The organism is Alteromonas sp. CI.11.F.A3 (assembly GCF_032925565.1).
Lineage (GTDB): Bacteria > Pseudomonadota > Gammaproteobacteria > Enterobacterales > Alteromonadaceae > Alteromonas.
The window spans coordinates 57,672-173,014 of sequence record NZ_CP136708.1; the positions used below are offsets into that span (position 1 = coordinate 57,672).

Here is a 115,343-nt window from a genome sequence, read left to right on the forward strand (position 1 = left end):
AACGTAGCAGCTTGAAGTCCAATAATAATGGGCACGTCGTACTTACCAAATAAAATGGCGGTAGATTTAACCCCTATTTCCAGGTCGTCGTCTCTGTCTACCATGGCATACATGGTGTCGTAGGCTACCGTCCATAATAGATTTGCCACAAACAACCACCAGCCATAAGCAGGCACAGTTTCAGACACCGCCATAAACGCCATCGGAATTGCCCACCCAAAAGCAGCGCCTAATACCACTTGTGGCAAGTGGGTATAGCGTTTCATAAAGGGGTAACTGGCTGCTAGTAACAGCGCGATTACCGACAAAGCAACGGTTTGCCAATTCAGCATTAGCACTAACAAGAAGGCCAGTATAATTAGCCCTCCAAACAGGTTTAACGCTTGTTTTGGTGTTACCTCTCCTGTGGCCAATGGCCGCGTGGCGGTGCGCTTTACGCTGCCATCTACTTTTCTATCGGCGTAGTCGTTAATGACGCAGCCCGCTGAGCGCATCACTACCACGCCTGCGGTAAAAATAAGCGCGATGCCTAAACTGGGTAAGCCTTCTGATGCCATAAGCAATGCCCAAAAGGTAGGCCAAAGCAGCAAGTAAATACCCACGGGTTTGTCTAAACGCATCAGGCGAATATACGCAGATGGATGCTGTTTTATATGGTTGAGGTTCTGGGCTAAATTAAGATTCAGTGCCATTGTCGTACCTTGAATAATAAACGGGTGCGTCGGGTAGAAAAACTTCGGCCACTATCATGCTGTCTTCACCCAATGTAAATAATGAACGTCGGCCCCATAATTGCTGATTGCGCTCAAAGCCTAGTGCAGTGGCAGGCAATTGGCACAATTCAAACTCAGAGCGTATAAACCTGGCATCGTTAAACAGTCGCTTACCTAAGGGTTCACTACCTAAATTTGCTAGCTCTGCTTCTACCAAACGCTGGGGAATAACGGAACGGGCAAAAACCCATGGCAGGGTGTTACCACATAACAGTACTTCTCGTACCTGAAATGCCTGCGAAGGCTGATGTGATTGCTGGTGCGACAGCAGGCTTTGCTCATTAGCATGAAGTGCGGTTTCAGCCTGCCCTAGCACGTTTAACGTAAATTGATGGCAAAGCGACTGCACGCGCTCGGTTAAGGAGCCTGTGTCTAGCAACCAATTTTTTAAATACGGATTGTTACGGGGCGCACTGTCGGCTTGCATCCACTCTACATTTAAGCCAACGGGAAAGCTGCTAGGAAAACTCACTACCAAATCTCTGTCATAATTTTACACGATAAAAAAAGTATCATATCACTTGTTGGTGGCATGGTGGTTTATCTGATTGCTAATAGCTAGCATATTGATTTTACGTGTACCTTAGTACTTTTGCAGTAGTGTCATTAACCTATGATTTGCTACACTACAGCCTGTCATCTAAATTAATTGGTATTTTTGGCTCAAATCATGACAAAGTCACTTGCTTCACGTTTTATAGCTACCGCTTTATTAGTTAGTAGTGCTTTCACGCCTGCATTTGCGCAAGATAAGGCAAATTTTGCTTATCTTGGGTTAGAGCCAGACATCGTTACCAATTACATTGGCGAGTCTTCAAGAAAGCTTGGTTATGTACGCGTTACCGTTGAATTAATGATTTATGACGTAGATCAGCTGGAAATTGCAGAACACCATATGCCGCTATTACGTGCAACGGCCATCGATATCTTCGGCAGACAGCCTGAAGAAAAAGTAAAATCGCTAACGGGCAGAGAAGATATTCGCCGCGCCATTCTAAAAGCGCTTCAAGATCATATGAAAAAAGAAACCGGTGGCGAGGTTATCAAAAACGTTATCTTCACCAAGTATTTATATCAGGGCTAGGCGCTACTACAGCAGCACCTAGTCAAGAACGAAAGCTTGCACTATTACCCTTGCTTTCGTTTATCGGCACCAAGGCTTAGTAGCCCTGCTAACAAACAGCCGGTAATTAACCCTGCCGTGTGCGCTGCATTGGCCATATTCACCCAAAGCACATCGGCAAAGCCTAATACTAGCCACACCAACATAAACCCTATTACCGATTTAGGCAGCGACAAGCCCCACTGTGGTTTCAGCCAACCTAACCACCACACAAAGCCCATTACGGCGTATACCACACCTGAAAGCCCACCGAATAACATTAAGTTACCCTGAACTGGCGTGGTAAACATGGCTTGAGCCACGTTCGATATAATGGCCGATAGCGCAAACACCACAAACAACATGCTTTTACCAAAGGTACTTTCTATTTTGGCGCCTAACATACACCACCAAAGTAGATTGAAGATAATATGCAGTGCGCTGAAGTGAATAAACGCGGGCCCTAATAACCTCCACCACTCATGGTTTTCAGCCAGTACACTAAGCGGCTGCATGAGTAAATGTTGCGCGATGGGGCTGAACAAGCCTAGCAAAGACAAACCATACACCAGCACACAAAGTACAAACACAATACTGGTTAAAGGTACCGACAATGCATTGTTGATAAACCCTTTCATATCGAATTGGCGCGAAGGCACTAAATCAACGTTCTCACCATGCTGCCAAGCAGCTTGTTGGTATTTTGGATTGTTAGGTTGCTGAATAAACTCTTCAGTGATAGCGCGGGCTTTAAGTGCGTCGTTATCGTCTAACAACAATACAACAAACTCATCACCCGCTTCAGTTGGCTTTACCGTGGCGGTGATATTCTGGCTACCTAGGTAGTTAGCCAGTAAATGCGCCACGCCTTGCTGGCGAAAAGCAATTAAAGGATGGCTCACGAATTTTCAGACACCACAGACTGGCCTAAGCGCCATGCTTCGAAACCACCGTCCATACTATAAACGGTGTTAAAACCTTGCTCAGCTATAACTTGCGCGGCTTGCTGACTGCTTACGCCGTGATAGCACACCACGACTACAGGGGTTTCTTTTGGCGTTTGTTCTACAAAGGCCGCGAAGTTATCGTTATTCAACGGCTTCGCTTCTGGCATGTGACCATTAGCAAAAGATTGCGGGTCACGAATATCTACGATGGCTACATCGCCATTGAAGTTTGCTACGTCTTGTACACTAATGTGTGAAAATGCTGTCATTATTGCCAGTCCAGTATAACTTTGCCTGATTGTCCTGAACCCATGGTATCAAAACCTTTCTGAAAGTCATCAACCGAAAAGGTATGTGTGATGATTGGCGACAAATCTAAGCCACTTTGCAGCAAACTTGCCATTTTGTACCAGGTTTCGAACATTTCACGACCGTAGATACCTTTGATCACCAACCCTTTAAAAATAACTTGGTTCCAATCAACCGATACATCTTGTGGTGGAATACCTAGCATTGCCACCTTTCCGCCGTGATTCATTTTCTTTAGCATGTCGCGAAAGGCGACCGGTACGCCCGACATTTCAAGGCCAACATCAAAGCCTTCACTCATACCAAGCTCGTTCATCACGTCTTGCAAGTCTTCTTTGCTAACATCAACAGCGCGAGTTGCGCCCATCTTTCTAGCAAGCTCTAGACGATACGGGTTAATGTCGGTGATAACCACATGACGTGCTCCAACGTGACGCGCCACTGCGGCTGCCATAATACCAATGGGGCCTGCTCCGGTAATCAGTACATCTTCACCCACTAAGTCGAAGCTAAGGGCGGTGTGCACAGCATTTCCAAATGGGTCGAAAATAGACGCCAGTTCATCACTAATGTTGTCAGGTATTTTAAATGCGTTAAACGCCGGAATAACCAAATACTCGGCAAATGCGCCTGGGCGATTTACACCTACACCTTCGGTATTACGACATAAATGGCGACGGCCTGCACGGCAGTTTCTACAGTGTCCACACGTAATATGGCCTTCACCAGACACCCTATCGCCTATAGCAAAGCCGCGTACTTCTTGGCCCATGCCAACCACTTCACCTACGTACTCGTGACCTACTACCATAGGTACAGGTATGGTTTGCTGCGACCATTCATCCCAGTTGTAAATGTGCATGTCGGTGCCGCAAATGGCGGTTTTACGAATTTTGATTAATAAATCGTTATGGCCAACTTCAGGCTCTTGAGTATCTTGAAGCCAAATGCCTTTCTCGGCTTTTGCTTTAACTAGCGACTTCATGCAATAACTCCCATTTCACGGCCTACTTCAATAAACGCATCAATGGCTTTGTCTACGTGTTCAATAGAATGCCCAGCTGACATTTGGGTGCGTATTCTAGCTTGCCCTTTAGGTACTACAGGGTATGAGAAACCAATCACGTAAATACCTTTTTCAAGTAGCTTGTCTGCCATATCGCTAGCTACACGTGCATCGCCAAGCATCACAGGAATGATGGCGTGATCTTTACCTGCAAGGGTAAAGCCAGCATCTTCCATACGAGAACGGAAGTGGGCTGAATTGCGCCATAGCTGTTCACGCAATGCTGCGCCATCTTTCATCATCTCGAATACTTTAAGTGAAGCCGATACGATAGGTGGCGCAACAGAGTTTGAGAATAAGTACGGGCGAGAGCGTTGACGTAACCACTCAACCACTTCTTTTTTGCCTGATGTATAACCGCCTGATGCGCCGCCCATCGCTTTGCCCAAAGTACCAGTGAGAATATCCACTCGGCCCATTACGTCGCAGTATTCATGACTGCCTTTGCCGTTTTCGCCTAAAAACCCAGTCGCGTGGCAATCATCTACCATGACCAAGGCATCGTACTTTTCAGCGAGGTCACAAATGCCTGCAAGATTAGCAATAACACCGTCCATCGAGAACACGCCATCGGTAGCAATTACTTTAAATCGTGCGCCGTCGGCAACGGCTTGCTTAAGTTGATCTTCCAGTGAGTCCATGTCGTTATTGGCATAACGGTAGCGCTTAGCTTTACACAAACGCACGCCGTCAATAATGCTGGCATGGTTTAGTGCATCAGAAATAATGGCGTCTTCTGGGCCTAGCAAGGTTTCAAATAACCCGCCGTTGGCGTCAAAACAAGATGGGTACAAAATAGTATCTTCTGTACCAAGAAATGCGCTAATTTCAGTTTCTAGTTGCTTATGAATATCTTGGGTACCACAAATGAAGCGCACAGACGCCATACCAAACCCGTGGGTTTCAAGGCCATTTTTGGCTGCTGCGATAAGGTCTGGGTGGTTAGCCAAACCTAAATAGTTGTTCGCACAGAAGTTGATGACATGCTCGCCGTTGGCCACGTCTATATCTGCTTGTTGCTGTGAAGTAATAACGCGCTCTTTTTTATACAGACCATCTTCTTTAGTGGCCTCAATTTGCGCTTGCAGGTGAGAGATAAATGCCGCTGACATGTCAGACTCCGAAATTAATAAAAAATGTATTTTAAAGAAAGCGATATAAAGGTTACACAAGGAAGGGGGCGTTTTAACAGTATTAAAACTTGTAGCTGTAAACTTTTTAGCACACTTGTTAGCTGTGGCTAAAGATCTAGCTGGCTAGGCTGCCCTATTCGTTAGACCGCGTACTGTCCCATATGCCCATGTGTACGTTTTTACTTAGGGTGGTCCAAATATCTGGCTCTGGAATAGGTCGACTAATTAAGTACCCCTGCCCCATCTGACAATCAAAGTGACATAGCATTTCAAACTGCTCTGCTGTTTCAATGCCTTCAGCTACCACAATTAACCCCATTTTTCGCACCATGGCAATGGTTGAATGCACGATGTTTCTATCGTCGGCATTCTCAATGATATTGGCAACAAACGAACGGTCGATTTTTATGAAGTCGGCAGGCAGTGATTTCAAGTAACTAAGAGACGAGTAGCCCGTTCCAAAATCATCAATGGCCAATGTACACCCCATATCTCTAATAGTACGCATAATAGAGGTTGCTCGTTCAATATCGGTGACCAATACTGTTTCTGTTAATTCCAAACATACTTGGGATGGCGAAATATCATTGCGAATGATTTGCTGCTGCAAAAAATCAGGAAGACTGGGGTCAAGAAACTGCCCAGCAGACAGGTTAATCGCTAACTTCACATTAGGATAACCATTCGCGTTCAGTTCTCTAATAAGGTAAGTGGCCTTGGCTATTACCCAATAATCTAGCTCTAGCATGAAAGAGGTATTTTCAAGCGGAGGGATAAACTCTGCCGGTGATATGGCCCCCTTAACAGGGTGATACCAGCGAAGCAGTGCTTCGAAGCCTATTAATTCATTGGTTCGTAAGTCGATTTGAGGCTGCAAGGCTAAACTGAACTGACTTTCTCTTAGTGCTACCCGCGCTTCGGCTTCTAGCTCAACCTTTTTCATTACCTTCAAGTTCATGGTGGCATCGTAAACTCTAAAGCCCGCCCCTTTTTTCGATTTTGCTTCGTACATAGCAATATCGGCATGCCGCAACAATTCCACTGGCGTAGCTCTGGCATGGCGGCTCACGGCCACACCTATACTAATAGAGACATAGAACTGCATGCCATCCACTTCAATGGGCTGCTCAAACTCTTCAATGATTTTCTTCGCGACGTGTTCCACTTGCTCTTTGTTTTCAATGCTCGATAACAATACAACGAACTCATCACCACCAAATCGTGAAGCAATATCAGTTTCTCTAATAGGCCGCGAGATCCGCATAGCCGCGGCTTTTAAAAGCTTATCTCCCACGTCATGACCATAGCTGTCATTTACTTTTTTAAAGTCATCTAAGTCCATGAACATCAGTGCGACTAATCTATCATCTCGCGCAGAATGGGCGAGCTGGTTTTCAATTTGAAAGGTCAGCATATTTCGATTGGGCAAGCCTGTGAGCACATCGAACATAGCCATTTTTTCAAGCTTGGCAGTATTTACGGCCATTTGGCCATCGAAGTCTTCTAGCTGTTTTGCCAGCGCATTCGCGGCTTCTTCTACTACATCAAGCTCGTCATTTAATTGCCAAAGTGATGAATGATGCTTTTTTTCGACTTGCTTGCGGTATTCGACAAACTTGTGGTCGGCCAGCATAGGCAAGCGTTCACTTATGCCTAATAGCCTAATGCGGTACTGATTGAGAAAGAGTCTTAGAAGCAATGAAAACAAAATAAGCAGTATAATTGCACTCGCTATGACCAGTAATTCGTATTGCTCTTTTTGATTTACCAACGCAGAAATATCTTGCACAACCATGAGGTAAGGTTGCTCTGACATACTGTGGGCAAAGGGTAATAAGCTGACCGACAACTCTTTTTCCTGAAATGATATTCGAAGCCCTTTAACCACCAGCTTTTCAATACTCCAATCTTTTGGAAAAGCAGCAATAAGCTCGGTTAAATAGTCTTGATTAGATTGTGAAAGCTGGCTGGACAGCGTTAGCATAGGTTTGTTGTCATCATCTTGCTTGTGCTGAACCATCACGACCTTATGGGCATCAGTAGATCGATTAAACAACGACAAAAGTTCACGCATTGAAGCAGAAAGTATAACGACAGGTACTACCTCGTCATCAGTCATGATAGGCACAGATAAATAATGAGTGCACACACTCTCGCAGCGAATTAACGCTCTGCTGCTAAGAGACTGCTGGGTGCTGCGCACTAATTTTAGAACAAAATCACTAATGGGGGTGGATTGCTCTCCCACTACGCCGTTTCGGTCAAACAGATAAAGCTGTTCCACATGAAAGTTCAGCATCAGGTATTCCTGATTTCGCTGAAGATTTTCATAAAAGTACTCTAAATCTTGATGCTCCGACATTTCTATGTGGCTAAACATGTCTACCCACAACACCATACGGTTATGCAGAATATCTTCGAAAAGCTGTAGTCGACGTTGGTTTTTTAGTTGCTCTTCTTGCTGCTGAAAAACCAAGCTTGAATCAGACTCACGAATGAGCACCATAGAGATAACCACAGTGACGGTAAGCACCATCGCCATCAGCATAATGATGGTTTTAGTGGTAAACGACATCTCCACTTTCATGATTGAGCCTAGAACCAATACATAAGTTGTACAGACCACATACGCCAGTGCTCCTGTGAATGATCCCGTATGCTAGGGTCAAGCAAGCTTACCACTCTTGCGGCTCCATCAACCCAGTGATGCTCTGCCTGTAAACGCCACCCTGGCGAGATATCCCATCTTGCCCCAACGGTAACTGTATCCATATAACCAAAATAAGAAGGAACAAGGCCACCAGTACTTATTTCAAGGTCTTCGCCATTTGGATCGTTGCTGTTATTCACATAGGTGTCGTAACCAATAAGGCCGCTAAAGCGGTTGTTAAATAAGTATCTAAATTGAACAAACCCGCCTTCTCCAGTGATCCTATCCACATAACCAGGGGCGAAGAGACCATTATATTCTTGTAATTCTCTAACTAGCTCGCTGCTAAACTGCCATTTTTCACTAAAGTATTGCATGGAGAACATGAACCTACGGATGCTCGCATCACCGTCTAATCGATTATCTACCTGAGCTGCAGTGTATCCAAAATCGGACTCAAGCCAACTTACACCTACTCTCCACGCCATCGTAGAAGGTTGCCAAAAAGCGCTAGCTTGATGCACAAAGTCTTGTTCTATTTTCCCCTGAGCATCATCACCTAGGAAGAAGTCTCTTTGCGCGTCATTTAAAGGAGAACGCCCGTAACTCCAGTTTATTTCCCAAATGTTATCTGTTGAGTACTTCTTAAATTTTGCCTGTAGCCCATCACTTCCCAACGCAATATCGCGAAAACCATCGAAGTAAACTGATTGAGGAAGCATCGTGGTATCTCTAGTTTGAGGTACATCGCGAGTGACTGAATATAACCAGTGCGTATTTTTAAAGCGGCCAATGTGCACTTGCGCTTGCCACCCAGCCACATCTGGGATAGTCCAATCGACAAACAGATAATCTAACCTTGTACCCTTTTCAAACCTATTTCCTGCATCAAGATAAACCACCTGCCCCGCTACTGATAAATTGCTATTCAAACGATAATGGCCGTTAATACCGACTTCAGACAACTCACCAGTAATGTTGTTATCTTCAGTAATAAAACTGCTATCAATCGACTGCGTTAGCCCTTGTGCTATGTACCCATGCCATGAAAACTTGGGCTCTTCTTGTGCCATGACCATTGAACTAGGAGCTGTAAGTAAAACAGCGCGTAAAAACCATACGAACACTTGCTTATTCATTGTTCACGCACCTCGATAACTTGTACATCTTTTACTTTGCTGATATCAGCATATCCAATAGCACCAACCGTATTCTCAACCATGTTGAGAAGGGCTTCTTGCGATGACACCCGTGTAGGTGTAACTCCTTGACCAGAATAAGTAAGTTGATCCCAAAGCCGAGAGAGTTGATAGGGAAACATTTGTATATTTTCACGACAAAAGGTTTTATGCAGAATGTGAACATCCTCAAGAACAACAACATGGATTTTTTCTCCGTTGCTCCAGTATTGTTTGTGGCCTGTAAATATTTGGCGTAATTCTGATTGAGTAAGGGATGTGTTATCCACCGACTCATTTGCGACAACAACGGCCTGTTGTGCAAGAGCAACGGGACTACAAGCTAAAAATAGCATGCTGAGCATCAGTGCTGAGTACTCTGAATTGCTAGTTAAAGCTCGTATTCGTTTAATCAATGCGAGCATAATCACCAAAGGGCGCTCTCCATGTCTTAGAAAAATTGGCGCGTATACGCTAAGTGTAGATAACGGTTAGAAGAAATTCCCAGAAATAGTGTTTATTCGTTAAAGCAGTGCATTAATTTTTGAAAATACCGCATCTGTGGTAACACCTTCCATCAAGTTATCGCCCTTTGCGCGAATTCCCCAAGGTAATTGTTCCCACTTTTTTCCTTTTTGCTTTTCAATACACTCATCGTAAACGGAAACCGTGTTATCTATATTGTTATACGGCCCAGTGCGGATAGGGTTTGAATGAGCATACAATCCAATAACGGGCGTGCCTACTGTGGTGGCCATGTGAGCAGGCCCAGTGTCAGGTGCAATCACTACACTCGCGTGCTTTAACAATACCAGTAATTGGTGAAGACTGGTTTTGCCAGTAAAATCGGCTTTAATTGTGGGCTTACACGCTAAAATAGCATTGGCAGTGGTTTTATCGAGCTCTCCTGGGCCACCCACCAATATGACAGATTTACCTTGTTGCGATAAATAATCAGCGGTTTCAGCATACCTTTCGGGAAGCCAGTTACGTTCAGCTTTGCTGGCGGCAGGCGCAATAACCGCATAGTCACCTAAAGTTTCGGCTTGGTTTTTACCCCAATGCTCATCTTCTTCGCTAACAGGGATATTCCACGATGGGGTATCGACTTTTGGCACGCCTAGCGCGTCGGCAAAATCCATAAAACCGTCGAGCACATGAGCATGTTGGCGAGGCGCTACGCGCTCGTTCGCGAATAACCAATGCAGTTCTTTGCTTCTGGCCCAGTCGAAACCAATTCTGCGCTTCGCCTTTATCACTCTAGAGGCCATGTTTGCGCGCAAGGCAACTTGCATCATTAGCAATGCATCGAAGGTTTCACCTTTCACTGCATTTTTTAAGTTCTCAACCGCAGCCTTACCTTGTTTTTTATCAAAAATGATAAAACGCACATTCGGCATTAACTTAACCAATTGATACTCTATCTTGCCGATGACCCAAGTTAGCTCAGCGTCCGGCCAATGAGTTTGAATACGTGTTACCATAGCCGCTGCATGGCACACATCACCAATCGCGGATAGACGCATTAAGCAAATCTTTTTTCCCACAAATGCTCTCTCGTTGCTGAAGTGCCGAAATAATTCATTAGAATGGTAAATTTTACCATAAGTAACAGGCGTCATGGCGATAATACGACGAGACTTAGGTGCAGGGCATCACTTCTTATACAACGACGAGTTAATGACTGAACCTAGCGTAGACATGTTCAGCCATGAATTTTGGCTATTTCAAAATAAAATTACCGGTGAGGCCAAAGGCCGTGGTACCACTATTTTTATTGAGCATGATACGCAGCATTGGGTACTTCGTCATTTTAGACGGGGCGGCCTAGTAGGAAAATGCTTAAGCGATCAGTACTTTTTTCTAGGCGTTGAGCGTTCCCGTCCGTTTGAAGAATATCGCTTGCTTGCTAAGATGCGAGAGCATGGCTTACGCGTGCCAGTTCCTGTTGGTGCCCATATACACCGCAGAGGCTTTATTTACCGCGGGAATCTTATTACTCAGAATATTCCAGAAAGCCAAGACTTACATCATGTACTCACCCGCGAGCCGTTAACCAAAGTTGATTGGTATGCGGTGGGCGAAGCATTAGCCAAAATGCACGCTTGCCAAATTTATCACCACGATGCCAACATCAGAAACATTATGATGGACAATGAGCGTAATATTTGGTTGATAGATTTCGATCGTTGCCATCAACGTCGGGGCCATCACTGGAAGAAAGATAACCTTTCCCGTTTGTTGCGCTCGTTGAAGAAAGAAAAAGGCTTGAATACCCAGTTTTACTGGACGCCTGATGATTGGCAGTATTGTTTAGAGGGCTATAGAAGCAACTGAATTGCAATTGCATCTACCCATATTTATCGATACTGTTGCCTTACAACTATAAAGATTAGATTAACATGCATACACGAGCACTTTATCCAGGCACTTTTGATCCCATTACTAATGGGCACGCAGACCTGATAGAAAGGGCATCACAGCTTTTCTCTCATGTAATAGTTGGTATAGCCGCTAACCCCAACAAGCAACCATTGTTCACCCTTGATGAGAGAGTGGAAATGATTCGCAAGGTTACTGCCGATTTACCTAACGTAGAAGTGATGGGTTTCACGGGCTTACTTGCAGATTTTGCCGATGAGCAAAAAGCTACCATCCTTATACGCGGATTACGTGCGGTATCTGATTTCGAATACGAATTTCAGCTAGCGAATATGAATCGCCGTCTGAATCCAAAATTAGAAAGTGTGTTTTTAACGCCTGCCGAAGAGAACTCTTTTATATCATCTACGTTAGTAAAAGAAGTTGCGCTTCATCGGGGTAAGGTAGGTGGTTTTTGCCATCCGGTGGTCGACCAAGCATTGCAAGATAGACTGCGCAGAGAAGACTAAAACGCCTTAATAAAAAAATGTTAAACACACTACGCTCAACATGCCTATTGAGCGCAGTGTGTTTTATCTAACGTGTTCTATCTCGTGTGTATTTAAACTAGCGCTGGCACTGTTTACAAAAGAACGTATTTCGCTGGCCAATGACCTTGCTTTGTATTTCCGTTCCGCAAATTTCACACGGCTCTCCTTTTCTTCCATACACATTCAAATGTTGTGCAAAGTAGCCAGGGTTCCCATCGGTTTGTGCAAAATCTTTTAGTGTAGTGCCGCCTTGCTCTATCGCCTTTGCTAATACTTGCTTAATGATTTGGGTAAGGTTTTTATAGCGAGCGCTACTGACTTTCCCAGCCTCTCTTCTTGGGTCGATACCCGCTAAAAACAAAGCTTCGTTAGCATAAATATTCCCTACGCCCACCACAACAGCATTGTCCATAATGAAGTTTTTGACCGTGCTTTTTTTACCTCTAGAAAGCGTGAACAAACGCGCATCATCAAAGTCATCGGTTAACGGCTCAGGCCCTAGGTTAGCAAGTAATTTCAAGGCTTCCCCCGGGGGTTGCCATAAGAAGGCCCCAAAACGTCTAGGATCGTTAAACCGTAGGCATTTCCCTGTCGCCATCACAATATCAACATGATCATGTTTCGCAACCGGTGTAGACGCATCAATAACCCGCAATTTACCCGACATACCTAAATGCAAAATAAGCGTACCCGCTTCGGTTTCGATCATAAGGTATTTTGCTCTTCGCTTAACGGCTGTCACTTTCTGACCGGTAGCTAACGACACCTCTTCGGGAATAGGCCAACGCATTCTACGCTCGCGTACAATAATATTTTCAATTGTTTCGTTTAGCAGATAAGGGGATACGCCTAAACGGCTTACTTCAACTTCGGGTAACTCAGGCATTTTCCCCTCCAGCTTTGGGTGGTCTAGTTCGGTGCAATGAAGATTAGTTAAGCGTCATCGGTTACTGACAGTCGTGACTAGGCTAATACGCTTAATTAATTAGCGGGTTCACTAAGCCAAGGAAGAAGCGCGTTCAGTTCAATATTTTCAAGGGTGTACCAAGCACCGTTGTACTTTACGGTAACCGGCTGCGTATTGTTATAGAACGCAAAGACATGGCCATTCGTTTGCCCTGCTATCCAGATAACCACCACTATGGGCTCAATTGACTGAAATGCGTTGTCTACCAAAGACGCAGTTTTAAGCTGAGCGGCTTGCCACGCTGCAATTTGCTCCTGTGCTGATACAGGCAAGGCCCCTTTAGAGGACACTTGACGCCACTGTTGCCCATTTCTCTCTAACTTGTTACTGGCATGCTCTATTTTAAGTACATAGGCGTCAGGTGGCAGTAGCGGCCTTAATTCGGGAACGGCACGTTTAGGCAGGAAGCTGTCTAAATTGAAAAGCGCAATCATGACCAACATAGCCACAATAACCACATTGTTCATCGCGCGTTGTGAGAGTCTTGCCACCAGCAATCCTATTTAACGAATATAGCTTATATGGTAATGCCTGAGACAGTCATATTCCAGCAGCAATATTTTCATATTCCTAAAAGCAAAAAACCCAGCAAAGGCTGGGTTTTCGTGGAGACAAAAGCAAGTTTATTACTTGATTTTGGCCTCTTTGAACATAACGTGCTTACGTACAACAGGATCAAATTTTTTGATCTCCATTTTACCAGGCATGTTACGTTTGTTCTTATCAGTGGTGTAGAAGAAACCTGTACCTGCTGAAGAAACTAATTTAATTTTATCACGCATTGTAGGCTTCCTTAGATTTTCTCACCACGGGCACGGATGTCAGTTAGTACTGAATCGATACCATTTTTATCGATGATACGCATACCTTTAGCAGATAAACGTAGCTTAACGAAACGGTTTTCGCTCTCAACCCAAAAACGGTGAGAGTGAAGGTTTGGTAAAAAACGACGACGAGTCGCGTTTCTTGCGTGCGAACGGTTATTACCAACCGTAGGGCGCTTACCTGTTACTTGACATACTCTTGACATTGATTTGTCTCCAGAACAACGATAACTGTCGCGTCAATCGATTCCACCTATCAAAAGGTCACTGGATCAAATGACGTATTACTATAAATTAGAGGGCGCATTTTATACAGCAAACAGATCCCAATTTCAATAAGAAAAGGAAAAAAGCTCAATTTTTGTCACATTTTTAGTCAAAAATGACGATTATCTGTAAAAAGAGCTAAAAAATTACACTTAAGTGTAAAGTCATCGCGCTTTAAACTCTGTTACTGTTTTACGAACGCGCGCTATACTGCGTTAAACGCAGATTATACGCAATAAAAATAATAATAATTGACGGCGCGTCTCCTTAAGTAACTTTGCCGCCACAACTTCGGATCATTTTAAATGCTAGGTAAAGTCCTTTTTGATGTGCAACATCTGTACTACCTGCCGCAATATATTCCTGTCGCACGCATGCTATTAAAAGCGGGGGTTTTATGCGAGTTCGTCCTACACCGAGAACTCGGTTTAGATACTCTGAAACAAGAAGTCATAGAGAAAGAAGGTTTTCAATTTCAATTTATTTCAAATAAAGCTGAAACGCTTTCCCTTTATAGCAAAAGTAACGCTGACTGGATTGTATTTGGAAATCGACCTTATTTTAATGCCGAACAAAAAAAGCAGGTTAGCGCCCGCGCTGCACTTATGTTGCACGGCATCGGCCCTAAAGCCTGTTACTACGATGTATCTGAATTTCCTTTTGATGTCAGGTTTGTTGAAGGAGAAAGCCGCCTTGCACGCTTACAAAAAATGTATCCAGATAGACATTTTATAAACTCAGGCTACGCAAAACTCGACCCAATATTTAATGAAACTGAACAACGCATCGATTTGTCAGCATTGGGGTTGGATCCGAATAAACCTACCGTGCTGTATGCACCCACTTTTTTTCCATCAAGTATCGAGTGCTTTCCCCCACATTGGCCTGAAACGCTAAACAACGTAAATATTATTGTTAAGCCTCATTTCTTTAGCCTGACAAAACCTAAATACAAATCTCAAAAACAAAGGGTTGAAGCATGGGGCCATTATGAAAATGTGTACTTAGCCAATGCAAAAGACTTTGATCTACTTCCTTTCATGCAAATCGCCGATATTATGCTTTCTGATGCATCATCCGCTATTTTTGAGTTTGCTTCGATAGATCGTCCAATCGTATGGTGCGACTTTTTTCATACACGCTGGAATTACTCAGGGCTCTTCAATTTCAGATTAAAAAAACGACTCGATCCTGATATCGCCCTGTTTAACCAGATATCCCATCGAGCTAGCAATGCTTTTCAAGCGAATATGTTAATAGTAGAGTGCTTAAAACAGCCGATGGAATTAAGCGTAAATCGCCAAAAAATCACGCAAGAAATGGTAGGCATTACCGATGGTCAATGCAGTAAACGTATTGCTGAATATCTTACAACACAATAATCAGGTGGCATTTTGAGACGCGTTATAACCTTCGGTACCTTCGATGTACTGCACATTGGTCACATAAGAATACTTAAGCGTGCACGCGCAGAAGGCGACTCACTTATAGTGGGTCTTTCTTCAGATGAACTTAATTTGAGTAAAAAAGGGCGAACGCCTATTTACCCCTATCTCAGCAGAGAGGAATTGCTTGCGTCTTTGCGCTTTGTCGACAAAATATTTACCGAAGAATCTTTAGAAAAGAAACGTGACTATATTATTCAACATAAAGCCGACGTGCTGGTTATGGGTGATGACTGGTACGGAAAATTTGATGAATTAAAAGATATATGCGACGTGGTTTATCTGCCTAGAACGCCTTCAATTTCAACCACTGAAATTATTGAAATAATAAAGGATAGCAGCGAGTAACCCGTTATTAATGTTATCAAAAGCTTGTGGAAAAAAGCTTAATTTACGATGAAAATAAGCACGGAATAACCGCTATTCCGTGCTTACCTAACTAGCTAGTCGTAAAACGGTGAACGTACTGCCGTGGAGTCGATAAGACTTACTGGCCGCCCTAACATTTGTCCGCCATCTCGAGAAATAGGCACCCAAGGAAATGTTCCTCGCCCTTTCGAAGGTTGCAGTAAGAACAAGTCTGAAGGGATTGAGATATAGAAACCTTTGGTAAAACTACCTTCCCCATATTCTTCAGATGAGACATCGGTGAAAGCCGCATACGCACCTACAACAATTCCACTGTCGAAACGTTTTGCAAAATCGATATTAACACCTTTGTCTTTTGCTAAAAATTGCCCAACACTGACGGTTAATTGCGTACCTTTAAGCATTTCAGGCTGCCAATAAACGCGAGCATGCCCAGTGATAGCATCATAATCTAAAGTTGAAAATTGATTGTAAGGATCACGCTGTTTTACATAGTTAATGTCTATTCCATATGCCAGCCTGCTATCGACAGGACGATATAAAATCTCACCACCGACACCAGCAAACATAGTTTCTAAATAACCTGCGTACACCTGCCCAAATACGTTCTCACTAATATTGTCTTTATAGTGAATGAAGGCGGTATCCAACCCTACGTTATTCTCAGAAACATACTCTCGTACTCGCGTTCTCACTCGTGGTAACGCAGTTTCTTCGTTATCAACCAAAAAGTTAAATTTATCAAAGTTGTCTAATAAGGTAACCCGAGCACTACCCATAACAGATAGCTTATTATTGAACGCATAACCTGCATTCAAAATTAAACCTGTTTGATACAAATAAAAATCTTCAGGGTTACCGAATGATTGCGTCCAGAAGAAGTTGGCACCATAAAACAGCCCGTGGGTATTCGTAGGCTCGTATGCATCCATCACCTCTTTAGAGGGTGTGCTTCTTGCATAAGACTTAGTGATGTCAGCATCTATCGACTCATAGCGCGCAGCCGCAATAAACTGTTCAGCATCTATTGTGGTATCAACCATTGGCTGTCCACCGCTATTTTCAACGATGTGATAGTCCGTCACTGAATCAGGAAGTTCTGATGCAATAATGCGTCCTACCCGTTCAATTGCTTCATCCTGATTACGGTAAACAAACTGTGTTCCATAAAATACAGCTTTGTCTTCATCAATATTAACGTCGGACAATGCAAAGCCACCAGACTGCACAAGCGTATTATACAACCGTGATTTATCAACTTTATTGATAATGTCAGGTACTTGTCTAGCCATCAATGTTTTAGGTGGTTTATCGTACTTAACTTGGCTTATGGTATTCATGTTGAAGCGATATGTTACGCCAAAACCGAACGTGTTTCCGCGCTGATAATTCATACTGAAATCAAATTCTTTCCAGCGATATACCGCGCCCACATTCCAACGAGAATCTTGCTTCAACTCGCCAGCCCTATCTACAGAGTAATCGTTACCTTCAAATTCAAGCTTAAGCGTTAATGGCTTCCAAGGAGTTTGATATTCGATACCACCAAAAAAGGCCGTTGTCCCTTTGAAGAACTGGTCATAATCAACCTTTCCGCCGCGCCCAGAAAACCCTGCGGGTCGTTCACAGTAACTGTCTCTAAACTCACAAAGCGGGTTAGTGATATCGTCTGCCGTACCTAAGTAGCCCCACCCTAAACCTAAGTGAACATCAAAGGGACCAAAGGATTTACTGGCGTTAATATATTCACTTTCAAAAAAACCTGTACCGCCAAAGTCGCGAAAACCAACCGAAATATCTGGTGTATAGTAGCCTTCTTTCCACAACCTAAATTTTACGTCTAAGCCTTTATCTTTAAGAGTTTGGTCACCACTGAACGATTCAACATCACTATAAAATTGTGTACGCACGTCAGTATAGCGAGCCGTCGCTTCCATCCAATCGAATAATTGTAGATTTACTGACCAAAAGCGATATTCACCGTTATCGGTATAATTTATGGCTAATCCCCCTTCTTCACGCATACGCGCTGTAGGGGTTTGAATAAGCCCGTTACCACCTTGCACCATTTGCGAAGGAGTAACACTAAACTCGGTGTCGACGGTATCTGTATCAGCCAAAGCGGGACAGGCTGATGCACTAATGATGAGTGCTAAAGATGTTTTCTTATAAGGAAAAGCGCTCATTGAGGAAGGATCCTATGTACTGCTAAGTTTGCGATGCGGGTATTGAGTGCATCCAACGTTGAACTGAATATCTGCCCTGTAATGGGAACATAAACTTGGCTTCCCGGCATTAATTGTGAGTAATCAATATTCCAATAAGCAATACCACGCTTCTCTACCTTGCCCATTGGGGTAATCAAGTACACATGGCTTTTATCAGCATCTGTAGCTTTAGAGACTGACGTTGCGGTAGAAAAAATAGAAAGGTCATCACCGTGCCTATACGCGCCAGGCTTAATAACTAGCCCTGAAAAGTGTACAACTGACGGACGAGGACTAATGCGAAGCAAATAACGTCCAGGTTGGAACATAGGGTTTTCTTCGGCAATTAAACGTGCACGGTTATAGGATATTGGCGTGATAACACGAGTAGATACTGTCCAAGAAGATACCTGCTGATACAGGCTCTCTAGCGCGCGATAGGTATCGCTGTTCGTATTGTAGCCTTTCATAACCATTCGAATTTCTGATAAAACAGCGTCTTTCTCTCGTTCAGCATAAGCGTCATTTAAGTTGTAAATACCTGAAGTTGGCCAATACCAATCACCAGATTCAGCTACAATTGACAATACACTATTAAGTCTAATGGGCTGGGCAAACTCGTAAGATTGCTTATTAATTATGATAGTCACTTGCGCAGATGCAGACGCTGTAAATAGCAAAAGCCAAAAACTCATTAGTAAGGTAATAAAAAATCTCATTTTATTTATTGCTCCTTACTTTTCATTAAACGTACGACTCGACTTAAATACACCATGTCGTATACATCACCTTGCGGACTTAACTTTTGCGTAGAGGCTAAGAGTTGTTTTGATTTGGCTTCAAGGTAATAGGTATTTTTCCATTCCAAATTGGTGTCGATAAAAGGCGTGGTTTCTGGAAAAGTAACCGTTTCCGTTATTTTGGTGACCGTGAAAGTAGTACCTAAATAAGTCTGACTTTCCTCACCATGCACTCGCCAGGTAGAACTAACCGGTAGCCCATAACCTACGTTTTCTAAATCGAGCTTTCTTTGCCACGAGTAGGCTAATATGTCGTTACTGGCTAAGGGGTTATGCTTTAAATTGCCCGTATAATACAGTTCATTATCTAACCCTTCAGTACGAACAATCACACCATGATGCATGGTAAAGATAACCTTATCGCCTGATACCCAACGGTATTTATCACCATCAATATAGGCAAGCGCAAGTGAAGCTGCATCACGCCCACCCGCTTTAATTTGTAGTAAGTCTGCTTTACTTGCCGCTATTTCATCTACGGTGTAGGAAACGGTGCGATCCTCAAGGGCAAGACTAATAGTTTTAATATAGGCATTAACGGTGGAGGAGCACCCTGAAACAAGAAGAGATAGCAGACTGATAGCAATCAGTAATAGGGATGTTTTCATTGAGAATTTCGACAACTATTATTTAGTAATAAGAACACTTTCTTGGCATAAATAAAAAAGCCGCTAATGAAAGCGGCTTTTTCGAAACTATTTATTATTACTGTACGGTCGGAGCGTAAGTAAATGTCACTGGAACAGTGATAGTTGTAGTAGCCGTTGCTGTACCTGTAACAGTTACTGTTTCAGTAGTACCAACACAAACGCCATCTACTAATGGATCATTACCTTCACACGATGTAACTGTTTCAACTGGAGCAGTTGATGAATTGTTGGAAGCAACACCAGCAACAACACCAGCTACAACAGCAGCAGTTGCTACAACTGGAGCAGTAACAGCACCAAGTCCTGTAGATCCAGCTCCGCCTTCAGAGTCTTGAGCGCTAACACCAGCAGACATAGCTGCCGCTGCAAACAATGCAATAATTGACTTTTTCATATTAGTCCTTTCAGAAAATTTACCCATTAGAGTCATATGCTAAATCATTTTCAACGATTTGACTAGATTATATTCGATGAATGACTAACAAAATCTATGTTAACAGGCCTCGCTGGGCAAATGAAACCGTTTCCGTGTCTCCAACCACAAAATGATCGAGAACAGAAACATCGATCATTGCCATCGCACTCTGGATCTCCCCGGTCAGCCTAATATCTGCCTGACTCGGTTCAGCCACGCCTGAGGGATGATTATGGACTAAGATCACGGCCGCTGCATTATCTTTCATCACCTGCTTTAAAAGCTCTCGGGGATATACCGCCGCACTGTTAATTGTGCCTGTAAACATAGTTCTACATGCAATAAGCTGATGCTGACTATCTAACATTAAGAGTAGGAACTTTTCATGCTGGCAGTCCCGTAGTTTTGCTTGTAAATAACGCTTTGTATCATCCACATTATTGAATACGTCTTGTCTCGCAAGTGGGATTTCTAAATTACGCCTAAATACTTCAAAAGCGGCTTGAAATTGTGCAAATTTACAGGCGCCGAGACCATTCACATCGGTAAACTCTGATTCGTTTGCCGCAACCACGCCTCGCAGCGATCCCACTTTCTCTAACAGATCTCTGGCCAAACCTAATGCGGTCTTCCCTGCCACTCCAGCGCCTAACATTACGGCAATTAACTCAGCGTCACTTAGGTATTCTGCACCATAATAAAGTAGCTTTTCCCTCGGCCGCTCTTTAATAGGCCACACTTTTATCGACATTATTAATTTCTCACACACTAAATGAATATAGGGTTATAACGCAGTAGTCTATTTATAATCGACTGATCATTGGGCGAGTTCTTATTGAAATGCCTTACTCATAGGTGCGTTTAAAATAGTGCGTGTACTTTTGTTCAGCTACCGCAAAAATAGCCACCATGATAGTCTTAGGTTATGTAAAAAATGATGTTTCAAATATGTCTTTAGCAAATAAAAATGTTCTGCTTGGTATTAGTGGTGGGATTGCCGCTTATAAAACCCCAGATTTAGTGCGTAAGCTTACCGCGTTAGGCGCTAATGTACGCGTAGTACTAACAAGCTCTGCGGCTGAATTTGTAAGCCCTCTTTCATTACAAGCGGTTTCAGGTAACCCGGTGCACCAACATTTGCTAGACCCAGCTGCAGAAGCGGCGATGGGTCACATTGAATTGGCTAAGTGGGCAGATGTTTTGCTTATCGCCCCCGCTACAGCCAATATTATGGCTAAGCTGGCGCACGGATTGGCTGACGACTTGCTCACCACTTTATACTTGGCCACAGAGGCGAAAATATTTATTGCTCCTGCAATGAATCAGCAAATGTGGAAGGCGACAGCAACGCAAGTAAACTTAGGCATATTGACGCAGCATGGCGCATTATTTATTGGCCCAGCTGATGGAGAGCAGGCTTGTGGTGATGTAGGCTCAGGCCGCATGGTAGAGCCAGTAGAAATTGCTTCAACCATCAACAGAAGCTTAAGTGCACCAAATGATAAGATTTTATCAGGTAAGCACATCCTTATTACAGCAGGGCCAACTCGAGAACCACTGGATCCCGTCCGCTATATTTCCAATCATAGTTCGGGAAAAATGGGTTTCGCTATTGCTGATATGGCCATTAAAGCAGGCGCCGAGGTTACCCTTATCGCTGGGCCAGTAAGCTTGCCGACCCCTGATGGGTGTAAGCGTATTGATGTGTCTACCGCCGATGAAATGTTAGTGGCATGTGAGCAAGCGGTTTCTCAATCCGATATTTTTATCGCTACCGCTGCGGTAGCAGATTATAAAGCGGTGCAGGTTGCCGAAAATAAAATTAAGAAAATCGGTGATGAGTTAACACTTACTTTTGTTAAAAACCCTGATATTCTAGCAACGATTGCAATGCGAACTGACAAACCTTTCTGTGTTGGTTTTGCTGCAGAAAGCCAAGATGTGGAATTGTACGCCCGTGGAAAGCTGAAAAACAAAAAGCTTGATATGATTGCGGCGAATGACATAACTGCAGACGGACTTGGTTTTAATAGCGACCATAATGCGTTACATGTGATTTGGGACGATGGCGATAAACACTTACCTGCCACCACAAAACCTAAGTTAGCTGAAGCATTGTTACTACTTATTGCGAATCGATTTAACAGTAAAACTATTGTTCAATAGCCAAGCTTAGAACATCACTCAAAAATAAAAATAACGATATACGCTAATACAAGTATTCTGCGTGTCGATAATAACAAGAACTCATAATAACGATTTGGCCTGAGCCAACTTAACATGGAACGGACCTCTTAAGTCCGGTTGCGGAGGAATTACTCTCATCATGCCTGCTGTCAAAAAAACAAATCGCAGAGCCCAAATTCTGCAAGCCCTAGCGGGAATGTTGGAAACAAACCCTGGTCAACGTATCACTACAGCAAAATTAGCTGAAAAAGTGGGCGTTTCAGAAGCGGCGCTATATCGCCATTTCCCAAGTAAAGCCAGAATGTTCGAAGGACTCATCGAGTTCATCGAAGAAACCTTGTTTACCCGCATTAATAAAATAGTTAACGAAGAAAAAGATTCGCTTACTCGATGTCAGCTGATTCTTCACCTCATTTTAGGCTTTGCCGAGAAGAACCCAGGTATTACTCGTATATTAAACGGTGATGCTTTGATGGGTGAGCAAGACAGATTGCGTGCGCGTATTGCAAAACTCTTTGAACGCCTTGAGACTCAGCTTAAGCAGGTACTACGTGAGCGCAAGTTGCGTGAAGGAAAAACCCTAGCAGCCGATGAGGCGATAATTGCTAACATGCTTATTTGTTACACCGATGGCCGCATTAACTTGTTTATTCGAAGTGGTTTCACCCGTAAACCAACTGAACAGTTCAATGAACAGTGGGCTGCTTTTAAGCAGATGTTTATTTAAGGAAAATCACGGATTAAAAAAGGCGCTTTATTACAGCGCCTTTTTAGTTTGTGGAAGGTTAAATAATTTCCGTAGATTAGATTTTCTTTATTTTCATCTATAATAATTAACTAAGAAAATAACCTTCTCTCTAATAGCTTGAAGTTAACTTTCCAATTTGTTTTTAGCTTATGCTTAAAATCGCCCGCTCTGTTTAACTGAAGATCTTCTGCATTAGATTTAAAATTTTCTAATGCTTGTGGGTGCAGATTAAATGAATCAATAGCGCTCTTTGCTACGTTACCATAGCCTTTATATTCATTTGCTTTGTTTTCAATGTGTATAACTGACATCCACAACCTTTTACCACGAATAGGACTCACTGCTTTTACGCTACTCCAATAACCGTGTCGTTCTTGAGTCCATATTGTTTTAAAGTTTTCACTTTTTTCAATCAAACTCATAAATGGGTTGTGAACATGTGAGTGTTGACCAAACCTTACCCGCGGTGCAACTTGCAGTGTATAACCGTCAACAAAATCTATAACCCTAAATTCTTGCTCAGCGAATTGACTGTGTACTTCTTTTACAAAATCTTGATGAAGGCTATCGTCGTTATCTAATCTAGTTGTAATTAAATAAGGCTCTGTAAGGCGACTTTTTATTTCTCTGGTAATAGACGGTAAAAAATCATCCATTCCATCTGCATAAATAGGTATAAATTGGGGAAAGAGTAAAGAGAGCTCGCTAATTTTTTCACGAAAAATTTGTGGTGTAGTTTTATCGAAAAACACAAACCATTCAAAATCCTTTTTAGTTTGGCCTTTTATCGAAGAATAACAATACTGTTCAAACAGTTTTAATCTATTTTCCATCCAGCTGTGAGTTAAAACTTTAGATTGAGATTTTGTCTCATCCCAACCTTTTTTCCTAAGATTGAAGCGAGTTAATATAAAGTGCTGAAACATAATGCTGCCAGTAAAAATTTAGAAGATACTTTTTTACTAATTGATAACTCAAACGTAAAAATTCCATGTAATACTTAATTGAGAGTAGTAAAAAGCTTACTAGTTCTGTGTTAGTAAAAAAAGTAGGTTTAAAAATCCTCTAGCATCAATTTCCAAGTGCAATATCGATACGGGCTATGCTTAACCTCAAAGGGCTTTCAAATCGCGTAACGTGATCAAAATTCACCTACAAAAAAAGCAGCATATATATGCTGCTTTTCTATTTAGAATAAAGATACGTTACTTACTAAACGTATTACCGAAGAAGTCACCTTCATTCCATTTCGGCTTGTCTTCTTGATTAGCTAGGGTCCAACCAATTTGTGCATTTACTTTGGTAAAGGCTTCAGCAGCATTCCAATTAAACGGCTGGTTAATATCATCGCTAGGTTTGTGGTAATTCGTTGATAGGAAGTGACCAAACACTTTACTACCATCTACCTCTGGATCTTTTGATGTTAAACCAGGCACTAAAAATACTGCTGGTACGCCTTGTTTAACAAATGCGTAGTGATCTGAGCGAGTAAATAGCGCTTGGTCTGGCCAAGGATCTGGGCTTAATGAAATATCAGCATTACTTGCAGCGGTTTCAACCGACGCTTTTAAGTCACTGTGGTTTGCACCAAACGCAATGACGTCGGCAAACTCATAAGTTAAAATGGGCATATCAAGGTTAACGTTTGCCACCATTGACGTCACCGGCACGGTAGGATTGCGAGCAAAGTAATCTGCCCCTAATAATCCTTTTTCCTCACCTGTTACCGATACAAACAATATCGAACGCTTAGGTTTTACGTCCATTTCGCTGAATAAGCGTGCAGTTTCTAGCATTACCGATGTGCCAGAGGCATTATCCATAGCGCCGTTGTTGATATTGTCTTTCTTAACTGTTTTCGCGAAACCAATGTGGTCAGAGTGCGCGGAAAAGACGACATATTCATCTTTAAGCGCGGGATCTGAACCTTCAAGCACGCCAACAACATTCGGGCTAGTCACTACTTCGTGAGTGCTCTTTTTACTTAAGCTTACTGTGCCAGGTAATGCAAAGCCTGTTGGTACTTTATCTGCTTCAAGGTCAGCATAAATATCGTCAAGTTCCCGCTCAGCCCCTTCAAATAAGGTTTTTGCTGCAGCTTCACTTAAATAAGCACCGCCTTTAATTTGAGGGAAGGTATTAGCAGGTTGGCCTTCGTCGTTAAGCCAAGCCATACGCGGTGTATGAATATAGCTCAAGCGACTTTGATAAGGCCGTACTTTTTCGTTTTTAGGCGTGGTGATGGTAATCATACCAATTGCGCCATGCTCAGCGGCGTATTTTTGCTTCTGATACCCTGAGGCAAAATGAGCACCTTCTTCCGAAGGAAAGTCACTGGGTTTACCGGCTAGCGAAACCACAATTTTGCCCTCCACATCGATATTTTCATAATCGTTGTGAGACAACTCGTCAGCCACTATGCCGTAGCCAACAAACACAAGTTCGCCTGAAACATTAGCATCAACGCTAAGTAAACTTGGGCCGGCTAAATATTCTTTTGGGTAAGCAAAAGCAATTTTTTCGCCATTACGAGTAAGCGTAAATTCTGGCGACTCTTGCAATAGGTTTGCTTTACGGAAGCTCACCTGTTGCATGTAGCCTTCTGTACCCGCTGGCTTTAAACCATATTTTGCAAATTCTGTCGCAATATACAGCGCGGCAATTTCATGCCCTCGAGACCCCGTATCACGGCCTTCAAGTAAGTCATCGGCTAAGAAAAATAAGTGTGACTTTATACGCTGAGTATCAGGGTTAAAGCTATTTTCTGTCGTTTCATGGTTATGCGCAGTGGCAGCAAACGCCATCGCCGTCATCGCACTTCCAAGTAATAGTTTTTTTATCATTGTATTTCCACTATTTTTGAGGTCTTTACATATTACCTTACCCAAGCGATTCCGTAACGTTTAAGCCCAACGATTTTCGATCATTGCCCGTATTCATAGTCCATTGTAATATTCACGCTCTTTCAACCATCATTGAACTAACGACACCTTTATGACAAAAACCGACCCTTTGTATCGCGTGCAGTTCGTCAGTAATGGCGAGAGCTACGATGTGTACGTCAAATCACTTTCTCAAAGTGGCTTATTTGGATTCGTGGAAATTGGAGAATTTGTGTGGGATACCCATACTGGCATAGTAGTAGATCCCAGCCATGAAAAACTCAAATCAGAGTTCGCAGACGTCACCAGCACTTATATTCCTATGCATAACATCCTTCGAATTGATGCGGTCAGTAAAAAAGGCACAGCCAAAATTACTAAATTAGATAATAAGTCTGATAAAGTGATGCCTTTCCCTAGCCCAATTTATACACCTAACAAAGAGTAACCCACCGTGGATAATCCGGTCTAAGGTTACCGGAGGCTTCCATGTACCGTTATTTGTTGATTTTTATACTCGCATTTACTAGCTTTACGTCGTTGGCCAGCACCAATGAGGATAAGTCGTTTTATGCGTTGTTAGATGAAATTTGGAAATACGAACTAAGTGTTTCCCCGCTTCTAGCCTCGAGACAAGGTGACAGTTCGCAAAATAACAAGTTACCAGATATTTCACCACAAGGCTTAGCCACTCAAGATCAACAATGGCGAGCGTACCGTAATGCATTGAAAGCGTATTCTAAGGAAAACCTATCTGACGACGCTTTTATCTCGTTGCTTATGCAGCAGTATCGGCTAGAGAATTATATTAGCCAATATCACTTTCGCGCTTATCTTGTCCCCATTAACTCCGAATACGGTTTTCATGGTGCCATGGCATCCTTGCCAAATTTATCTGTATTTAAAACGGTGGAGGATTATCATGCCTACCTGTCTCGTTTGGATGCACTTAAACCCTACTTTGAACAACAAATCACCTATATGCGCCAAGGACTAAAAGAGGGTTACACCCAACCTAAAGTGGTTCTTGAAGGCTTCGAAGATGCGGTAGCCGCTTATATTATGGACGATCCAAAGAAAAGTGGGTTCTACAGTCCATTTACTCGATTTCCAAAACATATTGATGCTTCACAACAAGCTGCGTTAGCCCAACTAGGCCAACAAGCCATTACCACCAGCGTTTTCCCTGCTTACCAAGCATTTTATGACTTCATGGTTGATGAATATATTCCCGGCGCCCGAGCCGCCATTGCTGCTAACGAGTGGCCTGATGGCAAAGCTTATTACGCTAACCGCGCCAAGCACTACACCACTACAGATATGAGCCCCGAAGACATTCATTCTCTTGGCTTAAAAGAAGTGAATCGAATTCGAACTGAAATGCAAAGCGTGGTAGATAGCCTTGAATTCGATGGCAGTATTAATGAATTCATTACCTTTTTACGTGAAGATTCGCAATTTTATGCCACCAGCGCAGAAGATCTACTTAAAGAGGCCTCATTTATTGCGAAAAAGATGGACGCAAAATTACCATCTCTCTTTGAATATTTACCTCGCACACCCTATGGCGTTGCCCCTGTACCCGATAGTATTGCCCCGAAGTACACCACGGGTCGTTATATTCACCCTAGTCGAGACGATCAACCTGGTTACTACTGGGTAAATACTTATGCGTTGGACAAGCGTCCGCTTTATGCCCTTCCAGCTCTTACCTTGCACGAGGCGGTTCCTGGGCATCATTTGCAAATATCTTTAGCTGCGGAATTAGAAAATTTACCCATGGTTCGACGTAACACTTATATTTCAGCTTTTGGTGAAGGTTGGGGTTTGTATTCTGAATTTTTAGGAATTGAAGCAGGAATGTATGAAGACCCTTATGATAATTTTGGCCGCTTAAGCTATGAAATGTGGCGTGCGTGTCGTCTTGTCGTAGATACCGGCATGCACACCATGGGATGGAGCCGAGATGAAGCGGTTGATTTTATGATGTCCAATACGGCTTTGTCAGAGCATAATGTAAATACCGAGATTGACCGATATATATCATGGCCAGCTCAAGCCCTATCTTATAAGATTGGTGAAATAAAAATAAAGTCGTTGCGTGAGAAGGCTGAAACTGCGCTAGGGCAGCATTTCGACGTACGTAAATTTCACCGAGCAGTATTAGAAAATGGCTCTGTGCCATTATTCATTTTAGAGCAAAAAATCATCCAATTCATAGAAGAACAAAAGGCGGCAAGATAATGATATTTGCATTTGGGATCATAGGGCTGCTTGTCCTGTTTTTGATTTATTTAGCGCTTCGTGTGCAAACGCTACAACGAGAGCTTACGCTTACGCGCTCATCTGCAAAACAAAATGGTAATAAAGTTAATCATGCTTATAAGAATTTAGTGCTCGTCACTGATGCATTAGAAAAGACATATGCAGCGCGCATCGAAAGTGCCTACAAAAGCCGCCTGATAAGTCAGCAACAACATACTGCTCTTATGCCGCTTATGCTTAATTTCTCTAGTATCGTAATGGCGTGTTGTGAAAAAGGCGCTACGTTAGAAGAAGCGTTGGATTCAGCATTAAGCAGCACCGATGTATCACAAAGCGATGTGCGAGACGTGATTAAAGAAATGCCCGGCCCCATTCGTATGGCTTGGTCTAAAAACAGCGCTGATGGCTTTATTGCGGCCTGCCAGTTAATTACCAGCTCGGTGGGCGGTAACACTAAAAAAAGCCCTGCTAGCAGCGATGCCAGTACGGCGTAATTATTTGAGTAATTATTTAAGCATTTTTTTCAAATAGTTAGATGCCCTCACAGCCTTAACTATTTAACCCATCTTGAAAAGACAAACCTCTACACTATAATACTGTACATACATACAGCATTATAGTGTTATGAATATTCCTATTTCACCCATTAATGAAGCTCGTTCAAAGGCAGCGCTTTTTGATAAGCACCCTCATATATGGCGAGCTCGAGAGAAGCCTGTAAGCGAAAACAAGTTTTTGCTGGGTAATCATGTATTGGATGAAGCCCTGCACGGTGGTATCGCCACATCAGGCGTCGTAAGAGTTGCGTCGTTAACGGGTATTGGAGAAATCACGCTTTTTAAACATATTTTGACTGCGCATCGCACTCATAAACTGCGTGTATTTATAAAGCCACCTGCCCAGCTCCAAGCGCCCTGGCTAAGCAGCTTAGGCGTAGACTTAGAACAAGTCATCGTTGTGCTTCCAAAAACAGATCAAGAAGCCTTGTGGGCAGCAGAGCAATGCTTAAAAAGTGCAGCTTGTCATTGTGTATTGCTTTGGAATAACACCATGGATGCAAAAGCAGCGCGGCGTTTGCAAGTGGCGGCATCGCATAACGATACACTATGCTTACTGTTTACTTCCCCTAATCAACAAAGTGCTTCTTTTCCAATTACCCTAGATTTAAGTCTGCATATTCGCGATGCGCAATTGGTTGTTAATATTATTAAACAGCGTCATGGATGGCCCGTAACCGATATTGTGATCCCCCATTCATGGACCCCTAACAACCGCGCCATTCAATCGGCCATGCAAAATAATAAGAACACCGAGCCAGCATTACACTCGGTGATTTAATGATGCTATGGGCTTACTTTTACTGCTATCAGTTAACTCTTGACTCCCATAAAAAAGATGGCGGATTCACAGAAGATGAAATACCCACTGTGGTTTATCACGAGCAGGGCAACCAAGTAGTGCAAGCTAATTCTCAGGCTATAAACGAAGGTGTTGAATGTGGTCAAGGCCTTGCACAGGCCGCAGCGCTCTGTCCTCACGTGCACATTTTAGCGTTTAATCGTGATACCGAAAAAGAGACCCTTCTATTTCTTGCACATCGGTTATACCCACTCGCATCAGATATTGTGATTGATGCTCACAACGCCATTGCTATTCGACTAGACAATTTACTGCAGTATTACGGTGGTATTGATGCTTTATGGCATGTACTTACAAACGAACTACATTCTGCTGGTATTCACTTTTACTTCGCCACTGCATGGGGGGTGGATGCAGCACGCCTTCTCGCTAAAAATAAAACCAATCGCTATACCGATAATAAAGAAGACATAACTCTGCTATTGTCCCAGTGTAAGCTAGAACAAACCTCGCTAGATTCGAAAACCATTGATACCCTTGCTAAAGTCGGTGTTAGGCAGATAGGCCAACTACTTAAACTCCCCGTCCATGAACTTGGGCAACGATTTTCAAACGATACTATTCGCTATTTAACCGCACTGCGGGGGGAAACCTTTCCAAAATACGTTTTATTCAGGCCATCGATAAGCTTCAAGCAGTTAAAAAATTTATCGTATGAAGTGGAAAATACGCAACACTTATTGCCAAGCATTAAAGCGCTACTCATTACGTTAGAACACTACTTACGCGCACGCAATTTACTCACGCCATCTATTCTTTTTCAGGTGCATTTCAGAGAAGCAGAGCCCTTATCTATAGCGGTAAATGGTGCTATGCCTTTTGCCACGCAGAAAGACTGGTTAGCGCTGGTTGAGCTTAAAGTTGAAACCCTCTTGCTGCCCGAGCCCGCTATCGCTATATCCCTAACCTGCCAGCAATTCGAGCCCATTGAAAACGATGGAAATGATTTTTTTTCCCATCGATTTACTTCAGTGGCACAAAAACAACTTATTGGAAGGTTAAAAGCAAAATTAGGTGATGACAGCACCCTTCATCCTAAAGCGGGTAACAGCCATACCTTTGAAGGTATGACAATTAATCAGGTGGAGGAAATTACGCCCGCCTATGCAGCCGATATAACTCCGGCGTTTTTGTTTAAGCGTCCCATGCCCCTTAACCAAGCGACACGTATTTGCTTTGGACCTATACGACTTCAAACGCAGTGGTGGAGTAGCGCGGCTAGCCAGAAAGATTATTTTATCGCCGAAACCAATCATGGTGTACGCTTGCTCGTCTTTAAAGACGTAAATGCCTGTTGGTGGACACAAGGCGTATACAGCTAATGTATAGCGAACTTTTCTGTCAGAGCCACTATAGCTTTTTAACAGGGGCGTCTTCGCCTGCACAGCTAGTGACTACCGCCTCTTTTCTTGGATACGAAGCGTTAGCTATTACCGATGAATGTTCTGTGGCGGGCGTAGTGCGAGCTTATGCTGAAATCACACAGCAAAAACTCCCTATTAAGCTCATTGTCGGCAGCTATTTTCGCTTCGATGATACCTTGTCTTTTATATTACTGTGCCCTAATAAAGTGGCATATACCGAGCTTTGTCGCATAATTACAAATGCCAGAAGGCGCAGCCAAAAGGGTGAGTATCAACTTGCAGAGTGGGATTTACGAACCATTCGTCACTGCATTTTTATATGGCTTCCCAATACTCAGGAAGAAAAAAATAATTACTGGGCGACTTGGCTAATCAGCCAACCCAATATAACAACGTACATAGGCGCACAACGTTTACTTGATGGCTATGATCATCATCGATTTGCGACTTACACACAACTACAGGAAAAATTTGAGTTTCCTATTATTGCTTGTACTGGTGTGCTTATGCACCATGTAGATAGCCTACCACTTCAACATGTTCTTCATGCCACCCAAGCACATACTCAAGTAGACAAATTGGGGCGAGCAGCTCTAAGTAATGCTGAGCGTAGCCTGCGTACGGTTTCAAAATTAAAAAAGCTATTCCCTGAAAAGTGGATTTCCAATGCCATTGATGTCGCGAGAGGCTGCCTGTTTTCGTTAGCAGAACTACGCTATCAATACCCTTCTGAAATTATCCCCCAAGGTACATCGCCTACTACCTATTTAAGAGAGCGTGTAGAAGCAGGCATAAAAGTGCGTTTTCCAGAAGGTCTGACGGATGCTCTTAGAGCTCTTATTGAAAAAGAACTCTCACTAATCCGTGAACAAGAGTATGAGTACTTTTTTCTTACCATTTATGACATTGTTCAATTCGCCAAAGCCCGCAAAATCCTCTATCAAGGTAGAGGTTCAGCGGCTAACTCTATCGTGTGTTATTGCTTAGAAATTACCGCCGTTGATCCACGGCAAATTAATGTGTTATTCGAACGCTTTATTTCTAAGGAACGAAACGAACCACCTGACATTGACGTAGATTTTGAACATCAACGCCGAGAAGAAATTATTCAATACATCTATGAAAAGTATGGCAGAGAAAGAACGGCTATTGCTTCTACTGTCATATGCTATCGCTTTAAATCGGCGTTTAAAGATGTGGGCAAAGCTTTGGGCTTCAGCGAGTCGCAATTAAGCTTTGTGATGAAGCAAATTAATCGCCGAGACAATGTCATTCCTTGGCAGTCTCAGCTTTCAAATTTAGGGTTCGATCCAGCAAATGAAAGGGTCAAACTTCTCATTAGTATTACAGAGCAACTTCTCGGTACCCCTCGACATCTTTCTCAGCACGTTGGTGGCTTTGTCATTAGTTCAGGACCATTGTATGAGTTAGTCCCTGTTGAAAACGCAGCAATGCCAGAGCGTACTATTATACAGTGGGATAAGGATGATATTGAGACGCTAGGATTATTGAAAGTTGATGTGTTGGCTTTAGGCATGTTAAGCGCCATTCGCCGTACCTTTGACTTACTCAACAAGCAATTCCCTGTCGATATAGATATTCCTTTCATTACCAAGTTAGGCGATGACAAACAGGTTTACGATATGATTTGTCAGGCTGACACCGTGGGCGTATTTCAAATTGAATCTCGCGCACAAATGTCGATGCTGCCTCGTTTAAAACCTCGATGTTATTACGACTTAGTGGTGCAAATAGCTATAGTAAGACCAGGTCCTATTCAGGGTGATATGGTGCACCCTTATCTACTACGACGGCACGGAAAGGAAGCGATAACCTATCCTTCTGAAGAAGTGAAAGAAGTGCTGTCGCGCACTATGGGCGTTCCAATTTTTCAAGAACAAGTCATAAAACTGGCCATGGTAGCGGCTGGCTTTAGTGGCGGTGAAGCAGATCAACTACGACGCGCAATGGCGAGCTGGAAAAAAGACGGCCGCATTTTTGAGTTTAAAGAAAAGCTGATAAAAGGCATGGTATCACGAGGGTACGATACCGCTTTTTCAAATAATCTTTTCGAACAAATCAAAGGCTTTGCTGGCTATGGTTTTCCAGAATCTCACTCAGCATCCTTCGCCGTATTAGCTTATGTGTCTTGCTGGTTAAAGCATTATTTCCCTGTAGAGTTTTATGTTGCCTTGTTAAACAGTTGGCCAATGGGTTTTTATTCGCCTTCACAACTGGTACTAGATGCTAAGCGTCATCATATTACCGTACATGCGCCTTGTGTGAATGCATCAAATTACGAACATTTGATTGTTGAATGCAAAGGCGAGAAGCAAATTCAGCTTGGCCTAAGGCTTATTAAAGGTCTAAGTGAAAAAAGTGCTCAGCTTGTTGTGAGCCTCAGGCCGCCTACCGGGTTTGATAATATAGAGGCAGTACGTAAACTCGACATTCGTTCTGATGAGCTGGAGTCGCTTGCTAGCGCAGATGCATTTAGGAGCATTGCGGGCAATCGCTACCAAACACGTTGGCGACTAATGGACAAACAAACCAATTTACCGCTGTTTGAAAATACCCTTAATACGGATAGTTTTAGCACTGCCCCCAGCGTGGCTGAAAACTTGATTGAAGATTATGCATCTATCGGACTTTGTGTAAATGATCACCCTGTTGCACTTTTACACGAAGAACGAGATTTATGTTTTATTACTTCAGCGAAAGCACTACTTTTAAAACCTCACAAATCTGTTGTAAAAATACTTGGGTGTGTGACTGGGCGACAAGCGCCTGGTAGTGCTGCTGGGGTCACTTTTCTAACATTGGAAGACCATACAGGTAATATAAATGTCGTTATATGGCAGTCGACTGCACGTGCACAACATAAAACCTTTTTAAAAGCTAAACTTATGCAGGTTAATGGTATTATTGAACGCTCTAAGGAAGGAGTGATTCATATTATTGCGGGAAAGTTAATTGACCGAACACCATGGCTTGAAAATATCACTATGCCATCCAGAGACTTTCATTAAGTCCAATTGCGTATATACACCTTTAACAGTGTTCGGTATTTTAGTATCAAAATAAGTAGGAGTATGGCATGAAACAGGGGTTGTTTTGCCTTTTACTGATATGGATTAGTACGACGGCCACCGCTGATAAATTTATTGTGGGCTCACAAAACATAGAATATTACCCTCACTATAATTTTGCTTCTCCTATCGATAAGGGAGTAGGCTGGGCAATACTGGAAGCATTTTCAGAATCATCCGGCCACGAATTTTCTTATCTATCGATGCCTGTTCGACGTCTTCAAATGGAAATGCTTAAAGGGCATGTGGATTTTGTCTATCCCGATAATCCCGGTTGGTATAACGAAGTCACTAATAGTAAAGAAAAGTATTTCTCAATTGCGCTCACCCGAGCGGTTACAGGTACATTTGTAAAACCCAAGAATGTTAGTAAAGGTATTAACTCTATTAAGAGAATTGCTATGCCTCTTGGCTTTACACCGGTAAATTGGCAAACGCGATTAGATCAAAACCTTATTAAAATAGTTTCCATCTCGGATACTTTTGCAGGTTTATCTTTACTCCAGCTAGAGCGTGTAGACGCCATAGATTTCGAATACCATGTGGGTAATTACTATTCCAACCAGTCCCCTCAAATTGGTCCTTTCATATTAGATATTACTCTCCCTCACAATGAGATCCCTTTTATGCTTTCTTCTCTAAGACACCAAGACGTCGTTGAGGAGCTAAATGCTTTTATAAATAACAACCCAGAAATTATTGATTCAATTAGATTGCGCTATGGCATTACTTCGTTAGAAGCACTGACACAACAAATACAAACTGAATTTAGTATTGAAGATAAAGACATTTGGCAGCCTCAATAAGCGTTTATGCGCTACTATTAATCTCTGTGTTCAATAATAGTATTCATTAATAAGGTAACATCAGTGGGCTACATAAAACGGACTTTCTACTGCCTTCTCTTTATCTTCTGCGGCAATTTAGCGCAAGCAGAACAGTATATTATTGGCGCTCAAAATATTGAGTACTTTCCCCACTATGACTTTACTTCGAATGTTGATAAGGGTGTTGGCTGGGCAATTTTAGAAGCATTCTCTGAAGCATCAGGCCATGAATTCGTATATTTAGACATGCCCGTTCGAAGGTTACAAATTGAATTAAATAAGGGGAATGTAGACTTTGTCTATCCTGATAACCCTCGTTGGAATAGCGAAGATACAGCCCTAGGTGAAAAAACTTATTCTAAACCTGTTGCTCATACCTTATCTGGAACACTCATTAGATCGGAAGATATTGGAAAAGGGCTAAACTTCATTAAGAAATTAGCGATTCCACAAGGGTTTACGCCGGTTAAATGGCAAAAGAGAATTGATAATAACCTTGTATCTTTAGTTTCCATTGAAGAAACTTATAATGCACTTTCACTACTTCAACATAAAGAAGTGGATGCTGTAGATGTTGAATATCATGTTGGAAAGTATTTTACGCAGAGTTACCCTCAACTAGGTCCTTTTTCCGTTGATGTTACACTTCCTTTTATTGATGTCCCTTTTCTACTATCTACTTTACGTCACCCTGAAATAATAAAAGAGCTAAACCTATTTTTAGCGAATAACCCAAGGTTGATATCTACCATTTACGAAAAATACGGTATAAGTCTACCTGAAGACCTTATAGAAAGGTTTCGAACAGAGCAAAATGTTGAGAAAGACGATGTGTGGAAACCCCTGTAATAATTACTTATTTCAAGAAAATTACTAAATTACTAAAAATACATAAGCTTTCCAAATAACGTTAAAACATTGAAAATAGTAGATTTTCATTTCTGGTCATGATTTTGCTTCTCTCCTTGCATATTAAGGAGACAACATGTTCAAACATACATTCAGACTTACTGTCCTAGCTTTGCTTTTAGTACCAAGCTTAGCGCAAGCCAAACAAACCGTCAGCATTGATTACATGAATGGCTTTGACGATATCGACGGTATTCGATTTGCCTATCGCCCCTTAGAACATAACTTAAGCACTGGATGGTTTGGTGATATCAAACTTTACTGGGAGCTAAGCGCATATCATTGGGAATACGGTGAAGACAATAACCATAGCACAAGCTACGCGCTATCAATCACGCCAATTTTTATGAAACAAATTAGCACTGTGTATGACTACCCTTTGTATGTTGAAGCAGGTATAGGAGCAAGTTTCATTAATGATGAGAAAGTAGCAGGTAAGGATATAGGGTCTAATTACCAATTTGAAGATAGGCTCGGCTTAGTGGTTGAGCTTGATGAAAGCCAACACGTCGCTTTGCGTTACATGCATTTCTCTAATGGTGGATTTAATAGTGACAACCCTGGGTTGGATTTCATGAACTTGTCGTACGCATACAGCTTCTAACAGTCATTACTTCTAGCGTAGTGGGCTGCATGACCATAACTACTTTTATGTCTATTCTACTTGGAGAGTCTAATGAGAATATCTAAATTTGTTAAATTGAAAACTTATTTTCTAAAACAGTCAGATAAGCTATGGCGTGAAATCTGTAGCTTAGCCTACTAGATATACGTAATTTTATACTAAGTGATTTACTATGAAGCATGTGAGGGCGTTTGTTTTACCTTGATGTCATCAACAGCAGATCATCTTGGTTCAGATCTTCATATCACCCTACTTCATACGGGAAAGTCAAATTAGGCTTTTACTGGTTCTAATTAGACTTAATGACAGATTTTGGCAACTGACTTATAGAAAAGCGCTTATAGATGAACGCTCATTGACTAGCAATTATAGATAGGTGCTACTTGACGAGCATAATGCCGATCATCACTTTTCTATCAGGCATAAAAAAAGGGCTATCCGTTAGGATAGCCCTTCTTTCGAATGGGACCTGGCAGTGTGCTACTCTCACATGGGGAAACCCCACACTACCATCGCCGCTAATACGTTTCACTTCTGAGTTCGGAATGGGATCAGGTGGTACCGTATCGCTATGGCTGCCAGGAAAAACTTTAGTGCAGAATCATCATGCTCTTTATCATGACTTCTGCGCAAGGAGGACCGACATTACTCTTTGGTGTCTGTCTAATCATCGTTGCTTAAAACTTAACAATTTAGGAATTCTGATATTCACGTAATCAATCTTTGAGCACTGAGTACTACTACTCTGCTTACTATTAGCTTTGTCTTACAACACTCAAGATTATAAAGCCTCTTGGGCGTTGTATGGTTAAGCCTCTCGGGCAATTAGTACAGGTTAGCTTAACGCCTTACAACGCTTCCACATCCTGCCTATCAACGTCATCGTCTATAACAACCCTTCCGGACTTTAAAAGTCAGGGATGACTCATCTTTGGGCCGGCTTCCCGCTTAGATGCTTTCAGCGGTTATCCGTTCCGAACGTAGCTACCGGGCAATGCCATTGGCATGACAACCCGAACACCAGCGGTTCGTCCACTCCGGTCCTCTCGTACTAGGAGCAGCTCCCATCAATCATCCAACGCCCACACCAGATAGGGACCGAACTGTCTCACGACGTTCTAAACCCAGCTCGCGTACCACTTTAAATGGCGAACAGCCATACCCTTGGGACCGACTTCAGCCCCAGGATGTGATGAGCCGACATCGAGGTGCCAAACACCGCCGTCGATATGAACTCTTGGGCGGTATCAGCCTGTTATCCCCGGAGTACCTTTTATCCGTTGAGCGATGGCCCTTCCATACAGAACCACCGGATCACTATGACCTACTTTCGTACCTGCTCGACGTGTCTGTCTCGCAGTTAAGCTAGCTTATGCCATTGCACTAACCTCACGATGTCCGACCGTGATTAGCTAACCTTCGTGCTCCTCCGTTACTATTTGGGAGGAGACCGCCCCAGTCAAACTACCCACCAGACACTGTCCATAATCCCGATAAGGGACCAATGTTAGAACATCAAACATACAAGGGTGGTATTTCAAGGACGGCTCCACACAATCTAGCGACTGTGCTTCGAAGCCTCCCACCTATCCTACACATGTAGGTTCAATGTTCAGTGCCAAGCTGTAGTAAAGGTTCACGGGGTCTTTCCGTCTAGGTGCGGGTACACAGCATCTTCACTGCGATTTCAATTTCACTGAGTCTCGGGTGGAGACAGCGTGGCCATGGTTACACCATTCGTGCAGGTCGGAACTTACCCGACAAGGAATTTCGCTACCTTAGGACCGTTATAGTTACGGCCGCCGTTTACCGGGGCTTCGATCAAGAGCTTCTCCGAAGATAACCCCATCAATTAACCTTCCGGCACCGGGCAGGTGTCACACCCTATACGTCCTCTTGCGAGTTAGCAGAGTGCTGTGTTTTTAATAAACAGTCCCAGCCACCTGGTCACTGCGGCCCTCATCTGCTCAAGGAGCAAGTCCTATCACAAACAAGGGCGTACCTTCTCCCGAAGTTACGGTACAATTTTGCCGAGTTCCTTCACCCGAGTTCTCTCAAGCGCCTTAGTATTCTCTACCTGACCACCTGTGTCGGTTTGGGGTACGGTTCATATAATCATAAGTTTAGAAGCTTTTCCTGGAAGCAGGGCATCAACAACTTCACTACCGTAGTAGCTCGTCTCGCATCTCAGCTTTAAGCGTCCGGATTTACCTAAACGCTCGGCCTACTTGCTTTCACTTGGACAACCAACGCCAAGCTTGCTTAGCCTTCTCCGTCCCTCCATCACTGATTATATAAGTACGGAAATATTAATCCGTTTCCCATCGACTACGCATTTCTGCCTCGCCTTAGGGGCCGACTTACCCTGCCCTGATTAGCATGGGACAGGAAACCTTGGTCTTCCGGCGTGGGAGTTTTTCACTCCCATTATCGTTACTCATGTCAGCATTCGCACTTGTGATATGTCCAGCAAACCTCTCGATTCACCTTCATCCACTTACACAACGCTCCCCTACCATACGTGTAAACACGTATCCGCAGCTTCGGTATATTGCTTAGCCCCGTTACATCTTCCGCGCAGGCCGACTCGACTAGTGAGCTATTACGCTTTCTTTAAAGGGTGGCTGCTTCTAAGCCAACCTCCTAGCTGTCTATGCCTTCCCACATCGTTTCCCACTTAGCAATATTTTGGGACCTTAGCTGGCGGTCTGGGTTGTTTCCCTCTTCACGACGGACGTTAGCACCCGCCGTGTGTCTCCCGGATAGTTCTCATTGGTATTCGGAGTTTGCAAAGGGTTGGTAAGTCGGGATGACCCCCTAGCCTTAACAGTGCTCTACCCCCAATGGAATTCGTCCGAGGCTCTACCTAAATAGATTTCGGGGAGAACCAGCTATCTCCCGGTTTGATTGGCCTTTCACCCCCAGCCACAAGTCATCCCCTAACTTTTCAACGTTAGTGGGTTCGGTCCTCCAGTTGATGTTACTCAACCTTCAACCTGCCCATGGCTAGATCACCGGGTTTCGGGTCTATACCTAGCAACTAAACGCGCAGTTAACACTCGCTTTCGCTACGGCTCCGCTATTTGCTTAACCTTGCTACTAAATATAAGTCGCTGACCCATTATACAAAAGGTACGCAGTCACAGAACAAGTCTGCTCCCACTGCTTGTACGTATACGGTTTCAGGTTCTATTTCACTCCCCTCACAGGGGTTCTTTTCGCCTTTCCCTCACGGTACTGGTTCACTATCGGTCAGTTAGGAGTATTTAGCCTTGGAGGATGGTCCCCCCATATTCAGTCAAGATAACACGTGTCCCGACCTACTCGATTTCACAAAAACAAACACTTCGTGTACAGGGCTATCACCTTGTATCGCGCCACTTCCCAGAGGCTTCCACTACGTTCATAATTGCTTAAGGGCTAATCCCCGTTCGCTCGCCGCTACTAGGGGAATCTCGGTTGATTTCTTTTCCTAAGGGTACTTAGATGTTTCAGTTCCCCTCGTTCGCCTCGTTGTACTATATATTCATACAACGATACCTATAAATAGGTGGGTTTCCCCATTCGGACATCTGTGGCTCAAATGCATTTTGTCGGCTCACCACAGCTTTTCGCAGACTTACACGTCCTTCATCGCCTCTAACTGCCAAGGCATCCACCGTATACGCTTAGTCACTTAACCATACAACCCCAAAAGACCTTGCGGTCATACTCGCCTTTTGAATCCGAGTATGGGTAATGTTGTATGCATGACAAGCTAATCGTGAAATTGCCTTGCTATCAAATAAAGATTGATAACAAGCAATTCAAGTCAAGTAGAGTAGTAAGTACGTCTTTCGACTTCTCAATTACTCAAATTTTGATTGATTTACTAATTAAATATCAGCTTTCCAAATTGTTAAAGAACATAATGCTTTCAAAGAAAGCACTTAAGTTTGATTTTGCAATCAAATTTAAGCGCTCTAGGGCACTTCTTTAAACTATTAAACAAGACAATTTGTGTAGGCACTACACTAACAATGTCACCATCGACATTTTGGTAAGGAGGTGATCCAACCCCAGGTTCCCCTAGGGTTACCTTGTTACGACTTCACCCCAGTCATGAAACACAAAGTGGTAATCGTTCTCCCGAAGGTTAAACTAACTACTTCTTTTGCATCCCACTCCCATGGTGTGACGGGCGGTGTGTACAAGGCCCGGGAACGTATTCACCGCAGTATTCTGACCTGCGATTACTAGCGATTCCGACTTCATGGAGTCGAGTTGCAGACTCCAATCCGGACTACGACATACTTTAAGGGGTCCGCTCCACATCACTGTCTCGCATCCCTCTGTATATGCCATTGTAGCACGTGTGTAGCCCTACACGTAAGGGCCATGATGACTTGACGTCGTCCCCACCTTCCTCCGGTTTGTCACCGGCAGTCTCCTTAGAGTGCCCAACTAAATGCTGGCAACTAAGGACAAGGGTTGCGCTCGTTGCGGGACTTAACCCAACATCTCACGACACGAGCTGACGACAGCCATGCAGCACCTGTGTTTGAGTTCCCGAAGGCACGAAACTATCTCTAGTAACTTCTCAACATGTCAAGTGTAGGTAAGGTTCTTCGCGTTGCATCGAATTAAACCACATGCTCCACCGCTTGTGCGGGCCCCCGTCAATTCATTTGAGTTTTAACCTTGCGGCCGTACTCCCCAGGCGGTCTACTTATCGCGTTAGCTTCGCTACTCACGGCTTAAAGCCACAAACAGCTAGTAGACAGCGTTTACGGTGTGGACTACCAGGGTATCTAATCCTGTTCGCTACCCACACTTTCGCACATGAGCGTCAGTCTTTGGCCAGGGAGTCGCCTTCGCCACTGATGTTCCTCCAGATATCTACGCATTTCACCGCTACACCTGGAATTCCACTCCCCTCTCCAAGACTCTAGTCTGCCAGTTCTAAATGACCGTCCCAGGTTGAGCCCGGGGCTTTCACATCTAGCTTAACAAACCGCCTGCGTGCGCTTTACGCCCAGTAATTCCGATTAACGCTCGCACCCTCCGTATTACCGCGGCTGCTGGCACGGAGTTAGCCGGTGCTTCTTCTGTTGTTAACGTCACGGCTAGCAGGTATTAACTACTAACTTTTCCTCACAACTGAAAGTGCTTTACAACCCGAAGGCCTTCTTCACACACGCGGCATGGCTGCATCAGGGTTTCCCCCATTGTGCAATATTCCCCACTGCTGCCTCCCGTAGGAGTCTGGGCCGTGTCTCAGTCCCAGTGTGGCTGATCTTCCTCTCAGAACAGCTAGAGATCGTTGCCTTGGTGAGCCTTTACCTCACCAACTAGCTAATCTCACTTGGGCCTCTCTTTGCGCCGGAGCCTAAGCCCCGTTTGGTCCGAAGACATTATGCGGTATTAGCAGTCGTTTCCAACTGTTATCCCCCTCGCAAAGGCAAGTTCCCAAGCATTACTCACCCGTCCGCCACTCGACATCATCTAGCAAGCTAGACATGTTTCCGTTCGACTTGCATGTGTTAGGCCTGCCGCCAGCGTTCAATCTGAGCCATGATCAAACTCTTCAATTAAATATATCGAATATGAATCGTCGTTGTGTGACACTCTTAATGAGTGCCCACACAGATTGTCTTGTCTAAATTGTTAAAGAACATAGTGCAGAATCATGACGCTTTTTGTCGTGACTTCTGCGCAAGGAGGACGGTGGCTACATATAGTTGCTAGCGTCTTTCTTGCTTCGCTTCTCTCGAAGCGGGAGGCGTATAATACGCTTCTTGTTTTCAGTGTCAACGTTTTTCGTAAATTTCTTTTCGAACCGTTGTTAACTCCGAAGAGTCAATGAAAACTGCTTCTCGATGTTGTTGCCAACTCCTTGAAGCGAGGCGCGCATTCTACGCGAATCAGCTTTTGGATCAACACTTTTTTTAAATTAATTTTATAAAGTTTTCAAAACCAGCTATACGCCTTCTTCTACGCTGGTTTAAAGACGATTAAACTCGCTCACTTCATTATTAACTATTCGTATATCATTAGTCGCGTATTACTCACTTTTGTATGTCGGTATAAACATTCATAGCTCTTCATTAATTATATAGACTCGGCTCACCCTATGTACTGCGCTATGTATGTCATTACCCTTACAAGTAATCGCTTAGACAACCCTATTATACTTATGTGATTATGTTTAACCTCATTAGGCTTTGCTATCTTATTGGCCGCTTGTAGCTGTGTTATTGAATTGGTGCGATCTGAAAGTTAGGGCTATTAGCTAGGTGTAATTTTTCTATCATCTTACCTATAAGTTAACCTACTTTATTTACTAGCTTTGCAATATGTCGCCAGCACACTGTTAATGACGTTAACGGAGATGGTGGGTTTGATAGGTGATATAGGCTTCTGTCTCCAAGCTACACTCTCGAGCTAAACTCTTGAGATAAACTATAGTGCGTTAAGTTACTTGTTCTATATCTATCGGTATTGTCTTGAAATGGTTCCAAGGAATGACTTACTGCTATTTAATCACTGAAGGTCTACTCACTGTTGTTCGATTTACTTATGTTGTCCAATACACCTTAATACTGAATAAGCATTTCCTTTAGATATTAACATTCGTATACAGTTAGCTTATTACGCTAGGTGCGAACAAAGGGTGTTTAATTAAGATGGTATTAGTACACCAGACCCGTTACTACCTTCAACTCACACTACATTAACTCTTACTTAGAATTAACTAGCTTCTCTAATAGTGCTTCTATTCGATGAGTGCTTTGCAATAGTAAGGCGAAGTCATCACTGGTATTTGACTCGTCCTCTGCTGAAAATCTATTTCCCTCAGCGGCCTTATCTTTTTGGCTTAGAATAGTTTCTCTAAAATTAATAGCATCTTCAATTCCGATAAGTGAAACGAGTGCGCCCTGAGCTGATTGTCCCGCGGTTTCAAAAGACAATCTGTATAAATCAAATACGCGCATAAGCGGACCTTGTGTCATCGCTACATCTGTTATCTTCTCAAGCGGAATTGTTTTTTCTTCTTTATTGAAAATCCCTCTTTTTACTACAAGTTTGCGTTCAGTGATTATTGCAGACATCGCTGCAATCATTTTACTGCTGACTAAATAAAATAGAGGGATGGATATTACAAGTAATGGAATACCGATTACTATAAGGGTTGAGAATAGCAACAGGCTCACTAACCAATAGGTTTTGACTGACGGATTGAAGGTTGCTTCTAATACAATGTTCTCAGGCATATATTACTCTCTTGATATTGAAATCATTCCCCTATAGCTTCTGAGTATTACAATAACGCTATTGTTAGATTTTGTCTGTGATGAAATGAAACATAATGTTCTCGGTTTCAAGTGTAACCCTGTGGTCGCCTACCCATTCAACACGCCACGTTAGTCATTAATGCAGGTCATTAACATTCAACAAGATGTCTAACAGTCAGTACTTTAATGCTCACAACCTAATATGTGCTAAAAACGAACGAGGGACTTCAACGCCGGTAATTCAAATTCGCGCTATGTTTGTGACGCCCATATTCATTTTATAAATTAGTTTGCTACCTTTGGTGTTCGTTGCTTTTTACTGATACTGATAGATGCGCAAAGACTAGGTAAATGCTCTTCTGTCATTCCTGGCTGCATGAAAGAACTCGATGAGCTGAGTTTTGACCGCTCTACTTTATTCGCGTTCATCACCTCATCTATCCAATCTTGATGAGTGGATACTCTGGTATAGAGTTCTTTTACTCCATATTCACCCACGTCTTTAAACCATGAGTCGACACGAGAGCTAACGCCAAGTAGATAATACTCGTCATTTTTTTGAATAAAGGCAGGTCCGCCGCTATCACCATTGCCAGATACGCCCTCAAGCTCGAGTCCTTTTGTGTCTTTTTCAAAGATAAACCTTAGATCCGACGCAGTCACTGATACAACTTTGTTTTGTGCTTTTCGTAAGACACCATTATTTTCGGCATAGCCAACGATTTCGCCAGTAAGGCCTGTACCTGTCCCGCCACTGCCTATAAACCAAATCTCTTGGTGCAGTTCATCTTCCTGTCGATACAGTTTTGCTGGCTGCACGCTTGTGACTGGTGTTCTAAGTTTAATAAGTGCAATATCGTTTTGTTCACCCAACTTATAAGATGGAAAACTATATCTAGCTTCTATTTCAACTATTTCATCACCCGCTAGAATTTTCTGTCCTTTATCAAGACAAAAAACCGTATGCGCCGCAGTTAATATCCATTCAGGTTCAATCAATGTGCCATGTACACCGATGGAATAAAAGGTCGCCAGTGCAGGAAAATCAAGTTTGGATGCTAGGTACCGATCTGCCGAAATATCGTGTCGAATTACAATGGCAGAGGTGTTTTGTACTAACGCAGAGAGTAAAATCACTACAGCAGTTAACGGTTTTAACAATGGAAGTTTTGTCACGGTTTATTCTGTAGCTTATTGAGAATAAACCAGAGAATGTCAGAAAAATGCTTGTTTGTATTATATTGAATGTAAAGATGTGTTTCTGATGGTTTCCTTGATGCAATTTCTATTCGTTATTATGTGTGAAAAGCAAGTATGAAGAAATGTTGTGCAAAAGATTTCAAATAAAGCATCCATCACATTTAATTAAGGAGCACATTGCTTGAGCTGCGAAGCTTCCCCCTTAGTCGAAACTTTTACTGTGCCCTTATAGCTGTCATCCAAATTGAATTTAGTCCACATTATCAAAACTGAAAAGTAAGTTATGAACTTCTGTAGTTTATGTATTTAATAATTAGGCGCCATTATCTTGCTATGAACGATAACAACTTCAAGCGTATTTCCACCATCTTATGATTTAAGCTTTTTTTACTTTTAAGATTCCACTCGCTACGTATTTAAACAAGTTTTGATGTATCGCGGAGAGTAGCCACTGCAATAGTCTATGAGCACAGTATTATAGTGATATGAATCAGTATAGGACTGCAAATTTTTGATTTAAGAAAAAATGATTCAGGCTGGCGAGTTTTAATTGTCTTTGTTATGCGCGTCTTGTGATACCCAATGGCTTGATCAGCCGGTATTTTGTTTGCACTTGTTCCATGATTTAAGCTTAAACGTATGCCTCAGCCTCTTTCACAACGGCCTATTACGCTGTCAATTAAATGGCTTAACACGGTATCAAACTTTCTATCACGCATAAAAAAAGGGCTATCCGTTAGGATAGCCCTTCTTTCGAATGGGACCTGGCAGTGTGCTACTCTCACATGGGGAAACCCCACACTACCATCGCCGCTAATACGTTTCACTTCTGAGTTCGGAATGGGATCAGGTGGTACCGTATCGCTATGGCTGCCAGGAAAAACTTTAGTGCAGAATCATGATGCTCTTTATCATGACTTCTGCGCAAGGAGGACCAACAATACTCTTTGGAGTCTGTTTAATCATCGTTGCTTAAAACTTAACAATTTAGGAATTCTGATATTCACGTAATCAATCTTTGAGCACTGAGTACTACTACTCTGCTTACTATTAGCTTTGTCTTACAACACTCAAGATATAAAGCCTCTTGGGCGTTGTATGGTTAAGCCTCTCGGGCAATTAGTACAGGTTAGCTTAACGCCTTACAACGCTTCCACATCCTGCCTATCAACGTCATCGTCTATAACAACCCTTCCGGACTTTAAAAGTCAGGGATGACTCATCTTTGGGCCGGCTTCCCGCTTAGATGCTTTCAGCGGTTATCCGTTCCGAACGTAGCTACCGGGCAATGCCATTGGCATGACAACCCGAACACCAGCGGTTCGTCCACTCCGGTCCTCTCGTACTAGGAGCAGCTCCCATCAATCATCCAACGCCCACACCAGATAGGGACCGAACTGTCTCACGACGTTCTAAACCCAGCTCGCGTACCACTTTAAATGGCGAACAGCCATACCCTTGGGACCGACTTCAGCCCCAGGATGTGATGAGCCGACATCGAGGTGCCAAACACCGCCGTCGATATGAACTCTTGGGCGGTATCAGCCTGTTATCCCCGGAGTACCTTTTATCCGTTGAGCGATGGCCCTTCCATACAGAACCACCGGATCACTATGACCTACTTTCGTACCTGCTCGACGTGTCTGTCTCGCAGTTAAGCTAGCTTATGCCATTGCACTAACCTCACGATGTCCGACCGTGATTAGCTAACCTTCGTGCTCCTCCGTTACTATTTGGGAGGAGACCGCCCCAGTCAAACTACCCACCAGACACTGTCCATAATCCCGATAAGGGACCAATGTTAGAACATCAAACATACAAGGGTGGTATTTCAAGGACGGCTCCACACAATCTAGCGACTGTGCTTCGAAGCCTCCCACCTATCCTACACATGTAGGTTCAATGTTCAGTGCCAAGCTGTAGTAAAGGTTCACGGGGTCTTTCCGTCTAGGTGCGGGTACACAGCATCTTCACTGCGATTTCAATTTCACTGAGTCTCGGGTGGAGACAGCGTGGCCATGGTTACACCATTCGTGCAGGTCGGAACTTACCCGACAAGGAATTTCGCTACCTTAGGACCGTTATAGTTACGGCCGCCGTTTACCGGGGCTTCGATCAAGAGCTTCTCCGAAGATAACCCCATCAATTAACCTTCCGGCACCGGGCAGGTGTCACACCCTATACGTCCTCTTGCGAGTTAGCAGAGTGCTGTGTTTTTAATAAACAGTCCCAGCCACCTGGTCACTGCGGCCCTCATCTGCTCAAGGAGCAAGTCCTATCACAAACAAGGGCGTACCTTCTCCCGAAGTTACGGTACAATTTTGCCGAGTTCCTTCACCCGAGTTCTCTCAAGCGCCTTAGTATTCTCTACCTGACCACCTGTGTCGGTTTGGGGTACGGTTCATATAATCATAAGTTTAGAAGCTTTTCCTGGAAGCAGGGCATCAACAACTTCACTACCGTAGTAGCTCGTCTCGCATCTCAGCTTTAAGTGTCCGGATTTACCTAAACACTCGGCCTACTTGCTTTCACTTGGACAACCAACGCCAAGCTTGCTTAGCCTTCTCCGTCCCTCCATCACTGATTATATAAGTACGGAAATATTAATCCGTTTCCCATCGACTACGCATTTCTGCCTCGCCTTAGGGGCCGACTTACCCTGCCCTGATTAGCATGGGACAGGAAACCTTGGTCTTCCGGCGTGGGAGTTTTTCACTCCCATTATCGTTACTCATGTCAGCATTCGCACTTGTGATATGTCCAGCAAACCTCTCGATTCACCTTCATCCACTTACACAACGCTCCCCTACCATACGTGTAAACACGTATCCGCAGCTTCGGTATATTGCTTAGCCCCGTTACATCTTCCGCGCAGGCCGACTCGACTAGTGAGCTATTACGCTTTCTTTAAAGGGTGGCTGCTTCTAAGCCAACCTCCTAGCTGTCTATGCCTTCCCACATCGTTTCCCACTTAGCAATATTTTGGGACCTTAGCTGGCGGTCTGGGTTGTTTCCCTCTTCACGACGGACGTTAGCACCCGCCGTGTGTCTCCCGGATAGTTCTCATTGGTATTCGGAGTTTGCAAAGGGTTGGTAAGTCGGGATGACCCCCTAGCCTTAACAGTGCTCTACCCCCAATGGAATTCGTCCGAGGCTCTACCTAAATAGATTTCGGGGAGAACCAGCTATCTCCCGGTTTGATTGGCCTTTCACCCCCAGCCACAAGTCATCCCCTAACTTTTCAACGTTAGTGGGTTCGGTCCTCCAGTTGATGTTACTCAACCTTCAACCTGCCCATGGCTAGATCACCGGGTTTCGGGTCTATACCTAGCAACTAAACGCGCAGTTAACACTCGCTTTCGCTACGGCTCCGCTATTCGCTTAACCTTGCTACTAAATATAAGTCGCTGACCCATTATACAAAAGGTACGCAGTCACAGAACAAGTCTGCTCCCACTGCTTGTACGTATACGGTTTCAGGTTCTATTTCACTCCCCTCACAGGGGTTCTTTTCGCCTTTCCCTCACGGTACTGGTTCACTATCGGTCAGTTAGGAGTATTTAGCCTTGGAGGATGGTCCCCCCATATTCAGTCAAGATAACACGTGTCCCGACCTACTCGATTTCACAAAAACAAACACTTCGTGTACAGGGCTATCACCTTGTATCGCGCCACTTCCCAGAGGCTTCCACTACGTTCATAATTGCTTAAGGGCTAATCCCCGTTCGCTCGCCGCTACTAGGGGAATCTCGGTTGATTTCTTTTCCTAAGGGTACTTAGATGTTTCAGTTCCCCTCGTTCGCCTCGTTACACTATATATTCATGTAACGATACCTATAAATAGGTGGGTTTCCCCATTCGGACATCTGTGGCTCAAATGCATTTTGTCGGCTCACCACAGCTTTTCGCAGACTTACACGTCCTTCATCGCCTCTAACTGCCAAGGCATCCACCGTATACACTTAGTCACTTAACCATACAACCCCAAATGGCCTTCGTTAACACTTCCTATTCTTCCTAAATTTTCCTCGTTCGCTCAGTTACATACTAAAAGTATGTGCCTTCGCTTACTCGTCGATTTAGTCGACTAGAAACTGTTACCTCGCCCATTGCACTAATAACCTTATAAATAAGAATATTAAAACAATGATTGAGCGAAGAACTCTCCCGCCTTTTGAAATCAGGACTGGATGAGATCTAACTCAGTTGTATGCATGACAAGCTAATCGTGAAATTGCCTTGCTATCAAATAAAGATTGATAACAAGCAATTCAAGTCAAGTAGAGTAGTAAGTACGTCTTTCGACTTCTCAATTACTCAAATTTTGATTGATTTACTAATTAAATATCAGCTTTCCAAATTGTTAAAGAACATAATGCTTTCAAAGAAAGCACTTAAGTTTGATCTTGCAATCAAACTTAAGCGCTCTAGGGCATTTCTTTAAACTTTTAAACAAGACAATTTGTGTAGGCACTACACTAACAATGTCACCATCGACATTTTGGTAAGGAGGTGATCCAACCCCAGGTTCCCCTAGGGTTACCTTGTTACGACTTCACCCCAGTCATGAAACACAAAGTGGTAATCGTTCTCCCGAAGGTTAAACTAACTACTTCTTTTGCATCCCACTCCCATGGTGTGACGGGCGGTGTGTACAAGGCCCGGGAACGTATTCACCGCAGTATTCTGACCTGCGATTACTAGCGATTCCGACTTCATGGAGTCGAGTTGCAGACTCCAATCCGGACTACGACATACTTTAAGGGGTCCGCTCCACATCACTGTCTCGCATCCCTCTGTATATGCCATTGTAGCACGTGTGTAGCCCTACACGTAAGGGCCATGATGACTTGACGTCGTCCCCACCTTCCTCCGGTTTGTCACCGGCAGTCTCCTTAGAGTGCCCAACTGAATGCTGGCAACTAAGGACAAGGGTTGCGCTCGTTGCGGGACTTAACCCAACATCTCACGACACGAGCTGACGACAGCCATGCAGCACCTGTGTTTGAGTTCCCGAAGGCACGAAACCATCTCTGGTAACTTCTCAACATGTCAAGTGTAGGTAAGGTTCTTCGCGTTGCATCGAATTAAACCACATGCTCCACCGCTTGTGCGGGCCCCCGTCAATTCATTTGAGTTTTAACCTTGCGGCCGTACTCCCCAGGCGGTCTACTTATCGCGTTAGCTTCGCTACTCACGGCTTAAAGCCACAAACAGCTAGTAGACAGCGTTTACGGTGTGGACTACCAGGGTATCTAATCCTGTTCGCTACCCACACTTTCGCACATGAGCGTCAGTCTTTGGCCAGGGAGTCGCCTTCGCCACTGATGTTCCTCCAGATATCTACGCATTTCACCGCTACACCTGGAATTCCACTCCCCTCTCCAAGACTCTAGTCTGCCAGTTCTAAATGACCGTCCCAGGTTGAGCCCGGGGCTTTCACATCTAGCTTAACAAACCGCCTGCGTGCGCTTTACGCCCAGTAATTCCGATTAACGCTCGCACCCTCCGTATTACCGCGGCTGCTGGCACGGAGTTAGCCGGTGCTTCTTCTGTTGTTAACGTCACGGCTAGCAGGTATTAACTACTAACTTTTCCTCACAACTGAAAGTGCTTTACAACCCGAAGGCCTTCTTCACACACGCGGCATGGCTGCATCAGGGTTTCCCCCATTGTGCAATATTCCCCACTGCTGCCTCCCGTAGGAGTCTGGGCCGTGTCTCAGTCCCAGTGTGGCTGATCTTCCTCTCAGAACAGCTAGAGATCGTTGCCTTGGTGAGCCTTTACCTCACCAACTAGCTAATCTCACTTGGGCCTCTCTTTGCGCCGGAGCCTAAGCCCCGTTTGGTCCGAAGACATTATGCGGTATTAGCAGTCGTTTCCAACTGTTATCCCCCTCGCAAAGGCAAGTTCCCAAGCATTACTCACCCGTCCGCCACTCGACATCATCTAGCAAGCTAGACATGTTTCCGTTCGACTTGCATGTGTTAGGCCTGCCGCCAGCGTTCAATCTGAGCCATGATCAAACTCTTCAATTAAATATATCGAATATGAATCGTCGTTGTGTGACACTCTTAATGAGTGCCCACACAGATTGTCTTGTCTAAATTGTTAAAGAACATAGTGCAGAATCTCGACGCTTTTTGTCGTGACTTCTGCGCAAGGAGGACCAACATTACTCTCAGTTGATTCATCTTCTCTTGCTAGCGGACAACCTTGGTTGTCGCAATTCACTAGAAGCCGTTGCTTCTTCGTGACTCACTCTGCTTGAGCGAGGTGCGTATTATACGCTTGAAGTTTTCAGTGTCAACACTTTTTGAAATTTTATTTTCTGGAGCGTTTTCTTTAAAACCCCGTCACACTTGACCTTTAAGGTAAGTAGTGACTTGCTTTGTCAGTGTAAGTTATTTCACTTTCCTGTCGAAGCGGATGCGCATTCTAGAGATTTCTGAGCCTGCGTCAACCTCTGTTTTAAAAAAAGTGTCACATTTCGTTTAACTGCTTAAAATACCAACCGCACAGCCTATAAATCGCACATAATTTCGGTTTTTTACTGATAACCGCTTTCTCACCTTGCCACCTTTTACTGAAATAATGGTGGAATAAGGTTGGTTCTTTCCCCCTGTTCTCTGTTTTAATGCAATCACTATTGATGAATTTATGTATAAAGGTGCAATTTTGACAATTAGAACCTATCAATCAACGTCTCCCACACTCGGTGATCGCTGTTATATAGATGAGTCTGCCGTTATCGTTGGCGACGTTACCCTAGGCGACGATGCCAGTATCTGGCCATTAGTTGCTGCTCGTGGAGATGTTAATCATATTTCGATTGGTGCACGCAGCAATATTCAAGATGGCAGTGTGTTACATGTATCTCGTAAATCTGTGTCCAACCCAGACGGTTTTCCACTTGTTATTGGTGACGATGTTACTGTGGGCCATAAATGTATGCTTCATGGCTGTGTGCTTGGAAATCGTATTTTGGTAGGGATGGGCGCTATTGTTATGGACGGCGTTATTGTTGAGGACGATGTCTTTATTGGAGCCGGTGCATTAATACCACCGAATAAGCGACTTGAAAGTGGTTACTTATATGTAGGGAACCCTGCCGTTAAGAAACGCCCATTAAAAGAAAGCGAGACAGCCTTTCTTAAACAATCAGCATTGAACTACGTAAAACTAAAAGATGAATATAGAGAAGAGCAGGCTTAACAGCCTGCTTATTTATATGAGTCTCGATTACTTTGCCTTTAACTGACTACGTAATACATCAATTACCGCACTGGTCTGTGGTTTGTAACCTGTCCATATCGTAAATGATGCAGCAGCCTGTTCCACCAGCATACCCAAACCATCAAGTACCCGTGAAGCACCTAATGATAATGCTTGCTGCATAAAGTAAGTAGGCTCTGCACGATAAACCATGTCATACGCTGTTTCACATTCTGCAAATAGCGTAGCGTTCATATCAAAAGGCAGTGTTTCACTTAAACTCGCTGCGGTTGAATTGATAATAATATGTGGGGCTACTGTATCGCAGTCTTCTATACCAACAACCTTAACCTTTCCTCCGCCCGTTTCACTTGCCACTATTTCTGCTTTAGCCTTTGTCCTGTTAGTAAGATGTAACGACGCTATGCCTGAAGCAATAAGTGGCGCTATCACGCCTCTTGCTGCTCCACCGGCACCTATTAATAGCACACGTTTATTTTTTAGCTGTACGCCGTGGTTAAGTAAATCATTCACCAGCCCCACCCCGTCGGTATTAAAACCTGCAACAGTGCCATCGCTGCGCTTCATTAAGGTGTTAACTGCTTTTGCGTCTAACGCAGCCTGGTCGTCTACGTTGGCAAGGGCAAAGGCATCTTGTTTAAACGGCATAGTAACGTTACAACCTATAGCGTCTGGTTGCGCTAGGAATGCCTTCGCTTCAGGCGTAAAACCATCTTCTGGCGCAAGGATTTTTTCGTAACTAATTTGCTCGCCACATTGCTTAGCGAACATTTCATGAATAGTTGGTGATAGACTCTGAACTATAGGGTTACCGAAAACGGCAAACTTTTTCATTGGATTATTAATAAGGCTGTCTGTCATGGGAATGTCTAACTTCTTTAAATCGATACGAAAGGAAAAACCTGCTGTGTCAGAGACTACACCATATTACCGTATAGGTGGAGAAGATCAGGTACGCCTTTTGGCAAACCGCTTTTATGACAATATGCGTGATGATCCTATTGCGAAGGAGCTTTACGCCATTCATCCTCAGCCAACAGATAGAATTAGAGAAGTGTTTTTTCTTTATTTAAGTTTGTGGTTAGGCGGACCTGACACCTATCAGCAACAATATGGCCACCCACGATTACGCTCACGGCATCTTTCTTTTAGTGTTACACCAGAATTAAAAGACCAGTGGATGTATTGTATGCGCAAAGCCATGCACGAGACTGTTGATGACCTCCCCCTCGCACAGCAACTTCTTAATGCACTCGATCAACTTGCCGAACATATGATTAATAGTAAATAAAAAAGCGCTCCGTTAAATTACGGAACGCTTCAGATTACGATATAAGGTTTTACGCCTTGCTAAGCTGCTTGTTTAAGGCAACTTACCTTATTAAACGAACCTTAGAATGTGTAACCTACTGACAAGGTATAAACCCAAGGGTCGATATCAATATCGTTTACGCTACCTTCTGCACCAACTACGGTAAATGACGCCTCGGTATTAATATCGATGTAACGTACTGACGCATTTACATGCCACTCTTTATCTATTTGATAGTCCATCCCTACTTGTGCAGAAATGCCTACAGAGTTATCTAAAGATAAATCATCAAGCCCCGCTTCCTTATTTGCAGCAGTAAATGATTCATCAAAGATAAAGGTATAGTTTAAACCCGCCCCAACATATGGCTGAAACGCTGAGTTTGCGTCGTTGAAGTAGTAGTTAACGGTAATAGTAGGGGGTAAGTGCGTGACCTCTCCCAATGTGTTACCTGTACCTAGTGGATCGCTTACCGAAAAATTCACGTCGTGAGTAAACGGTGTTGCGGCCAATAATTCAACATTGATATTGTCGGTAATGAAATAGGCAACGTTTAATCCCAACTGGGTATCATTATCGATAGTCAGTGCTACACCTAAATCGCTACCACCTGCAATGATGTTTGAGGTTGACTCGTCGGGCGCTACTGTTGTTAATCCGCCACGAACTAACCAGTCACCCTTTTCATGAGCTGAAGCAAAAGGGGCGGCAAGCGCTAAAGAAATACATATGGCTGAAAGTGTGTGTGTACGCATTGTGTGTCTCTCATGTGTTTAATGATAATGACGACACTGTAAACGTTTAAAAAGAAAATCCTTTGATCCAGCGCAAGGTGGAATCTAGCTATATACCTTGGCAATGAGGGAATTTGATGTGGATCAAGAGATTGGCACCACAGGGAGAAACCATGGTGCAAGATATTACCAGTTTGTAGGCTGAAGCCAGTCGGTTAGTTTTGCTTCCGCACTACCCGGCGCTGGCGTATAGCAATACTCCCATCGGGCAAGTGGTGGCATAGACATCAAGATTGATTCGGTTCTGCCTCCCGTTTGAAGTCCAAACAAGGTGCCTCTATCGAATACCAAGTTAAATTCTACGTAGCGACCGCGGCGATATAGCTGAAAGTCACGCTCTCTTTCGCCGTACGACGTACTCTTGCGCTTTTCTACAATAGGAACATAAGCATCAACGAAACCATTTCCTACCGCTTGCATAAAGTCGAATGACGTTTCAAAACCCCAATCGTTTAAATCGTCAAAGAACAAACCACCTACACCGCGGGTTTCATTTCGATGCTTTAAGAAGAAATAGTCATCGCACCATTTCTTATATTTCCCATACACGTCTTCACCAAAGGGAGCGCATAACTTCTTAGCGGTATTGTGCCAATGCACTACGTCGTCTTTAAAGGGGTAAAACGGGGTTAAATCGAACCCACCACCAAACCACCAAATAGGTGCTTCACCATCTTTTTCGGCGATAAAAAAGCGCACGTTCGCATGAGATGTTGGAATATAAGGGTTATGTGGGTGAATAACCAACGAGACACCCATGGCTTGAAAGTTTCTACCGGCCAGTTCAGGGCGGTTAGCCGTGGCTGACGCAGGCATCTGGCTACCAAACACGTGAGAAAAGTTCACTCCACCCTGCTCTATCACAGCACCGTTTTTGATAACACGAGAACGACCACCACCGCCTTCTTCGCGAACCCACGAATCTTCTTTGAACAGCCCTTTACCATCGGCGAGCTCAAGGGTTTGGCAAATGTTATCCTGTAATGACAGTAAATACGCTTTAACTTGTTCTATCACTTCAGCGGCGTCTTTACCGTCTAACTGTTGATTTATGTGTTGGGGGTCAATCATGATCTTATTATCTCTCCGGTATCGCCGTCACGGATGGTACTGGGTTTAGCGTGGCCACCTACTTCCCCATCAATATAGAAAACACTATCACCAAATATACCGGTTGCTTCTTGCTGGGTAATTGCGGGTTGTTGGCCAGTTAGGTTGGCACTCGTAGATACCAGCGGCTTTCCTAGCTTTTCACATAATGCTCTAACCACTGGGTGGTTACTTACTCGAACCGCTATTTTCTCATGCTTGCCGGTTAACCATAGTGGTGCCGACGCAGACTTAGGTAGCAGCCAAGTATTTGGCCCAGGCCAACTGGACACAATTTCAGTACGTTTGTGCTGAAGTATGGCTTCATCATTGATATAGGGTAATAGCTGAGAATAGTTAGCAGCTATTAAGATTACCCCTTTTTCTATAGGGCGCTGCTTCAACGCTAAAAGGGACATTACAGCCGCTTCATTATCTGGGTCGCACCCTATGCCCATAACCGCTTCGGTAGGGTAAACCAATAAGTCACCATTTTTAAACGCGGTAACAATTGGATCGTTAGTGTCTATTTGCCCCTTGGTCGGGATACTCATTAATGCTTTTCTCTGTAGGTGTTATTTATCGTCTTTTTTGAAGCCACACCCTGGCTGAGGGCAACAAATTTGGCCTTTCTTTTTTATCAGAACGGCCCAGTCACAATCGGGGCATGCTTCATTTACTGGCGTGAAATTTAGCACATAACGACAATGGGGATAATGATCACATGCAAAAAACTGCTTACCGTATTTATTAGTACGTGATGTAAGTTGCCCTTTTTTACACTTAGGGCAAGTAACGTGGGTGTCTTCTTGCTGTTTAATTGGTGAGATATAGTGGCATTCAGGAAAATTGGTACAGCCTATAAACATACCAAAGCGGCCTTTTTTGATAGCCAATGTAGAATCACATTCTGGACAGCTAACGCCATCAAGTACTTTTAATAAGGTGGTTTGTTTATCGTGTAATGGCTTGCTGAAATGACAGTCTGGGTAACCTGTGCAGCCAATAAAAGGGCCTGATTTGCTGTTTTTTATATGCAGTAGTTTACCGCAATCGGGGCAATCACCGAAAGCGTCTTCTAAGGCATGTTCGTGCGCAGAGAAAAGTGAATGATCAATTTTTGACATAAACTAGCACGACATGATGCACATTAGTGCAACACGCCGTCAGGTTCATCAAATAATAAATCTTCCATTTGTGCATAGGCTTTTTCTTTACCTGGTACATTAAACAGTACCATGAGCACTACCCACTTTAGGTCTTCTAAACAAAATTCAGAAGAGTCTATTTCCATTACTCTGTCTATTACCATTTCTCGCGTTGACGCATCTACCACGCCCACCTGCTCTAAAAATAGCAAGAAGCCACGGCACTCTACGTCTAATCGCATTTGCTCTTCATGAGTATAAATGCGACTGAGGCTGGTACTAATCCCTTTACAAAAATAAGGCTTAATATCTGTTTCTTGCAAAGCCGCTAGCTTTTCAAGCCACGCTAATGCTTTGTAGATTTCATCATGATGGAAACCCGCGCGTACCAACTCCTCGGTAAGCTCGTCTTGATCGACTCGAATTTCAGTTTCACTGTGAATGAAGTTTTCAAACAGGTACATGAGGATATCGAACATATTATTTTCCCCTCAATTTAATGTAGCCACCAGGGACAGCGGCTACTAAACCACGCAACTCATATTCTAATAATGATGCCATAACCTCATTAACAGGAGAGGTACAGCGCTGCGCTATAACATCAATAGCGGTGATGTCGTAATCCACACTATCTAATAATTTATCGGTTGCCAAGTTATTCACTTCACTTTTTTTACTTAACGCTTCGCTCTGGCATTCTCTCTCACCAGCAGACACTACAATTTCATCGAAAATGTCATCAACACAGGTAACCAACTTAGCGCCTTGCTGAATTAACCAATGACAACCTTCGGAGTAAGCATGGAAGATACTTCCTGGAACTGCAAATACTTCACGCCCCATATCTGCGGCCAAATTCGCAGTTATCAAGGTGCCACTCTTTATTTTTGCCTCTATTACTAAGGTTCCAAGTGACATAGCCGCAATTATTCGGTTTCTTCTGGGAAAATGCCAAGGCTTGGCAGATATCCCAGGAAAGAACTCGGTAATACAGGCGCCACCAGCGTTTACTATGTCGCGGTGTAGCGATACGTTTTTAGGTGGATAGACTATATCAGGCCCCGTACCCATTACCGCTATAGTGCCACCCTCGCACGCCAACCCACCTGTATGGGCAGCTGAATCTATTCCTGCAGCCAGCCCACTGGTTACGGCTACCCCATTAGTTGCTAGTGCTTCAGCAAATTCAGTAGCAATTTGCTTACCTTGATGGCTAGCTCGCCTACTCCCTACTATCGCTATTTGGGGCATTACCAAGGTATCAATATTACCTATAACGAATAGCACCAGTGGTGGGTTTGGCAGGGTTTTTAATAGTTCAGGGTAATGAGCACACCCTAGGGTAACGATATGATGTTTTGCATGTGAAGCGTGCCAGTGTTTCGCTTTTTCAAGTAAGTTGAGAGATATTGATTGTGTAAGGGTATGAAGAACACCCGAGGTTAAAACAGTTTTGTGAAAAGCATCTAGCAATGCTACTTCGCTAAGAGAGTGTGCTTCCAGCGCCTTGAGCCACTTCCCTGCTGCGATATTTATTGCTGACGCCATTGTCAGCCACGCCATCTGTTCTTTGCTTAAGGTTTTATCCAATACTTGAACAGCATCACTACTTGCTTCATGTGGTTGGGAAGTTGTCATTGCCGCTCCTAAATAATAAGCGGCAATAACGTATTAGGGTTTTGCCACAATGAAGCCGCGTCTTACGCCTTCTTTTGCTCGAGTTATAATGCCGTAGCTCGCTGAATCAAAAGTTTTGAACACAATGACTTCACCAATTTTAAGTGCAGGTTGCTGTACTTTATCGGTAAAAAGCCCGTTTCCTTTTATGACATCACGGTTGCTTGCGTATTGAGGTTCTTCGCCATCTATGATGTCAGGCCCACCAGCGTAGATGCCCATTACGGTACCCGCTGTCAGCTCACGCGCGCCTAAATCTAATACCACAACATCGTAACGGCCGAGTAAGTCGTGATCGTGTAAATCGCCAATTACAAACCCTCGTTGTGATGTTGCTTCTTGCAGAACTAAATCATCGTCTAACGTAAAGTTACCCGTAAGTAACTTATCTCCACGTTTTGCTTCCTGATTTGAATCTGAAAGCTTCACCATTCTAGCGTTTGGCAATGACACGTCATTCTCTAAGCTAGCTTTCGCTACATGGGTAAGTTGCACACCAAGCACCTTACCCTGCATATTGCGTATAATAGATTGCTTTCTTACCACCTGATACTGATCCTCAGTGCGGTTTTCTTTTTGGCTTACCACTAGGTCGTTAGACACAAAACTCACATTACCATCGTGATTCCCTAATAAATGAGGGAGTAATTCATACTCTTCCTCAGAAACCAGCGTGTGTTGTTTTATATAAGGGGCTAATACCGACCATGATAGGGTTTCTATAGGTGCACTCTTAACTCTTCGGGTAGAACCAGGCGAAAGCACTAAGGTTGGCTTATCTCGATTTATCGAAAATACGGGTTCACCATTGATATAAGACACCGAGATAACATCACCGGGGTAAATTAAATGCGGGTTATCTATTTGGGTGTTGTGACGCCAGAGTTCAGGCCACAGCCATGGCTGATTTAAAAAAAGATTAGCGATGCCCCATAAGGTATCACCTTGTTGAACTGTGTAAGTATCGGGTGCAGATTCTTTAAGCGTTTTGGCCATTGCTGAAAATGCGGCAAAACACGCCACTACTATTACCATTGCACGTGTTACATTCTTCAATCGATTTTTCAAATTAACCTTCCGCAATTTTTCCACTGCCATTTACTGTTGAAATTTCAGACAATACTACTATATCGATATTGTGCCTCAATACTGTGGCGCGGCAGCAAAAAACTGCACGATATAACTCGATATACGTTAGAATAGTAACTCAAAAGGCACTGTAAAGGGTGCGAGCGACTAGATCGTATATGAATTTATACAGCGAAAAGGTTAAATAAGCGACACATGGCAATTTTAGACGTATTAAGTTTTCCCGATGAGCGACTTCGTACCGTAGCAAAACCGGTAGAAGAAGTGAATGACGACATTAAACAATTGGTTTCAGATATGTTTGAAACCATGAAAGACGAGAATGGAATTGGGTTGGCTGCTACTCAAGTCGACAGACATGTTCAAGTTGTTGTAATGAACGTAGCGGAAGATCAAGACGAGCCTCGTGTTTTTATCAACCCGGAAATCACCAAAAAAGACGGCAGCACTATTAGTGAAGAAGGTTGTCTTTCGGTTCCAGGCAACTACGCAAAAGTTGAGCGCGCAGAAGAAATTACGGTAAAAGCACTGAATGAAAATGGTGAAGCATTTGAGTTGGAAGCAGACGGTCTATTGGCTATTTGTATTCAGCATGAATTGGATCATCTAAAAGGCAAACTGTTTATTGATTACTTGTCTCCGCTTAAACGCCAGCGAATTCGTAAAAAGCTTGAAAAAGAAGCACGTTTAGCTGCACGCGACTGAGGTTAGTTTTGATAAAACCATTACGCATCATTTTTGCCGGCACACCGGATTTTGCTGCTCAGCATCTGAGTGCTTTATTATCTAGCACTCATGACGTTGTTGCGGTGTACACCCAACCAGACCGTCCTGCTGGACGAGGCAAAAAACTTACACCAAGCCCCGTAAAAGTGCTTGCTCAAGAACATGATATTCCTGTGTATCAGCCAGCCAGCTTAAAAAATGACGAAGCGCAGCAAATATTGGCAGACATTAATGCCGATTTAATGATTGTGGTTGCCTATGGGTTAATTTTACCTAAGTCCGTACTTGAAGCCCCCCAATTAGGTTGCCTTAATGTGCATGGCTCAATTTTGCCTAAGTGGCGTGGTGCTGCACCTATCCAACGGTCGATATGGGCCGGTGATAGCGAGACTGGCGTTACTATCATGCAGATGGATGAAGGACTAGATACCGGCGACATGTTGCATATAGCAACCTTGCCTATTAGCGAAAGCGATACCAGTGCGTCGCTTTACGAGAAGCTTGCAGAACTTGGCCCTACTGCATTATTAGATGTAGTAAACAATATCGACACCCTATCACCTGTGAAGCAAGATGATAGCGAAGCCACTTACGCCAAAAAACTTTCCAAAGAAGAAGCTTTTATTAATTGGCACGATAGCGCAGCGCAAATTGCACGAAACGTGCGCGCCTTTAATCCATGGCCTGTAGCTTGGACTAAAATTGAGTCGCAAAATATTAAAATTTGGTCGGTGGATGTGGTTGATGGCCTACCGACTTCACATGCCCCAGGTACTATCATTCAAGCTGACAAGCACGGCATTGTGGTAGCTACGGGCTCAAGTGCCCTACGAATCAACACCCTGCAAATACCTGGGAAAAAAGCATTGCCCGCTGCAGATGTCGTTAATGCTCGCAAAGACTGGTTCGCACCAGGAAACTGCATCGCCAGTACGGAAGAATAGTGAAACCCACTCCATTACCGAAACAAAAAAACCTTCGTGCCGATTGTGCATGGGTGATATATCAAATTCTAGAACAAGGTAAATCGTCAAGAGACTGCCTAGAGCGAGTTCAACGTCGCCATCACCCTAGAGACAATGCGTGGATCCAAGAAATGTCTTTGGGCGTCATGCGTAAACTTCCCATATTGCAGCATTGGTTACGAGAGTTACTCGACCGCCCTCTAAAAGGGAATAAAAAAGTAATAGAGCACCTTATTTTGTTGGGGTTATACCAGTTAGCGTTTTCTCGTGTAAGCCAACATGCTGCAGTGGGCGAAACCGTTAATGCCTCGCCTTACTTAGGTGGCACAGCATTAAAAGGCTTAGTGAACGCTGTACTGCGCAACTTCATGCGACAAGAACTGGTTAACAAGCCTATCGATAATCCCATTATTGCCAGTGGGTTACCCAAGTGGTTATTTAAGGCGCTAGAAGATGCCTATGGTCAAGATGCTGATGCCGTGCGAGAAGCTACCAATGCCATGGCGCCAATTTGGCTAAGGGTTAATACCAAACAAATATCTATTAGCGATTACACTGACGCATTGGATGCTGCTGAGGTTAGCTATTCACTAAGTGCTGCACACCCAGATGCCATCAGACTTGAAGGCCGTGAAGATATAACCGGGCTTCCAGGGTTTGAAAAAGGCCACTTTGCTGTACAAGATGGTGCAGCTCAGCTTGCAGCCCATTATTTGGATGCGCAACCACATGAGCGCGTATTAGATTGTTGCGCCGCACCGGGTGGTAAAACAGGTCATATTATTGAGCGTACTCCCGACTTAGCCTATTGCCTTGCCCTTGATGCTGACGAGAATCGCTTAAAGCGTGTTGAAGAAAACATGACTCGCCTGCAGCATACGCAAACCAATCTGCCGGTTATAAAGCAAGGCGATGCGGCCAAACCCGACACATGGTGGGATGGACAATACTTCGACCGAATTTTGCTTGATGCACCCTGCTCTGCCACAGGTGTTATTCGACGCCACCCTGATATTCGCTGGCTAAGAAAGTCGAGTGATATTGATGCACTTGCAGCACTACAAGCTGAAATACTGACTAGCTTATGGCAAACACTCAAGCCCGGTGGCACATTGCTTTACGCCACCTGCTCTATTCTGCCACAAGAAAATAGCCAACAGATTAGCGCATTTTTAGAGCGCAATGCAGATGCCACATTAGTACCTGTTATAAAAACGGAAACTCCGAGTAACCCTGGTAGACAAATCCTTCCTGGTGAGCAACAAATGGATGGTTTCTACTATGCGAGACTGGTAAAGTCGTTGAGCAAATAAAAGCAATAGGGCACATAAACACCGATGAAAATCATCATTTTAGGCGCAGGTCAGGTTGGCGGAACACTTGCTGAAAACCTTGTAGGCGAGAAGAACGATATTACGGTTATCGATTCCGATCCTAATACCCTACGTGCGCTTCAAGACCGATTAGATTTACAAGTGGTGAATGGGGTGGGTTCTCACCCTGATGTGTTACGTAAAGCCGGAGCAGAAGACGCCGACATGCTTATCGCTGTAACGAACAGCGATGAAAGCAATATGCTTGCGTGCCAAGTTGCCTTTAGTTTATTTAAAACCCCAACCAAGATTGCTCGCGTTCGCTCAGAACAATATATTATTTACCAAGAACAACTCTATAAGCAGCAGGACATTCCTGTAGACCATATCATTGCCCCTGAACAACTAGTGACTAAAGCCATTAAACGGCTTATAGACTACCCTGGCGCCTTGCAGGTTGTTGAATTTGCTGACGGTAAAGCCAGCTTAGTGGCGGTAAAAGCTTATTATGGTGGTTTATTGGTAGGTCATGCGTTATCCGCGCTTAAAGACCACATGCCTAATGTGGAAACGCGGGTGGCAGCAATATATCGCCGTGGTCGCCCTATTCGACCGCTGGGTACTACGGTTATAGAAGCCGATGATGAAGTATTCTTTATTGCTGCAACAAAGCATATTCGTGCGGTAATGAGTGAACTCCAAAAATTAGAGTCTAGCTATAAACGCATTATGATAGCCGGTGGCGGCTTAATTGGTGCCGGGCTAGCGAAAAAGCTTGAACACAAACATAACGTAAAGCTGATTGAGTTTAGTCACGAAAGAGCAAAGTACCTTTCTGCCCACTTAGACAAAACTATTGTCTTTAGCGGTGATGCATCGGATCCAGAGTTACTCAGTGAAGAAAATGTCGAGCAAGTCGATGCATTCATTGCGGTGACTAATGATGATGAAGCTAACATTATGTCTGCCATGTTGGCCAAGCGCATGGGCGCACAAAAAGCCATGGTACTGATTCAACGTAGTGCTTATGTAGACTTAGTACAAGGCGGTGAAATAGACATTGCTTTCTCGCCACAGCAAGCGACTATTTCGGCCCTACTTACCCATGTTAGACGCGGAGATATTGTAAACGTATATTCTTTACGTCGTGGTGCAGCAGAGGCAATAGAAGCGATTGCCCATGGCGATGAAAATACCTCTAAAGTTGTGGGTAAAGAAATCGGTAAAATTAAACTGCCTCCTGGTACTACCATAGGCGCGGTAGTAAGAGACGACCAGGTAATCATTGCCCATAGTGATACGCTTATTGAAGCAAATGACCACGTTATTCTGTTCTTAGTAGACAAAAAATATATAGGCGATGTAGAAAAACTGTTCCAACCCAGCGCATTCTTCTTTGGATAACAAACACATACGCCAAGCCGTAAAGGTAGTGAAATAGCTACTAGAAATAATCCTAAATAATCCGTTGCGGATTGTACAAAAAATGATCAATAATTACCCTCTCAGGTCGTTATAGGATTAACGGAAATGTACAAAAACGGATTTACCTCACTCCCCATACCCACACTTGCTTTGTTAATTTCTAGTTTATTACTTTCTTTTTCCGCAGTTAGCCAATCAGATGAAGACGATGAACTTGCACGTATGCAAGCTCTATTAAATGCTGAAGTTATGTCTAAACCGTTTTTAGCCGAGAAGCCTGAGGAAGTAGACGCCTATATTAAAAGCATGCTGGATAAAGGGGTTAAGCCGAAAGAATATCAAGGTACGAATTGGCGTCCGGGTTATACCTGCCGAGACTTACTACGATATAACTGGCGAGAGTATCGCAATTGTCGCTACTACCACCGTTATTACGGTCGCTACTACTAACAAATCACTAACGATAATTTACAGTTCAATTTTTTAATAAGGAATTACCATGACGTTACGGAATCAGCATGTCAGGATTGTTGTACTTGCATTTGTAGTTATTCTTTTTAGCGGCTGTGCTGCCGTTCATACCTCCATAGCTAAAAAAGATTTAGATGTGCAGACCAAACTGAGCACCTCAATTTTCGTTGAGCCTGTGCCGCCTGAAAAACGAAAAATCTATTTAGAAGTTCGCTCAGCGGTGATGGAATTTGATCGCAATGCATTTAGAGACGCACTAAACTCTCAAATATCGAGCAGTGGAAACGGCTATTCGTTTGTAGATAGTCCTGCTGGAGCCCAATATACGATGAGTGTGTTCGTGCGCAATCTAGAAAAGGCGTCTCCTTCCGCGGCAGAAAATTATCTGTCATCAGGATTCCAGGGCGTCGCGTTAGGCTCAGCAGCAGCTTATGCGGGTGGTGGAAATTATAAGCAAGCTGCTGCGGGTGGCATTATCGGTGGATTGGTTTCTACTGCGGCCAACGCGATGGTTAAAGATGTAACCTACCTTCTCGTGGCTGATATTCAAATTAAAGAACGTGCCGCTAAGGGCGTGATAGTAAGGAAAGATTCTAAGGTGAATACGAAAATTTCAGATGACGGCGCATCAACTCAGACTGTATCTGAAGTTTCAAACCAAAAAGAATACCGCACTCGCGTTGTGACGACAGCTAACAAAGCCAACCTAGCGTTAGAAGAAGCACAACCACTCATGTTTGATAAAACGGCTTATGCAATGGCTTCGTTCTTTTAAACCTGCCTTACGGTATACAGCAATGACTGACTGAGCAGTCGTTGCTGTATTAACTCCGCCAGAACGTAGGTGAAAATAGTACTAATAACGAAAAGACTTCCAGTCGCCCAAACACCATTCCCACAACTAAAATCCACTTTCCAGCATCGGTCACACCCGCATAGTTAGATGCAACACTGCCCAATCCAGGTCCAAGGTTATTTAACATGGCGGCAGTGGCGGTAAACGCGCTTAAGTTATCTAGCCCTGTGGCGATTAGGCCTATCATTAGTATCACAAACACCACTGCGTATGCAGAGAAAAAGCCCCATACCGCCTCGACGACTTTATCTGGCATTGCTCGCTCACCTAACTTAACGGAATACACCGCCTTAGGATGAATAAGCCTGTCTACTTCACGCTTTCCTTGAAGGAACAATAAACAGACACGAACCACTTTTAACCCGCCCCCTGTTGAACTCGCGCAGCCTCCAATGAAACTTGAGAAGATGAGTAGTATGGGCAAAAACGTAGGCCAAATTGAGAAGTCTGTGGTGGCAAACCCCGCAGTAGTGCTGATTGATACGGCTTGAATCATAGCTTGGTCGAGCGCGGTTTCCGCTGAGTCGTAAAACCCAGATAGGGTGAGTACTAAGAAGCACAGCATGATAAGCGTGGCTTGAATAAAGAAAAAGGCTTTAAATTCTGGGTCGTTAAAATAGCCTTTTACCGAACGCGTACTCACTGCTGCGTAATGGAGTGAAAAGTTAAGTGCAGCAATTAATAGAAAGACCGTACAAACCACATTCACCATTGGGCTGTTAAAGTAACCAAGGCTTGCATCGTGGGTTGAGAAGCCCCCAATGGCAACCGTTGAAAATGCATGGCAAATGGCATCAAACATATCCATACCGGCCAACCAATAGGCGGCAGCGCATGCAATAGTGATAGAAAGATAAATGTACCAAAGGTGTTTAGCGGTATCTGCAATACGGGGGGTCATTTTATTATCTTTAACCGGCCCTGGGGTTTCTGCACGGTATAGCTGCATGCCCCCAACCCCTAAAATAGGCAGTATTGCTACGGCGAGTACAATGATACCCATACCGCCTAGCCATTGTAGCTGTTGTCGATAGAACTGCACCGAATGAGGTAGGAAATCAATACCTTCTATTACCGTTGCACCGGTTGTAGTTAGCCCTGAGAATGATTCGAAGAAAGCATCAGTTACGGTCATGCTAGGCTGTTCTAGTAACATAAGTGGAATGGCACCTACACTTGCTAGTACCGACCAGAACAGGGCAACAATTAAAAAGCCTTCTCGCGCTCGCAAATCATTTTTTTGCTGTCGGTTTGGGTACCAAAGCACCATACCGCCACCTACGCAAATAAAGAACGCAAGGGTAAAGGGCAAACCACTACCATCTTGATAAATCAGAGATACCACAGCAGGTGGGATCATGGTTACGCTAAATAGCGCAATAAGGAGCCCTAAAATTCGTACAATGGCACGGTAGTGCATGCTTCTTTATGCCTTTCGTTATTAGTAAACTCGCGATTAACAGTGTTCGCGGTTTTTAGAGGATACAAGGTTTCTACTACATTGACGCGATTATAGGGCTATAAGCAAATTATTTCATCGCTAGTACCGTTTCTACCATTTTATTAATACTAGCATGGGCTTGTAAGATATTTTGTGCCGACATATAAGCTGGCGTAGTAACCAGTTTATTTTCCACGTCTACCACCACTTCATCTACTTCACAGTTTACGTGGCATGCTCCTAACGCGTTCAAGGCATTGGCGGTATCTTCATCGCTACCAATGGTTAGTTTAACATCGTTGCCGTATACGCTGGCTGCAATAGCAGGTGCAATGCATGCATAGGCCACAGGTTTCTTTGCTTTCGCAAAGTCGCTGCATACCGCAAGCACGTCCTTATCTACCGTGCTTTTTTCACCATCAACTGCAAATGAACACAAATTCTTAGCAGCCCCAAAACCGCCAGGTACAATAAGATAATCGAAGTCTGATACCTCACATTCTGTAATAGGCTTTACATTGCCTCGGGCAATTCGTGCAGACTCAACCAATACGTTACGCGTTTCATCCTCTGAAACTTCTCCCGTTAAATGATTCACTACGTGCATTTGAGCCTTATCTGGCGCAAAACATTGGTAACCTACCCCGGCTTGTTCAATAGCTAAAAGCGTTAATACTGACTCATGAATTTCAGCGCCATCAAATACACCACAACCACTTAAAATCACTGCAACTTGTTTCATAATGTCCTCCTAGACCTTGCCAAACCGACTTATTCTATTTTTGGCTATAAAATCACCAACTGTTCAAAAAAAAGTCTTAATAACCAGTATTGGATTGTTAATTTGTTATGCTACATTATCTGACCAATTTGGTTAAACGAAAAAAATAAGTTCACCAAGTTATCCACATAAAAAGGAATGATGAGTTGCAGGTACGCAGTCCACACTCTTATTTTTCATTCCCTTATTTTTATTGCTTTACAGGACGATCTTTCTATTAACAAAGATCGTTCATTTTGTTGTGCTTATTTTATTAGATCACAATCTTATCCACAGATGATCCCTTTATTTATGTTGTTATGCTCTATGGCGATCCACTAGCGCCTATGGCATGCTTGCGCCTTATTCTAAGCTTGGTTAATGCATAGCTATGACAGATTCGAAAAAGCCCCCTTTTATTCTAGTAGATGGATCATCTTATCTATTTAGAGCATTTCACGGATTACCGCCTCTGACGAACTCAAAAGGTCAGGATACCGGTGCGATCTATGGTGTTGTCAACATGCTGAAAAGCTTGATTAGACAGTACAACCCTACTCACATGGCTGTCATCTTTGATGCCAAAGGTAAAACGTTTCGCGACGATATTTATGAAGAATATAAAGCGAATCGCCCACCTATGCCGGAAGAGTTACGTAGTCAAATAGAACCATTACATACCATCATCAAAGCGATGGGGTTACCTGTAATCGTTGAGTCTGGCGTTGAAGCCGATGATGTTATTGGTACCCTAGCCTGTCGTGCAACAGAACATGGTATCGATACTTTGATCAGTACTGGCGATAAAGACATGGCGCAACTAGTCAACGACAATGTCACTTTGATCAATACCATGACGAATCAGATTATGGATATTGAAGGGGTAAACACGAAATTTGGTATTCCACCGGAACTGGTTATCGACTTCTTAGCCCTTAAGGGTGATAAAGTAGATAACATTCCTGGCGTACCCGGTGTGGGTGATAAAAGCGCCCAAGCGCTATTAAACGGTATTGGTGGCATCAGTGCTATCTATGACAATCTTGATAAAATTGCCGATCTCTCATTTAGAGGGAGCAAAACGATGGCAACTAAAATGCAAGAGTATGAAGAACAAGCACGCTTGTCATACACCCTTGCCACGATTGCCATTGATTTAGATCTAGAATACAAAATAGATGAGCTTCGCCCTACTGCTCCGGATAACCAAACCTTACAGTCGATGTTTGCAGAGTATGAATTTAAGCGCTGGCATACCGAAATTAGCGCATTGATCGCAGGTGATGGTAGTGAGTCCTCAAAGCCAACAAGTGTTCAGAGCGAAACAGATTCAAGCGATACAGATGAAGTATTACCAGAAAGTAATATCGATAAATCTGGTTATGACGTGGTGTTAGATGAAGCTACGTTTGAGGCTTGGATTGAAAAACTAAAAGCAGCGCCGCTTATTGCTGTTGATACTGAAACGACCAGTGTTAACTACATGGAAGCTGAACTTGTTGGTGTCTCTTTTTGTATTGAACCTGGTGCTGCGGCTTACGTGCCAGTTGCTCATGATTATCCTGATGCACCCACGCAGTTATCAAGAGAGTACGTGCTAGCAGCATTGAAGCCTATTTTAGAGTCTGAAACCATCATCAAAGTGGGTCAGCACATTAAATATGACAAGAATGTACTCGCGCATTACGACATCACCCTAAATGGTATCGGCTTTGACACTATGCTGGAAAGCTATGTGTTAAACAGCACCGCGCAGCGCCATGACATGGACTCGCTAGCCCTTGCCTATTTAGGCCATAAAACGATTCACTTTGAAGAAATTGCCGGCAAAGGTGCTAAACAGCTTACTTTTAACCAAATTGGGTTAGAAGAAGCTGGTCCTTATGCTGCCGAAGATGCAGATATTACTATGCGCCTTCATCAAGCAATATGGGCAAAGCTAGAGAACGAACCCAAACTTAAAACGTTGTTGGTTGATGTTGAAGTGCCGGTTGCTTGCGTTTTATCTCGTATGGAACAGCAAGGTGTATTAATTGAAAGCCAACGGTTACGCCAGCAGAGCCAAGATTTAGCTACGCGTATTGCTGAGCTAGAAAAAGAAGTGCATGAAGAAGCAGGTGAAGTGTTTAATTTAGGCTCGCCAAAACAGCTTCAACACATTTTGTTTGAAAAAATGTCGTTACCGGTTATCAAGAAAACCCCCAAGGGTGCCCCTTCTACTTCTGAAGAAGTATTACAAGAACTTGCCCTTGAATTCCCGTTACCTAAAAAGTTAATGGAGTATAGAGGGTTAACCAAGCTTAAAAATACGTATACCGACAAACTCCCTAAAATGATTAATCATCGCACGGGTCGTGTTCATACTTCTTACCATCAAGCTATTACGGCAACGGGCCGGTTGTCGTCAACGGATCCTAACCTTCAAAACATTCCTATTCGAAATGAAGAAGGTCGTAAGGTAAGACAAGCATTTGTTCCACGTGAAGGCTATAAGATTGTAGCTGCCGATTATTCTCAAATTGAACTTAGAATAATGGCCCATTTGTCGGGCGATGAAGGTCTTCTTGATGCATTTGCTCACGGCAGAGACATTCACAAAGCTACCGCTGCAGAAGTGTTTGGGGTTACGCTTGACGAAGTGACGACGGAACAACGTCGCAGCGCTAAGGCCATAAACTTTGGTTTGATCTATGGAATGAGTGCCTTTGGCCTTGCCAAACAACTTAATATTCCACGTCATGAAGCACAAAAATACATGGACCTATATTTTGAACGCTACCCTGGTGTACTCGAGTACATGGACAGCACCAGAGAAGGCGCTAAAGAAAAAGGTTACGTTGAAACTGTGTTTGGTCGCCGCTTATACCTACCCGATATTAAAGCCAGTAATGGCGCACGTCGTAAAGGCGCAGAGCGCGCGGCTATCAATGCGCCAATGCAAGGCACAGCTGCCGACATCATTAAAATGGCCATGATAAAGGTTGATGATTGGATCACTTCCCTTGAAAGTGATGATGTTCTCATGATGATGCAGGTACACGATGAATTGGTATTTGAGATTAAAGAAGAACATCTAGAGGAACAGGTTAAAAATATCGTCAGCTTGATGGAGCAAGCTGCGGTGTTAAATGTTCCGCTGGTGGTTGAAGCAGGCGTGGGCGATAACTGGGATGAAGCTCACTAAAAAGTAATTAGATTACAGAAAATAGTGAGCAATAGCTCAAAAATGGGCAAGTTTGGTAATTTTATTACACTCTTACTTGCCTTTTTTCACCATTATTGTACCCTAATGCGTGTAGGGTACAGAGGTGAGAAATCTGTTTTCAAACCTTTGCTTTAACCCCGACAGATTTGTCGGGGTTTTTTTATGTCTGGAATAAAGTTTCCAAAAATCCAGAAAGAAAAAAGCCTTAAAAATCTTAAGCTTAAATTAAAGAAAAGATATTTTTATATTTTAAAGTGAACTAACCGAAATTTGCACACTCTATATATTCGGTTTTTATGTGTTTTCTCTCAGTATTTTGGCCCTGCTTTTTAGCGGGGCTTTCTTTTATCTAGCCTTTTATTTCTATTCTTCGTCAGCCGTTTTTTCGTCAAGTGCCAACCATTTATTCAACACTTTCTCGAGTTCAGGTAATCCCTGACGATTTAACGATGAAAAGGTATTTACCGTCACATCACCCATAAACGCCAGTGCAGCTTCCTGCGCCATAAGTAGCTGAGCCTTTCGCTTCCCTGATTTAAGCTTATCTGACTTAGTCAGTAAGGCTAATACTGGGATATTGGAATCTACTGCCCAATGAATCAAATCTTGATCAAGATCTTTAAATGGGTGACGAATATCCATAAGCACCACTAAACCTTTAAGCGATTTACGCTTTTGAAGGTATTCACCTAATGCTTGTTGCCATTTATTTTTCATCGCAAGCGGTACTTGGGCAAACCCATAACCAGGTAAATCGACTAAACGACGGTCTTCTTCAAGATTAAAAACATTGATGAGCTGTGTACGCCCTGGTGTTTTACTGGTTCTTGCCAGGTTCTTTTGACGAGTGAGTGTATTCAACGCGCTCGACTTGCCCGCGTTAGAACGGCCAGCAAACGCTACCTCAATACCGCTATCATCTTTTAAATGGCGAATATCAGGTGCACTGGTAAAGAACTTTGCTTTGGTGTAATACGACATCTAGACTTACCTCAAATGCGTCATAACTCTAGAATTAAACTCTATTAATGATCTAAACCTGCTAAAAACCATAGTTTTATCATGGAATAGGTTTTTCTGACGCGTTAAATGTGTAAAATACGCATGATATCACGTATGTTACGCGAGCCGTTGGATCCATTTAAGAGATTTATTATGAAAAAACTGTGTTTGTTATTGTGTGTGTCTTTAGGTATTTCAGTTTCTGCGATGGCAGAAGGTGATGCTGAAGCCGGTAAAGCAAAATCTGCAGTATGTGCAGCATGTCATGGACCTGATGGTAACAGCATGATAGACATGAATCCCAAAATAGCAGGACAACATGAAAAGTACCTCGTTAAGCAATTAATGGAGTTCAAGCTTGCGTCACAGACAGGTGGCGAAGAAGGCCGTAACAATGCCGTAATGAACGGTATGGCAGCCCCTCTTTCAGAACAAGACATGAAAGACCTAGCCGCTTACTTCTCAAGCCAAACACCTAAAGAAGGTGAAACGCCAGAGCAATATATTGAAGCTGGTCGCGCTTTATACCAAGGCGGCGATGAATCTCGTGGTGTTACTGCATGTATCGCATGTCACGGTCCTAAAGGTAACGGTATGGGCTTAGCGGGTTTCCCTGATATCAGTGGGCAGCATGTAACCTATACTGCAGCACAATTGAAATCTTTCCGTGCAGGCGAGCGCCATAACGATATGAATGGCATGATGCGTGATATTGCGATGAAATTAACCGATGAAGATATCGAAATTTTATCTAACTATATCGCGGGCTTACACTAAGACTCTTAAATTATATGCGCATTTGTTAATTAATTGTTGCGTATAAAGTTGTATTTCAAAAATATTCGTGTAGTCTATCGCAATAGTTTGTAGGTTTGTCTGAAACTCTACAGGCTAAATAACAAGAATAATAATAAAAATACAACACGGAAGATTGGATAAAGCGCCAAGAAGGCCAAGAACAAAATGAGCTCTGCTAAAACCAATAAAAAGGGGAGCCAAGCTGGGAAGCACAACTACACATAGAAGTGTAAATAACGGGAGAGGTGTCATCTGACACTCAAACAATGTAAGGTGATGGTGAAAGCCATCGCCTTTTTTCTTGCCTAAATTTACGTATTAGCCAGCCTTTATACTACGCATTATTCGGCAAACACCTACTTTTTCGTAGACCCTCAAGTTATATTATCGCGAGCACATTAAACAGTATATTCACTTTCCGATGAATCATGCTGTATTGATGAAGAAGCTTTGAGCAATTCGCGCTATAATATGCCCTTTCAATCACTAAAAATTTGATACCTTTTATATATGGCAAGATCAAAAAAGTCTCGTAAAGTTGGACTCATTGGCGTCAGGAAAGATCCTGATCGTAAACCTGGGCAAAAACGTCTGGAAAGTACTCCTCGTCCAAAGAAGCATAAAGGCAAACCAGCGGGTAGCCGTCACAACGTTGAGCAAGGTGAGAACGGTGCTTCTAAACGTCGTGAAAACCAAGATCCACGTTTAGGCAGTAAGAAACCTATTCCTTTAGTCGTTAAGAAAACGACAATTACCACGCCGAAAGAAAAGCAGAAATTCGCCACACCTAGCGAAGAGCTAGCGGCACTTGAAGCAGATCAGCGTTTAGCGTCATTGTTAGATAAGCTTGATGACGACAAGCAACTTACTAAAGAGCAACAATCTTACGTTGATGAAAAAATGGCACGCCACCGCATTCTTTGTGATTTGCTTGGCATCGTAGAAGACGATGATGAGGATGACGACGAGATGGATCCATTAGACGATTTAGACGCTATAGATATTAACGACTTTAAGAAATAGTAAGGCGGGCTCTGTTTTATGCTGTGGACAGTGTTAGTTATTGTGGCGCTACTAGTTATCGTCACACTTGGTTTTTATGCCGGTCGGTTGTTGTTCCAGCTAAAGCAACAAAACCAACGCCAGCAGAAGGTCAGAGACGAGCGCGTAAAAACGATTAGCGAAAGTATTTACACTATCGCTAAGGCTATGGAGCAACAACAGTGCGACTTATCTGAAGGGGTTATTCGGATAGTCAACTTATTGGGTGCATTACCTATTTTGTCTCCGCCAGATCATAAAGCCTCCTACCCTCATACTTATGCGTTATTCGTAGAAGTGAGCGGCTTCGCCGTACTAGAAGATAGGCAGAAACTGACTAAACAAGAAAGGCGTAAGCAAGACTTGGCTAGAGAGCAAATTGAGTCAGATTATGAATCTAAAGTGTTAAGTGAAATGCCAGCAATCAAGGCTTATTGCCAGTCTATTAGTTAAATACTTATCGTTGTTGGTATGTGTATGTTTTTTAAAAGCGCTTATTATGAAGCGCTTTTTTATTGGGGTTTTGTTGGGATTTTATTGAAGGTTAGCGTCTTGCTAAACTTCGGGTTTCCTCGTAGCAGTGGCAGCCTGTAACGTGGTCGTTCACTATGCCTACCGCTTGCATGAATGCATAACAAATGGTCTCACCTACAAATGAAAAACCCTCTTTTTTTAGCGCCTTCGACATAGCTTTAGATTCAGCGGTAAAGGTAGGCGCTTCTTTAAAGTCTTCCCATTCATTGATGATGGTTTTACCGTCGGTAAACTGCCAAATAAAGTCAGAAAAACGTTGGCGCTTTTCGATATTTAAATAGCCATGGGCATTTTTAATAATGGACGCCACTTTCAGCTTGTTGCGCACAATACCAGGGTTTTGCAAACATGCCGCTATTTCTTGCTCATCCATTTGAATTATTTTTGTAGGCTCAAAGTCATGGAAAGCGGCTTCGTAATTTGCTTGTTTTTTTAAAATGGTGATCCACGACAATCCAGCTTGCTGACCATCTAAACAAAGTTTAGCGAACAACTCTTTGCTATCTGTAACGGGCCGTCCCCACTGTTCATCATGATATTTTTGGTATAGAGGGTCATCGCTCACCCATCCACAACGATTCAATCCAGTTGACGTCATAATCTTAAATAGCCTCTTCAATCGACCTTTTAGTTATCTTTTAGCGGGTTTCATGGCGCTTTTTAACGCTTTACACCTACATACTATGCGTTACAAATTGTATACTATCCCACCTTTGAAGATACAGATAACCAATAAGCAGCGGATGTATGCAGAAATACGATATTAATACCTTTCAAGGTTTGATCCTTGCGCTTCAAGATTATTGGGCGCGTCAAGGGTGCGTTATAATTCAGCCCCTTGATATGGAAGTAGGTGCGGGTACCTTTCACCCAATGACATTTCTTCGTTCATTAGGCCCTGAGCCTATGAGCAGTGCCTATGTACAAACTTGCCGTCGCCCTACTGATGGTCGTTACGGTGAAAACCCAAATCGCTTACAACATTATTACCAGTTCCAGGTTATGTTGAAGCCTTCTCCTGACAATATTCAGGAATTGTATTTGGGTTCTTTGAAAGAATTAGGTTTCGATCCACTGGTGCATGACATTCGCTTCGTTGAAGACAACTGGGAGTCACCTACCCTTGGCGCTTGGGGCCTTGGTTGGGAAGTATGGCTTAATGGTATGGAAGTGACTCAGTTCACTTACTTCCAACAAGTTGGCGGTATTGAATGTAAGCCAGTTACCGGCGAAATTACTTATGGCCTAGAACGTTTAGCCATGTATGTACAAGGCGTAGATAGCATTTACGACTTAGTATGGGCAGATGGCCCTATGGGTAAAGTCACCTATGGCGATGTATTCCATCAAAATGAAGTAGAGCAATCTACCTATAACTTTGAATATGCCAACGTTGATGCCCTATTCCGTACATTCGATGAATGCGAAGCAGCTAGCCAGCTACTTATCGAGAAGAATTTACCACTACCTGCCTACGAGCAAGTAATGAAGGCATCTCACGCATTTAATATGCTAGATGCTCGCCATGCTATTTCAGTGACAGAACGTCAACGTTACATTTTACGTGTGCGTACTCTTGCAAAAGCATGTGCTGAAAGTTATTTCCAGAAGCGTGAAGCGCTTGGTTTCCCACTTTGTAATAAGGAGTCTTAAGGGTGCGAACAGAGAATTGTTTGATAGAGCTTGGAACAGAAGAGCTTCCACCTAAAGCGCTTAAGTCTCTTGGCGAAGCCTTTGCACAGCAATTTGAGGCAGCACTTAGCGCTGCTGAGCTTAGTTTTACCAGCGTCAGTTGGTTTGCTGCACCACGTCGCTTAGCTGTTTATGTTTCTGCGTTGGCTGAAAGCCAAGCTGATAAAACGGTAGAAAAACGCGGCCCTGCTGTAAGCGCCGCTTTTGATGCAGATGGCAACCCTACTAAGGCCGCTCAAGGTTGGGCCCGTGGTAATGGTATTAGTGTAGAAGATGCTGAACGCCTTGTTACCGACAAAGGTGAATGGCTGTTGCACAAAGCGCACGTGCCAGGCAAACAGATTGGCGAGTTACTAGAGTCTTTACTTAACCAGGCTATTGCTAAGCTTCCTATCCCTAAAGCGATGCGTTGGGGTAATTACACTACGCAATTTATTCGCCCAGTTCATACCCTTACTGCGCTGTATGGCAGTGAAGTAGTGAACTTAACCGCGTTAGGCTTAGCAAGTGGAAGGACTATTCAAGGCCATCGTTTCCATGGTGAAGCGCGCTTTGAGCTAGACCATGCCGACAACTATGCAAGTGCCTTGGAAGCCCATTACGTGGTAGCTGATTTCACTGCGCGTAAAGACAAGGTACGTCAGCAACTACAAACTGCTGCTGATACGCTTTCGCTTACACCCGATTTTAATGAAGAGCTGCTTGAAGAAATTGCTTCATTGGTTGAATGGCCGGTTGTGATGCAAGCAAGCTTTGAAGAAGGCTTCTTAGCGGTGCCTAAAGAAGCGCTTATTTACACCATGAAAGACGATCAGAAATATGTGCCATTGCTTGATAGCGAAGGTCAGCTTTCTAACACGTTCTTATTTGTAAGTAATATTGAAAGCCAAGATCCTATTCAGGTAATAAGCGGAAATGAAAAAGTTATTCGCCCTCGCCTAGCTGATGCTGAGTTCTTCTTTAACAGTGATAAAAAGACATCACTTGAAAGCAGACTTGCCAGCCTTGAGAGCGTGCTTTTCCAAAAGCAATTAGGAACACTTAAAGAAAAATCTGAACGTATTTCTGCGCTATCTGGTTTTATTGCGTCTCAAATCGACGCGAATGAAGCCCTTGCGGCTCGTGCAGGTTTACTTGCTAAAACTGACTTAATGACCAACATGGTAATGGAATTCCCAGACGTACAAGGCGTTATGGGGAAATACTATGCGTTAAATGATGGTGAAGATACTGCGGTTGCTGAAGCCCTGTACGAACAGTATATGCCTAGGTTTGCCGGTGACGCTTTGCCTTCTCCAGGCGTTAGTGCTGCAGTAGCGCTTGCTGACAAGCTAGATACGCTGGTTGGAATTTTTGGTATCGGTCAACTACCGAAAGGTGACAAAGACCCGTTCGCGTTACGCCGTGCCGCTATTGGTGTGCTACGTATTATCACCGAGCTTTCACTGCCTCTAGACCTTGAAGTGCTTGTTGCTAAAGCGGGTGAAGTGTACGGAGATAAGCTTTCTAACCAAGACTTCAAAGCACAGGTTGTCGACTTTGTACTAGCAAGGTTTGTCGCGGTGTTACAAGACCAAGGTATCGCTATTGATGTTATTCAAGCGGTTTCAGCAAGACGCCCTACTCAACCAAGCGATTATGTGGCCCGTGTAAACGCCGTAGCCGAGTTTAAACAACTTGAAGAAGCCCAAGCATTGGCAGCAGCTAATAAGCGTGTTGCGAACATTCTGGCGAAGCAAGGTGTCGATAGCAGTATTAATGTTTCTATAAATGAATCATTGTTAAGTGAAGATGCTGAAAAAGCACTTTACAGCGCGCTTGTTTCTGCAGAGTCTGTGGTAACCACAGCGGTTGCTACTCAAGATTACACTAAGATACTTTCTACTATGGCTACACTACGTAGTGCCATTGATAGTTTCTTCGATGACGTAATGGTAATGGCAGAAGATGACGCGGTTAAACAAAACAGACTTGCGTTGTTATCGCTTTTAAGGCAACTTTTCCTAACTACCGCAGATGTTTCCTTGTTAGCGAAGTCTTAAGTTAGTTTGGTAAGTAAGTTATAGACTAAAAACGCTCAACATCTGTTGGGCGTTTTTTTATTGGAGTTAGTGTGAATAAAACCCTGTTAGTCATTATTTTTTCGCTTTTTGTTTCTGCCTGTTCAAGCAGAAGTGGTTTTTCTATTCCAGAAGTAGCCCAGCCATCACCAAAAATTCAGTTTGAGAACTTGTTTCTTCGAGGCGTATTTAATTGGTGGGAAGCCACATCGGCCTATCAGTTTAAAAAAGATAGTAACGGTTGGTACGTCAATGTAGAGCTTATCGCTGATGGACAACCTTATGACTTTCGTTTGTCTGATGCTATTTGGACACCGAGTCAAAGTTGTGGAGGTAATTACAAGGGTCAGTCTGTTATGGTAAGCACTAAGATATTTTTAGTCTGTAAACAAGGCTCTGAGAACCTACAATTTACACCCTCTAATACCGGTATTTATCGTTTTCAGGTTGCTCCTGCAGACGACAATGAAGTGAGTTTGGTGATAACTAGAATGCCGTAAGGCTTTAGTTTCTGAACGCCTAAATCACTGGTTCATAGCGCTATAATAAAGAAAAAGAGTAGGCATTAAGCCTACTCTTTTATTAACCCGGTTTTTGGTATGCGCGTATTGTTATCTCAATCACCTACACCTAACCCCTACCTACCTATCCACCTATCCCTAATTATTACTGATTACCACTGATTAGCGCTCGACTAAAATCGTCACTACGTTGTCATATTGTCGTTGCTCAAACTCACCTGTCACCACACCAGTATCATCCATTAATGGAAAGACATAGCGCGGCGTCATTATGACTTCATAATCATCAGTACCCGATGGAATATCTTCTACCTCTAAAAAGCCATAATGTTTACCACTCGATACTAGCTTTGCTCCTTCCCATACTTCAGGCGCGTCTCCATGGGCGCTCCAATGGGTTTCTTGCGCTTCAAGTGGTAGCAAGTCAAACTGCACATAATCTGTTGTAGGCGGATACCTTGGGCTGAAATATATGTATTGAGGCTACGATTATAAGCGTGCTTTATAAACAAAAAAGCCCGGATTCTTTTTGTTAAAGAAGCCAGGCTTTTTTATCAATTCACACTAAGGTGTGTGGGTCATTGACCTCTTTACACGTCTAAGTTTTCTACTCTTAACGCGTTAGCTTCAATGAAGTTTCGTCTTGGCTCTACTTGGTCGCCCATTAGCGTAGTAAACAATTGATCACACGCTATGGCATCTTCAATTTTCACTTGAAGCATTCTACGACCTTCAGGGTCCATGGTGGTTTCCCAAAGCTGGCTTGGGTTCATCTCACCTAGTCCTTTATAACGCTGGATGTACTGACCGCGTTTAGCTTCACTCATTAACCAATCTAGTGCTTCTTTAAATGACTCTACAGGCATCTTACGATCACCACGTTGTATAAACGCATTAGAGCTCATCATGTCGTTAATCGCCAAGTTAAGCTCTTTAAGACGCTGATATTCAGTAGACTCAATAAAGTCGTGACCAATTACGTATTCGTAATCGATACCATGCATACGCATAATAATGGTGATATAGAACTCGCTAAGTTCGATGTCTCTGCGAATTTCATAACGGTATGTTGCGCCATCATTTTCACGTTCAGTAAGCTGTGCTACAAAGTGCTCAGCCACGTTTGCTAGCGTGCTTTCGTCTTTTAAATCTTCTAGATTCAATGTAGGCGTATAAATCATTCTATAAAGAATAGAGGAAGGCATTAGACGCTTCATGCGCGTAATCATCTTCTCTGCAGATTGGTATAAAGTTACCAATTGCTCTAACGCGACACCGCTGATACCTGGATCATCATCACTAGTATGCAAAGATGCGCCATCAATAGCGATAGAGGTTAGGTATGACGTTAACGCATCATCATCTTTTAGATACTGTTCTTGCTTACCTTTTTTCACTTTATAAAGCGGCGGCTGTGCAATATAGATATAACCACGTTCAATGATTTCTGGCATTTGACGGTAGAAAAATGTCAGTAGCAATGTACGAATGTGCGAGCCATCCACATCAGCATCGGTCATGATAATGATGCTGTGATAACGTAGTTTTTCTGGGTTATATTCGTCGCGTCCAATACCACAACCTAGTGCAGTGATCAGCGTGGCCACTTCTTGTGAAGAAAGCATTTTGTCAAAACGTGCTTTCTCAACGTTCAGTATTTTACCTTTAAGCGGAAGAATAGCTTGGTTCTTACGGTTTCGTCCCTGCTTGGCTGAACCGCCAGCAGAGTCCCCTTCCACTATATATAGTTCGCTTAGTGCAGGATCTTTTTCCTGACAATCAGCAAGCTTACCAGGCAAGCCAGCTAGGTCTAATGCACCTTTACGGCGAGTCATTTCACGTGCTTTACGTGCGGCGTCTCGAGCACGTGCCGCATCAATAATTTTGCCAGCAATAATTCTACTTTCGGCAGGGTTCTCAAGTAAGAACTCAGCAAGTTTTTCGTTCATTGCTGATTCAACCGCGGATTTCACCTCTGAAGAAACCAGTTTATCCTTAGTTTGTGAAGAGAATTTAGGATCAGGTACTTTCACTGATACAACAGCCGTTAAACCTTCACGCGCATCATCACCGCTCGTGTTAGTTTTCGCCTTTTTGTTCATACCCTCTTTTTCCATGTAGTTATTAAGCGTTCTTGTTAACGCACCACGGAAACCGGCTAAGTGGGTACCACCATCTCGTTGAGGAATGTTGTTGGTGAAGCAGTATATATTCTCTTGGAAACCATCATTCCACTGCATAGATACTTCTACTGAAATACCATCTTCTTGCTCATGTGTGAAATGAAATACTTTCTGGTGTACAGGTGTTTTCTTTTGATTCAAATATTCAACGAAGGCTTTAATACCACCTTCGTACATGAAATGATCTTCTTTACCATCTCGCTCGTCTTTCAAGCGAATCGAAATACCAGAGTTAAGAAACGATAACTCTCTTAAACGTTTAGCTAGGATATCGTAGTGGAACAAAGTGTTCGTAAAAGTGTCTGAGCTCGGCCAGAAACGTACACTTGTACCTGTTTTATCAGTTTCACCTATAACGGCTAATGGCTGTTGAGGCACACCATGCTGGTATTCTTGCTCGTGAGTTTTACCTTCACGACGAATACGCAGCTTTAATTTGCTTGAAAGAGCGTTTACTACAGATACACCTACACCGTGAAGTCCGCCTGATACTTTATAAGAGTTATCATCGAACTTACCGCCGGCATGCAGAACCGTCATAATAACTTCTGCTGCAGATACACCTTCTTCTTCATGCACCGCAGTTGGAATTCCGCGACCATCATCGTAAACAGAAACAGAACCATCTGTGTGTATTTGCACAACGATTTCTGAACAGTGTCCAGCCAATGCTTCATCTATCGAGTTATCAACAACCTCGAAAACCATGTGGTGAAGTCCTGTACCATCGTCCGTGTCACCGATATACATACCAGGACGCTTTCGTACGGCGTCTAATCCTTTAAGTACCTTGATACTGGACGAGTCGTAATTATTCTGTTCTGACATACTAGGTTTTACTCCTCTTTCACGCTTCCATGTTCCACGTGAAACATTTTCTTTTCGTTATATTTTTGTATGAATTCAAGCTGCGAAGATTCAATTGCAGTAACGAAAACCTGCGTATCCATATCCAACAGCCCGTCTATAAATAACTCACGTTTATCGGCGTCAAGTTCTGCGCCTACATCATCTAACAAGAAGATACTCTTTCTGTTAGTTAACGTATTAAATAGTTCTGTTTGCGCCATTTGAAGCGCCGCAACAGCCATTCTAAGCTGCCCGCGAGACAATAACTCTTGGGCATTAACCCCATTTACTTTTAGCTTAATATCAGCCTTGTGGGGGCCAGAAGTTGTATGACCTATTTTACCATCATACTCACGTTTTTTAACTAAGCTTTCTGCTAAAGACGCATCTTTTTCCCATCCTTTATAATAATTAAGGGAAACTTCGTACTCAGCTAGAAATGTTGTAGCGTATTTTTCAAAAATAGGCGCCAATTTTGAAATATATTCTTCGCGTTTCGTAGATAGCGCTTCCGCCCGCTCGAGAAAACACTGTTCCCAGTACTGATTTTGAGGTGCCGACAAATCGGACTGTTGTTTCAACAAGGCATTACGATGCTTAAGAAATTTAGAAAATTGCACCGACAGCATTTGGAAGTCATGTTCCACGTGAAACAATCCCCAGTCACAAAAACGTCTACGTTCAGAAGGAGACCCTAAAATAAGATCAGTACTTTGGGGGGTAAATAATTGAACGGGTACTAAACTAACTAAATCAGAAAGCTTATTTGAATGCTCACCGTTAATGCTGCAGGTAAAGGTATCGTTACGTCGACGCTGAAAACCTACATTCAGTTTCTCGCTGTCCTCATTCCGGCAACTAGCAAAAACACTGAATTCCTCTTCCCCCGTTTTAATAACAGAAGTATGTTTACTGGTACGAAACGATCTTCCAAAACCTAAATAGAAAATAGATTCAACAAGTGAGGATTTTCCACTGCCATTTACACCGCGAATAATCGTTAATGCAGGCGAAGGTGAAAGAGTTGCAGAAGAAATGTTACGGAAGTTCGTAAGCTGGACTTTGTCCAGTTTCATAAGAAAACTCGGTAAAAAGCACGATAATAATTAAAGATAAACGGCGATGGAATGAATCTAGAAATCCTAGAATTTAGATACAAACGCACCGCCGATAAATAATGAAGTGTATTAATAACTACAGACGCATTGGCATAATGACATAAAGTGCAGCATCATCGGCAGCATCTTCAATCAGGGCACTTGCGTTAGAATCAGACAAACTGATTTTCACATCGTCAGAACCTAGCGAGTTCAATACGTCGATTAGATAAGCTACATTGAAACCAATTTCTAAGTCGTCGCCTTGGTAATTTACATCTACGATTTCTTCGGCTTCTTCTTGCTCTGGGTTATTCGCTGTAATTTTCAGTTCACCAGATGAAAGATTTAATCGAACACCGCGGAATTTTTCGTTGGATAAAATAGCTGCACGAGAAAACGCATCTTTTAATACCGCTTTGCTGGCAATAATTTCTTTATCACCATCTTGAGGCAGTACCCGACGATAATCAGGGAATCGGCCATCTACCAATTTAGAGGTAAAGATGAAGTCGTTTGAAAAAATACGTAAATGGTTTGCACCTATTTGTACTTTTAATGATTTATCGTCTTCTGTAATTAAACGCGATATTTCAAGTACACCCTTGCGTGGGATGATAACTTGTCGGGCAGGAAGTGTTGTTTCGTAGCTTAAACGACAAAGTGCAAGACGATGACCGTCAGTTGCCACGGTACGAATAATGTTTTCTTCCGTTTCTAACGACATGCCGTTCAAGTAATAACGAACATCCTGCTGCGCCATTGAAAAGCTTGTTGAATCAATTAAGCGTTTCATATCGCTACAGGTGATTTCAAACTCTACTTCGCCTTCCCAATCTTCTAGATTTGGATAGTCGTTAGCTGATAACGTAGATAGGGTGTAACGACCACGCCCTGCTTTTATAAGCGCTTTGTTACCATCTAAAGAGAAATGAATATCGGTGCCTTCAGAAATACCTCGAATAATATCGAAGAGTTTCTTGGCAGGAACGGTGATTTCGCCTTCGGTGAACTCCCCTTCTAACTTAACGCTAGAAATGAGCTCAACCTCTAAATCTGTACCTGTTAACCATAGTGCGTCTTCACTAACTTTAATGAGCACGTTAGAGAGAATAGGTAATGTGTGTCTACGCTCTACAGCCCCCGATACCAGCTGAAGGGGTTGTAAAAATTGTTCGCGGCTTATACTAAATTTCATTGCTGTGCTATCTCGCCTCTAAAGGTCATTTTTTAGGAAGACAAAGTCCGAATGAGGTTCTTATAGTCTTCTTTTATATCATGACTTTCTTCTCTAAGCTGCGTTATTTTTCTGCAAGCATGAAGTACCGTTGTATGGTCTCGTCCACCAAAGGCATTTCCTAACTCAGGCAAACTGTGATTGGTTAGCTCTTTCGCTAAAGCCATCGCCACTTGTCTGGGCCTTGCAACACTTCGACTTCTTCGCTTAGATAAAATGTCAGCAACTTTAATCTTATAATAATCTGCCACAGTTTTCTGAATATTATCAACCGTAACTAATTTTTCTTGAAGGGCTAATAAATCACGCAAGGCTTCACGAACAAAATCGATGGTTATCGGACGACCTGTGAAATTAGCGTTGGCAATCACTCGGTTCAATGCCCCTTCTAACTCACGAACATTCGAACGTAAACGCTTAGCAATAAAGAAGGCAACTTCATTAGGTAAGTGAATACGGTTCTCGGCAGCTTTACGCATTAAGATGGCAACACGAGTTTCTAATTCAGGAGGCTCAATAGCAATAGTTAAGCCCCAGCCGAAACGAGACTTAAGGCGGTCCTCTACCCCATCAATTTCTTTAGGATATCTATCAGACGTGAGTATGATTTGCTGATTACCTTCCAGTAACGCATTAAAGGTATGAAAGAATTCTTCTTGAGAACGTTCTTTATTAGCAAAGAATTGAATGTCATCAATTAATAACGCATCTACTGAACGGTAGAAGCGTTTAAAGTCTTCTATCGCATTATTTTGTAGTGCCTTAACCATATCTTGCACAAAGCGCTCAGAGTGCATGTAAACGATTTTGGCATTTTCATTGTTTGCCACAATGCCATTACCTACAGCATGCAATAAGTGCGTTTTACCTAAACCCGTTCCGCCATAAATAAATAAGGGGTTATAAGAACTACCCGGGTTATTTGCCACTTGAGTAGCCGCAGCACGGGCTAATTGGTTTGATTTACCTTCAACGAAGTTATCAAATTGGTAAGTCGGGTTGATATTACTTTTATGCTTAGCCGCTTCTGGGATCGGGATCACTTTAGGCTGCTGAGACGCAGATCGCATTGTGTTAGATCCAGCACTTCGTTGATCAAACTGTCTATTGTCATGATTAGACGTAGAGTGGCTTTGCTGACTGTACCCCGTTTGAGGCATGGCAGAGCGCGCACTCGCTTGTACAGGTGATGACGCAGTACTATTGTTATTATCAATAGATTGTTGATCGTTGCCCGATTGACCGGCCATATTTCCTGATGATCGCCCTGAATATTGATTAGACGATTGACCAGAACCTTGGCTAAATGACTGACTAGGTGCTTGGTTATACGATTGATCAGGTGCTTCGTTTTTATCTTGGCTAAAGCTCTGATCTTGACTGAAGCTCTGATTGTGGCTTTGATTTTGGTTTTGAGGTTGCTGGGGCGCAGGTGAAGCAGCGGCTCTACTGCGGCTTAAGCTTTCCCTACTCATAACATCTAAGCGTAACTGAGGTGCGTTCGGACCTGCAAATTCCCGCAATAACCCAGTAATGTTATCGAGATACTTATCTCTAACCCAATCAAGAATAAAACGGTTAGGGGCAAACAAGGCCACAACACCTTCTTCCTCTTGAGGAACCAAAGGTCTGATCCACATACTAAATTGTTGCGTGGGTAATTCTTGACGCAAACGCTCAAGACATTGATTCCATAAAGACATGTAAGTTACTTAGCTCCGGTAACTCGCAAATAACAACCAATACAAAGAAACAGGCACCGAAATGCGCGCCAAGAAGAAGAATCAGGCGGATGTATATTGTTGGGTAGCAGCGAGAATTTGTTTTATCGTTTTAATAGCTGTGGATTATCTTACTTTATCAACAAAAAGTAAATGACGATCTTTGGGGATCATCAGGATCAAACTTGTAACCTATTGATAATTAAACAAAGAGTTCTTATTCGAAAATGTACTTAATTTAGCTGAATTAAGAATTAAAATCGTAATAATTGTATGAGATCACCGCCTAAATGCTATACATAGCGGCATGAAAATTAAAAATCTGTGGATAAAATGATGATTATAACCAGCTTATTCACAGTTAAAATTATACCTACTGCTTAGCATTTAAGCCTTTTCAGTAAACTTTGTTCACATTTTCTACCAAAATAGTGGATTATTGATTGACAGCAGCCCCCGAGATCTCTAGAATTCAGCGTCCTTTTTCGATGGGCTTTTCTGGTGATAAGCACAACTTACTCTGGCAACAGAATAAAGTGTTTACCAAAAACGCCTATGTTTAATTAAATATAAGTGAGACTTTGGTCATGAAAAGAACATTTCAACCGAGCAATTTGAAGCGTAAGCGTTCTCACGGTTTTCGTGCTCGTATGGCGACTAAAAATGGTCGTAAAATACTAGCAGCTCGCCGTGCAAAAGGCCGCGCTCGTCTTTCTGCTTAAGCTTAAGTAGAAAGCACCTAAAGTGGGCGAAAATCATTTTTCACGGGAGTTACGTCTGTTAACTCCCACCCACTTTACCTATGTGTTTGATAATGCAATTCCAGCTGTATCTCCCTCGTTTACCATCCTAGCAAGAACCAATACTCTACCATCCCCACGTTTAGGCATTACCCTTGCCAAAAAGCGCATTCGTAAAGCTCACGACCGAAATCGTTTAAAACGCTTAATTCGTGAAAGTTTTCGCCATAAGCAACATGATCTCCCAAATGTGGATATTATCGTAATTGGTAAATCTGGTGCTGATAAACTTAGCAATCAAGAGATTTTCGCAACGATGGATAAGCTATGGAAAAAATTAGCCAAACGTTGCAACGCGTCTTAATCGCGATACCACTGGTACTCATAAAACTGTATCAATGGTTTATATCTCCTATTTTAGGACAACGCTGTCGTTTTCATCCATCATGTTCTTGGTATGCTATTGAAGCACTAAAAACACATGGATTAGTAAAAGGCGGTTGGCTATCAATCAAACGCATATTAAGATGCCATCCTTTGCATGCCGGTGGTTACGACCCAGTACCGGAAAAACAACAAGATAAACACTCAAAATAAAGAGACCTATATGGAATCGCAACGTAGTTTTCTGATAATTGGCCTGGCGCTGGTCAGCTTTTTGCTTTGGCAACAATGGCAAAAAGAATACGGACCTCAACCTGTACAGCAAGTACAAACAGAGCAAGCCGAACAGGTATCACAAGGTGTACCATCATTTGATGATGCGCAATCTGAAGATGTACCTACCGGTGATAGCGTGCCAGCTGCTAAACCGATGGTTAGCGCATCAAATGCTAATCGCATTATCGAAGTTAAAACTGATGGCTTAGACCTTCGCATCGACTTATTGGGTGGCGATGTCATTACTGCAGACTTGTTAAAGTTTCCAGTAACTCAAGGCTCTGAAGAACCTTATAGCCTATTACGTTCAGGTAATAATCTATATGTCGCGCAAAGTGGTCTTATTGGTGCCAATGGCCCAGATGCTAGTAGCAGCGGTCGCCCTGTTTATCGTACCGACAGCAATTTCTACGAGATGACCGGTGATACCCTCGAAGTGCCTTTGGTATGGAAAAACGACCAAGGACTTACTGTTACCAAAACGTTCATCTTCAAAAAAGACCATTACAACGTAGCGGTAAATTATACTGTTGAGAATAACTCCGGTACGGCGGCTAATGTGCAGCAATACGCACAATTAAAACAAGTTATTGACGCGGAAGATGACGGCAACATGTTTATGCCTACCTATCGCGGCGCGGCATATTCAACCGAAGAAGATCGTTATCAGAAATACACATTTGACGATATTGCTGATGATAAGCTGCGTGAAACTACCAAGGCGGGTTGGGCTGGTATGCTAGAGCATTACTTTGTATCTGCTTGGGTACCACCACAAGATCAAGTTAATACCATTTACTCGCGCAATATTTCAAATCAATACGCCGTTATTGGTGTTTTGATGCCAGCGGCAGTGGTAAATACTGGCGAAACTACAACGCTATCTAGCACCCTTTACATGGGTCCAAAAGACCAAGATAAGTTAAAAGAGATTGCACGAGGATTAGATTTAACGGTCGATTACGGTATCTTATGGTGGATATCTCAATCACTGTTTTCATTGCTTACATTCTTGCACAGCTTAGTGAATAACTGGGGCGTAGCCATCATCTTGATTACTATCGTGGTGAAAGGTGCAATGTACTGGCTGACTAAGAAGCAATACGAGTCTATGGCCCGCATGCGTAACTTAGCGCCAAAAATGCAACAACTTAAAGACCGTTTTGGCGATGACAGACAAAAAATGTCTCAGTCGATGATGGAGCTTTACAAGAAAGAAAAAGTTAACCCAATGGGTGGTTGTTTACCACTGGTACTGCAAATGCCTATCTTTCTAGCACTTTATTGGGTGTTAATGGAAAGTGTTGAATTGCGTCATGCAGATTTTGCATTGTGGATCACTGACTTGTCTGTGAAAGACCCATACTTCGTATTGCCTATATTAACAGGCGCAAGTATGTACTTGTTGCAGAAACTACAACCTACAACGATTACTGATCCTATGCAGCAGAAGATAATGCAGTTCATGCCTGTGGCAATGAGTGTGTTCTTCTTATGGTTCCCTGCAGGTCTAGTATTATACTGGTTAGTCAGTAACATCATTACATTAGTACAAGCCAAAATGATATATGCTTCTATGGAGAAGCGGGGAATTAAATAGCAACGTCTATTTCTTTTATAATAAACAGCCCGCCAATTGCGGGCTGTTTTGTCTACGAGGATAAATTAACTATGCCATCATTTGATATTGTGTCTGAAATCAATATGGAAGAAGTGCGTAACGCCACTGAAAATGCTCACCGAGAACTTGCCACACGTTTCGATTTTCGCGGCATTGAAGCAAGCTTTGAATACAAAGAGAAAACCGTGGTCATGAAAGCAGAAGCGGAATTTCAATTACAACAAATGGAAAGTATGTTTAGAACTGCATGCTCTAAGCGAAACCTAGATACTTCGTTTATTGATATGAAGCCCTTTGATGCTAACGGCAAAACTTATCGTCAAACGATTGCTTTCAAAGAAGGCATAGAACAGCCTATTGCGAAGAAAATCGTAAAAATTATTAAAGACGCAAAAATCAAAGTACAAACGGCTATTCAAGGTGAAGAACTGAGAGTAACCGGTAAAAAGCGTGATGATTTACAACAAGCCATGGCCTTGGTGAAATCATCAGACTTAGGTCAGCCTTTTCAATTTAAGAACTTTCGCGACTAAAATATGGATTCACATATCATCACAACCGATACCATTACCGCCCAAGCTACTGCCCCTGGGCGCGGTGGAGTAGGAATTGTACGAGTATCAGGCCCACATGCTAAAACTATAGCAGCCACTCTGGTACCCACACCCCTAACCCCTAGATTGGCCACCTATACCCCGTTTGTCGATAGCCAACAAAATGTTATCGACCAAGGTATCGCGCTATTCTTCAAAGGGCCTAATTCATTTACGGGCGAAGATGTATTAGAGCTGCAAGGTCATGGCGGTCAGGTTGTGATGGATATGCTTATTGACGCTGTGTTATCCACTGGCAAAGCGCGATTAGCCAACCCAGGTGAGTTCAGTGAACAAGCCTTTATCAACGACAAGCTCGATTTAGCGCAAGCTGAGGCTATCGCTGATTTAATAGATGCCAGCTCTAAACAAGCAGCTAGAAGCGCGCTACGTTCGTTACAGGGCGAGTTTTCAACCCAAATACAAACCTTGTCTGATCAAATCGTTCATTTACGTATGTACGTTGAAGCCGCTATCGACTTTCCTGAAGAAGAAATTGATTTCTTATCTGATGGAAAAGTGTCTGGCGACCTAGCCGCCATACTTGCGCATCTTCAAGTTGTACGAGAGCAAGCTAAGCAAGGAAGTCTGCTCAGAGAAGGCATGCAGGTGGTTATCGCCGGGCGCCCTAATGCGGGTAAATCAAGTTTACTAAATGCATTAGCAGGCCGTGATAGCGCCATTGTTACCGAGATTGCAGGTACTACCCGTGATGTTTTAAAAGAGCATATTCACATTAACGGCATGCCGGTACACATCATTGATACCGCAGGTCTTCGTGATAGCCCGGACAAAGTAGAACAAATTGGTATTGAGCGAGCGTGGCAAGCCATTAGTGAAGCGGATCACGTACTTTTTGTTACTGATTCAACCACTACCGATGTGGCAGATCCTTATAAAATTTGGCCTGAATTTATGGCGCGCTTACCAGAGGGTATCCCAACCACGGTTATTAAAAATAAAGCGGATCTAAGCGACTTACAAGTAGGCCTGAATAACGTCAAAACCGAACATGGCGATATGCCGGTTATTAATATTTCAGCAAAACAAAGCGACGGTATTGATACCCTGCGAGATCATTTAGCCAACACCATGGGGTTCGACACCACCACCGAAGGGCAATTTATCGCCCGAAGACGTCATCTTGATGCCTTGGAAAAAGCTCATCAATTTGTGGTGATAGGCGAACAACAACTTCACGACGCGATGGCCGGAGAATTACTAGCAGAAGAACTTCGGTTAGCCCACCAGTCGTTGTGTGAAATAACCGGTGAATTCACCTCAGACGACTTACTTGGTAAGATATTTTCATCTTTCTGTATTGGTAAATAATTGATGACAACGCACTACGAAATAATTGTGGGGACCATGCTTGGCGCATCTGAATATGTAGCTGAGGCTATTGCAAAAACGCTCGAGCAGCGAGGCAATACATTTACTATTCATCTTGAACCAACGCTAAGCGACATTAATAAAGATTCAACATGGATAGTATGCACATCAACCCATGGTGCTGGTGAACTACCTGATAATATCCAACCTTTTGCGAAATCATTAAAAGACGCTGATTTAACGGGTGTGAATTTCTATGTGATTGGTTTAGGTGACACGAGTTACGATACCTTCTGCCATGGTGCAAAAGATATAGAAACCGCGATGAAAAATACCGGCGCTACCCTACTTGCCGACCCCATACATATTGATGTGTTAGAACATCCTATTCCAGAAGATGAAGCGGTAGCACTGTTCGAACGCTCCTTGGAAACTGCATGAGTACAACGCTAACGCAAGCTGAACTCGCGGTACTGCAATCGCCGATATCAAACGATTGCCGCGTACTTTACTTGCTTGGCTTACGCCCAACAGCCAACACGGCTTCAACGGCAAGTGCTGCTATCGATTATAAGTACTTACTGTCGCTATTGAACGGCGAACAAAAAGATACCCCCTATCAACGTGGCCGGCAAATCAATAGCCTGTTAAAACAGCTTGAACTTGTGGGGCTGGTGGTTTTTCCAGAAGAGTTGGATTTAGAGCATTCTATTAACGGCAAAGCCCTGCTGCTTCCACTCATAAACAACGCACAATCAAATTTTGATGCCCTGCATAAATCCCATTTTGCTATTTCAGCCGCTTGGAAGCCAAACAAGGAGCTGTTTTTAGAAATGGCCTCTCTGCTCGGTATTATCGATACTGAATATGATGATAATGAAGTGGGCGAATTCATTTCATACTGGCTAGGCAGACCAAGCACAATCCTTAGTGAGTTTCAGTGGACACAAAAATTTGCTCATAATATTAAACATAAGCGCGTAGCCGCGGGTTACTCTCCTGTAAGAAAAGTGGGAAATCAGCAAGTGAAAGTTGCAGCCGGTATCGAAGCGGATGATAATGCAAGAAAGCTGGTGGAAAAATACGCCACATCGACAAAGAAGAACTAACGCTATGGATCGAATTACAGACAAAATTGCGAATCTTGCCAAGGCCCTTAACAAGCCTTCCGAGCCTAACGATGAATACATCGATTACGCAACGCTTAGAAAGCAATACGAGAACCAAGCAAACCAAGAAATTGGTCAACTACAACAACGCTCTAAAAAAGCGCGTGTAGAAGCCATTCATGGGCGTTCTGATCTAAACCCCAAGTGGACGTTCGCTAACTTGATAGAAGACAGCGACGATGTCATTGAAGCGGTGTCTATTGCACAGTCTTTTATTGCCGCTCATGACGATCCCGCCTGGCGTCAAAGTGGTTCTCACATGATGTTATTCTACGGCGATTATGGCAGGGGTAAGTCTCATATTGCTGGCGCGATCGCCCATCAACTTATAGAACAATATGAGATCTCAGTCTTATACAGGCAGCTTTCAACCCTACTGGAAATGCGTTATTTCTCTTATGATTTTAGCGCCACAGACAACGTAGGCCAGAAGTTCAGAGAAGCAAACCAAGAATTACTTGAAGTCGATTTGCTTATTCTGGATGAAGTCTGTGTGAATGAAACCGTGCTTAAAAAGAATACCCAAAGCTGGTTAGGCAATTTATTGCGCCAACGTTTGGTGAATAAAAAGAACTGCATCTTAATTACCAACCATAGTTTAGGCGAGCTAGAGCACGCTATGGGCCGTTATTGCTTTGAGTCAGTCAAAGAATACGATACTTATAAAGTACGCTTTCAAGGCCCAAGTAGACGTGAAGGCTTAACCCAAGATGAAGCCGAAGCACAAAATATCACGCCAAGATACCAACCTAACCAGGTTCGCTAAGCTAAAAACCGCAGAGAAAGCGCGCTCAACGATCAGTAAAATACCCTCGTATTTCTTTAAAAGGGTATCATTAATAATGATCATTGCTCCTCTGCGGCACTAATTTTTCTGTTTCCTCCATCATTTTTTAATTATTTTTCCGATCACAAAATAAAAGATATTGAGTGATCACATGATCCACCTAAAAATTGTGGAAAGATCTCATCCACAATAAGATCGCTCTGAAAGCCATATTCTATGCTTAGTTAGCGATCTAACAGTAGTAATAACCAACATTTTATCCCCAATGCGATCACATCTTGATCAGTGCTGTGGATAGGATCCTACAAACCACTGTGTATAAGCTCTTACTGAAGAATGAGTAACTTTATTCACAATTGCCCATGTGGATAACTAAGGGGTTTATACACAAGATCATGAGGGGGTTATCGATCTGTATTGCACAACCTTTTAGATCGTGTAACTTCATGATCTGAAACTGCTTTAAAGGGTTACTAACAGATCTTGCTGATCCTAATAATAATAAAAATAAACAGATCTATAAGAGATCTTAAGATCAATAAGCCAGGGCAGAAAGAAATGAACAACTGCATTGAAGAAAATTTAACCGTTTTCTTTATGCAATAAGTCAGCTAAAATACGCGCCCTTTTTTCAGCTTGTTCAGAAAAGAAAAAAGTTACTCCATTTACGTTAATAGTGAGGTTCGATATGTATTACACCCAAGCATTTGATGTCATCGTAGTCGGTGGTGGTCATGCTGGAACAGAAGCTGCGCTAGCTGCTGCTCGCATGGGTTCAAACACCTTACTGTTAACCCATAACATTGAAACCATTGGACAGATGTCTTGTAACCCAGCGATCGGTGGGATCGGCAAAGGTCATTTGGTAAAAGAAATTGATGCACTTGGTGGAGCTATGGGTTTGGCTGCCGATCAGGGTGGCATTCAGTTTAGAACCCTAAATTCAAGCAAGGGACCAGCTGTTCGTGCAACGCGTGCTCAGGCTGATAGAACCCTTTACCGTCAAGCTATTCGTAAAATTGTAGAAAGCCAAAAAAACCTCACGTTGTTTCAACAAAGCGTTGACGATCTCGTGGTTGAAAACGATCAGGTAACTGGCGTGGTTACCCAAATGGGGCTTAAATTTAAAGCCAAAACCGTGGTACTCACAGTAGGAACATTCTTAGGCGGCACCATCCACATAGGCCTTGAGAACTATCGTGGTGGACGCGCAGGCGATCCCCCTTCGATAGCCCTCGCTGATCGTTTACGTGCCTTACCGTTTCGTGTAGACCGCTTAAAAACCGGTACACCTGCACGTTTAGATGCCCGTTCGTTAGATTTTAGTGTGATGCAGGCACAACCTGGTGATAATCCAACACCGGTATTTTCATTCATGGGCAACCGTGAAATGCATCCACAACAGATCCCGTGTTACATCACGCATACTAACGAAAAAACACACGACATTATTCGAGGCGGACTTGATCGCTCTCCTATGTTTACTGGTGTAATTGAGGGTATTGGCCCCCGTTACTGCCCAAGCATTGAAGATAAGATCACTCGGTTTGCAGACAAAGATTCCCATCAAATTTTTGTTGAACCAGAAGGCTTAAACAGCATTGAAGTTTATCCAAATGGTATTTCTACAAGTTTGCCTTTTGATGTTCAGATGAATCTTGTTCGCTCAATCAAAGGCTTCGAGAACGCGCATATCGTGCGCCCTGGCTATGCCATTGAATATGATTTCTTCGATCCAAGAGATCTGAAACAAACACTCGAAAACAAATTTATTAAAGGCTTGTTCTTTGCTGGCCAAATTAACGGCACAACCGGTTATGAAGAAGCGGGTGCACAAGGCCTCATTGCTGGCGCAAATGCGTCATTGCAAGCACAAGAAAAAGATCCTCTTATTTTACGTCGCGATCAAGCCTACATGGGCGTATTGATTGACGATCTGGCTACCATGGGAACGAAAGAACCCTATCGTATGTTTACCAGCCGTGCTGAATATCGATTATTGCTTCGTGAAGATAATGCCGATAGTCGCTTAACCGCGTTAGGTCGTGAAATAGGGTTAGTGGATGATGCTCGCTGGGCCGCATTCAATACTAAGCAAGAAGCGGTTGAAGGCGAGTTGCAACGCATGCGTGGAAACTGGGTCCATAAAGATCATAGTGCTACGCCAGCGTTGAATACTTTGCTTAAAACACCCGTAAGCAAAGAGCATTCACTAGAAGAACTTATTCGCCGACCTGAAATGACCTATCGTCAATTGATGGAGATTGACAGTATTGGACCTGGTTTAACCGATCCTATTGCGGCTGAACAAGTTGAGATCCAAATTAAGTACGCAGGTTATATTGCGCGCCAGATGGACGAAATAGCCAAAACACAGCGTCACGAGAATTCTCTGTTACCGGTTGATCTCGATTTTACTAAAATCTCAGGTTTATCAAACGAAGTGGTGGCTAAACTTACCGAAGCGAGACCTGAAACTATTGGTAAAGCGTCGCGTATTTCCGGAATTACGCCGGCTGCTATTTCCTTGCTTTTGGTGTATTTGAAAAAGCACGGCATGTTAAGAAAACACGATAAATTAAGCGCTTAAGCAGATTTCAATTTATGAGTTTAGAGCAAGAATTACACGAAATACTGGCCTCGGGCCTTGCGGCACAATCACTTCAATTAAGCGATGATCAGCAAGCAAAGCTCGTGGGCTTTGTATTGTTGATTGATAAATGGAACAAAGCCTACAATCTGACATCGGTGCGTGATCCGAAGCAGATGATGGTTAAACATATTTTGGACTCATTAGCGATATACCCATATTTAGCTAAACATGAAGCCAAACATATCATTGATGTAGGTACTGGCCCTGGTTTGCCAGGCATGCCCCTTGCGATAGCGTTTCCTGACACGGCATTTACCTTGCTAGATAGTTTAGGTAAGCGCGTTCGTTTTATGACCCAAAGTGTCCATTCCCTTAAATTATCGAATGTGACGCCTATTCAAAGTAGAGTTGAAGCACATACCCCAGCGCAACCGTATGATATAGTACTTAGCCGAGCGTTCGCTTCGTTAAAAGATATGTTGCACTGGTGCCAACATCTGGTAAATTCAGACGGGCAGTTCCTTGCACTTAAAGGGCAGTTTCCAGAAGACGAATTAAAAGAAGTGAGTGATCACTATCAGGTGATCAAAACGGAAAGTCTCACTGTACCGAATCTGGTGGGCGAACGACACCTCGTTTGGATTAAAAAGGCATAACAGGACATATTGTGGCAAAGGTAATCGCGATCGCGAATCAAAAAGGTGGTGTGGGTAAAACCACTACTGCAGTGAATGTTGCAGCATCAATGGCTGCCACAAAACGTAAAGTGCTACTGATTGATCTTGATCCACAAGGTAATGCAACCATGGGAAGCGGCGTCGACAAATACGATGTTCACGCTACCGCGTTTGAGTTGCTTATCGAAGAACAACCTATCAACGACGTTATTGTTAAAAATACTGCGGGTAAATTTGATTTAGTGGCTGCCAATGGCGACGTGACAGCAGCTGAAATTAAGTTAATGGAAATGTTTGCCCGTGAGGTGCGCCTTAGAAATGCGCTAAAACCTGTTCTTGATTACTACGATTTTATCTTTATTGACTGCCCTCCTTCACTAAACCAACTTACAGTAAATGCATTAGCCGCGGCTGATTCAGTCATGGTGCCAATGCAGTGTGAATATTACGCGCTTGAAGGGTTAACGGCGTTAATGGATACCATTCAAAAACTCGCGTCAGTGGTAAATCCTGAATTGAAGATTGAAGGGGTATTGCGTACCATGTACGACCCCCGTAACCGCCTTGCAAACGATGTTTCAGAACAGCTTAAGCGTCATTTTGGTGAGCAAGTATATCGTACTGTGATCCCGCGCAACGTGCGCCTAGCTGAAGCGCCAAGTTTCGGTACCCCGGCGATGTACTACGATAAGTCTTCTACAGGGGCTAAAGCATATTTAGCATTGGCGGGTGAAATTCTTCGTCGCCGTGATAAATCTGCGCCAAGTCAGGCGAAAGCCAGTTAAATTATAATAAAGCGTAATGCATATCAGCAAATAGGCCATTGAGGGTAATATGTCAGCAAGAAAAAGAGGGCTAGGTCGCGGTTTGGATGCGCTATTAGCAACCAGTCAATCGACGTCGCAAAGAGAAACAGATGCTGCGGCGACAGAAGCTACACAAAGCGAACTTAGTAAATTACCGATAGAATTTCTTGTGCCTGGCAAATATCAGCCTCGCAAAGATATGTCACCTGATGCCCTTGAAGACCTTGCTTCCTCTATTCGTGCCCAAGGTGTTATTCAACCCATTGTTGTTCGTAAGGTTGAAGACAACAAGTATGAAATTATTGCGGGTGAACGCCGCTGGCGCGCATCGCAACTTGCACAACTTGATGAAGTTCCGTGTCTTGTCAAAGATGTGCCTGATGAGGCTGCCGTTGCCATTGCGCTAATTGAAAATATTCAGCGTGAAGATTTAAACGCCATGGAAGAAGCGCAGGCATTAGACCGTCTAATGAATGAATTCTCCCTAACCCATCAAGAAGTCGCTGAAGCCGTAGGTAAATCTCGCACAACAGTGACGAACTTGCTTCGCCTTAACAATCTTAATGATGACGTTAAATTGTTAGTGGAGCATGGTGATATTGAAATGGGTCATGCTCGCGCGTTGTTAGCCCTTGATGGTGATAAACAATCAGAAGCGGCAAATGTTGTTTCAGGTAAAGGTTTAACGGTTCGTGATACAGAAAAGCTGGTCAAAAAGCTGCTTGAACCAGAAAAACCGAAGCAAGAGAAGCAAATTGATCCTGATGTGCAAAACCTTATGACCCGACTTTCAGAAAATTTAGGGGCACCGGTAACAATAGACCATAACGCAAAAGGGAAAGGTAAATTAGTCATTAGCTTTGACGATTTACAACAATTAGACGGAATAATAACTAAAATTCAATAAGTTATATTTATATGCTGAAAGGTAGTAGGCATAAATAGTGAGGCCATTCATTCCTAAAACGTGGGCTGTGGACAGCCTCCTTTCCGGTTATAGCGTTAGAATATTTTCAGAATAGCTTTCAAAATGCGATGTACTGTTGAAAAATGTCGGTAAAACAGTATACTTCTGACGCTTTTCGTTAGACATGAACAAGCAGTAGGGCAACGTGAAAAACAAGTTAGCTGAACACGGATTATTTATTGCCAAAAAAGGCATTCTGTTTCAGTTAGTCACGGCACTAATAATAACCCTTTTGGCGGGTATTATCGCAGGTCAACATTCTGCAATATCAACCGCCGCTGGCGCAGTGATAAGCATACTGCCAACAGCCATTTTTTCGGGGTTTGCATTTAAATATGCTGGTGCGAGTAAAAACGAACTTGTTGCCCAAAGTTTTAGCCAAGGTTCAAAATTGAAACTGGCACTGACAATCATTTTATTTGTAGTGACATTTGCAGGCCTAAATGCCTCGCCACTCGAAGTTTTTGTGGCTTATGTCGTTACAACCGCCAGTCATGCACTGGCCATGTTCCGTTATGGTACGAAGTAGTCAAATAATAACGATTAATAAATAGCTACTGAATACTTGCTTACGAATATGTACTGGAACCAGTCACCAATTTTTACACTTTACAACTTAGGTTAAACAATGGCATCTGAATACACTACCTCAGAATATATCAAGCACCACTTGACCAATGCCACCATGTGCTCAACCGACAACGGAATTGCTTTTAACAAAGCATGCTCTGATGCAGGTTTTTGGGCGTGGCATGTCGACACACTAGCCTGGTCAATTGGCCTTGGCATACTATTTCTTGTTGTTTTTAGAAGCGTAGCTTCAAAAGCCACTACAGGCGTACCTGGTAAAATGCAGGCGTTTGTGGAATTGGTTATTGAGTTCGTTGACGACAACGTAAAAAGTACTTTCCATGGAAGAAGTGCGCTAATTGCACCACTTGCACTAACTATTTTTGTTTGGGTTTTATTGATGAACCTGATGGATTTAGTGCCAGTTGACCTTATTCCTTGGGTTGCAGGTCTTGTGGGTCAGCACGCGTTCGGTATGGACCCTCATGATGTTTATATGAAGGCTGTGCCTACTACTGACCTTAACCTGACGTTTGCTTTAGCGTCTGGTGTGTTCATCCTAATTCTTTTCTACTCAATTAAAATGAAGGGTATCAGCGGTTTTGCGAAAGAACTTACTATGCAACCGTTCGGACACCCTGTATTCATCCCAGTAAACTTTATTCTGGAATCAGTTACCTTACTTGCACGCCCGCTTTCATTAGCACTGCGTTTATTCGGTAACTTATACGCCAGTGAGCTAATCTTTATCTTGATAGCCACTATTGGTTACTTCCAGTTACCTTTGCACTTTATGTGGGCTGTATTCCATATTTTGGTTCTCCCTCTACAAGCGTTTATTTTCATGATGCTAACCATCGTGTACTTAAGCTTGGCGTGTGAAGACCACTAGTAAGCATTGACCCGCGTTGGTAATACCTGGATTGACCGGCGCGGTTAATAACCGAGTTCTACTTTTAACATTAACTTTAAATTTAACTTAAATCGGAGACGTACATGTTATACATCGCAGTTGCACTACTGATCGGTCTTGGTGCCCTTGGTACCGCTATTGGTTTCGGTCTGCTGGGTGGTAAATTCCTAGAATCTGCTGCTCGCCAACCTGAACTAGCACCTCAACTTCAAGTTAAGATGTTCATCGTAGCAGGTCTTATCGACGCTATCGCGATGATCGGTGTTGGTATCGCTCTATACCTATTGTTCGCTGTTGGTGCTTAATTTTACTACACACTTTTTTAGCGAACTTTTAGAGGAGGGGCGATTGTGAATTTTAACGCCACTTTTATTGGTCAATTAATCGCCTTCGCTGTGTTCGTGGTGTTCTGCATGAAATATGTGTGGCCACCGCTGATGGCAGCGATTGAAGAACGTCAAAAGAAGATAGCCGATGGGCTTGAAGCTTCTGAACGGGCAGAGAAAGACTTAGAACTTGCTCAAGCGAAAGCCACTGAGCAAATGAAAGATGCGAAAGCGCAAGCAGCCGACATTATCGAGCAAGCCAAAAAGCGCGCCAACCAATTGGTTGACGAAGAAACGCAGAAAGGCCATGCAGAACGCGAGAAGATTATTGCTTCTGGCTACACCGAAATTGAAGCTGAACGCAATCGTGCCAAAGAAGATTTGCGCAAGCAAGTGTCTGCATTAGCAGTAGCTGGCGCAGAGCAAATCTTACAACGTGAAATTGATGCTAACGCACAAAACGACATTGTTGAAAAACTTGTCGCTGAGCTTTAAGAGGGAGATGAGCCATGTCTGAATTGACAACCGTTGCTCGTCCTTACGCTAAAGCAGCTTTCGATTTCGCCGTCGAGAAGAATGCCATTGCGAAGTGGCAAGAAATGCTGACCTTTGCAGGTGCAGTAGCACAAAACGATGATATGCATCAGTTATTATCTGGAGCAGTAGCTGCAGATACATTGGCTGACATTTTCATCAATGTTTGTGGTGAGCAACTCGATGATCATGGTCAGAATCTTGTAAAGATTCTGGCTGAAAATAAACGTTTAGCCGCGTTGCCTGAAATTTCAAATGTGTTTGATGCCTTTAAAGCTGATTACGACAAAGAAATTGAAGTAGACGTAACTTCAGCCTCTGCGCTGAACGATGCACAGAAAACCGATTTGGTTGCATCGTTGGAAAAACGTTTGGCACGTAAAGTGAAGCTTAATTGTAACGTGAATCCTGACCTGATCGCTGGCATGGTTATTAAAGCCGGCGATACAGTAATAGATGGTTCCGTAAAATCGAAATTGAACCGTCTAGCAGACGCGTTGCAAGCATAACGGGGATAAGAGCATGCAACTTAATTCCACTGAAATTGCTGAACTGATCAAGAAAAGAATTGAACAGTTCAATGTAAGCAGTGAAGCACGCAATGAAGGTACTATCGTCGCAGTAACTGACGGTATTATCCGCATTCATGGCCTTGCCGATGTAATGCAAGGTGAAATGATTGAGCTTCCTGGAAGCCGCTACGCTATTGCACTAAACCTTGAGCGAGACTCTGTAGGTGCGGTTGTAATGGGTCCATATGCGGACTTACAGGAAGGCGTAAAAGTACAATCTACTGGCCGTATTCTTGAAGTACCTGTTGGTAATGCCCTACTAGGTCGTGTTGTAAACACACTTGGTGAGCCTATCGACGGTAAAGGCGCCATTGATGCAGCTGGCTTTGAGCCAGTAGAAAAGATTGCACCTGGTGTAATCGAGCGTCAATCGGTAGATCAGCCAATCCAAACTGGTTATAAGTCAGTTGATGCCATGATCCCAGTTGGTCGTGGTCAACGTGAACTTATCATCGGCGACCGTCAGTGTGGTAAAACCGCAATGGCAATCGACGCTATCATCAACCAAAAAGGTACAGGCATCAAATGTGTGTACGTAGCGGTTGGTCAGAAAGCTTCTACTATCGCTAACGTGGTACGTAAGCTGGAAGAGCACGACGCATTGGGTCACACCATTATCGTTGCTGCTTCTGCGTCTGAGTCTGCTGCATTGCAATACCTTGCACCATACTCTGGTTGTACTATGGGTGAATACTTCCGCGACCGCGGTGAAGATGCGCTAATCGTATATGATGATTTGTCTAAGCAAGCTGTTGCTTACCGTCAAATCTCATTGCTACTTAAGCGTCCTCCTGGTCGTGAAGCATACCCTGGTGACGTTTTCTATCTTCACTCTCGTTTGCTAGAACGTGCTGCTCGTGTAAACGAACAATACGTTGAGCGTTACACAAACGGTGAAGTGAAAGGTAAAACCGGTTCACTAACTGCGCTTCCAATTATCGAAACGCAAGCTGGTGACGTATCTGCTTTCGTACCTACCAACGTAATTTCGATTACAGATGGTCAGATCTTCTTAGAAACTGACTTGTTTAACGCAGGTATCCGTCCAGCGGTTAACGCTGGTGTATCGGTATCTCGTGTTGGTGGTGCTGCGCAAACTAAAATCATCAAGAAGCTGGGCGGTGGTATTCGTCTTGCACTTGCTCAGTATCGTGAATTGGCGGCATTCTCGCAGTTCGCATCTGACCTTGATGATGCAACCCGTGAGCAACTTGAGCACGGTGAGCGCGTAACAGAGCTAATGAAACAGAAACAATATGCACCACTGTCTATTGCAGATATGGGCGTATCATTGTTCGCGGTTGAAAAAGGTTTCCTTAAGGACGTTGAGCTTGGCAAAATCTTAGATTTTGAAGCGGCTCTTCATTCTTACATGAACAGCGAAAACGCTGACCTTATGAAGACTATCAACGAAACTGGTAACTTCAACGACGAAATCGCCGCTAAGTTAACTGACGCTTTGACACAATTTAAAGCGACACAAACTTGGTAATCAATGCAGCCGATGATGTGTAAACACCATCGGCTTCACGTTGAGTAATCGGAGAGATAGTCATGGCCAGCGGTAAAGAGATTAAAGGTAAGATTGGGAGTATTAAAAATACTCAAAAAATTACCAGTGCAATGGAAATGGTTGCTGCGTCCAAAATGAAACGGGCGCAAGAACGTATGGCCTCTGGCCGTCCATATGCGCAAAACATGCTAAAAGTGATTGGTCACATTGCTAACGGTAACCTTGAGTTCCGCCACCCTTATTTGGAAGAGCGTGAAGTTAAGCGAGTCGGCTACATTGTGATTTCCACTGACCGAGGCTTGTGTGGTGGCTTAAACAGTAATGAATTTAAGCTTGTCACTCAGGACGTCAAAAAATGGCGTGACCAAGGTGTAGAAGTGGACTTCGCTGCATTAGGTTCTAAAGCGTGCTCTTTCTTCAACCGTTTTGGTGGCACTTTGCTTGCTGCTGAATCTGGATTGGGTGATAAGCCGTCTGTGAGCGATGTAGTAGGTGTTGTACGCGTAATGCTTAAAGCTTACGACGAAGGCAAATTAGACCGAGTTTTCTTGGTATTTAATGACTTCGTAAACACCATGACACAGAAGCCTGTGATCAATCAGTTATTGCCTTTGCCAAAGTCTGAAGACGAAGAATATAAGCATCGTTGGGACTACATATACGAACCAGATCCAAAAGAAATTTTGGAAGCATTAATGGTGCGTTACATTGAGTCTCAGGTGTATCAGGGTGTTGTAGAAAACGCGGCGTCAGAACAAGCTGCGCGAATGGTTGCCATGAAGGCAGCAACCGACAATGCTGGTGACTTAATTGATGAGTTACAACTGATATATAACAAAGCGCGTCAAGCTGCAATCACACAAGAAATTAGTGAGATTGTGAGCGGTGCCGCAGCGGTGTAGGCAAAGGTTTCTAAAAGATAACGAGGACAAATTATGAGTCAAGGTAAGGTCGTCCAAATCATTGGCGCCGTTGTGGACATTGAGTTTCCACAAACTGCGGTACCAAGAGTTTATGACGCACTACGAGTTACCGAAGGTGGCTTGTCTGGGTTAACCCTAGAAGTGCAACAACAATTAGGTGGCGGTGTAGTTCGCTCTATCGCCCTAGGTTCTACTGATGGCTTACAGCGCGGTTTGGCTGTAGAGAACACTGAAAACCCTATTATGGTTCCAGTGGGTACAGCTACACTTGGCCGTATCATGGACGTATTGGGTAACCCAATCGACGAAGCAGGCCCAATTGGCGAAGAAGACCGTATGTCTATTCACCGTGCAGCGCCTAGCTACGAAGATCAGTCTAGCTCAGTAGAATTACTAGAAACTGGTATCAAAGTAATCGACTTGGTTTGCCCATTCGCTAAGGGTGGTAAAGTTGGTCTATTCGGTGGTGCTGGTGTAGGTAAAACTGTAAACATGATGGAGCTTATCCGTAACATCGCAATCGAACACAGTGGTTTCTCTGTATTCGCTGGTGTTGGTGAGCGTACTCGTGAAGGTAACGATTTCTATCATGAAATGAACGACTCTAACGTACTTGATAAAGTATCGTTGGTTTACGGCCAAATGAATGAGCCTCCTGGTAACCGTTTACGTGTTGCTTTGACAGGTCTTACTATGGCTGAGAAGTTCCGTGACGAAGGTCGTGACGTACTATTCTTCGTAGATAACATCTACCGTTATACCCTAGCTGGAACAGAAGTATCTGCTCTTCTAGGTCGTATGCCGTCTGCGGTAGGTTACCAGCCTACACTTGCAGAAGAGATGGGTGTACTTCAAGAACGTATTACGTCAACGAAGACAGGTTCAATCACGTCAATCCAAGCGGTATACGTACCTGCGGATGACTTGACGGATCCATCTCCGGCAACAACCTTTGCTCACTTAGACGCAACAGTTGTACTTTCTCGTGATATCGCCTCTCTTGGTATCTACCCTGCGGTAGACCCACTAGATTCAACTTCACGTCAGCTTGACCCATTAGTTATTGGTCAAGAGCACTATGACGTAGCACGTGGCGTACAAACTGTACTTCAGCGTTATAAAGAGTTGAAAGACATCATTGCCATCCTAGGTATGGACGAGTTGTCTGAAGAAGACAAGCAAGTGGTATCACGTGCTCGTAAAATTCAGCGCTTCCTTTCTCAGCCTTTCTTCGTAGCAGAAGTATTCACTGGCTCTCCAGGTAAATATGTATCGCTTAAAGACACTATCAGTGGCTTTAAAGGTATCCTGGAAGGTGAGTATGACTCTCTACCAGAACAAGCCTTCTATATGGTTGGTTCTATCGAAGAAGCGCAAGAGAAAGCCAATAAAGCATAATTATGTGGCTGACTCTGTCAGCCTATTAATATGCTAACGTACCTAATCAGGAGGTTCTATGGCAGCAATGACAGTACATTTGGACGTAGTAAGCGCAGAAAAAGAAATTTTTTCTGGTCTTGTTGAAACGATTCAAGTGACAGGTAGCGAAGGTGAACTAGGTATACACCCAGGTCACGCGCCACTTATCTCTGCTATTAAACCTGGTATGGTTCGTTTGGTTAAGCAGTTCGGTGAAGAAGAATTAATCTACGTTGCTGGTGGTGTACTTGAAGTACAGCCTGGTAATGTCACCGTGCTAGCTGATACTGCGGTTCGTGCAGAAGATCTTGACGAACAAGCAGCAGAAGAAGCCAAACGACGTGCAGAAGAGCACATCGCCAACCCAGGCGCAGACTTTGATTACGCAGAAGCAGCTCAAGAGCTGTCTGAAGCTATCGCACAACTTCGCCTTATTCAGAAGTTACGCAAGTAATCTAATAGCTGTTTATAAAAACCCGCCTTTTGGCGGGTTTTTTTATTTGAATTGATAGATAAACAGTGTAAATAAAAACGTCAATCGATTAACATAAGAATTGCTGAATATAATGATTGTCTACGCAGATTGCGACTAATTGGTAGTAATACAAAAGCAGTCTGTCCGTATCCTTTCGTTAGTAGATACGATGGTTTTATGAAAATAGCTCCTCCAACTAGTAAACCGCAACAGTTTATTGGCTTATTTCCTTTATTAGTTTTATTAGCGATACCGCTATTGAATATGTACTCGGGTGCTTTTTACTGGCCGGATTCAGGTGATATGGCTGCACAGCGAAGCTTTAATTCTGCGGTAAGTATTTCGTTATTCATTGGGTATTTTTGGTTTGGCTTTCGTTACATTCATCAAAACGTAGCCAGCAGTTTAATTTCGCTATTGGTTAAAAAAAATCAGCTGGGTCAGTTTTCAGTACACAGACAAAAGCTAACAAAAGCGTTTCATCACCAAATTATTAACTCATTAATAATTTCATCTATGTTTATGGTTGTATTAGCATTTTTAGGCGATGTTAGTAACGAAAGCTATAACATCAAAGGCATTTCATACATTGCCTCATTTGTTACTTTTAGCCTTCTCACTTCCCTATTTTTATTTCAAGTAAGATCGAATGTGACCTACCTGCTAAAACAGGTACTTCCAGGAACCAATAAGTCCTCTGACTATTGGGCATCTTTTAGTGTAATTACCAAGCTTTCTCTGACTAATGCCCTAATTGCCTTAGGCCTATTAACCGTTCTGCCAATATTTTGGTTTAACGTAACAGTGTCACCTTTGGAAGTGATAGCGGTGGTAAGTATGTCACTGTTAATTGTGACATATACATTCACGCCCTTATTGAAATTAAAATCGATTTTAAAACAGCAGAAATCTCGTACCTTAAAACAAGGGCAAAATGTTACGAACAATCACAACCGCGATGATAGGCAGCTAAAAGTGGTTCGTGCACCCAGTGAAGTATGCAACAGCAGTGATAAACTAAAAACAATAGCTGCGTTAATATTGGTTCCCGTGTCGTGGGGACTGGTATCAATGGTTGAAACCTTGATTTAGCCCGTCAGCTTTACAGCTAGTCTTAAAAGGCGATAATTAAGCACTTTTTAAATTTGGTTTGCTCTTCCTATACCCGTATAATTCCCAGTTCAGCGTTCAGTAAACGCATATGTCCCCTTACCTATTTATTAAAATTAGCGATTAAAAAGACGATGAAGTTCAGTGCTTACGAGAGTAACCGCAATGTAGTAAGTGTATGGGCGTACCCACTCTTCTTAGTGTTAATTTTACTACTTATTCATAATTGGACCGGCGCATTAACGTGGCCAGTTCTAGATGATGACCATCAACGAGATTTTAATACGGCGCTAGGCACTACGCTGCTTTCTGGTTTTTTTTGGCTTACGATTAGAAATGTGCATAAGAATGCGGCAAGTACGTTAATTGCAGTGTTAGTAAGCCTAGAAAAGCTAAGTCAGTTTAATCATCATCGCGGTGTGTTAGGTAGGCAGTTCGCAAGACACCTTATGTGGTCAACCTCGGTTGGGGTTATCATGCCGGTGGTCTATTTATTGTCAGAAGGGCTTGTGACACGGATAGATGAGGCAGAAGTACTTGTTATCGCACTCACATCCATCCCTTTTTGGTTATTGTTAACGCTCTTTATTTTACAGGTATTTAGCAACACTCATTATTTACAGAAGCTGGCATCAACAGAACATTCTGATTCTACAAAAGAGCTGAATTCGCTGCGTGAAATATTCAACATGGCCCTGTCGAATACCTTAATTGCGGTTAGTGGATTTGCGTTAACACCAATTTTTTGGATCAACAAACCTGTTCCTTTCTTCGATATTGTGATTCTCACCGTTTATGCCGGTTTGATTTCAGCGTATTTGTTTTTACCCATGATTATAGTAGCTAAGCGAATGCGTACCGTGTCAAACATCATCATGACAGAGCATGAAAGCGAAATTACTCAGTTAATTCGTCAGCAGGCAAATAGTGGCGTAAAGTCAACGCTAAGTAAGAAAATAGAGTCGATAGAGACCAATAAAGAAACGTTACGTAGAATTCTAAGCAAACCCCAAAAGCTTAGATTACTTATGTGCATGATGCCTTTACCAGCCGCTTGGCTTGTCTTTCTATTTGTAGAATCCTTCTACTACGGGTAGCTTATAGATTAAGCAGATTTCAACAGGAGAGTGACATGCTAATTTACGGTGATAAGCGCTCTGGTAATTGCTATAAATTACAGCTTTTACTGGCATTACTTGGGAAGGCATGTGAGTGGATTGATGTCGATATTCTTAAAGGAGAGTGCCGAACAGATGCGTTCCTAGCTAAGTCCCCCAACGGTAAAATTCCTATTCTAGAGCTAGATGATGGACGTGTGTTGTCTGAGTCTAACGCCATTATGCATTATTTAGCGTCGGGCTCTACGTTCATACCCACCTCACCTTTTACTTTTGCCACTTTACTACAATGGCAATTCTTCGAGCAATACAGTCACGAACCCTATATTGCGGTTGCGCGCTATATCAATCTTTATCTTGGCTTACCTGATGACAGAAAAGCAGAATATGAGGCAAAGCAAGCCGGCGGCTATAGAGCGCTTGAAGTGATGGATAAGCAACTTAGTCAAACCCCGTTTTTGCTAGGTAATCATGTTTCGCTGGCCGATATCTCACTGTTTGCCTATACCCATGTCGCACACGAGGGAGGCTTCGATCTTGCTGCTTACCCAGCGATAAGAAACTGGATAACACTGATTAAAGATCAAAAAGGGTTTATTCCAATGGATGCCTAGGGGTTAGGTCTCTCGCTGGTGGGATTTTGGGCCTCTCCAATTATCTTGCATGGCCTCTTGTAACTTTATGAAAGGCTGAGTATCAATATTATATAGTGTGTTTAATGTATAGGCAGTTGCTTCAAGAGTTGATAACCCTTCACGAATTCGAGTATGCCTTATTCTATATTGTGTAGCGGGGGCGTGCTCGAAATGAAAGCTCGGTATAGACGATAACCATGGAAATTGTTGTAACACAGCGTAAGCTTGCTTCCAGCTACCGTCTATGACCAATAGGGTTTGAAGCGCTGAAGTAATGTGTTCCCGTTGTGACTCAAGCGCAATACTGCTATCACTGGGATATAAGAGTGCAGTTGATTGAACACTGCATCTTGAAGCTAATGATTCCATTTCGCTAATATTATCAGTGGTAATTATTTCTACATCGTTAGCACAAAGCTTAATTAATCTCGCCGTGTTTTTAGCATTGGCAGATTCTTTAACGTGTTGAATTACAATAACCTTAATTGGTATTATAACCAACGATACCGCATCACAAATACAGGTGCTTGTAGGGTAATTGCACTGTTTACATTTAGCTCTCATAGTGTTGGTTTTTGAGAAAGTTCCTATTTTTAAAAAGTGGAAAATAGTTAGAATGGATAATATGCATTATGGTTAATGTAGCGATAAAATCCAAAATACTAAAAACGCTTTCAATTGTACCAAGTGGTTACGTAGTCAGCTATGGGCAGTTAGCAGACCTTGCAGGTTTGCCGGGTAAGGCTAGACTTGTAGGAAAGTGCTTAAAAGACTCTGATGTTACTACTCGATGGCATCGAGTTATAAGATCCGATGGAAAAATAGCATTTCCAGTAGGTTCTGAGCTAGCAGAAGAGCAGCGTGCATTGCTAGTGTCGGAAGGGGTCTTAGTTAAAAACCATAGAGTGAACATGAAAGTTTATGGGTGGAAGCCCAGTTTATATACTTTATTGGCTGAACTAGAAAAGTAATTTAACGTATTCATGTATGGCACATTTTATCACCAGTTGGTGTGGCGTTTTTTAAAGTGGTATCTCACTCATAATGCTTAAAAAAATTACAATAAAAGACTTGAAACCGGGTATGTTTGTACATCAAATCCTGGAGCAGAAAGGTCAACTTTCAGTTAAAAGCCAAGGGCGAGTTACTTCGCAAGCTATTGCTGATGCTCTTAAAAAAAGGGGAGTGTTAACCCTTGTTGTCGATACTGACAAAGCCTTTAGCGTATCTACAGGCGAAGCTGTAGCTGAAAAGGAAGCGCCGGTAAGCAAAAAAGTCGAAGAGAAAGCGCCTAAGGCAAGTCTTGAAAATGAATTGACCCGCGCAACTAAGTTGCACGTGCAAGGTAAGCGCATCCAAAAGCAGCTGCTTAACAGTGTTAAAAAAGCACAGCCTTTTGATAGCAGTATTCCGAAAGAATTTTCAGCAAAGTTGGTTTCCTCAGTAGACCGCAATCCCGATGCGTTATTGTGCCTGACGAAAATTCGTGAAAAGGACGATTACCTACTAGAACATTCTTTGAATGTTGCCATCTTACTGGCTAACTTTGGTCGTCATTTAGGAATGTCCGAAAGTGAAGTTCAAGATCTCTCCTATTCGGGCTTTCTTCATGATCTGGGTAAAATTCAAATACCCGATGAAATTCTGCATAAACCTGGCCGTTTAACTGATGATGAAATGGACATCATGAAAGGGCATGTTAAACACGGTGTAGATTATTTAAATGAAACCGACCTAGATAAAGCGTTGATTAGAACGATTAGTGAGCATCATGAGCGCTTAGATGGTTTAGGGTACCCTATGGGCACTAAAGGTGAAAATATTAGCCGTGAAGGCCGTATGTTGGCTATTGCGGATATGTACGACGCGCTCACTGCAGATAGAGTTTACAAATCTGGCATGTCGAGTCAAAAAGCGTTTTCTATTTTACTCAGTGATGCGCCGTCTCGATTAGATTTACCGTTAGTACAGCAATTTATCAAATGCATGGGTATCTATCCGGTAGGAAGCTTAGTATTACTGTCTAATGAACGGCTAGCTATGGTGATAGAGCAAACTGACTCGCCATTAGCGCCTAAAGTTAAGATATTTTACTCAGTTCGAAATGCACATTTTCTAGAGCCGAAAGATATTGATTTAGCATCAGAAAAAAACGTTAAGGTTTCAAAAGCAGCTATTGCCGCTGATTATAAAATTGACGTTAATGCCTTTTTCGAACGCTCGGTGTCTATTGGGTAAAAGGCCTTAAAAATATTATAGGGTGTAACATAAGCTTCTACTGTCGTAAAAACGCGACTAAGTAAAAACGTCGCGTTTGTCTGTACCCCTTACATTCTGTACTGAGAATAAGCATCTGCAACATTTCTTTTATCTACCGCGTTTAGACTCTTCGTTCCTACACACTTATTAACGAGCTGCGTTGTAACACAGGGCGTTCCTGACCATGTACTACAAGCGGTCATTTAGCTTACGTTCAGTTAACTTCCCTTATAATACGCTTAACGTTTTTCGTTTATTGGCTACACTCTCGTTAAATAAAGAATGTGGAATACATATTGCTGCATACTACTAAATTTATTGGCGATTGATTGGTAACAACAAATTAGACGTGGCTCGAGTAGGTAATTGGAAAGTTTAAAAGTAAGTGTAAGCTCGTGTTCACCGTAACAATTAATAACGACGTACCGAGGATGTTATGAAAAAGAAAATAGGAATAACTTTAATAGCGGCATCTTTAGCTGTTGCAGGCTGTGCTAATGACCCTTCAAATTCTCAGAAAGGGGCTGCCATTGGTGCTGTCATGGGCGCATTGCTAGGTAAGGCAACAGGAGATAACGATAAAAGTCGCTACGCGTGGGGGGCAGCGGTTGGTGCCATTGCGGGTGGCGCAATTGGTGGTTATATGGATAAGCAAGAAGAAGAACTTCGTAGTGAATTATCTGATACGGGCGTTCAAGTAGTTCGAGAAGGTGATAACTTACGTTTGATAATGCCGGGTGACATTACGTTTGCAACCGACAGTTCTTCTATCAGCCCTAACTTTAACCCAGTACTTCAAGATGTTGCCAAAGTAGTGAATAACTATGAAAAAACGGTACTGATGATAAAAGGCCACACTGACGACACAGGATCAGAGCAGTATAACCAAGGGTTATCTGAGCGCCGTGCGGGTGCAGTTAGAAACGTGTTATTGAATTACGGCGTTAATTCAACCCGTATTACTACAGTAGGTATGGGTGAATATCAGCCTAAAGTGCCAAACGATACTGCTGCTAACAGGTCGATGAACCGCCGCGTGGAATTAGAGATTCAACCGCTAACGCAGTCATAATTTTAACAACGAGCAAAGAAAAAAGGGCCATTATTGGCCCTTTTTTCTATGTGATTTAATCTGTTCTGCAACGCTATCGGCTAGCGCATTCGGCACTGGGATGGTTAGGTGATATTGGCTCACTTTCCATTCGTTGTTCTGAAGTACCAATACACCGGTTCCACGTGTCACGCCTAAACTTTTGTTGTCCAAAAGCTCATCGAACCACGCCACATCTCGATTCTTTGAAAAATACACATGCCTTGAATGGGGAGTATATGTCCACCCCTGCCCTTTTGAAAAATGAGGTTGTGCGTATGCTTTAAAAGCACTAACGGTCCAGATCTCAGTAGCATCTGTACCAATAAAAACAGCGTCATTACTATACAAGGCGAAATAATCGTCGAAGTTTGCATCACTCGCTAATTGGTGTAGCGCATCAAGCACCTTATTTACTTTTTCTTCGGCTTCTAGCAAAGCTTTATCTTTTGTACTAGTTCGAGGTGCTATAGGTGAGGAAACTACTTCTGCAGCAAAGGCATTTAAACAGCTTAGCAATAAAATGATGGTAACAGTTAAACGCATAAAGGTAGCTCCGAAAAGAGGTTGAAGGTTTCACATGGAACAGTAAGATGCATTTATCTTAGAAAGAAATGATGCCATAAACCAGATTTATAATTTCGAGTGCGCCTTTAAGCTTCATAGGCCATGGTGGACTCTCGTATAATCAATGACGGTTGAAACAAAGTTTGTACTTCATCTTTATAGCCATACACCACATTTAAAATGTGTCGTGCTGACATTGCAGCCATCTCAGAGATAGGGTTGCTAACGGTGGTCAGTCGCGGAAATACATGGTGAGCAAATACAGCGTCATCAAAGCCTACAATAGATAAATCTTGTGGTAGGTTCATTCCTAAATCCCTAGCGCAACTCATCGCGCCTGAAGCCATCCAATCATTCGCGCACACCAATGCTGAAAAAGACGTGTCACCGGAAAGTAGTTCTAATAAACCTGCCTTTCCATCTTCTTCTGTGTAGTTTCCTTCAAAGACTAAGTTCGGCGTAAAGGCTATTCCGGCGTCTTTAAGCGCGCGCTTATGACCTGCCAATCGTTGGTTGGCATCGCATTTATCAGAAGGGCCCGATATATAGGCAATACTTTTATGGCCTAGACTAATTAGATGCTGAGTGGCTAAATAACCGCCTTTTTCATTGTCTAACACAATACACCCCTCACCCACGCCATTAACTTGGCGGTTAACCAAAGAAATTGGGAGGCGAGATGCATTAAGCGTTTTTAAATACTCATCACTCATGGCTTCAGCGTGCATGATAATAGCATCGCAATTACGGCCAATTAAAAACTCGACGGCATCTTGTTCGGTTTCTAAGTTATTGTGCCCTACCGTAATAATAACGTGCTTATCAGCGGCCCTTAGGGTTAGCTCTACGGCTTGCATCAAGTCACCAAAAAATGGCGAGTTTAGCTCTGAAACTAGAATGCCTACACTATCTGAGCGACTGGTGGCCAGTGAACGAGCGATAGAGTTGGGGCGATAGTTTAGCGCTAACATGGCTTCTTCTACCTTGGCTTTTAAGGCGGGATTTACAGTAGTTTTACCGTTCAATACCCGAGATACCGTCGACAACGAGACCCCTGCCTTATCAGCTACTTCATAGATTGTTGCCACGTATCACTCCCCCCAACTTAGTTTTGATGCTCATTAATGCGGTGTTCGCATTATATAAAGCATTATGCCGTTATTCAGGCAGTTGCGCTACGGCGCTTAAGTAAAGTCTCTGTCACTTCTTGCTGGCGCGCATCGGTAAGCGGATAAAGCATAATAAGGAGCGCACCGGCTATACCGAAACAGGCAGGTATCCAGCTCATCAACGCTTGCATACCTGGTAGGGTTTGCGAAATAGAATCGACTTGCATGCCGTCATAGCCATAACTGCCTAGCACTAACAGTACTAATGCGCCTGCAAAGCCCCCACCGGTTTTCTGTACGAAAGAGCCAGCCGAATACACTAAGCCGGTTGCTCTTCGGCCTGTGCGCCATTCGTTATAGTCTGCAGAGTCGCCCAACATGGAAAAGAATAAGGTTGGCATAATCGCAGCGAAAAATTCAGCACCACAGCCTAATACAAATATGCCTGTCACAGATCCTTGTGGAACAAAGTAAATCGCACATGTCAGTGCGCTGCTAGCCAATAACGAGACAATAAATAGCTTTTTCCGGCCCATATAACGCGACAATGCTGGTGTGGCCAATGCGCCCAATATCGAGACCACCAATAAGGCGATAAAATAGTATCCGGTGAGCAATTCATCACCAATGTAGTACTTAAAGTAATAGGCAATGACACCGTACTTTATGCCGTTAAACATCATAGTAAGGAAGCCCATGCCTAGCAAAATGACCCAAGGTTTATTGGTAAGTAAATCAATGATGTCTTGTTGTGAACGGCTATTTTGCGCTTCAGGTCGGTTAACAAGGCGCTTAATAAAGAAAGAGGTTATTGAAATAACCACCACGAAAGCAATGCCACTAGGCCAGTTTCGATAATAGAAAAAGGCAGTGATTGCCGAGAGTGGAAACAGAATTAAAGGTAGCTGCCGAGACAGATCTTTTAACTCTTGAAGTAAGCTTGCCCCGTCGTTTTGCACGACTGGCACCCTTTCTCTCGTTGTCGCTACGGTTGTGAACATGAGTGCGACCAATAAGGTAGCAAAAAGATACATGGCATATTGATAGCCCTTTGCGGTATCGCCTTCACCGAAAAACGCAACCAGCATCGGTAAACAGCCCATAACTAACAGGCCGCCCATAAACGCGCCAGCAAAACGAAAGCCGGATAGACTCGTGCGTTCCCGGTCGTCGCTTGTCATCACACCCATTAGCGCTGAATAGGGGACGTTATTTACCGTGTAAGCTAATGTCAGCCCTATGTAGGTCAGGTAGGCATAAATGAGCTTATTTGTATAAGAAAAATCAGGGGTGGTAAAACATAGCACCATGAACAAACCGAGAAACGGGGTAGAACCTAATATCCAAGGTCGAAATTTACCTAGTTTAGTCTGCGTTCTATCGGCAATCATTCCCATAATAATGTCGGTGACACCATCAGTAAGGCGTACCACCAAAAAAAGCATAGCGGCCGCCGCCGCGGTCAATCCAAAAGTATCGGTGTAGAATACCGCTAAGTATGCAAGGGCACCACGCCAAACTAGATTAGCCGCTGCATCTCCCAACCCATAACCAATCTTTTCCCTTACACTTAGCGAATGATTCACAGCGTATTCCTTCTTATATTTGTTATTTACGACTAGCTAATAAACGTTGGTAAGCCTTCGCGCTGTTTTTAAACGTACGTTCTTGCGTATCAAAATCAACATATACAAGCCCGAACCGTTTTTCATAGCCCTCAGCCCATTCAAAATTATCCATTAGGCTCCATGCGAAGTAACCACTCACTTTCACGCCAGATTCCATTGCCTCGTTTACCGCGTTTAAGTGGCCTGTGTAATAATCAATTCTACCCTCATCGTCTACCATACCATCTTGAAGGACATCTGCCATGGCAGCCCCGTTCTCTGTAATGTACACAGGAGGTAGTTTATAGCGCTCATGCAAAGAAACGAGTAGTTCACGTAACGCTTCAGGGTAAATTTCCCAACCAATATCTGTCATGGGTGCTTGATGGGCGTGCTCGTGGAATAGGTCTTCAGCTTTACTGGGTGCAGAGTAGTGAAGGCGGGTGTAGAAGTTAATGCCAAGAAAATCTAAAGGCTGACAAATAATTTCCATATCGCCTGATTCAATAGGAGGTTTATCATTATCAGCCAATGCATCAATAACATAGGGGTAACTACCTTCCATTACAGGTTGCATATACCATTGATTAATATATTGATCCGCCATTTCTGTAGCAAGTTTGTCTGCCTCTGAATCTGATGCGCTATAGCATGGCGTAAAATTTAAAACGATGCCATTCAAAGCATGGGGAGCATTCTTTCTTAGAACTTGCATGCCTAATCCGTGGGCAAGCAAAATGTGATGCGCTGCCGTACGCCCTAACTTTCTTCCTTTGCGGCCTGGTGCATGCACGCCAATTTCGTAGCCTAAGTATGCAGAACAAAAGGGTTCATTGAAGGTGGCATAGGAATAAACTCGCTCACCAAGAGCTGCCGTGATTTTGTCTGCGTAATTTTGAAAATCGTACGCGGTTTGACGGTATAGCCACCCGCCTTTTGCTTCTAAATACTGTGGTAAATCCCAATGATAAAGGGTAACAAAAGGCTTTATATTCGCCTCAATTAACACATCAAGTAATTGAATATAAAAAGAAACGCCTTTTTCATTTAGTTCTCCATCCTGATTCATTACTCGTGGCCAAGAGATAGAAAAGCGATACGCATCTACGCCAAGCTGTTTAAGCATTTCGACATCATCACGCCACCTAAGAATGTGTTCACACGCTACCACGCCATCAGAATTATCAGCTACTGCCCCAGGGGTACGACAAAAAACATCCCAAATACTTTCCATTCGGTTTTCAGCATCCCCCTCTATTTGAAAAGAAGAAGTCGCTGTTCCAAACGTAAATTGTTTATCTAGCATGGGGCTTGTTTTGGGTAGCTCTATGTCTTTCATCATTTCTAAAGGTCCTATTGCAAATCTCGATAATGTCGCGAGGTGAAGGTTAGAAAGCGTGAGAAATAAGCGCGATGGATGACTTCACCTATTTTGTTTATAGCATGAACTCAATATTTTGAGAAAGCGCTTTCTTTGTAAAGTTGTTATATTTTATCTTTACGTTATAAAATAGCCGTTTACATTTAGTCTGAATTAGTCAATTGGTAATATTTAAAGGTATAACCCAAGATTATGATTTTAAATAAAAAATATCAATGTAGCTAGGTGTTCG

General features: G+C 43.2%; 104 protein-coding genes and 6 rRNA genes (1 of these 110 only partly in view). 59 read left to right on the plus strand and 51 right to left on the minus strand.

The features are described from left to right. Both ubiA and R1T43_RS00215 read right to left on the minus strand, forming a co-directional pair. Positions 1 to 692, minus strand: partial view of a 4-hydroxybenzoate octaprenyltransferase gene (gene ubiA / locus R1T43_RS00210; RefSeq protein WP_410548986.1) — the 5' portion only. The gene continues 205 nt to the left of window position 1, outside the view; the window shows 692 of its 897 coding nt (coding positions 1-692); its start codon is at positions 690 to 692; its stop codon lies off the left edge, out of view. Further along, on the minus strand, positions 676 to 1,245 hold the full coding sequence (locus R1T43_RS00215) for a chorismate--pyruvate lyase family protein (RefSeq protein WP_317351547.1): 570 nt from the start codon (positions 1,243 to 1,245) through the stop codon (positions 676 to 678). The genes ubiA and R1T43_RS00215 overlap by 17 nt, the downstream gene beginning before the upstream one ends. A 198-nt stretch (positions 1,246 to 1,443) precedes the next feature. On the opposite strand from R1T43_RS00215, the gene R1T43_RS00220 reads away from it, so the two are divergent. Beyond that, positions 1,444 to 1,857 (plus strand): flagellar basal body-associated protein FliL, encoded by a 414-nt coding sequence (locus R1T43_RS00220; protein ID WP_211069263.1) that lies wholly within the window; start codon positions 1,444 to 1,446, stop codon positions 1,855 to 1,857. Positions 1,858 to 1,901: 44 nt separating this feature from the next. Here R1T43_RS00220 and glpG read toward each other — a convergent pair whose 3' ends face one another. The 8 genes from glpG to R1T43_RS00260 form a co-directional block, all read right to left on the minus strand. Beyond that, entirely contained in the window at positions 1,902 to 2,777 is an 876-nt protein-coding gene (glpG, locus tag R1T43_RS00225) for a rhomboid family intramembrane serine protease GlpG (protein ID WP_317351549.1), read from the minus strand. Further along, a complete protein-coding gene (gene glpE, locus R1T43_RS00230) occupies positions 2,774 to 3,091 on the minus strand; it encodes a thiosulfate sulfurtransferase GlpE (protein ID WP_013786137.1) in 318 nt (105 codons plus the stop codon). Before glpE ends, glpG begins: the two co-directional genes overlap by 4 nt. Then, positions 3,091 to 4,116, minus strand: a complete 1,026-nt coding sequence (gene tdh / locus R1T43_RS00235; RefSeq protein ID WP_211069265.1) for an L-threonine 3-dehydrogenase — start codon at positions 4,114 to 4,116, stop codon at positions 3,091 to 3,093. Before tdh ends, glpE begins: the two co-directional genes overlap by 1 nt. Beyond that, complete coding sequence (gene kbl, locus R1T43_RS00240) at positions 4,113 to 5,309, minus strand: glycine C-acetyltransferase (protein ID WP_317351554.1); 1,197 nt, start codon at positions 5,307 to 5,309, stop codon at positions 4,113 to 4,115. Before kbl ends, tdh begins: the two co-directional genes overlap by 4 nt. A gap of 154 nt (positions 5,310 to 5,463) precedes the next feature. Further along, positions 5,464 to 7,917, minus strand: coding sequence for an EAL domain-containing protein (locus R1T43_RS00245; RefSeq protein ID WP_317351556.1), 2,454 nt, complete (start codon positions 7,915 to 7,917; stop codon positions 5,464 to 5,466). Between the two features lie 8 nt (positions 7,918 to 7,925). Continuing rightward, positions 7,926 to 9,119, minus strand: coding sequence for a hypothetical protein (locus R1T43_RS00250; RefSeq protein WP_317351558.1), 1,194 nt, complete (start codon positions 9,117 to 9,119; stop codon positions 7,926 to 7,928). Continuing rightward, positions 9,116 to 9,583, minus strand: coding sequence for a substrate-binding domain-containing protein (locus tag R1T43_RS00255; RefSeq protein WP_231517572.1), 468 nt, complete (start codon positions 9,581 to 9,583; stop codon positions 9,116 to 9,118). The genes R1T43_RS00250 and R1T43_RS00255 overlap by 4 nt, the downstream gene beginning before the upstream one ends. A gap of 99 nt (positions 9,584 to 9,682) precedes the next feature. Continuing rightward, positions 9,683 to 10,684, minus strand: coding sequence for a glycosyltransferase family 9 protein (locus R1T43_RS00260; RefSeq protein ID WP_317351562.1), 1,002 nt, complete (start codon positions 10,682 to 10,684; stop codon positions 9,683 to 9,685). 94 nt (positions 10,685 to 10,778) lie between these two features. On the opposite strand from R1T43_RS00260, the gene R1T43_RS00265 reads away from it, so the two are divergent. After that, positions 10,779 to 11,495, plus strand: coding sequence for a 3-deoxy-D-manno-octulosonic acid kinase (locus R1T43_RS00265; protein WP_317351565.1), 717 nt, complete (start codon positions 10,779 to 10,781; stop codon positions 11,493 to 11,495). A 65-nt stretch (positions 11,496 to 11,560) separates the two neighbouring features. Continuing rightward, a complete protein-coding gene (gene coaD, locus R1T43_RS00270) occupies positions 11,561 to 12,049 on the plus strand; it encodes a pantetheine-phosphate adenylyltransferase (protein WP_057794951.1) in 489 nt (162 codons plus the stop codon). 97 nt (positions 12,050 to 12,146) lie between these two features. On the opposite strand, the gene mutM is transcribed toward coaD, so the two are convergent. From mutM to rpmB, 4 genes are all read right to left on the minus strand, one after another. After that, the gene (gene mutM, locus R1T43_RS00275; protein WP_317351568.1) at positions 12,147 to 12,956 is read right to left on the minus strand and encodes a bifunctional DNA-formamidopyrimidine glycosylase/DNA-(apurinic or apyrimidinic site) lyase; all 810 of its coding nucleotides are present in this window, start codon (positions 12,954 to 12,956) and stop codon (positions 12,147 to 12,149) included. A gap of 95 nt (positions 12,957 to 13,051) precedes the next feature. Beyond that, positions 13,052 to 13,528, minus strand: a complete 477-nt coding sequence (locus R1T43_RS00280) for a hypothetical protein (RefSeq protein WP_317351570.1) — start codon at positions 13,526 to 13,528, stop codon at positions 13,052 to 13,054. Positions 13,529 to 13,663: 135 nt separating this feature from the next. Next, on the minus strand, positions 13,664 to 13,819 hold the full coding sequence (rpmG, locus tag R1T43_RS00285) for a 50S ribosomal protein L33 (protein WP_013786148.1): 156 nt from the start codon (positions 13,817 to 13,819) through the stop codon (positions 13,664 to 13,666). A gap of 11 nt (positions 13,820 to 13,830) precedes the next feature. After that, entirely contained in the window at positions 13,831 to 14,067 is a 237-nt protein-coding gene (gene rpmB / locus R1T43_RS00290) for a 50S ribosomal protein L28 (RefSeq protein ID WP_013786149.1), read from the minus strand. Between the two features lie 366 nt (positions 14,068 to 14,433). Between rpmB and R1T43_RS00295 the strand changes: the two genes are divergently transcribed. After that, positions 14,434 to 15,510 carry a CDP-glycerol glycerophosphotransferase family protein gene (locus tag R1T43_RS00295; protein ID WP_317351580.1) on the plus strand — a complete coding sequence of 359 codons (1,077 nt, stop codon included), beginning with the start codon at positions 14,434 to 14,436 and terminating at the stop codon, positions 15,508 to 15,510. A gap of 12 nt (positions 15,511 to 15,522) precedes the next feature. Continuing rightward, positions 15,523 to 15,921 (plus strand): adenylyltransferase/cytidyltransferase family protein, encoded by a 399-nt coding sequence (locus R1T43_RS00300; RefSeq protein WP_317351583.1) that lies wholly within the window; start codon positions 15,523 to 15,525, stop codon positions 15,919 to 15,921. A gap of 95 nt (positions 15,922 to 16,016) precedes the next feature. Here the strand turns inward: R1T43_RS00300 and R1T43_RS00305 are convergent, their stop codons facing one another. From R1T43_RS00305 to radC, 5 genes are all read right to left on the minus strand, one after another. Then, on the minus strand, positions 16,017 to 18,128 hold the full coding sequence (locus tag R1T43_RS00305) for a YjbH domain-containing protein (protein ID WP_317351586.1): 2,112 nt from the start codon (positions 18,126 to 18,128) through the stop codon (positions 16,017 to 16,019). Next, positions 18,125 to 18,868 (minus strand): capsule biosynthesis GfcC family protein, encoded by a 744-nt coding sequence (locus R1T43_RS00310; protein WP_317351589.1) that lies wholly within the window; start codon positions 18,866 to 18,868, stop codon positions 18,125 to 18,127. Before R1T43_RS00310 ends, R1T43_RS00305 begins: the two co-directional genes overlap by 4 nt. 5 nt (positions 18,869 to 18,873) lie before the next feature. Further along, positions 18,874 to 19,557 (minus strand): YjbF family lipoprotein, encoded by a 684-nt coding sequence (locus tag R1T43_RS00315; RefSeq protein ID WP_317351592.1) that lies wholly within the window; start codon positions 19,555 to 19,557, stop codon positions 18,874 to 18,876. A gap of 97 nt (positions 19,558 to 19,654) precedes the next feature. Then, complete coding sequence (locus R1T43_RS00320) at positions 19,655 to 19,993, minus strand: hypothetical protein (protein WP_317351595.1); 339 nt, start codon at positions 19,991 to 19,993, stop codon at positions 19,655 to 19,657. A gap of 94 nt (positions 19,994 to 20,087) precedes the next feature. Further along, positions 20,088 to 20,765: a RadC family protein gene (gene radC, locus R1T43_RS00325; RefSeq protein ID WP_317351598.1), complete on the minus strand. Its 678-nt coding sequence runs from the start codon at positions 20,763 to 20,765 to the stop codon at positions 20,088 to 20,090. Between the two features lie 197 nt (positions 20,766 to 20,962). Between radC and coaBC the strand changes: the two genes are divergently transcribed. Together coaBC and slmA are read left to right on the plus strand one after the other, a co-directional pair. Then, entirely contained in the window at positions 20,963 to 22,180 is a 1,218-nt protein-coding gene (gene coaBC / locus R1T43_RS00330; protein WP_317351601.1) for a bifunctional phosphopantothenoylcysteine decarboxylase/phosphopantothenate--cysteine ligase CoaBC, read from the plus strand. Positions 22,181 to 22,340: 160 nt separating this feature from the next. Beyond that, positions 22,341 to 22,928, plus strand: a complete 588-nt coding sequence (gene slmA, locus R1T43_RS00335; RefSeq protein ID WP_057794968.1) for a nucleoid occlusion factor SlmA — start codon at positions 22,341 to 22,343, stop codon at positions 22,926 to 22,928. 110 nt (positions 22,929 to 23,038) lie between these two features. On the opposite strand, the gene R1T43_RS00340 is transcribed toward slmA, so the two are convergent. Continuing rightward, positions 23,039 to 23,875 carry a glycosyltransferase gene (locus tag R1T43_RS00340; protein WP_317351606.1) on the minus strand — a complete coding sequence of 279 codons (837 nt, stop codon included), beginning with the start codon at positions 23,873 to 23,875 and terminating at the stop codon, positions 23,039 to 23,041. Positions 23,876 to 24,154: 279 nt separating this feature from the next. Further along, the gene (locus R1T43_RS00345; RefSeq protein ID WP_317351609.1) at positions 24,155 to 25,792 is read right to left on the minus strand and encodes a M28 family metallopeptidase; all 1,638 of its coding nucleotides are present in this window, start codon (positions 25,790 to 25,792) and stop codon (positions 24,155 to 24,157) included. 151 nt (positions 25,793 to 25,943) lie between these two features. Here R1T43_RS00345 and R1T43_RS00350 point away from each other — a divergent pair, with 151 nt between their 5' ends. From R1T43_RS00350 to R1T43_RS00390, 9 genes are all read left to right on the plus strand, one after another. Further along, entirely contained in the window at positions 25,944 to 26,279 is a 336-nt protein-coding gene (locus R1T43_RS00350; RefSeq protein ID WP_317351612.1) for a DUF1820 family protein, read from the plus strand. A gap of 41 nt (positions 26,280 to 26,320) precedes the next feature. Beyond that, on the plus strand, positions 26,321 to 28,075 hold the full coding sequence (locus tag R1T43_RS00355) for a DUF885 domain-containing protein (protein ID WP_317351614.1): 1,755 nt from the start codon (positions 26,321 to 26,323) through the stop codon (positions 28,073 to 28,075). After that, on the plus strand, positions 28,075 to 28,590 hold the full coding sequence (locus tag R1T43_RS00360) for a hypothetical protein (RefSeq protein ID WP_211069282.1): 516 nt from the start codon (positions 28,075 to 28,077) through the stop codon (positions 28,588 to 28,590). The genes R1T43_RS00355 and R1T43_RS00360 overlap by 1 nt, the downstream gene beginning before the upstream one ends. A gap of 130 nt (positions 28,591 to 28,720) precedes the next feature. Continuing rightward, positions 28,721 to 29,434: a translesion DNA synthesis-associated protein ImuA gene (imuA, locus tag R1T43_RS00365; RefSeq protein ID WP_211069283.1), complete on the plus strand. Its 714-nt coding sequence runs from the start codon at positions 28,721 to 28,723 to the stop codon at positions 29,432 to 29,434. After that, on the plus strand, positions 29,434 to 30,837 hold the full coding sequence (locus R1T43_RS00370; RefSeq protein WP_317351618.1) for a DNA polymerase Y family protein: 1,404 nt from the start codon (positions 29,434 to 29,436) through the stop codon (positions 30,835 to 30,837). The genes imuA and R1T43_RS00370 overlap by 1 nt, the downstream gene beginning before the upstream one ends. Further along, positions 30,837 to 33,908: an error-prone DNA polymerase gene (locus R1T43_RS00375; protein WP_317351620.1), complete on the plus strand. Its 3,072-nt coding sequence runs from the start codon at positions 30,837 to 30,839 to the stop codon at positions 33,906 to 33,908. The genes R1T43_RS00370 and R1T43_RS00375 overlap by 1 nt, the downstream gene beginning before the upstream one ends. Positions 33,909 to 33,976: 68 nt before the next feature. Continuing rightward, a complete protein-coding gene (locus R1T43_RS00380; protein ID WP_317351623.1) occupies positions 33,977 to 34,774 on the plus strand; it encodes a hypothetical protein in 798 nt (265 codons plus the stop codon). A gap of 63 nt (positions 34,775 to 34,837) precedes the next feature. Further along, positions 34,838 to 35,644, plus strand: a complete 807-nt coding sequence (locus R1T43_RS00385) for a hypothetical protein (protein WP_317351626.1) — start codon at positions 34,838 to 34,840, stop codon at positions 35,642 to 35,644. A gap of 136 nt (positions 35,645 to 35,780) precedes the next feature. Beyond that, positions 35,781 to 36,308: an acyloxyacyl hydrolase gene (locus R1T43_RS00390; protein ID WP_317351628.1), complete on the plus strand. Its 528-nt coding sequence runs from the start codon at positions 35,781 to 35,783 to the stop codon at positions 36,306 to 36,308. A 488-nt stretch (positions 36,309 to 36,796) separates the two neighbouring features. On the opposite strand, the gene rrf (R1T43_RS00395) is transcribed toward R1T43_RS00390, so the two are convergent. The 8 genes from rrf (R1T43_RS00395) to R1T43_RS00430 form a co-directional block, all read right to left on the minus strand. Further along, positions 36,797 to 36,912, minus strand: a 5S ribosomal RNA gene (gene rrf / locus R1T43_RS00395). Between the two features lie 221 nt (positions 36,913 to 37,133). Further along, positions 37,134 to 40,011 (minus strand): 23S ribosomal RNA (locus tag R1T43_RS00400). Between the two features lie 358 nt (positions 40,012 to 40,369). Next, positions 40,370 to 41,902 (minus strand): 16S ribosomal RNA (locus R1T43_RS00405). The 16S, 23S and 5S rRNA genes sit together here, the layout of an rRNA operon. A gap of 1,146 nt (positions 41,903 to 43,048) precedes the next feature. Continuing rightward, positions 43,049 to 43,582, minus strand: coding sequence for a PH domain-containing protein (locus tag R1T43_RS00410; protein ID WP_317351631.1), 534 nt, complete (start codon positions 43,580 to 43,582; stop codon positions 43,049 to 43,051). A 306-nt stretch (positions 43,583 to 43,888) separates the two neighbouring features. Continuing rightward, the gene (locus R1T43_RS00415; RefSeq protein WP_317351634.1) at positions 43,889 to 44,779 is read right to left on the minus strand and encodes a S1 family peptidase; all 891 of its coding nucleotides are present in this window, start codon (positions 44,777 to 44,779) and stop codon (positions 43,889 to 43,891) included. A gap of 786 nt (positions 44,780 to 45,565) precedes the next feature. After that, positions 45,566 to 45,681 (minus strand): 5S ribosomal RNA (gene rrf, locus R1T43_RS00420). A gap of 220 nt (positions 45,682 to 45,901) precedes the next feature. After that, positions 45,902 to 48,779 (minus strand): 23S ribosomal RNA (locus R1T43_RS00425). A 529-nt stretch (positions 48,780 to 49,308) separates the two neighbouring features. Further along, positions 49,309 to 50,841, minus strand: a 16S ribosomal RNA gene (locus tag R1T43_RS00430). Positions 50,842 to 51,481: 640 nt separating this feature from the next. On the opposite strand from R1T43_RS00430, the gene R1T43_RS00435 reads away from it, so the two are divergent. Then, entirely contained in the window at positions 51,482 to 52,018 is a 537-nt protein-coding gene (locus R1T43_RS00435) for a gamma carbonic anhydrase family protein (RefSeq protein WP_410548987.1), read from the plus strand. A gap of 27 nt (positions 52,019 to 52,045) precedes the next feature. On the opposite strand, the gene aroE is transcribed toward R1T43_RS00435, so the two are convergent. Next, entirely contained in the window at positions 52,046 to 52,873 is an 828-nt protein-coding gene (aroE, locus tag R1T43_RS00440; protein WP_317355601.1) for a shikimate dehydrogenase, read from the minus strand. A 25-nt stretch (positions 52,874 to 52,898) separates the two neighbouring features. Here aroE and R1T43_RS00445 point away from each other — a divergent pair, with 25 nt between their 5' ends. Beyond that, on the plus strand, positions 52,899 to 53,330 hold the full coding sequence (locus tag R1T43_RS00445) for a group II truncated hemoglobin (protein WP_317351637.1): 432 nt from the start codon (positions 52,899 to 52,901) through the stop codon (positions 53,328 to 53,330). Between the two features lie 101 nt (positions 53,331 to 53,431). Here R1T43_RS00445 and R1T43_RS00450 read toward each other — a convergent pair whose 3' ends face one another. The 7 genes from R1T43_RS00450 to R1T43_RS00480 form a co-directional block, all read right to left on the minus strand. Then, positions 53,432 to 54,106, minus strand: coding sequence for an OmpW/AlkL family protein (locus tag R1T43_RS00450; protein WP_317351640.1), 675 nt, complete (start codon positions 54,104 to 54,106; stop codon positions 53,432 to 53,434). A gap of 165 nt (positions 54,107 to 54,271) precedes the next feature. Further along, positions 54,272 to 55,216, minus strand: coding sequence for an oxygen-dependent coproporphyrinogen oxidase (gene hemF / locus R1T43_RS00455; RefSeq protein ID WP_317351642.1), 945 nt, complete (start codon positions 55,214 to 55,216; stop codon positions 54,272 to 54,274). Then, positions 55,213 to 55,788: a Sua5/YciO/YrdC/YwlC family protein gene (locus tag R1T43_RS00460; protein ID WP_317351645.1), complete on the minus strand. Its 576-nt coding sequence runs from the start codon at positions 55,786 to 55,788 to the stop codon at positions 55,213 to 55,215. Before R1T43_RS00460 ends, hemF begins: the two co-directional genes overlap by 4 nt. Before the next feature lie 21 nt (positions 55,789 to 55,809). Then, positions 55,810 to 56,361 (minus strand): type I DNA topoisomerase, encoded by a 552-nt coding sequence (locus R1T43_RS00465; protein ID WP_317351648.1) that lies wholly within the window; start codon positions 56,359 to 56,361, stop codon positions 55,810 to 55,812. Between the two features lie 23 nt (positions 56,362 to 56,384). Next, on the minus strand, positions 56,385 to 56,861 hold the full coding sequence (locus R1T43_RS00470) for a DUF494 family protein (protein ID WP_013782529.1): 477 nt from the start codon (positions 56,859 to 56,861) through the stop codon (positions 56,385 to 56,387). Position 56,862: 1 nt separating this feature from the next. Further along, positions 56,863 to 58,020: a DNA-processing protein DprA gene (dprA, locus tag R1T43_RS00475; protein WP_317351654.1), complete on the minus strand. Its 1,158-nt coding sequence runs from the start codon at positions 58,018 to 58,020 to the stop codon at positions 56,863 to 56,865. Between the two features lie 33 nt (positions 58,021 to 58,053). Beyond that, positions 58,054 to 59,127 (minus strand): LysM domain-containing protein, encoded by a 1,074-nt coding sequence (locus R1T43_RS00480; protein WP_317351658.1) that lies wholly within the window; start codon positions 59,125 to 59,127, stop codon positions 58,054 to 58,056. Between the two features lie 216 nt (positions 59,128 to 59,343). Between R1T43_RS00480 and def the strand changes: the two genes are divergently transcribed. From def to R1T43_RS00510, 6 genes are all read left to right on the plus strand, one after another. Beyond that, entirely contained in the window at positions 59,344 to 59,853 is a 510-nt protein-coding gene (def, locus tag R1T43_RS00485; RefSeq protein ID WP_013782526.1) for a peptide deformylase, read from the plus strand. 8 nt (positions 59,854 to 59,861) lie between these two features. Next, on the plus strand, positions 59,862 to 60,818 hold the full coding sequence (gene fmt / locus R1T43_RS00490) for a methionyl-tRNA formyltransferase (RefSeq protein WP_317351663.1): 957 nt from the start codon (positions 59,862 to 59,864) through the stop codon (positions 60,816 to 60,818). Continuing rightward, positions 60,818 to 62,152, plus strand: a complete 1,335-nt coding sequence (rsmB, locus tag R1T43_RS00495; RefSeq protein WP_317351665.1) for a 16S rRNA (cytosine(967)-C(5))-methyltransferase RsmB — start codon at positions 60,818 to 60,820, stop codon at positions 62,150 to 62,152. The genes fmt and rsmB overlap by 1 nt, the downstream gene beginning before the upstream one ends. A gap of 24 nt (positions 62,153 to 62,176) precedes the next feature. Further along, positions 62,177 to 63,556, plus strand: coding sequence for a Trk system potassium transporter TrkA (trkA, locus tag R1T43_RS00500; protein WP_013782523.1), 1,380 nt, complete (start codon positions 62,177 to 62,179; stop codon positions 63,554 to 63,556). Between the two features lie 126 nt (positions 63,557 to 63,682). Beyond that, positions 63,683 to 64,027, plus strand: coding sequence for a hypothetical protein (locus tag R1T43_RS00505; RefSeq protein WP_317351668.1), 345 nt, complete (start codon positions 63,683 to 63,685; stop codon positions 64,025 to 64,027). A gap of 49 nt (positions 64,028 to 64,076) precedes the next feature. Continuing rightward, positions 64,077 to 64,823, plus strand: coding sequence for a complement resistance protein TraT (locus R1T43_RS00510; protein WP_211070354.1), 747 nt, complete (start codon positions 64,077 to 64,079; stop codon positions 64,821 to 64,823). Positions 64,824 to 64,872: 49 nt separating this feature from the next. Here R1T43_RS00510 and R1T43_RS00515 read toward each other — a convergent pair whose 3' ends face one another. Both R1T43_RS00515 and elbB read right to left on the minus strand, forming a co-directional pair. Further along, complete coding sequence (locus R1T43_RS00515) at positions 64,873 to 66,324, minus strand: TrkH family potassium uptake protein (protein WP_057795008.1); 1,452 nt, start codon at positions 66,322 to 66,324, stop codon at positions 64,873 to 64,875. Positions 66,325 to 66,433: 109 nt separating this feature from the next. Further along, a complete protein-coding gene (gene elbB, locus R1T43_RS00520) occupies positions 66,434 to 67,087 on the minus strand; it encodes an isoprenoid biosynthesis glyoxalase ElbB (RefSeq protein ID WP_317351671.1) in 654 nt (217 codons plus the stop codon). Between the two features lie 409 nt (positions 67,088 to 67,496). Here elbB and polA point away from each other — a divergent pair, with 409 nt between their 5' ends. Continuing rightward, positions 67,497 to 70,289: a DNA polymerase I gene (gene polA, locus R1T43_RS00525; protein WP_317351674.1), complete on the plus strand. Its 2,793-nt coding sequence runs from the start codon at positions 67,497 to 67,499 to the stop codon at positions 70,287 to 70,289. Positions 70,290 to 70,673: 384 nt separating this feature from the next. Here polA and yihA read toward each other — a convergent pair whose 3' ends face one another. Next, the gene (gene yihA / locus R1T43_RS00530) at positions 70,674 to 71,291 is read right to left on the minus strand and encodes a ribosome biogenesis GTP-binding protein YihA/YsxC (protein WP_057795014.1); all 618 of its coding nucleotides are present in this window, start codon (positions 71,289 to 71,291) and stop codon (positions 70,674 to 70,676) included. 174 nt (positions 71,292 to 71,465) lie between these two features. Between yihA and R1T43_RS00535 the strand changes: the two genes are divergently transcribed. The 3 genes from R1T43_RS00535 (at position 71,466) to R1T43_RS00545 (ending at position 73,604) form a co-directional block, all read left to right on the plus strand. Next, positions 71,466 to 72,089 (plus strand): c-type cytochrome, encoded by a 624-nt coding sequence (locus tag R1T43_RS00535; RefSeq protein WP_211070351.1) that lies wholly within the window; start codon positions 71,466 to 71,468, stop codon positions 72,087 to 72,089. Positions 72,090 to 72,620: 531 nt separating this feature from the next. Further along, positions 72,621 to 73,133, plus strand: a complete 513-nt coding sequence (gene yihI / locus R1T43_RS00540; protein WP_057795027.1) for a Der GTPase-activating protein YihI — start codon at positions 72,621 to 72,623, stop codon at positions 73,131 to 73,133. Positions 73,134 to 73,151: 18 nt separating this feature from the next. Then, on the plus strand, positions 73,152 to 73,604 hold the full coding sequence (locus R1T43_RS00545) for a DUF2489 domain-containing protein (RefSeq protein ID WP_211070350.1): 453 nt from the start codon (positions 73,152 to 73,154) through the stop codon (positions 73,602 to 73,604). Positions 73,605 to 73,695: 91 nt separating this feature from the next. On the opposite strand, the gene R1T43_RS00550 is transcribed toward R1T43_RS00545, so the two are convergent. Then, on the minus strand, positions 73,696 to 74,283 hold the full coding sequence (locus R1T43_RS00550; RefSeq protein ID WP_317351681.1) for a DNA-3-methyladenine glycosylase I: 588 nt from the start codon (positions 74,281 to 74,283) through the stop codon (positions 73,696 to 73,698). 149 nt (positions 74,284 to 74,432) lie between these two features. Between R1T43_RS00550 and glyQ the strand changes: the two genes are divergently transcribed. From glyQ to R1T43_RS00565, 3 genes are all read left to right on the plus strand, one after another. Next, positions 74,433 to 75,338: a glycine--tRNA ligase subunit alpha gene (gene glyQ, locus R1T43_RS00555; protein WP_013782512.1), complete on the plus strand. Its 906-nt coding sequence runs from the start codon at positions 74,433 to 74,435 to the stop codon at positions 75,336 to 75,338. A gap of 2 nt (positions 75,339 to 75,340) precedes the next feature. Beyond that, on the plus strand, positions 75,341 to 77,419 hold the full coding sequence (gene glyS, locus R1T43_RS00560; RefSeq protein WP_317351684.1) for a glycine--tRNA ligase subunit beta: 2,079 nt from the start codon (positions 75,341 to 75,343) through the stop codon (positions 77,417 to 77,419). 71 nt (positions 77,420 to 77,490) lie between these two features. Next, positions 77,491 to 77,937, plus strand: coding sequence for a hypothetical protein (locus R1T43_RS00565; protein ID WP_317351687.1), 447 nt, complete (start codon positions 77,491 to 77,493; stop codon positions 77,935 to 77,937). Positions 77,938 to 78,120: 183 nt separating this feature from the next. Here R1T43_RS00565 and R1T43_RS00570 read toward each other — a convergent pair whose 3' ends face one another. The 5 genes from R1T43_RS00570 to dnaA form a co-directional block, all read right to left on the minus strand. Continuing rightward, the gene (locus R1T43_RS00570; protein ID WP_317351690.1) at positions 78,121 to 78,393 is read right to left on the minus strand and encodes a hypothetical protein; all 273 of its coding nucleotides are present in this window, start codon (positions 78,391 to 78,393) and stop codon (positions 78,121 to 78,123) included. Positions 78,394 to 78,548: 155 nt separating this feature from the next. Beyond that, positions 78,549 to 80,969 (minus strand): DNA topoisomerase (ATP-hydrolyzing) subunit B, encoded by a 2,421-nt coding sequence (gene gyrB / locus R1T43_RS00575; protein ID WP_317351693.1) that lies wholly within the window; start codon positions 80,967 to 80,969, stop codon positions 78,549 to 78,551. 8 nt (positions 80,970 to 80,977) lie between these two features. Beyond that, a complete protein-coding gene (gene recF / locus R1T43_RS00580) occupies positions 80,978 to 82,066 on the minus strand; it encodes a DNA replication/repair protein RecF (protein WP_317351696.1) in 1,089 nt (362 codons plus the stop codon). Between the two features lie 118 nt (positions 82,067 to 82,184). Next, positions 82,185 to 83,285, minus strand: a complete 1,101-nt coding sequence (dnaN, locus tag R1T43_RS00585) for a DNA polymerase III subunit beta (protein WP_159534265.1) — start codon at positions 83,283 to 83,285, stop codon at positions 82,185 to 82,187. Between the two features lie 32 nt (positions 83,286 to 83,317). Beyond that, entirely contained in the window at positions 83,318 to 85,027 is a 1,710-nt protein-coding gene (gene dnaA / locus R1T43_RS00590; protein WP_317351702.1) for a chromosomal replication initiator protein DnaA, read from the minus strand. Between the two features lie 605 nt (positions 85,028 to 85,632). Here dnaA and rpmH point away from each other — a divergent pair. The 25 genes from rpmH (at position 85,633) to R1T43_RS00715 (ending at position 107,077) form a co-directional block, all read left to right on the plus strand. Further along, positions 85,633 to 85,767 carry a 50S ribosomal protein L34 gene (gene rpmH / locus R1T43_RS00595; protein ID WP_049791785.1) on the plus strand — a complete coding sequence of 45 codons (135 nt, stop codon included), beginning with the start codon at positions 85,633 to 85,635 and terminating at the stop codon, positions 85,765 to 85,767. Positions 85,768 to 85,789: 22 nt separating this feature from the next. Then, entirely contained in the window at positions 85,790 to 86,149 is a 360-nt protein-coding gene (gene rnpA / locus R1T43_RS00600; protein WP_013786828.1) for a ribonuclease P protein component, read from the plus strand. After that, a complete protein-coding gene (gene yidD, locus R1T43_RS00605) occupies positions 86,134 to 86,382 on the plus strand; it encodes a membrane protein insertion efficiency factor YidD (RefSeq protein WP_082605073.1) in 249 nt (82 codons plus the stop codon). The genes rnpA and yidD overlap by 16 nt, the downstream gene beginning before the upstream one ends. 10 nt (positions 86,383 to 86,392) lie before the next feature. Further along, complete coding sequence (yidC, locus tag R1T43_RS00610) at positions 86,393 to 88,045, plus strand: membrane protein insertase YidC (protein WP_317351712.1); 1,653 nt, start codon at positions 86,393 to 86,395, stop codon at positions 88,043 to 88,045. A gap of 71 nt (positions 88,046 to 88,116) precedes the next feature. Continuing rightward, a complete protein-coding gene (locus R1T43_RS00615; protein ID WP_057795044.1) occupies positions 88,117 to 88,599 on the plus strand; it encodes a YajQ family cyclic di-GMP-binding protein in 483 nt (160 codons plus the stop codon). 3 nt (positions 88,600 to 88,602) lie between these two features. Continuing rightward, entirely contained in the window at positions 88,603 to 89,991 is a 1,389-nt protein-coding gene (gene mnmE, locus R1T43_RS00620; protein WP_317351715.1) for a tRNA uridine-5-carboxymethylaminomethyl(34) synthesis GTPase MnmE, read from the plus strand. Positions 89,992 to 89,994: 3 nt separating this feature from the next. After that, positions 89,995 to 90,432: an FMN-binding protein MioC gene (mioC, locus tag R1T43_RS00625; protein WP_317351718.1), complete on the plus strand. Its 438-nt coding sequence runs from the start codon at positions 89,995 to 89,997 to the stop codon at positions 90,430 to 90,432. Beyond that, positions 90,429 to 91,100, plus strand: coding sequence for a DnaT-like ssDNA-binding domain-containing protein (locus R1T43_RS00630; RefSeq protein WP_211070340.1), 672 nt, complete (start codon positions 90,429 to 90,431; stop codon positions 91,098 to 91,100). The genes mioC and R1T43_RS00630 overlap by 4 nt, the downstream gene beginning before the upstream one ends. A gap of 4 nt (positions 91,101 to 91,104) precedes the next feature. Beyond that, positions 91,105 to 91,926: an ATP-binding protein gene (locus R1T43_RS00635; protein WP_211070339.1), complete on the plus strand. Its 822-nt coding sequence runs from the start codon at positions 91,105 to 91,107 to the stop codon at positions 91,924 to 91,926. A gap of 709 nt (positions 91,927 to 92,635) precedes the next feature. Continuing rightward, positions 92,636 to 94,537: a tRNA uridine-5-carboxymethylaminomethyl(34) synthesis enzyme MnmG gene (mnmG, locus tag R1T43_RS00640; RefSeq protein WP_317351725.1), complete on the plus strand. Its 1,902-nt coding sequence runs from the start codon at positions 92,636 to 92,638 to the stop codon at positions 94,535 to 94,537. Positions 94,538 to 94,551: 14 nt separating this feature from the next. After that, complete coding sequence (gene rsmG / locus R1T43_RS00645; RefSeq protein WP_317351728.1) at positions 94,552 to 95,196, plus strand: 16S rRNA (guanine(527)-N(7))-methyltransferase RsmG; 645 nt, start codon at positions 94,552 to 94,554, stop codon at positions 95,194 to 95,196. Positions 95,197 to 95,207: 11 nt separating this feature from the next. Then, complete coding sequence (locus R1T43_RS00650) at positions 95,208 to 96,002, plus strand: ParA family protein (RefSeq protein ID WP_013786818.1); 795 nt, start codon at positions 95,208 to 95,210, stop codon at positions 96,000 to 96,002. A gap of 49 nt (positions 96,003 to 96,051) precedes the next feature. Next, on the plus strand, positions 96,052 to 96,930 hold the full coding sequence (locus R1T43_RS00655) for a ParB/RepB/Spo0J family partition protein (protein WP_061998130.1): 879 nt from the start codon (positions 96,052 to 96,054) through the stop codon (positions 96,928 to 96,930). Between the two features lie 205 nt (positions 96,931 to 97,135). Next, positions 97,136 to 97,519, plus strand: coding sequence for an ATP synthase subunit I (locus R1T43_RS00660; protein ID WP_057795053.1), 384 nt, complete (start codon positions 97,136 to 97,138; stop codon positions 97,517 to 97,519). A 99-nt stretch (positions 97,520 to 97,618) separates the two neighbouring features. Continuing rightward, positions 97,619 to 98,452, plus strand: a complete 834-nt coding sequence (gene atpB / locus R1T43_RS00665; RefSeq protein ID WP_057795055.1) for a F0F1 ATP synthase subunit A — start codon at positions 97,619 to 97,621, stop codon at positions 98,450 to 98,452. A 104-nt stretch (positions 98,453 to 98,556) separates the two neighbouring features. After that, positions 98,557 to 98,778 (plus strand): F0F1 ATP synthase subunit C, encoded by a 222-nt coding sequence (gene atpE / locus R1T43_RS00670; RefSeq protein ID WP_012520222.1) that lies wholly within the window; start codon positions 98,557 to 98,559, stop codon positions 98,776 to 98,778. Between the two features lie 45 nt (positions 98,779 to 98,823). Continuing rightward, positions 98,824 to 99,294, plus strand: coding sequence for a F0F1 ATP synthase subunit B (atpF, locus tag R1T43_RS00675; RefSeq protein WP_317351763.1), 471 nt, complete (start codon positions 98,824 to 98,826; stop codon positions 99,292 to 99,294). 14 nt (positions 99,295 to 99,308) lie between these two features. Then, positions 99,309 to 99,842: a F0F1 ATP synthase subunit delta gene (gene atpH, locus R1T43_RS00680; RefSeq protein WP_211070334.1), complete on the plus strand. Its 534-nt coding sequence runs from the start codon at positions 99,309 to 99,311 to the stop codon at positions 99,840 to 99,842. Between the two features lie 13 nt (positions 99,843 to 99,855). Next, positions 99,856 to 101,397 carry a F0F1 ATP synthase subunit alpha gene (gene atpA, locus R1T43_RS00685; RefSeq protein ID WP_061998124.1) on the plus strand — a complete coding sequence of 514 codons (1,542 nt, stop codon included), beginning with the start codon at positions 99,856 to 99,858 and terminating at the stop codon, positions 101,395 to 101,397. 62 nt (positions 101,398 to 101,459) lie between these two features. Further along, positions 101,460 to 102,320, plus strand: a complete 861-nt coding sequence (gene atpG / locus R1T43_RS00690; RefSeq protein WP_057795063.1) for a F0F1 ATP synthase subunit gamma — start codon at positions 101,460 to 101,462, stop codon at positions 102,318 to 102,320. Between the two features lie 33 nt (positions 102,321 to 102,353). Continuing rightward, positions 102,354 to 103,739 (plus strand): F0F1 ATP synthase subunit beta, encoded by a 1,386-nt coding sequence (gene atpD / locus R1T43_RS00695; protein ID WP_013786810.1) that lies wholly within the window; start codon positions 102,354 to 102,356, stop codon positions 103,737 to 103,739. 58 nt (positions 103,740 to 103,797) lie between these two features. Continuing rightward, positions 103,798 to 104,214 (plus strand): F0F1 ATP synthase subunit epsilon, encoded by a 417-nt coding sequence (locus R1T43_RS00700; protein WP_211070333.1) that lies wholly within the window; start codon positions 103,798 to 103,800, stop codon positions 104,212 to 104,214. Positions 104,215 to 104,412: 198 nt separating this feature from the next. After that, positions 104,413 to 105,327: a hypothetical protein gene (locus R1T43_RS00705; RefSeq protein ID WP_317351770.1), complete on the plus strand. Its 915-nt coding sequence runs from the start codon at positions 104,413 to 104,415 to the stop codon at positions 105,325 to 105,327. A 152-nt stretch (positions 105,328 to 105,479) separates the two neighbouring features. After that, positions 105,480 to 106,442, plus strand: coding sequence for a hypothetical protein (locus R1T43_RS00710; protein WP_317351773.1), 963 nt, complete (start codon positions 105,480 to 105,482; stop codon positions 106,440 to 106,442). Positions 106,443 to 106,477: 35 nt separating this feature from the next. Beyond that, positions 106,478 to 107,077, plus strand: a complete 600-nt coding sequence (locus R1T43_RS00715) for a glutathione S-transferase family protein (protein ID WP_211070330.1) — start codon at positions 106,478 to 106,480, stop codon at positions 107,075 to 107,077. A 3-nt stretch (positions 107,078 to 107,080) separates the two neighbouring features. On the opposite strand, the gene R1T43_RS00720 is transcribed toward R1T43_RS00715, so the two are convergent. Continuing rightward, positions 107,081 to 107,662 (minus strand): tRNA-uridine aminocarboxypropyltransferase, encoded by a 582-nt coding sequence (locus R1T43_RS00720; RefSeq protein WP_317351777.1) that lies wholly within the window; start codon positions 107,660 to 107,662, stop codon positions 107,081 to 107,083. 68 nt (positions 107,663 to 107,730) lie between these two features. Here R1T43_RS00720 and R1T43_RS00725 point away from each other — a divergent pair, with 68 nt between their 5' ends. The 3 genes from R1T43_RS00725 to R1T43_RS00735 all read left to right on the plus strand — a co-directional run bounded on the left by R1T43_RS00725 (position 107,731) and on the right by R1T43_RS00735 (position 110,429). Then, the gene (locus R1T43_RS00725) at positions 107,731 to 108,069 is read left to right on the plus strand and encodes an MGMT family protein (RefSeq protein WP_317351780.1); all 339 of its coding nucleotides are present in this window, start codon (positions 107,731 to 107,733) and stop codon (positions 108,067 to 108,069) included. A 73-nt stretch (positions 108,070 to 108,142) separates the two neighbouring features. Continuing rightward, complete coding sequence (locus R1T43_RS00730) at positions 108,143 to 109,336, plus strand: HD-GYP domain-containing protein (RefSeq protein ID WP_317351782.1); 1,194 nt, start codon at positions 108,143 to 108,145, stop codon at positions 109,334 to 109,336. Between the two features lie 457 nt (positions 109,337 to 109,793). Beyond that, on the plus strand, positions 109,794 to 110,429 hold the full coding sequence (locus R1T43_RS00735) for an OmpA family protein (RefSeq protein WP_211070326.1): 636 nt from the start codon (positions 109,794 to 109,796) through the stop codon (positions 110,427 to 110,429). 30 nt (positions 110,430 to 110,459) lie between these two features. Here R1T43_RS00735 and R1T43_RS00740 read toward each other — a convergent pair whose 3' ends face one another. The 4 genes from R1T43_RS00740 to R1T43_RS00755 form a co-directional block, all read right to left on the minus strand. Beyond that, positions 110,460 to 110,993: a nuclear transport factor 2 family protein gene (locus R1T43_RS00740; protein WP_317351784.1), complete on the minus strand. Its 534-nt coding sequence runs from the start codon at positions 110,991 to 110,993 to the stop codon at positions 110,460 to 110,462. A 107-nt stretch (positions 110,994 to 111,100) separates the two neighbouring features. Further along, positions 111,101 to 112,102, minus strand: coding sequence for a LacI family DNA-binding transcriptional regulator (locus R1T43_RS00745; protein ID WP_211070324.1), 1,002 nt, complete (start codon positions 112,100 to 112,102; stop codon positions 111,101 to 111,103). Between the two features lie 74 nt (positions 112,103 to 112,176). Next, positions 112,177 to 113,709: an MFS transporter gene (locus tag R1T43_RS00750; protein ID WP_211070323.1), complete on the minus strand. Its 1,533-nt coding sequence runs from the start codon at positions 113,707 to 113,709 to the stop codon at positions 112,177 to 112,179. Between the two features lie 22 nt (positions 113,710 to 113,731). Beyond that, complete coding sequence (locus R1T43_RS00755; RefSeq protein WP_317355604.1) at positions 113,732 to 115,069, minus strand: GH1 family beta-glucosidase; 1,338 nt, start codon at positions 115,067 to 115,069, stop codon at positions 113,732 to 113,734. Positions 115,070 to 115,343: the final 274 nt, after the last annotated feature.

What these genes read in the sequence shown, in the direction of transcription:
- glpE (WP_013786137.1), bottom strand. Translation starts at nt 3,091, where the DNA reads ATGACAGCATTTTCACACATTAGTGTACAAGACGTAGCAAACTTCAAT.
- atpB (WP_057795055.1), top strand. Translation starts at nt 97,619, where the DNA reads ATGGCATCTGAATACACTACCTCAGAATATATCAAGCACCACTTGACC.
- dnaA (WP_317351702.1), bottom strand. Translation starts at nt 85,027, where the DNA reads ATGTCTTTATGGAATCAATGTCTTGAGCGTTTGCGTCAAGAATTACCC.
- R1T43_RS00375 (WP_317351620.1), top strand. Translation starts at nt 30,837, where the DNA reads ATGTATAGCGAACTTTTCTGTCAGAGCCACTATAGCTTTTTAACAGGG.
- R1T43_RS00515 (WP_057795008.1), bottom strand. Translation starts at nt 66,324, where the DNA reads ATGCACTACCGTGCCATTGTACGAATTTTAGGGCTCCTTATTGCGCTA.
- yihI (WP_057795027.1), top strand. Translation starts at nt 72,621, where the DNA reads ATGGCAAGATCAAAAAAGTCTCGTAAAGTTGGACTCATTGGCGTCAGG.
- hemF (WP_317351642.1), bottom strand. Translation starts at nt 55,216, where the DNA reads ATGATTGACCCCCAACACATAAATCAACAGTTAGACGGTAAAGACGCC.
- R1T43_RS00255 (WP_231517572.1), bottom strand. Translation starts at nt 9,583, where the DNA reads ATGCTCGCATTGATTAAACGAATACGAGCTTTAACTAGCAATTCAGAG.
- yihA (WP_057795014.1), bottom strand. Translation starts at nt 71,291, where the DNA reads ATGTCGTATTACACCAAAGCAAAGTTCTTTACCAGTGCACCTGATATT.
- rpmB (WP_013786149.1), bottom strand. Translation starts at nt 14,067, where the DNA reads ATGTCAAGAGTATGTCAAGTAACAGGTAAGCGCCCTACGGTTGGTAAT.
- R1T43_RS00370 (WP_317351618.1), top strand. Translation starts at nt 29,434, where the DNA reads ATGATGCTATGGGCTTACTTTTACTGCTATCAGTTAACTCTTGACTCC.
- R1T43_RS00390 (WP_317351628.1), top strand. Translation starts at nt 35,781, where the DNA reads ATGTTCAAACATACATTCAGACTTACTGTCCTAGCTTTGCTTTTAGTA.
- kbl (WP_317351554.1), bottom strand. Translation starts at nt 5,309, where the DNA reads ATGTCAGCGGCATTTATCTCTCACCTGCAAGCGCAAATTGAGGCCACT.
- R1T43_RS00350 (WP_317351612.1), top strand. Translation starts at nt 25,944, where the DNA reads ATGACAAAAACCGACCCTTTGTATCGCGTGCAGTTCGTCAGTAATGGC.
- R1T43_RS00380 (WP_317351623.1), top strand. Translation starts at nt 33,977, where the DNA reads ATGAAACAGGGGTTGTTTTGCCTTTTACTGATATGGATTAGTACGACG.
- yidC (WP_317351712.1), top strand. Translation starts at nt 86,393, where the DNA reads ATGGAATCGCAACGTAGTTTTCTGATAATTGGCCTGGCGCTGGTCAGC.
- R1T43_RS00655 (WP_061998130.1), top strand. Translation starts at nt 96,052, where the DNA reads ATGTCAGCAAGAAAAAGAGGGCTAGGTCGCGGTTTGGATGCGCTATTA.
- R1T43_RS00550 (WP_317351681.1), bottom strand. Translation starts at nt 74,283, where the DNA reads ATGACGTCAACTGGATTGAATCGTTGTGGATGGGTGAGCGATGACCCT.
- rsmG (WP_317351728.1), top strand. Translation starts at nt 94,552, where the DNA reads ATGAGTTTAGAGCAAGAATTACACGAAATACTGGCCTCGGGCCTTGCG.
- atpG (WP_057795063.1), top strand. Translation starts at nt 101,460, where the DNA reads ATGGCCAGCGGTAAAGAGATTAAAGGTAAGATTGGGAGTATTAAAAAT.
- R1T43_RS00460 (WP_317351645.1), bottom strand. Translation starts at nt 55,788, where the DNA reads ATGAGTATCCCGACCAAGGGGCAAATAGACACTAACGATCCAATTGTT.
- R1T43_RS00470 (WP_013782529.1), bottom strand. Translation starts at nt 56,861, where the DNA reads ATGTTCGATATCCTCATGTACCTGTTTGAAAACTTCATTCACAGTGAA.
- R1T43_RS00710 (WP_317351773.1), top strand. Translation starts at nt 105,480, where the DNA reads ATGAAGTTCAGTGCTTACGAGAGTAACCGCAATGTAGTAAGTGTATGG.
- R1T43_RS00340 (WP_317351606.1), bottom strand. Translation starts at nt 23,875, where the DNA reads ATGTTTCAGCACTTTATATTAACTCGCTTCAATCTTAGGAAAAAAGGT.
- R1T43_RS00355 (WP_317351614.1), top strand. Translation starts at nt 26,321, where the DNA reads ATGTACCGTTATTTGTTGATTTTTATACTCGCATTTACTAGCTTTACG.
- mutM (WP_317351568.1), bottom strand. Translation starts at nt 12,956, where the DNA reads ATGCCTGAGTTACCCGAAGTTGAAGTAAGCCGTTTAGGCGTATCCCCT.
- R1T43_RS00410 (WP_317351631.1), bottom strand. Translation starts at nt 43,582, where the DNA reads ATGCCTGAGAACATTGTATTAGAAGCAACCTTCAATCCGTCAGTCAAA.
- R1T43_RS00260 (WP_317351562.1), bottom strand. Translation starts at nt 10,684, where the DNA reads ATGCGTCTATCCGCGATTGGTGATGTGTGCCATGCAGCGGCTATGGTA.
- polA (WP_317351674.1), top strand. Translation starts at nt 67,497, where the DNA reads ATGACAGATTCGAAAAAGCCCCCTTTTATTCTAGTAGATGGATCATCT.
- coaBC (WP_317351601.1), top strand. Translation starts at nt 20,963, where the DNA reads ATGTCTTTAGCAAATAAAAATGTTCTGCTTGGTATTAGTGGTGGGATT.
- R1T43_RS00700 (WP_211070333.1), top strand. Translation starts at nt 103,798, where the DNA reads ATGGCAGCAATGACAGTACATTTGGACGTAGTAAGCGCAGAAAAAGAA.
- R1T43_RS00265 (WP_317351565.1), top strand. Translation starts at nt 10,779, where the DNA reads ATGGCGATAATACGACGAGACTTAGGTGCAGGGCATCACTTCTTATAC.
- recF (WP_317351696.1), bottom strand. Translation starts at nt 82,066, where the DNA reads ATGAAACTGGACAAAGTCCAGCTTACGAACTTCCGTAACATTTCTTCT.
- R1T43_RS00715 (WP_211070330.1), top strand. Translation starts at nt 106,478, where the DNA reads ATGCTAATTTACGGTGATAAGCGCTCTGGTAATTGCTATAAATTACAG.
- def (WP_013782526.1), top strand. Translation starts at nt 59,344, where the DNA reads ATGGCAATTTTAGACGTATTAAGTTTTCCCGATGAGCGACTTCGTACC.
- rpmH (WP_049791785.1), top strand. Translation starts at nt 85,633, where the DNA reads ATGAAAAGAACATTTCAACCGAGCAATTTGAAGCGTAAGCGTTCTCAC.
- R1T43_RS00725 (WP_317351780.1), top strand. Translation starts at nt 107,731, where the DNA reads ATGGTTAATGTAGCGATAAAATCCAAAATACTAAAAACGCTTTCAATT.
- R1T43_RS00510 (WP_211070354.1), top strand. Translation starts at nt 64,077, where the DNA reads ATGACGTTACGGAATCAGCATGTCAGGATTGTTGTACTTGCATTTGTA.
- mnmG (WP_317351725.1), top strand. Translation starts at nt 92,636, where the DNA reads ATGTATTACACCCAAGCATTTGATGTCATCGTAGTCGGTGGTGGTCAT.
- tdh (WP_211069265.1), bottom strand. Translation starts at nt 4,116, where the DNA reads ATGAAGTCGCTAGTTAAAGCAAAAGCCGAGAAAGGCATTTGGCTTCAA.
- atpD (WP_013786810.1), top strand. Translation starts at nt 102,354, where the DNA reads ATGAGTCAAGGTAAGGTCGTCCAAATCATTGGCGCCGTTGTGGACATT.
- rpmG (WP_013786148.1), bottom strand. Translation starts at nt 13,819, where the DNA reads ATGCGTGATAAAATTAAATTAGTTTCTTCAGCAGGTACAGGTTTCTTC.
- atpE (WP_012520222.1), top strand. Translation starts at nt 98,557, where the DNA reads ATGTTATACATCGCAGTTGCACTACTGATCGGTCTTGGTGCCCTTGGT.
- slmA (WP_057794968.1), top strand. Translation starts at nt 22,341, where the DNA reads ATGCCTGCTGTCAAAAAAACAAATCGCAGAGCCCAAATTCTGCAAGCC.
- R1T43_RS00445 (WP_317351637.1), top strand. Translation starts at nt 52,899, where the DNA reads ATGGGAATGTCTAACTTCTTTAAATCGATACGAAAGGAAAAACCTGCT.
- R1T43_RS00755 (WP_317355604.1), bottom strand. Translation starts at nt 115,069, where the DNA reads ATGAAAGACATAGAGCTACCCAAAACAAGCCCCATGCTAGATAAACAA.
- radC (WP_317351598.1), bottom strand. Translation starts at nt 20,765, where the DNA reads ATGTCGATAAAAGTGTGGCCTATTAAAGAGCGGCCGAGGGAAAAGCTA.
- elbB (WP_317351671.1), bottom strand. Translation starts at nt 67,087, where the DNA reads ATGAAACAAGTTGCAGTGATTTTAAGTGGTTGTGGTGTATTTGATGGC.
- R1T43_RS00310 (WP_317351589.1), bottom strand. Translation starts at nt 18,868, where the DNA reads ATGAGATTTTTTATTACCTTACTAATGAGTTTTTGGCTTTTGCTATTT.
- R1T43_RS00245 (WP_317351556.1), bottom strand. Translation starts at nt 7,917, where the DNA reads ATGAAAGTGGAGATGTCGTTTACCACTAAAACCATCATTATGCTGATG.
- R1T43_RS00740 (WP_317351784.1), bottom strand. Translation starts at nt 110,993, where the DNA reads ATGCGTTTAACTGTTACCATCATTTTATTGCTAAGCTGTTTAAATGCC.
- R1T43_RS00545 (WP_211070350.1), top strand. Translation starts at nt 73,152, where the DNA reads ATGCTGTGGACAGTGTTAGTTATTGTGGCGCTACTAGTTATCGTCACA.
- R1T43_RS00295 (WP_317351580.1), top strand. Translation starts at nt 14,434, where the DNA reads ATGCTAGGTAAAGTCCTTTTTGATGTGCAACATCTGTACTACCTGCCG.
- gyrB (WP_317351693.1), bottom strand. Translation starts at nt 80,969, where the DNA reads ATGTCAGAACAGAATAATTACGACTCGTCCAGTATCAAGGTACTTAAA.
- aroE (WP_317355601.1), bottom strand. Translation starts at nt 52,873, where the DNA reads ATGAAAAAGTTTGCCGTTTTCGGTAACCCTATAGTTCAGAGTCTATCA.
- R1T43_RS00305 (WP_317351586.1), bottom strand. Translation starts at nt 18,128, where the DNA reads ATGAGCGCTTTTCCTTATAAGAAAACATCTTTAGCACTCATCATTAGT.
- R1T43_RS00345 (WP_317351609.1), bottom strand. Translation starts at nt 25,792, where the DNA reads ATGATAAAAAAACTATTACTTGGAAGTGCGATGACGGCGATGGCGTTT.
- atpA (WP_061998124.1), top strand. Translation starts at nt 99,856, where the DNA reads ATGCAACTTAATTCCACTGAAATTGCTGAACTGATCAAGAAAAGAATT.
- R1T43_RS00320 (WP_317351595.1), bottom strand. Translation starts at nt 19,993, where the DNA reads ATGAAAAAGTCAATTATTGCATTGTTTGCAGCGGCAGCTATGTCTGCT.
- R1T43_RS00505 (WP_317351668.1), top strand. Translation starts at nt 63,683, where the DNA reads ATGTACAAAAACGGATTTACCTCACTCCCCATACCCACACTTGCTTTG.
- dnaN (WP_159534265.1), bottom strand. Translation starts at nt 83,285, where the DNA reads ATGAAATTTAGTATAAGCCGCGAACAATTTTTACAACCCCTTCAGCTG.
- R1T43_RS00615 (WP_057795044.1), top strand. Translation starts at nt 88,117, where the DNA reads ATGCCATCATTTGATATTGTGTCTGAAATCAATATGGAAGAAGTGCGT.
- R1T43_RS00450 (WP_317351640.1), bottom strand. Translation starts at nt 54,106, where the DNA reads ATGCGTACACACACACTTTCAGCCATATGTATTTCTTTAGCGCTTGCC.
- dprA (WP_317351654.1), bottom strand. Translation starts at nt 58,020, where the DNA reads ATGACAACTTCCCAACCACATGAAGCAAGTAGTGATGCTGTTCAAGTA.
- coaD (WP_057794951.1), top strand. Translation starts at nt 11,561, where the DNA reads ATGCATACACGAGCACTTTATCCAGGCACTTTTGATCCCATTACTAAT.
- mioC (WP_317351718.1), top strand. Translation starts at nt 89,995, where the DNA reads ATGACAACGCACTACGAAATAATTGTGGGGACCATGCTTGGCGCATCT.
- R1T43_RS00360 (WP_211069282.1), top strand. Translation starts at nt 28,075, where the DNA reads ATGATATTTGCATTTGGGATCATAGGGCTGCTTGTCCTGTTTTTGATT.
- imuA (WP_211069283.1), top strand. Translation starts at nt 28,721, where the DNA reads ATGAATATTCCTATTTCACCCATTAATGAAGCTCGTTCAAAGGCAGCG.
- R1T43_RS00315 (WP_317351592.1), bottom strand. Translation starts at nt 19,557, where the DNA reads ATGAAAACATCCCTATTACTGATTGCTATCAGTCTGCTATCTCTTCTT.
- R1T43_RS00705 (WP_317351770.1), top strand. Translation starts at nt 104,413, where the DNA reads ATGAAAATAGCTCCTCCAACTAGTAAACCGCAACAGTTTATTGGCTTA.
- R1T43_RS00630 (WP_211070340.1), top strand. Translation starts at nt 90,429, where the DNA reads ATGAGTACAACGCTAACGCAAGCTGAACTCGCGGTACTGCAATCGCCG.
- R1T43_RS00730 (WP_317351782.1), top strand. Translation starts at nt 108,143, where the DNA reads ATGCTTAAAAAAATTACAATAAAAGACTTGAAACCGGGTATGTTTGTA.
- R1T43_RS00720 (WP_317351777.1), bottom strand. Translation starts at nt 107,662, where the DNA reads ATGAGAGCTAAATGTAAACAGTGCAATTACCCTACAAGCACCTGTATT.
- mnmE (WP_317351715.1), top strand. Translation starts at nt 88,603, where the DNA reads ATGGATTCACATATCATCACAACCGATACCATTACCGCCCAAGCTACT.
- R1T43_RS00735 (WP_211070326.1), top strand. Translation starts at nt 109,794, where the DNA reads ATGAAAAAGAAAATAGGAATAACTTTAATAGCGGCATCTTTAGCTGTT.
- R1T43_RS00220 (WP_211069263.1), top strand. Translation starts at nt 1,444, where the DNA reads ATGACAAAGTCACTTGCTTCACGTTTTATAGCTACCGCTTTATTAGTT.
- R1T43_RS00250 (WP_317351558.1), bottom strand. Translation starts at nt 9,119, where the DNA reads ATGAATAAGCAAGTGTTCGTATGGTTTTTACGCGCTGTTTTACTTACA.
- R1T43_RS00635 (WP_211070339.1), top strand. Translation starts at nt 91,105, where the DNA reads ATGGATCGAATTACAGACAAAATTGCGAATCTTGCCAAGGCCCTTAAC.
- glyQ (WP_013782512.1), top strand. Translation starts at nt 74,433, where the DNA reads ATGCAGAAATACGATATTAATACCTTTCAAGGTTTGATCCTTGCGCTT.
- R1T43_RS00535 (WP_211070351.1), top strand. Translation starts at nt 71,466, where the DNA reads ATGAAAAAACTGTGTTTGTTATTGTGTGTGTCTTTAGGTATTTCAGTT.
- trkA (WP_013782523.1), top strand. Translation starts at nt 62,177, where the DNA reads ATGAAAATCATCATTTTAGGCGCAGGTCAGGTTGGCGGAACACTTGCT.
- R1T43_RS00465 (WP_317351648.1), bottom strand. Translation starts at nt 56,361, where the DNA reads ATGTCAAAAATTGATCATTCACTTTTCTCTGCGCACGAACATGCCTTA.
- atpH (WP_211070334.1), top strand. Translation starts at nt 99,309, where the DNA reads ATGTCTGAATTGACAACCGTTGCTCGTCCTTACGCTAAAGCAGCTTTC.